93 protein-coding genes, 2 tRNA genes and 1 pseudogene (1 of these 96 cut by a window edge) are annotated in these 115,343 nt (G+C 49.4%); 43 read left to right on the top strand and 53 right to left on the bottom strand.

What is annotated here, in order from left to right; translation table 11 throughout:
* The first annotated feature begins 28 nt into the window (after nucleotides 1-28).
* The 5 genes from GmarT_RS23625 (at nucleotide 29) to GmarT_RS23605 (ending at nucleotide 5,938) form a co-directional block, all read left to right on the top strand.
* Nucleotides 29-442, top strand: coding sequence for a carboxypeptidase-like regulatory domain-containing protein (locus tag GmarT_RS23625; RefSeq protein WP_149303313.1), 414 nt, complete (start codon nucleotides 29-31; stop codon nucleotides 440-442).
* Nucleotides 443-721: 279 nt separating this feature from the next.
* Entirely contained in the window at nucleotides 722-1,684 is a 963-nt protein-coding gene (locus tag GmarT_RS23620; protein WP_002647753.1) for a DUF1559 domain-containing protein, read from the top strand.
* Between the two features lie 714 nt (nucleotides 1,685-2,398).
* Complete coding sequence (locus tag GmarT_RS23615; protein WP_002647754.1) at nucleotides 2,399-3,358, top strand: DUF1559 domain-containing protein; 960 nt, start codon at nucleotides 2,399-2,401, stop codon at nucleotides 3,356-3,358.
* A gap of 221 nt (nucleotides 3,359-3,579) precedes the next feature.
* Nucleotides 3,580-5,259 (top strand): tetratricopeptide repeat protein, encoded by a 1,680-nt coding sequence (locus GmarT_RS23610; RefSeq protein WP_002647755.1) that lies wholly within the window; start codon nucleotides 3,580-3,582, stop codon nucleotides 5,257-5,259.
* Between the two features lie 67 nt (nucleotides 5,260-5,326).
* Nucleotides 5,327-5,938 (top strand): TlpA family protein disulfide reductase, encoded by a 612-nt coding sequence (locus tag GmarT_RS23605; protein WP_002647756.1) that lies wholly within the window; start codon nucleotides 5,327-5,329, stop codon nucleotides 5,936-5,938.
* A 3-nt stretch (nucleotides 5,939-5,941) separates the two neighbouring features.
* On the opposite strand, the gene GmarT_RS23600 is transcribed toward GmarT_RS23605, so the two are convergent.
* Nucleotides 5,942-7,474, bottom strand: a complete 1,533-nt coding sequence (locus GmarT_RS23600) for a sulfatase family protein (RefSeq protein WP_002647757.1) — start codon at nucleotides 7,472-7,474, stop codon at nucleotides 5,942-5,944.
* Nucleotides 7,475-7,679: 205 nt separating this feature from the next.
* On the opposite strand from GmarT_RS23600, the gene GmarT_RS23595 reads away from it, so the two are divergent.
* Complete coding sequence (locus GmarT_RS23595) at nucleotides 7,680-9,452, top strand: arylsulfatase (RefSeq protein ID WP_002647758.1); 1,773 nt, start codon at nucleotides 7,680-7,682, stop codon at nucleotides 9,450-9,452.
* A gap of 344 nt (nucleotides 9,453-9,796) precedes the next feature.
* A complete protein-coding gene (locus tag GmarT_RS23590; protein WP_002647759.1) occupies nucleotides 9,797-11,104 on the top strand; it encodes a Gfo/Idh/MocA family protein in 1,308 nt (435 codons plus the stop codon).
* 51 nt (nucleotides 11,105-11,155) lie between these two features.
* Here GmarT_RS23590 and GmarT_RS23585 read toward each other — a convergent pair whose 3' ends face one another.
* The 5 genes from GmarT_RS23585 to GmarT_RS23565 form a co-directional block, all read right to left on the bottom strand.
* Complete coding sequence (locus GmarT_RS23585) at nucleotides 11,156-12,283, bottom strand: leucine-rich repeat domain-containing protein (RefSeq protein ID WP_002647760.1); 1,128 nt, start codon at nucleotides 12,281-12,283, stop codon at nucleotides 11,156-11,158.
* A 127-nt stretch (nucleotides 12,284-12,410) separates the two neighbouring features.
* Entirely contained in the window at nucleotides 12,411-13,829 is a 1,419-nt protein-coding gene (locus tag GmarT_RS23580) for a hypothetical protein (RefSeq protein WP_085997370.1), read from the bottom strand.
* Nucleotides 13,830-13,901: 72 nt separating this feature from the next.
* Nucleotides 13,902-14,639: a FadR/GntR family transcriptional regulator gene (locus GmarT_RS23575; RefSeq protein WP_044239035.1), complete on the bottom strand. Its 738-nt coding sequence runs from the start codon at nucleotides 14,637-14,639 to the stop codon at nucleotides 13,902-13,904.
* Nucleotides 14,640-14,815: 176 nt separating this feature from the next.
* A complete protein-coding gene (locus tag GmarT_RS23570; protein ID WP_002647763.1) occupies nucleotides 14,816-16,159 on the bottom strand; it encodes a glutamine synthetase family protein in 1,344 nt (447 codons plus the stop codon).
* A 4-nt stretch (nucleotides 16,160-16,163) separates the two neighbouring features.
* Nucleotides 16,164-16,592, bottom strand: a complete 429-nt coding sequence (locus tag GmarT_RS23565; RefSeq protein ID WP_002647764.1) for a hypothetical protein — start codon at nucleotides 16,590-16,592, stop codon at nucleotides 16,164-16,166.
* 117 nt (nucleotides 16,593-16,709) lie between these two features.
* Here GmarT_RS23565 and GmarT_RS29610 point away from each other — a divergent pair, with 117 nt between their 5' ends.
* Nucleotides 16,710-16,850, top strand: a complete 141-nt coding sequence (locus tag GmarT_RS29610) for a hypothetical protein (protein ID WP_002647765.1) — start codon at nucleotides 16,710-16,712, stop codon at nucleotides 16,848-16,850.
* 2 nt (nucleotides 16,851-16,852) lie between these two features.
* Here GmarT_RS29610 and GmarT_RS23560 read toward each other — a convergent pair whose 3' ends face one another.
* The 4 genes from GmarT_RS23560 to GmarT_RS23545 all read right to left on the bottom strand — a co-directional run bounded on the left by GmarT_RS23560 (nucleotide 16,853) and on the right by GmarT_RS23545 (nucleotide 19,336).
* Entirely contained in the window at nucleotides 16,853-17,275 is a 423-nt protein-coding gene (locus GmarT_RS23560; RefSeq protein ID WP_002647766.1) for a cupin domain-containing protein, read from the bottom strand.
* A 179-nt stretch (nucleotides 17,276-17,454) separates the two neighbouring features.
* Nucleotides 17,455-18,459: a Gfo/Idh/MocA family protein gene (locus GmarT_RS23555; RefSeq protein WP_002647767.1), complete on the bottom strand. Its 1,005-nt coding sequence runs from the start codon at nucleotides 18,457-18,459 to the stop codon at nucleotides 17,455-17,457.
* A 45-nt stretch (nucleotides 18,460-18,504) separates the two neighbouring features.
* Nucleotides 18,505-18,921, bottom strand: a complete 417-nt coding sequence (locus GmarT_RS23550) for an HIT domain-containing protein (RefSeq protein ID WP_002647768.1) — start codon at nucleotides 18,919-18,921, stop codon at nucleotides 18,505-18,507.
* Between the two features lie 34 nt (nucleotides 18,922-18,955).
* Nucleotides 18,956-19,336, bottom strand: a complete 381-nt coding sequence (locus GmarT_RS23545) for a globin (protein WP_002647769.1) — start codon at nucleotides 19,334-19,336, stop codon at nucleotides 18,956-18,958.
* 177 nt (nucleotides 19,337-19,513) lie between these two features.
* Here GmarT_RS23545 and GmarT_RS23540 point away from each other — a divergent pair, with 177 nt between their 5' ends.
* Nucleotides 19,514-20,551, top strand: coding sequence for a hypothetical protein (locus GmarT_RS23540; RefSeq protein WP_052301268.1), 1,038 nt, complete (start codon nucleotides 19,514-19,516; stop codon nucleotides 20,549-20,551).
* A gap of 13 nt (nucleotides 20,552-20,564) precedes the next feature.
* On the opposite strand, the gene GmarT_RS23535 is transcribed toward GmarT_RS23540, so the two are convergent.
* From GmarT_RS23535 to GmarT_RS23520, 4 genes are all read right to left on the bottom strand, one after another.
* Entirely contained in the window at nucleotides 20,565-21,179 is a 615-nt protein-coding gene (locus GmarT_RS23535) for a hypothetical protein (RefSeq protein ID WP_002647771.1), read from the bottom strand.
* A 49-nt stretch (nucleotides 21,180-21,228) separates the two neighbouring features.
* A complete protein-coding gene (locus GmarT_RS23530) occupies nucleotides 21,229-21,720 on the bottom strand; it encodes a DinB family protein (protein ID WP_002647772.1) in 492 nt (163 codons plus the stop codon).
* A gap of 51 nt (nucleotides 21,721-21,771) precedes the next feature.
* A complete protein-coding gene (locus GmarT_RS23525; protein WP_002647773.1) occupies nucleotides 21,772-22,467 on the bottom strand; it encodes a PIG-L deacetylase family protein in 696 nt (231 codons plus the stop codon).
* A gap of 213 nt (nucleotides 22,468-22,680) precedes the next feature.
* On the bottom strand, nucleotides 22,681-23,280 hold the full coding sequence (locus tag GmarT_RS23520; RefSeq protein ID WP_002647774.1) for a response regulator: 600 nt from the start codon (nucleotides 23,278-23,280) through the stop codon (nucleotides 22,681-22,683).
* Nucleotides 23,281-23,854: 574 nt separating this feature from the next.
* Here GmarT_RS23520 and GmarT_RS23515 point away from each other — a divergent pair.
* Nucleotides 23,855-25,153 (top strand): Gfo/Idh/MocA family oxidoreductase, encoded by a 1,299-nt coding sequence (locus tag GmarT_RS23515; protein ID WP_002647775.1) that lies wholly within the window; start codon nucleotides 23,855-23,857, stop codon nucleotides 25,151-25,153.
* 576 nt (nucleotides 25,154-25,729) lie between these two features.
* Here the strand turns inward: GmarT_RS23515 and ppk1 are convergent.
* The 3 genes from ppk1 to GmarT_RS23500 all read right to left on the bottom strand — a co-directional run bounded on the left by ppk1 (nucleotide 25,730) and on the right by GmarT_RS23500 (nucleotide 30,578).
* On the bottom strand, nucleotides 25,730-27,865 hold the full coding sequence (gene ppk1, locus GmarT_RS23510) for a polyphosphate kinase 1 (protein WP_002647777.1): 2,136 nt from the start codon (nucleotides 27,863-27,865) through the stop codon (nucleotides 25,730-25,732).
* Nucleotides 27,866-27,939: 74 nt separating this feature from the next.
* The gene (locus tag GmarT_RS23505; protein WP_002647778.1) at nucleotides 27,940-29,559 is read right to left on the bottom strand and encodes a Ppx/GppA phosphatase family protein; all 1,620 of its coding nucleotides are present in this window, start codon (nucleotides 29,557-29,559) and stop codon (nucleotides 27,940-27,942) included.
* Nucleotides 29,556-30,578 carry an ROK family protein gene (locus GmarT_RS23500; RefSeq protein ID WP_002647779.1) on the bottom strand — a complete coding sequence of 341 codons (1,023 nt, stop codon included), beginning with the start codon at nucleotides 30,576-30,578 and terminating at the stop codon, nucleotides 29,556-29,558. Before GmarT_RS23500 ends, GmarT_RS23505 begins: the two co-directional genes overlap by 4 nt.
* 392 nt (nucleotides 30,579-30,970) lie before the next feature.
* Here GmarT_RS23500 and GmarT_RS23495 point away from each other — a divergent pair, with 392 nt between their 5' ends.
* Complete coding sequence (locus tag GmarT_RS23495) at nucleotides 30,971-32,449, top strand: MotA/TolQ/ExbB proton channel family protein (RefSeq protein ID WP_002647780.1); 1,479 nt, start codon at nucleotides 30,971-30,973, stop codon at nucleotides 32,447-32,449.
* 1 nt (nucleotide 32,450) lies between these two features.
* A complete protein-coding gene (locus GmarT_RS23490) occupies nucleotides 32,451-33,245 on the top strand; it encodes a hypothetical protein (RefSeq protein WP_002647781.1) in 795 nt (264 codons plus the stop codon).
* Between the two features lie 79 nt (nucleotides 33,246-33,324).
* On the opposite strand, the gene GmarT_RS23485 is transcribed toward GmarT_RS23490, so the two are convergent.
* The 7 genes from GmarT_RS23485 to aroB all read right to left on the bottom strand — a co-directional run bounded on the left by GmarT_RS23485 (nucleotide 33,325) and on the right by aroB (nucleotide 39,438).
* A complete protein-coding gene (locus GmarT_RS23485) occupies nucleotides 33,325-34,629 on the bottom strand; it encodes a PQQ-binding-like beta-propeller repeat protein (RefSeq protein WP_230682427.1) in 1,305 nt (434 codons plus the stop codon).
* Nucleotides 34,630-34,993: 364 nt separating this feature from the next.
* On the bottom strand, nucleotides 34,994-35,308 hold the full coding sequence (locus GmarT_RS23480) for a DUF167 domain-containing protein (protein WP_002647783.1): 315 nt from the start codon (nucleotides 35,306-35,308) through the stop codon (nucleotides 34,994-34,996).
* 15 nt (nucleotides 35,309-35,323) lie between these two features.
* Nucleotides 35,324-36,034: a YggS family pyridoxal phosphate-dependent enzyme gene (locus GmarT_RS23475; protein WP_002647784.1), complete on the bottom strand. Its 711-nt coding sequence runs from the start codon at nucleotides 36,032-36,034 to the stop codon at nucleotides 35,324-35,326.
* 133 nt (nucleotides 36,035-36,167) lie between these two features.
* Nucleotides 36,168-36,575, bottom strand: coding sequence for a PilZ domain-containing protein (locus tag GmarT_RS23470; protein ID WP_002647785.1), 408 nt, complete (start codon nucleotides 36,573-36,575; stop codon nucleotides 36,168-36,170).
* 167 nt (nucleotides 36,576-36,742) lie between these two features.
* A complete protein-coding gene (locus GmarT_RS23465) occupies nucleotides 36,743-37,339 on the bottom strand; it encodes a response regulator (RefSeq protein WP_002647786.1) in 597 nt (198 codons plus the stop codon).
* A gap of 45 nt (nucleotides 37,340-37,384) precedes the next feature.
* Complete coding sequence (locus GmarT_RS23460) at nucleotides 37,385-37,768, bottom strand: Hpt domain-containing protein (protein WP_002647787.1); 384 nt, start codon at nucleotides 37,766-37,768, stop codon at nucleotides 37,385-37,387.
* A 497-nt stretch (nucleotides 37,769-38,265) separates the two neighbouring features.
* Complete coding sequence (gene aroB / locus GmarT_RS23455; protein WP_044239071.1) at nucleotides 38,266-39,438, bottom strand: 3-dehydroquinate synthase; 1,173 nt, start codon at nucleotides 39,436-39,438, stop codon at nucleotides 38,266-38,268.
* 208 nt (nucleotides 39,439-39,646) lie between these two features.
* Here aroB and mfd point away from each other — a divergent pair, with 208 nt between their 5' ends.
* From mfd to GmarT_RS23435, 4 genes are all read left to right on the top strand, one after another.
* A complete protein-coding gene (mfd, locus tag GmarT_RS23450; protein WP_002647790.1) occupies nucleotides 39,647-42,985 on the top strand; it encodes a transcription-repair coupling factor in 3,339 nt (1,112 codons plus the stop codon).
* Nucleotides 42,986-43,169: 184 nt separating this feature from the next.
* Nucleotides 43,170-44,420: a peptidylprolyl isomerase gene (locus tag GmarT_RS23445; protein ID WP_044239039.1), complete on the top strand. Its 1,251-nt coding sequence runs from the start codon at nucleotides 43,170-43,172 to the stop codon at nucleotides 44,418-44,420.
* Between the two features lie 412 nt (nucleotides 44,421-44,832).
* Nucleotides 44,833-49,839 (top strand): secretin GspD/PilQ domain-containing protein, encoded by a 5,007-nt coding sequence (locus GmarT_RS29755; protein ID WP_002647792.1) that lies wholly within the window; start codon nucleotides 44,833-44,835, stop codon nucleotides 49,837-49,839.
* A gap of 270 nt (nucleotides 49,840-50,109) precedes the next feature.
* On the top strand, nucleotides 50,110-50,739 hold the full coding sequence (locus GmarT_RS23435) for a peptidylprolyl isomerase (RefSeq protein ID WP_157158972.1): 630 nt from the start codon (nucleotides 50,110-50,112) through the stop codon (nucleotides 50,737-50,739).
* An 80-nt stretch (nucleotides 50,740-50,819) separates the two neighbouring features.
* On the opposite strand, the gene GmarT_RS23430 is transcribed toward GmarT_RS23435, so the two are convergent.
* On the bottom strand, nucleotides 50,820-51,251 hold the full coding sequence (locus GmarT_RS23430) for a GNAT family N-acetyltransferase (RefSeq protein ID WP_002647795.1): 432 nt from the start codon (nucleotides 51,249-51,251) through the stop codon (nucleotides 50,820-50,822).
* 230 nt (nucleotides 51,252-51,481) lie between these two features.
* Here GmarT_RS23430 and GmarT_RS23425 point away from each other — a divergent pair, with 230 nt between their 5' ends.
* Entirely contained in the window at nucleotides 51,482-51,997 is a 516-nt protein-coding gene (locus GmarT_RS23425) for an FKBP-type peptidyl-prolyl cis-trans isomerase (protein WP_002647796.1), read from the top strand.
* A 260-nt stretch (nucleotides 51,998-52,257) separates the two neighbouring features.
* Entirely contained in the window at nucleotides 52,258-52,800 is a 543-nt protein-coding gene (locus tag GmarT_RS23420) for an inorganic diphosphatase (protein ID WP_002647797.1), read from the top strand.
* Between the two features lie 91 nt (nucleotides 52,801-52,891).
* Here GmarT_RS23420 and GmarT_RS23415 read toward each other — a convergent pair whose 3' ends face one another.
* From GmarT_RS23415 to GmarT_RS23395, 5 genes are all read right to left on the bottom strand, one after another.
* A complete protein-coding gene (locus GmarT_RS23415; RefSeq protein WP_002647798.1) occupies nucleotides 52,892-54,106 on the bottom strand; it encodes a S1C family serine protease in 1,215 nt (404 codons plus the stop codon).
* A gap of 237 nt (nucleotides 54,107-54,343) precedes the next feature.
* Nucleotides 54,344-55,006: a hypothetical protein gene (locus GmarT_RS23410; protein WP_002647799.1), complete on the bottom strand. Its 663-nt coding sequence runs from the start codon at nucleotides 55,004-55,006 to the stop codon at nucleotides 54,344-54,346.
* The gene (locus GmarT_RS23405) at nucleotides 54,993-55,523 is read right to left on the bottom strand and encodes an RNA polymerase sigma factor (RefSeq protein ID WP_002647800.1); all 531 of its coding nucleotides are present in this window, start codon (nucleotides 55,521-55,523) and stop codon (nucleotides 54,993-54,995) included. The genes GmarT_RS23410 and GmarT_RS23405 overlap by 14 nt, the downstream gene beginning before the upstream one ends.
* Nucleotides 55,524-55,923: 400 nt before the next feature.
* Nucleotides 55,924-56,721 (bottom strand): NIPSNAP family protein, encoded by a 798-nt coding sequence (locus GmarT_RS23400; protein WP_002647801.1) that lies wholly within the window; start codon nucleotides 56,719-56,721, stop codon nucleotides 55,924-55,926.
* Nucleotides 56,722-56,786: 65 nt separating this feature from the next.
* Nucleotides 56,787-58,451 (bottom strand): CocE/NonD family hydrolase, encoded by a 1,665-nt coding sequence (locus tag GmarT_RS23395; protein WP_187782317.1) that lies wholly within the window; start codon nucleotides 58,449-58,451, stop codon nucleotides 56,787-56,789.
* A 379-nt stretch (nucleotides 58,452-58,830) separates the two neighbouring features.
* Here GmarT_RS23395 and GmarT_RS23390 point away from each other — a divergent pair.
* A tRNA-Thr gene (locus GmarT_RS23390) sits at nucleotides 58,831-58,903 on the top strand.
* A 145-nt stretch (nucleotides 58,904-59,048) separates the two neighbouring features.
* Here the strand turns inward: GmarT_RS23390 and GmarT_RS30475 are convergent.
* From GmarT_RS30475 to GmarT_RS23325, 13 genes and pseudogenes are all read right to left on the bottom strand, one after another.
* A pseudogene (locus tag GmarT_RS30475) lies at nucleotides 59,049-59,633 on the bottom strand (tyrosine-type recombinase/integrase); the annotation flags it as partial.
* A gap of 675 nt (nucleotides 59,634-60,308) precedes the next feature.
* Nucleotides 60,309-61,403, bottom strand: a complete 1,095-nt coding sequence (locus GmarT_RS23380; protein ID WP_002649740.1) for a hypothetical protein — start codon at nucleotides 61,401-61,403, stop codon at nucleotides 60,309-60,311.
* A 239-nt stretch (nucleotides 61,404-61,642) separates the two neighbouring features.
* The gene (locus GmarT_RS23375; RefSeq protein WP_002649741.1) at nucleotides 61,643-61,993 is read right to left on the bottom strand and encodes a hypothetical protein; all 351 of its coding nucleotides are present in this window, start codon (nucleotides 61,991-61,993) and stop codon (nucleotides 61,643-61,645) included.
* Between the two features lie 42 nt (nucleotides 61,994-62,035).
* Nucleotides 62,036-63,205: a toll/interleukin-1 receptor domain-containing protein gene (locus tag GmarT_RS23370; RefSeq protein WP_002649742.1), complete on the bottom strand. Its 1,170-nt coding sequence runs from the start codon at nucleotides 63,203-63,205 to the stop codon at nucleotides 62,036-62,038.
* Nucleotides 63,206-63,279: 74 nt separating this feature from the next.
* The gene (locus tag GmarT_RS23365) at nucleotides 63,280-63,561 is read right to left on the bottom strand and encodes a hypothetical protein (protein ID WP_002649743.1); all 282 of its coding nucleotides are present in this window, start codon (nucleotides 63,559-63,561) and stop codon (nucleotides 63,280-63,282) included.
* 875 nt (nucleotides 63,562-64,436) lie between these two features.
* Nucleotides 64,437-64,799, bottom strand: a complete 363-nt coding sequence (locus GmarT_RS30265) for a ParB N-terminal domain-containing protein (RefSeq protein ID WP_261337849.1) — start codon at nucleotides 64,797-64,799, stop codon at nucleotides 64,437-64,439.
* A gap of 354 nt (nucleotides 64,800-65,153) precedes the next feature.
* The gene (locus tag GmarT_RS23350; RefSeq protein ID WP_002649747.1) at nucleotides 65,154-66,050 is read right to left on the bottom strand and encodes a hypothetical protein; all 897 of its coding nucleotides are present in this window, start codon (nucleotides 66,048-66,050) and stop codon (nucleotides 65,154-65,156) included.
* A gap of 42 nt (nucleotides 66,051-66,092) precedes the next feature.
* Nucleotides 66,093-66,269: a hypothetical protein gene (locus GmarT_RS29600; RefSeq protein ID WP_002649748.1), complete on the bottom strand. Its 177-nt coding sequence runs from the start codon at nucleotides 66,267-66,269 to the stop codon at nucleotides 66,093-66,095.
* Between the two features lie 285 nt (nucleotides 66,270-66,554).
* Nucleotides 66,555-67,109 (bottom strand): hypothetical protein, encoded by a 555-nt coding sequence (locus GmarT_RS23345; RefSeq protein ID WP_002649749.1) that lies wholly within the window; start codon nucleotides 67,107-67,109, stop codon nucleotides 66,555-66,557.
* Between the two features lie 55 nt (nucleotides 67,110-67,164).
* The gene (locus tag GmarT_RS23340) at nucleotides 67,165-67,404 is read right to left on the bottom strand and encodes a hypothetical protein (RefSeq protein WP_002649750.1); all 240 of its coding nucleotides are present in this window, start codon (nucleotides 67,402-67,404) and stop codon (nucleotides 67,165-67,167) included.
* A gap of 50 nt (nucleotides 67,405-67,454) precedes the next feature.
* Entirely contained in the window at nucleotides 67,455-67,688 is a 234-nt protein-coding gene (locus GmarT_RS23335) for a hypothetical protein (protein WP_230682429.1), read from the bottom strand.
* A gap of 617 nt (nucleotides 67,689-68,305) precedes the next feature.
* The gene (locus tag GmarT_RS23330) at nucleotides 68,306-68,524 is read right to left on the bottom strand and encodes a hypothetical protein (protein ID WP_149303304.1); all 219 of its coding nucleotides are present in this window, start codon (nucleotides 68,522-68,524) and stop codon (nucleotides 68,306-68,308) included.
* Between the two features lie 671 nt (nucleotides 68,525-69,195).
* Nucleotides 69,196-69,636, bottom strand: a complete 441-nt coding sequence (locus GmarT_RS23325) for a hypothetical protein (protein WP_002649627.1) — start codon at nucleotides 69,634-69,636, stop codon at nucleotides 69,196-69,198.
* A 179-nt stretch (nucleotides 69,637-69,815) separates the two neighbouring features.
* On the opposite strand from GmarT_RS23325, the gene GmarT_RS30470 reads away from it, so the two are divergent.
* Nucleotides 69,816-69,986 (top strand): DNA methyltransferase, encoded by a 171-nt coding sequence (locus GmarT_RS30470; protein ID WP_081459648.1) that lies wholly within the window; start codon nucleotides 69,816-69,818, stop codon nucleotides 69,984-69,986.
* Between the two features lie 156 nt (nucleotides 69,987-70,142).
* Here GmarT_RS30470 and GmarT_RS23315 read toward each other — a convergent pair whose 3' ends face one another.
* A complete protein-coding gene (locus GmarT_RS23315) occupies nucleotides 70,143-71,999 on the bottom strand; it encodes an RNA/DNA-binding domain-containing protein (RefSeq protein WP_002649628.1) in 1,857 nt (618 codons plus the stop codon).
* 395 nt (nucleotides 72,000-72,394) lie between these two features.
* On the opposite strand from GmarT_RS23315, the gene GmarT_RS23310 reads away from it, so the two are divergent.
* Together GmarT_RS23310 and GmarT_RS23305 are read left to right on the top strand one after the other, a co-directional pair.
* On the top strand, nucleotides 72,395-72,679 hold the full coding sequence (locus GmarT_RS23310) for a LexA family protein (RefSeq protein WP_002649629.1): 285 nt from the start codon (nucleotides 72,395-72,397) through the stop codon (nucleotides 72,677-72,679).
* Between the two features lie 528 nt (nucleotides 72,680-73,207).
* Entirely contained in the window at nucleotides 73,208-73,450 is a 243-nt protein-coding gene (locus tag GmarT_RS23305; RefSeq protein ID WP_002649630.1) for a hypothetical protein, read from the top strand.
* A gap of 104 nt (nucleotides 73,451-73,554) precedes the next feature.
* Here the strand turns inward: GmarT_RS23305 and GmarT_RS23300 are convergent, their stop codons facing one another.
* Nucleotides 73,555-73,749, bottom strand: a complete 195-nt coding sequence (locus GmarT_RS23300; RefSeq protein ID WP_002649631.1) for a hypothetical protein — start codon at nucleotides 73,747-73,749, stop codon at nucleotides 73,555-73,557.
* Nucleotides 73,750-73,840: 91 nt separating this feature from the next.
* Between GmarT_RS23300 and GmarT_RS23295 the strand changes: the two genes are divergently transcribed.
* The 4 genes from GmarT_RS23295 to GmarT_RS23280 all read left to right on the top strand — a co-directional run bounded on the left by GmarT_RS23295 (nucleotide 73,841) and on the right by GmarT_RS23280 (nucleotide 79,727).
* A complete protein-coding gene (locus GmarT_RS23295; protein ID WP_044240559.1) occupies nucleotides 73,841-75,280 on the top strand; it encodes an efflux RND transporter periplasmic adaptor subunit in 1,440 nt (479 codons plus the stop codon).
* 9 nt (nucleotides 75,281-75,289) lie between these two features.
* Nucleotides 75,290-78,730, top strand: a complete 3,441-nt coding sequence (locus tag GmarT_RS23290; RefSeq protein WP_002649633.1) for an efflux RND transporter permease subunit — start codon at nucleotides 75,290-75,292, stop codon at nucleotides 78,728-78,730.
* Between the two features lie 28 nt (nucleotides 78,731-78,758).
* Nucleotides 78,759-79,256, top strand: a complete 498-nt coding sequence (locus tag GmarT_RS23285; protein WP_149303302.1) for a hypothetical protein — start codon at nucleotides 78,759-78,761, stop codon at nucleotides 79,254-79,256.
* Nucleotides 79,257-79,382: 126 nt separating this feature from the next.
* Complete coding sequence (locus tag GmarT_RS23280) at nucleotides 79,383-79,727, top strand: DUF3147 family protein (protein WP_002649635.1); 345 nt, start codon at nucleotides 79,383-79,385, stop codon at nucleotides 79,725-79,727.
* 216 nt (nucleotides 79,728-79,943) lie between these two features.
* Here GmarT_RS23280 and mgtE read toward each other — a convergent pair whose 3' ends face one another.
* Nucleotides 79,944-81,335, bottom strand: coding sequence for a magnesium transporter (mgtE, locus tag GmarT_RS23275; RefSeq protein WP_002649636.1), 1,392 nt, complete (start codon nucleotides 81,333-81,335; stop codon nucleotides 79,944-79,946).
* A gap of 959 nt (nucleotides 81,336-82,294) precedes the next feature.
* Here mgtE and GmarT_RS23270 point away from each other — a divergent pair.
* On the top strand, nucleotides 82,295-82,762 hold the full coding sequence (locus GmarT_RS23270; protein ID WP_002649638.1) for a hypothetical protein: 468 nt from the start codon (nucleotides 82,295-82,297) through the stop codon (nucleotides 82,760-82,762).
* Between the two features lie 261 nt (nucleotides 82,763-83,023).
* On the opposite strand, the gene GmarT_RS23265 is transcribed toward GmarT_RS23270, so the two are convergent.
* Nucleotides 83,024-86,068, bottom strand: a complete 3,045-nt coding sequence (locus GmarT_RS23265; protein ID WP_187782316.1) for a redoxin domain-containing protein — start codon at nucleotides 86,066-86,068, stop codon at nucleotides 83,024-83,026.
* Between the two features lie 379 nt (nucleotides 86,069-86,447).
* Here GmarT_RS23265 and GmarT_RS23260 point away from each other — a divergent pair, with 379 nt between their 5' ends.
* The 8 genes from GmarT_RS23260 (at nucleotide 86,448) to GmarT_RS23225 (ending at nucleotide 94,714) form a co-directional block, all read left to right on the top strand.
* Nucleotides 86,448-87,371 carry a DUF1559 domain-containing protein gene (locus tag GmarT_RS23260; RefSeq protein ID WP_149303300.1) on the top strand — a complete coding sequence of 308 codons (924 nt, stop codon included), beginning with the start codon at nucleotides 86,448-86,450 and terminating at the stop codon, nucleotides 87,369-87,371.
* Nucleotides 87,372-87,426: 55 nt separating this feature from the next.
* Nucleotides 87,427-87,840 (top strand): hypothetical protein, encoded by a 414-nt coding sequence (locus tag GmarT_RS23255; protein ID WP_002649367.1) that lies wholly within the window; start codon nucleotides 87,427-87,429, stop codon nucleotides 87,838-87,840.
* Nucleotides 87,841-87,871: 31 nt separating this feature from the next.
* Nucleotides 87,872-88,990: a sialidase family protein gene (locus GmarT_RS23250; RefSeq protein ID WP_198139456.1), complete on the top strand. Its 1,119-nt coding sequence runs from the start codon at nucleotides 87,872-87,874 to the stop codon at nucleotides 88,988-88,990.
* 144 nt (nucleotides 88,991-89,134) lie between these two features.
* The gene (locus GmarT_RS23245) at nucleotides 89,135-90,748 is read left to right on the top strand and encodes a glycoside hydrolase family protein (RefSeq protein ID WP_149303298.1); all 1,614 of its coding nucleotides are present in this window, start codon (nucleotides 89,135-89,137) and stop codon (nucleotides 90,746-90,748) included.
* A gap of 126 nt (nucleotides 90,749-90,874) precedes the next feature.
* Complete coding sequence (locus tag GmarT_RS23240; protein WP_002649370.1) at nucleotides 90,875-91,963, top strand: GntR family transcriptional regulator; 1,089 nt, start codon at nucleotides 90,875-90,877, stop codon at nucleotides 91,961-91,963.
* 421 nt (nucleotides 91,964-92,384) lie between these two features.
* Nucleotides 92,385-92,594 carry a hypothetical protein gene (locus GmarT_RS23235; RefSeq protein WP_002649371.1) on the top strand — a complete coding sequence of 70 codons (210 nt, stop codon included), beginning with the start codon at nucleotides 92,385-92,387 and terminating at the stop codon, nucleotides 92,592-92,594.
* Nucleotides 92,594-92,806, top strand: coding sequence for a hypothetical protein (locus tag GmarT_RS23230; protein WP_002649372.1), 213 nt, complete (start codon nucleotides 92,594-92,596; stop codon nucleotides 92,804-92,806). Before GmarT_RS23235 ends, GmarT_RS23230 begins: the two co-directional genes overlap by 1 nt.
* Nucleotides 92,807-92,926: 120 nt before the next feature.
* The gene (locus tag GmarT_RS23225; RefSeq protein WP_002649373.1) at nucleotides 92,927-94,714 is read left to right on the top strand and encodes a hypothetical protein; all 1,788 of its coding nucleotides are present in this window, start codon (nucleotides 92,927-92,929) and stop codon (nucleotides 94,712-94,714) included.
* A 766-nt stretch (nucleotides 94,715-95,480) separates the two neighbouring features.
* Here GmarT_RS23225 and GmarT_RS23220 read toward each other — a convergent pair.
* Nucleotides 95,481-95,554 (bottom strand) — tRNA-Val (locus GmarT_RS23220).
* Nucleotides 95,555-95,741: 187 nt separating this feature from the next.
* Between GmarT_RS23220 and GmarT_RS23215 the strand changes: the two genes are divergently transcribed.
* From GmarT_RS23215 to GmarT_RS23200, 4 genes are all read left to right on the top strand, one after another.
* Nucleotides 95,742-96,719, top strand: a complete 978-nt coding sequence (locus tag GmarT_RS23215; RefSeq protein ID WP_002649375.1) for an NAD-dependent epimerase/dehydratase family protein — start codon at nucleotides 95,742-95,744, stop codon at nucleotides 96,717-96,719.
* A gap of 189 nt (nucleotides 96,720-96,908) precedes the next feature.
* Nucleotides 96,909-97,232 (top strand): hypothetical protein, encoded by a 324-nt coding sequence (locus tag GmarT_RS23210; RefSeq protein ID WP_002649376.1) that lies wholly within the window; start codon nucleotides 96,909-96,911, stop codon nucleotides 97,230-97,232.
* A gap of 387 nt (nucleotides 97,233-97,619) precedes the next feature.
* Nucleotides 97,620-98,900 (top strand): serine--tRNA ligase, encoded by a 1,281-nt coding sequence (gene serS, locus GmarT_RS23205; protein ID WP_002649377.1) that lies wholly within the window; start codon nucleotides 97,620-97,622, stop codon nucleotides 98,898-98,900.
* 302 nt (nucleotides 98,901-99,202) lie between these two features.
* Nucleotides 99,203-102,340 (top strand): tetratricopeptide repeat protein, encoded by a 3,138-nt coding sequence (locus GmarT_RS23200; protein WP_149303297.1) that lies wholly within the window; start codon nucleotides 99,203-99,205, stop codon nucleotides 102,338-102,340.
* 7 nt (nucleotides 102,341-102,347) lie between these two features.
* Here GmarT_RS23200 and GmarT_RS23195 read toward each other — a convergent pair whose 3' ends face one another.
* From GmarT_RS23195 to GmarT_RS23185, 3 genes are read right to left on the bottom strand one after another with little or no spacing between them, the layout of a single operon-like run.
* Entirely contained in the window at nucleotides 102,348-102,656 is a 309-nt protein-coding gene (locus tag GmarT_RS23195) for a putative quinol monooxygenase (protein ID WP_002649379.1), read from the bottom strand.
* A gap of 5 nt (nucleotides 102,657-102,661) precedes the next feature.
* A complete protein-coding gene (locus GmarT_RS23190) occupies nucleotides 102,662-103,072 on the bottom strand; it encodes a thioesterase family protein (protein ID WP_002649380.1) in 411 nt (136 codons plus the stop codon).
* A gap of 35 nt (nucleotides 103,073-103,107) precedes the next feature.
* Nucleotides 103,108-106,851, bottom strand: a complete 3,744-nt coding sequence (locus GmarT_RS23185) for a S8 family serine peptidase (RefSeq protein WP_149303295.1) — start codon at nucleotides 106,849-106,851, stop codon at nucleotides 103,108-103,110.
* A gap of 364 nt (nucleotides 106,852-107,215) precedes the next feature.
* Between GmarT_RS23185 and GmarT_RS23180 the strand changes: the two genes are divergently transcribed.
* From GmarT_RS23180 to GmarT_RS23165, 4 genes are all read left to right on the top strand, one after another.
* The gene (locus tag GmarT_RS23180; RefSeq protein WP_002649382.1) at nucleotides 107,216-107,521 is read left to right on the top strand and encodes a hypothetical protein; all 306 of its coding nucleotides are present in this window, start codon (nucleotides 107,216-107,218) and stop codon (nucleotides 107,519-107,521) included.
* Nucleotides 107,522-107,730: 209 nt separating this feature from the next.
* On the top strand, nucleotides 107,731-109,470 hold the full coding sequence (locus GmarT_RS23175) for a SulP family inorganic anion transporter (RefSeq protein ID WP_187782315.1): 1,740 nt from the start codon (nucleotides 107,731-107,733) through the stop codon (nucleotides 109,468-109,470).
* Nucleotides 109,471-109,570: 100 nt separating this feature from the next.
* The gene (locus GmarT_RS23170; RefSeq protein ID WP_002649385.1) at nucleotides 109,571-110,686 is read left to right on the top strand and encodes a tRNA-queuosine alpha-mannosyltransferase domain-containing protein; all 1,116 of its coding nucleotides are present in this window, start codon (nucleotides 109,571-109,573) and stop codon (nucleotides 110,684-110,686) included.
* A 406-nt stretch (nucleotides 110,687-111,092) separates the two neighbouring features.
* Nucleotides 111,093-111,737 (top strand): hypothetical protein, encoded by a 645-nt coding sequence (locus GmarT_RS23165; RefSeq protein WP_149303293.1) that lies wholly within the window; start codon nucleotides 111,093-111,095, stop codon nucleotides 111,735-111,737.
* 118 nt (nucleotides 111,738-111,855) lie between these two features.
* On the opposite strand, the gene GmarT_RS23160 is transcribed toward GmarT_RS23165, so the two are convergent.
* Together GmarT_RS23160 and GmarT_RS23155 are read right to left on the bottom strand one after the other, a co-directional pair.
* Nucleotides 111,856-113,193 carry a replication-associated recombination protein A gene (locus tag GmarT_RS23160; RefSeq protein WP_002649387.1) on the bottom strand — a complete coding sequence of 446 codons (1,338 nt, stop codon included), beginning with the start codon at nucleotides 113,191-113,193 and terminating at the stop codon, nucleotides 111,856-111,858.
* A gap of 280 nt (nucleotides 113,194-113,473) precedes the next feature.
* Nucleotides 113,474-115,343, bottom strand: the 3' portion of a protein-coding gene (locus GmarT_RS23155; RefSeq protein ID WP_002649388.1) for a PVC-type heme-binding CxxCH protein. The gene runs 1,478 nt beyond the window's last position; only the last 1,870 of its 3,348 coding nucleotides appear in the window; its start codon lies beyond the right edge, outside the window — the gene reads right to left on this strand; its stop codon occupies nucleotides 113,474-113,476.

The raw sequence follows: 115,343 nt of genomic DNA, 5'->3' as shown, positions 1-115,343 counted from the left end.
GACCTTCTAAGATTCAGGAGACACCAAAGTGCGACCAGCTTTGTACTCAGTTCTGTTGTTTTCTCTTATTGCTCTCTCTGGTTGTGGTAGTGATCCCACAGCTGATCTTGGAACCTCTGTTACGGTTACCGGAACAATCACCATGGATGGCAATCCCTCTGATGGTGTAGAAGTAATTTTTAAGAGGCTCGATGCAGGGGCACCTGCTGAATATCGACAGTATGTTGCAACGACCGATTCGGCCGGCAAGTACAGCCTTGAAAATGTGTACCCGGCGAAATACGCAGTGATGGTCAATGAGAAAAAAGATGAAAAAGCAGAAGAAGAGGGGGCAGCCGCCTTTGAAACGGGCCCTTATAAAAATTATGGCGCGCAAAGTGAACTTGTAGCCGAAGTCACAGAAACCAATAAAACTTTTGATTTTGAGTTAACCTCAAAATAAACAAATTCCTTTCAAAAGAGCCGGAGTGCCCTGAGTTAAAACATGAACTCAGGGCTCTGCGCTGCATAAAAATAATAAGAGCGAAACACTGGTCTGGCTTGCCAGCACAGTCAATCAAATTAACACAGTAGAAGACGAAGGCAACTTTCTCTGGCGGGGTTTTTACCGCGTGAAGAGTTGATCGTAAATCTAATATTTCGTGTGAAGCGATTTGGTATTCCCAATCGTTATCCCAGACTATGCGTTATTATTTTTTAATTGTTGTAAAGGAGTTTACTTATGAAACGCAAGGCATTTACGTTAATTGAGCTATTGGTGGTGATCGCCATCATTGCCATTCTGATCGCATTGCTTCTACCGGCGGTACAACAGGCTCGTGAGGCAGCCCGTCGCAGCACCTGTAAGAACAATCTGAAGCAGATTGGCCTGGCTCTGGCCAACTACATTGATCGCACGAGTGGTGTATTTCCTCGTTCTGTCATTTCTCCCGCCGGTGCAACCTGCTGTTGTCAGAGCTATTCCTCTTCAGCTCCGGTAGACAGAACTGGCGTTCCGCATAGCTACCATACCATGCATACGATGCTGCTGCCCTATATCGATCAGGCCAATATCTATAATCAGATAAACATGAGCCTGCGTTTTGATGATGCCACAAATTTACCAGCAGGAGCCAACCAGATTCCTGTCTACATCTGTCCCAGCGACAATCGGACCCATGATTCATCGGTCAGTAATAACGGTCTGGCGACGCACAATTACCCTGGTGCCGGCTCGACCCATTCTTATGGTCTGTGTGGTTATCATGGAACTTCGGGAGTCTTCGCCGAACGGAACGGACAGTTGCATCCCACTTTAGATAAACCAACTCACCCGGCCATGAAATTACGGCTGATCACAGATGGTACTTCTAATACCATCTGTTTCTCAGAATTTGCTCAGAACCGGGCGAAAACAGCTAACTGCGGGTTTACCAGTACTACAAATCAGGCGAAGTATGGTTGGGCACAACCTGCTGTGGGAGGTACGGCTTATTCGATCCGTCGGGAGTCCACTCCCAACGGTTGTCATGGCACCTCGACCAATGGATCGAATTCCGGGATTGCCCGGAGCTGGCACGTTGGTGGCGTACATGCCCTGATGGTAGACGGGTCGGTGCACTTTGTAGGTGACAGCATTGATGGTCCTACCTGGCAGTACCTGCATTCATTCAGTGATGGGAATGTCGTCAGTATCAATCAGTGATATTGATCCCATTGGTTCGCAATGGGTTTGATTTGGAAAATGATGAACCTGAAAGTGGATATTCCGTTTTCAGGTTCATTTTTACGTTTGCCTGTGATAACCTTGAGTGTGTACAAATGTGTGTATTTCGTGTTTTGTGCCAGATCGTCTTGACGCCAGTCCCGGGTACTGGTTGAATTAATAGAGGGAAATCTGGTTGTCAGTATTAACAAAGATACGAAACCTGCATGAAATCCCGGTGTTTATTATTAAAGCGATCTTTTCTAAATAATCAGAACACAGATCAGAGACAGATTTTCATCCTTCTTCTCTGGGAATTATATCCGTTCTCACTGGTTCGAGTCTGATGTGCTCTCTCCAGTCGGACCGGTACTTTTTTAACGAATGATAAGTTTCAGGTAATCAGGTCAGTTGCTCACAAGTATTACGATTACACGTAAAATGGAGGACTGTTTTCAGCTTAAAGGATAGACCTTTTCAGGCATTTAAATGGTGTAGTTTTTTTGCTGTCTTACTGACCCAACCACGAAACGATTAAATTTTTGTCACAACAACAGAATAAAAAAGCCCTTCCACAGTAGATCTCTATCAAGTCAGTATCATTCGCCGCTCAATGACTTTTTAAGACAGCATTTTCTGCCAGTGTGTCAAAAACTGTTTCGTCATTAATTACTAATTAAAACTTATTCATTTCTAAGAAGGAGAGATCCCTAGATGAAACGCAAGGCATTTACATTAATTGAGCTTCTGGTGGTGATTGCGATTATCGCAATTCTGATTGCATTGCTGTTGCCAGCCGTGCAGCAGGCCCGTGAAGCGGCCCGTCGCAGTACCTGCAAAAATAATCTGAAGCAGATTGGTCTGGCACTGGCTAACTATCTCGATCGTACAACGGGAGTTTTTCCCCGGGCCAGTATTTCCCCGAACGGGAGAGGTTGTTGCTGCGGCACCTATACTGCTTCCGCACATAATACGACGGGAGTTCCACACAGTTTTCATACGCTGCATACCATGTTGCTGCCTTATATCGATCAGGCGAATATTTATAATCAGATGAATATGAGTCTGCGTTATGATGATGCCACAAATTTACCTGCAGGAGCCAACCAGATTCCTGTTTACATCTGCCCCAGTGACAATCGTACTCATGACTCATCTGTCAATAATAATGGTCTGGCGACGCATAATTATCCGGGAGCCGGCTCAACGCATCCTTCGGGTTTTTGTGGTCAGCATGGAACATCCGGAGTGTTTGCCGAACGAAACGGACAGTTAAATGAACTGGGTACTGCGTTGACCCATCCCGCGATGAAACTGCGTCTGATCACCGACGGGACTTCCAATACGATCTCATTCTCTGAGTTTGCTCAGAACAGGACGAAGACAGCTAATTGTGGCTTTACTGGTACGGGGAATCAGGCCAAATATGGCTGGGCAGAACCCGCACTGGGTGGTACTGCTTATACGATTCTCAATTTGTCGACGCCGAATGGTTGTAACGGAACCAGTTCCGCTGGTTCCAACTCCGGGATTGCCCGCAGCTGGCACGTTGGTGGCGTACATGTTCTGATGGTGGATGGGTCGGTGCACTTTGTTGGTGACAGCATTGATGGACCTACCTGGCAGAGCCTACATACTTTCAGTGACGGGAATGTCGTCAGTATCAATCAGTAATATTGAGCAGTTTGTGAACTGAAACACGTAAAGCCAACTCTGATGAGATCAAAGTGTAGCTAACCCGCCCGTTCCTTTTTTCCTGATACAGGAGCGGGCGGTTTTCGTTTTTAGTTGTATTCACATTGCAGGATCAGGTATCTTATCTGTTCAAGGTCCTGTATCCAAACTGCTGATTCAGTCGACAACTTGGAAAAATATTCTCGTCCGAACAGGCTGTTATGACTCGCAAAGCGGAAACTCTGATTTTACTGGCAGTCGTTTCAGTTATCTTCGCGTTGTACGGCTCCTTCTATTCGAACACGTTTCTGTATGACGATTCCGAACAGGTACTGGCACAGCAGCCCCTGGAATCATTCGACGATCTCATCATGATCTTCACAGAGCCCAGTTTTCCAACACTGCCTTACTATCGACCTCTGACCCGGGCATCAATCATCCTTCAGAAAACATTACACGGCGATGATGCCCGCTGGTTTCATCTGTTCAATGCGCTGCTGGCAAGTATGACAGTGGGCATAGCGTGGCTGCTGATTCGTCTGCCCGTGTTTAGAATTCAGCCGGTTCCTGCTTTGTTTGTTGTAGCTCTGTTTGGTCTGCATCCCGCGGCTTCTTCCTGCGTCTATCCTGTCTCGTCGGGGCGTGAAACATTATTGCCTGCCGCTCTGATACTGCTCTCGACCTGGTGTTTCCTGAAAGGGACACAGAAGTATTACTGGTGGGCCGTCGTAACCTGTGGTCTTGCATTTCTTGCGAAAGAGCAGGCGATTGTGTTGCCTGTGTTATTTGTGATTGCTGACCGGTTGAAACTGACGGGTCTTCCAGAGCAGAAACAGAAGATCGACTGGTTACGGCGTTATGCCCCCTTTCTGTTACTCACAGCGGGTTATCTGCTGTTGCGCTGGCTACTGTTCAGCGGTACGGAAGTAAAACTCATGCTGGCAGAGCAGCCACTGGGGCCATTTTACTCACTACTGTATTCGCTGCAGACCAGTTTTGTTCCGTTTGTAGAACTGGTGTATGAGCCACCCATTGATGTCTGGTTCGATCCAATGCGTATTACAGTCGCATTGCTGCTGACGGGAATACTCATCTATTTTGTGTTCAGAAAATCAGATGTCCTGGCCCGGACTGCCTGTTTCTGGGGAGCCTGGTTTTTGCTGTTGATTCTGCCGACATCCAATATTCTGGAACAGGAATGCTTTTATTCAGAGCGTTACGTTTTCCTGGCGATGCTGGCTCCGCTGGCGCTGTTTGCGTCAATCGTCAGTCAGTACTGGGATCGTTTTCTGGTTCGGAAACTGTTTGTGATTACAGGTCTGCTGGCGGGCGTGTGCCTGGCCTGTATCAGTGGGATTCGCGGTTTTTATTTTGAGAATGAAGAGACATTTTTCCAGCAATGGGTCAATACGAATCCCAGTTCGCCGACCGCGCATGTGCATCTGGGACTGGTTTACGCCAGTCATGGACAGTTTTCGGAAGCAATTGCCTGTTACGAGCGGGCTCTGGCAATCGACCCGGAATTCACAGGGGCACTGATCAACCAAGCCAACGATCTGGTGACAATGCAGCAATATGACCAGGCGATTCAACTGTATCAGCGGTCACTGGAACTGCTGGATGAAAAGTTACAGCATCTCGAGGTCGGTGTATATCATAACCTGGGGAACGCCTGGTGGGGCAAACAGGATGCAGAGCGGGCAATCCAGTCATATGAACATGCGATTGAACTCTCTCCCGAGCATCTGCCTTCGTATCTGGCGCTGGCGGATATTTATCTGCAACAGAATCAACCCGCACATGCCGCCCGTTATTTAAATGCGGCGTTGAAGCTGGAATCAGCGACGAAACAGAAACAACGTGAAATCCACAACGTCATGCAGCGTTTTCATCTGGAATGATTTTATTATATTTTATTTGTAACTGACTGATTTTTCTGATCTGGTTCCGGACACGATGGTACTATTCATGATACGAAAACTGATACTCTGCTCAACATTGCTCTGTCTACTGACTGCCTGCAGTTTTGGTGAGTCACAAGAGCAGGAGACGGAAGCACAACCGTTGACCGCGCGTGAGGCTGTGATTCAATCATTGCCAGCGGTCGAAATTCAACTGAAGGAAATCACCCCCGAAACCCTGCCGGCGGAAATTGAGAAACATCGCGGGAAAGTAGTGTTTGTTGATTACTGGGCGACCTGGTGTCCAATGTGCCTGGATTCGTTTCACCACTTAAGTAGATGGCACCAGGAGTATGCCGATAAAGGTCTGGTGATTCTGGCGATCAACCTCGATGAAGATAATGAGAGCAATCGCAAGGTCGTGAAGGAATATCTTACCGAACAGCGTGCCCCTTTCGAGAACTTTATCAGCACTGTGAAACCTGATGCAATACGCGACGAGAAATTTGGCATCGAAGGCAGCACTCTCCCTTTCTGCCAAATTTATAATCGAGAGGGGGAACTGGCTGTGACGCTGGGAAATGTCAATCCGGAGCGACTCTACGGCGAAGTATCGATCTCTGACGCCTTAACGAAACTGTTTACTGAAACAGACTCAGCCAAAAATGCCAACAGGTAAATATCAGGATGCGTTGCCGAGAGCCTGCAGTTCCGGGTAGCGCTCGTCGGTGTCACCGGTCTGTGCTTTCAGTTTCTTTAACTGGCCTTTCAATTTCTCAAGCACATCCTGGTAAGCGGGGTCTGCAATCACGTTTTGCATTTCATGGGGGTCTTTGCGTAGGTCATAGAGTTCCCAATGTGGGGTTGTGGGAGTTTTTAGCGCACCAGGAGCATCCAGAGGCAGGCCGTAGAAGAAAATCAGTTTATAGTTTTTCGTGCGAATTCCGTAGTGAGCCGGGTTGTCATGATGCGTCATATGCATCCAGTAGCGGTAGTAGGTTGCTTCGGGCCAGTCTGCAGGGGCATCCTCACCTTTCAGGACAGGCAGAAATGAGCGTCCCTGCATGAATTCAGGTTTCTCAACACCTGCCATTTCCAGTAGGGTTGGTGCGAAATCGACATTGTTGATGATGTTTTCATTTTTCGAATTCGCCTTGATCCACTTCGGATAGCGTACAATGAAAGGCATCCGTAATGATTCTTCATACATCCAGCGCTTGTCGATATAGTCATGTTCCCCCAGCATGAAACCCTGGTCGGCAGTATAAATAATGATCGTGTTGTCCAACTCGCCTGTCTGTTTCAGGTATTCCACCAGACGCTGAATATTATCATCAACGCCGCGCACACATCTGAGATACTTTTTCAGATAACGCTGATACGCTTCCCGTGTATATTGTTCAGAAGAGAGTAGCGGATCTACAAACATATGGTGGCCCATGTTACGTCTCTCATTGCGAAGCCCGATCGAAGTGCCATAGAGTGCATGGTGCAACGGTCCATGTTGACCACGATGCCAGAGAGAGTCGGGTTCGGGAATGACAACATCCTGGTAGAGCCAGTCGTAACGTTCCGCATTTTCAAAATTATCATGCGGGGCTTTGAAATGATGCATCAGGAAGAACGGTTTCTCTTTCTGTTTGCGGTTCTTCAGCCATTTCAAAGAGAGATCTGTGATCACATCGGAAGAATGTTTTGAGTCGTATCCGCCAGTACGGAATTCGTTTTTCGGCCAGGGCAGGGGCCCACGAACCCGAAAGACAGGGTTAAAATAACTACCCTGGCCCGGCAGTACCGTGTAGAAGTCGAACGCAGCCGGCTCTTTTTTCAGATGCCACTTGCCGATCATCGCAGTTTCATAACCGGCTGATTTGATGAGTTTCGCCAGGTGCTGCTGTTCCGGTCCAATCGCACCATTCAGTGTGGTCACGCCGTTGACGTGCGAGTATTGCCCCGTCATCAGAGTGGCGCGGCTGGGAGTGCAGATCGAGTTCGTACAGAATACGTTTTTCAGCAGTATGCCTTCACTGGCCAGACGGTCCAGTGTGGGGGTTGGATTCAGCACCGCCAGTCTGCTTTGATAAGCGCCGATGGCATGGGCGGCATGATCGTCAGACATGATATAGAGGATGTTGGGGCGTTTTTCGTCAGCCCGAGCCGTACTCAGGATTGCGGTCAGACACAGAATCAGGCAGCAGAAGCGCTTTGCTTGCATGGGTTCCCGTCTTTCAAATTAGAAAGGTAAATTGCTTTTTGGGGAGGCGGCAAAGAATCTGTTTGCAGAGTCCCGACGAAATGCATAGACTGAGATTATACCAGAGCCTTCCATTGATTTGTAATCTCTGACTGTCTGGGACCACGAGATTCACTCCAGAAAACCTGCGTTCAGTATTTTCATCCTTGCCTCCGGATCCGATACCATGCCTTACTTGAGCCACTGTCGAATTGTTTATGCTTTGCTGATTGTGTTGACTGTCTCTCTGCTGGCGACGCAACTTCAAGCGGCGCAGCATACCAATGTGATTTTGATCATGACTGACGATCAGGGGGGCTGGGATTATGGCTTCCAGGGAAACAAACATCTGAATACGCCTCACCTGGATGCGATGGCTGCCAACGGGGCGCGACTCAGTCGATTCTATGTCAGTCCGGTCTGTACGCCAACCCGTGCCAATCTGATGACGGGGCGTTACAACTATCGCACCCGGGCTATTGACACTTACATCGGTCGCGCGATGCTGGAACCGACTGAAGTAACCATCGCCGAAGCGCTCGCTCCTGCAGGCTACCGCACGGGAATCTTCGGCAAATGGCATCTGGGAGATTCGTATCCCCTCAGGCCACAGGACCAGGGGTTTCAGGAAGTGCTCGTACATCGGGGAGGCGGCATTGGGCAGCCCAGCGACCCACCGGAAGGAGCCGGGAAATATACCGATCCGGTATTGTTCCACAATGGCGAGAAGAAACAGATGCAGGGCTATTGCACGGATATCTATTTTGATCACGCGCTGAAATTCCTTGAGCAGAACGAATCGCAGGACAAGCCGACATTCATGTATATCGCGACCAACGCACCGCACGGTCCGTTTCATGATGTGCCTGAAGATCTCCGCAAAAAATATCAGGCGATGGATCTGACAGACGCTTACGGCTTTGATATGAATCCGAAACGCAAAAATGAAAAACAGTTTGATAAAACATCGCGTGTCTTTTCCATGATCGAAAATATTGATCAGAATATCGGCAAGCTTTTTCAGCATCTTAAGAAGATTGACGCATTGGATAATACACTGGTCCTGTTTCTAAACGACAATGGACCGAATGGTCCCCGATATGTGGGGGAACACCGCGGAGCAAAGGGGAGTGTGAATGAAGGGGGCATCCGCTCCGTATTAATCGCGCATTGGCCGGCTCAACTGAAAGCGGGCACTGTGAACCCCACCATTGCCGCCCATTACGATCTGTTTCCCACTATCCTGGCGGCAACCGGTGTTGAAAAACCAGCAGGGTTGAAACTGGACGGCATCAATGTGTTACCCCTCCTTAAGAATAAAGCGGATCAGTGGCCCGAACGGTCTCTGTTTCTGCAGTGGCATCGGGGGGATGAACCTCAACCCCGCACGAATGCTGCGGTGGTGACGCAAGATTACAAAATGACGTTCTCCAAACCGGATGAACCGGGCAAGCTGTTTCATCTTCAGAACGATCCGGCAGAACGCCAGGATCTGGCGGCTGCGAAAACAAAGCTGGCGTCCCACATGACAGAGCAGTACAACAACTGGTTTCAAGATGTGAGTTCGACACGCCCTGATAATTACGCGCCGCCCCGAATTCATATCGGGAATCCAAAAGAAGAGACAACGGTTCTCACGCGTCAGGACTGGCGTTACTCAGGTCCCAAGGGGAAAGGCTGGACCAGTGATGCGCGAGGTCACTGGCTGGTCACCATTGAACAGACGGGGCTTTATGATATCAAAGTGCTGTTTGGCAAAGAACGCGATGAGGCCACAGCCGAATTGACTGTGCAGGTCGGGCACGATCTGTTTCATGCAGAGGTACCGGCTGGTAAAAGCGAACATGTCTTTCAGAACGTGAAATTACACGCAGGGGAACAGACAATCGACATCAAAATTGTGGAAGGCAAGATCGAACGTGGACCGAAAATGGTCTATATCACACAGAAAGCTCAGTAGCCCTCTAATCCTTCATATTATGAATTGAACAGGGTTTGAGCTCTGATGTCGTGCTATTTCAAACAGTTCTTTCTCAAAGAATGTGAAAAACAGGCCTGATCTGGAATGGTCACAGGCTGTGATTCAAATTACCATAAATAAGGAATATTAATTTATGGGGTGAGGTCTGTTTCTGTTTTCTGCCGGTTTCATTTGGGAAACCTCCAGCAAATTGATTGCTGGCACGTAGGAAGTGCATAGCAGATACTTGCCGAACCATGGTGAATTGACTACTGACAGTCAATCAATACTCACACCTGCCAGTCGCGAAACCAGTGGGCTGGCCTCTTTAATGGGATTGATTAATGCAAAAGAATTCAAATTTCAGCCGTCGCGAATTTCTGAAGACCACCACTGCTGGTGCCGCTGCGATTTCAGCGGGTGTCTGGACAGGAGTTGCTCCGGCCGCTTCAAAGTCTGCCAACGGTAAACTGAACATCGCCTGTATCGGTACTGCTAACCGGGCCGCCGCAGATGTGGATGGCGTCAAAGGCGAAAATATCGTCGCGCTGGTCGATGTTGACAGTAATTATCTCGATCGTGCCTCAGCCAGTTTCCCGAATGCCCGTCTGTATGCCGACTATCGTGAGATGCTGGAAAGCGAAGAAGGAAAAATTGATGCGGTCGTGATTGGTACGACCGACCATCATCATGCTCCCGCGACGATACGTGCCATTCGCAAAGGGCTGCACGTTTATTGTGAGAAGCCTCTGACCCATACGGTTCAGGAAGCACGTATCATTGCAGAAGAAGCGAAAAAGCAGGGAGTCGCCACTCAGCTGGGAACACAGATTCATGCTGGCGATAATTATCGTCGCGTGGTTGAAATCGTGGAGTCCGGTGTCCTGGGAGATATCGGTGAAGTTCACGTCTGGGTTGGTAAAGGCTGGGGAGGCGGGGATCTGCCAACGGAAACTCAGGCACCTCCCAAGAATCTGAACTGGGATCTGTGGCTGGGCCCCGCGCCTGAACGTCCTTATGCAGCAGGACGCTATCATCCCGCTCAATGGCGTCGCTGGTGGCAGTTCGGTCAGGGAACCCTGGGCGATATGGCCTGTCACTACATGGACCTGCCTTTCTGGGCCCTGAAGCTACGTCATCCCACCCACTGTGAAGCAGAAGGTCCGGAAGTTCATCCGGAAGCCTGCCCGCACGGATTGACCGTTCGCTACAAATTCCCCAAGCGAGGGGATCTGGCTCCGGTCAACCTGACCTGGTACGATGGAAACATGATTCCGAAAAAAGTCGCCGGCGAACGCGTTCCCGGCAGCGGGGTGATGTTTGTGGGATCGGAAGGCAGTATGTTTGCCAACTACAGCAGCTATAAATTATTCCCCAAGGAAAAATTTGCTGATTTCACCCCTCCCAAGCAGAGCATTCCGAAGTCAATCGGACATCATGCGGAATGGATCAAAGCCTGTAAAGATGGTTCACCCACAACCTGCAACTTTGATTATTCTGGCGCTTTGACCGAATCGGTTCTGCTGGGCAATGTCTCCTACCGTGCCAAGAAAGCACTGGACTGGGATGCTGCCAGCCTGAAAGCCACCAACTGTCCCGAAGCCGACCAGTACATCACGAAAGAGTACCGTGCCGGCTGGGAAGTGGTCTAATTAAGAAAGCCATCCAGTTCTGTCCGGCTCCTCAATCGTGAGTGAGCCGGGCTACTGGCCTTCGATGTACTTGAGCTGAATCTCGGTATTCGGCAGTTTCTTTTTCAGTTCTGCAACCCCTTTTTCTGTGACCGCCGTTCGTGTCAGTTTCAGTTCTTTGAGACTGGTGAGTGGTTCCAGATGTTTTAATCCCTCATCCGAGACTGCGGTCGAACCAAGATGCAGGAATTCCAGTTTCTGCATGTCTTTCAGATATTTCAGTCCTGCATTGGTCAGGCGGGTATTATCCAGGTTTAACCATTCCAGGCTGGTCAGTCCCTGCAACGGTTCGACTCCGGCATCGGTCAGTCCGACACGCCACAGATTCAGTTTTTTCAGCTTTCCCAGTCCGGATAGATGTTTCATGCCTGCATCTGAAAGCAGACTGTTTTCACTCAGGTCGATTTCTTCCAGTTGCGGAATCTTTGCGAAGACTGCCAGCCCCTCGTCTGAGATCTGATTCTGTGAGAGTCGTGTTTTCTTCAGTTTGGGGAATTGAGTCAGTGTTGCGAGACCATCATCGTCTACCAGTGTTTTTGCCAGATAGAGTTCTTCGAGTTTATTCAGATCCTTCAGCTGTGAGAGACCATCACCGCTGACCCAGAGGAAATCGAGCATTAACGCTTTCAGGTTGGTCAGCTGATTGATGTCTGCCATCGCGTCATCGTCAATATCCGAGTTGCCGGACAGACGTAATGCTTTGAGTTTCGAAAGCCCCGTCAGATATGAGATCGCTTTGTTATTTAACGAGCAGTTTCGCAGGTCGAGGTTTTCCAGCGTCGTGACTTTTCCCACCGATTCTAATGCTGCATCAGTGATGGGAGTTTCGTTTAACAGCAGAGAACGGAGATGCGATAAGCCTGCGATTTCTTTCAGGGCTGCATCATCGATCTTTGTGCCACGAAAATCGACTTCAATCACATAACCGGCTTGATCCTGTTTCAGTTTTGCTCCCAGCGTTTTCAGGGATTCCGCCAGTTTTACTTCACTTTCAGGTACTGTCGCTTTAGGAGTATCCGTTGATTGCTCTGTTTTCTTTGCCTGGTTGGCAACCGGCTCGTTCTGGGTGGGCTTATCAGCACAACCTGAAATTAAAAGTAGTGATAAAGCGAAAAGGGACATGCCCCGAAACGGTTTCATAGCGGAATCCTTCATACGTAAAAGCGAAAATTCGTGTCACGTTTAAAGCATACCGACTCAGGATATTGCTCAAAACCGAATCGGGGCAGCAATTCCACTTTTTACTGAAATGTTATATTGAAAAACGTTATTTTCGTTGGTTGAATTTCAACGCATACAAGTCAGCATCCTGCATCTTAAAACGAAGCCGGACTGGTTTGCCTGAGATGCTGGAAACATTGGAGCCCTGTTTCCATTTCACGATGCGGGCGATGTGATCACCATAGATCGGTTCGCAATCATCCAGTGAAAAACCGGGTATGGGAATTCCTGCAGCGTCCTGCAACTCAACCAGAATCTGACCGGCGGCACTGGTCGAATAGTTGATCTCCAGTTCATCACCAGCAAATTGTAATGGTTTCGTCACCAGCGTTCCCCCGTTGAGAGGCGCATTGACGGAAGCGATTCCATCCAGTCGCGTCACATAACGTCGACCGCCTGTAAGGAAAAAAGACATTTCTGCGGGACCGGTCTGGTGAATACCAATCGCAGCATAGTTGGCCCGGTTGGCCCAGCCGTCCTGGCCGATACCAGGTCGGATATACGATTGAGTAAATTCCCGATCAAACTGGGAATTTCCCCGGGCACTCATAAACAGAATATCGGTGGCAGATCCTCGCTTAGCCATGAATCGGGTGGGCAGCGCGAAATAAATATGCGGGGCCCGAAAATAGGGTTGCGTACAGGCCGTATAAAGGTGTTCGTTCGGTAAATTTGCCTGCATTTTTACGAGCGGTGTCCAGTGAATGAAGTCCTGTGAGGTGGTGCGGGCAATGCCACGATAGCCTTTGATAAAACGACGGAAATAACAGACGTAAGCCCGTTCACTTTCAGACCAGAATGCATAGTTCTGTGAATCAAAGTATTTTCCCCACTCTTCCGGAATGACTGGTTCCTGCTGGAGCGGTTTCCAGTGGATTCCATCGGGAGAAACAAATGCTTTGAGCCCCCCCGGCCCGCGGCGTTGTTTGACTTCCAGATGCTGATTGGGCTGATAGGCGAGTCCTCCCAGTGCTTTGTATTTTTCAGATTCAGGGACTCCGGGGCGGGTATCAATAAAGGGAGTGAAGTTATGATTGACCAGAAACTCATTCATCAGCACAACGTTGCCCTGGGGAAATGTCGGATGATCCGGATAAATGCCAAGATGCGGCAGTGTCCAGTGAATCGCATCAGGACTCTCGGCATAGAGGGTAACTTCTCCATCGTGATACTGCTCCCAGCCTTTCTTCCAGTGATTGCCTGGTTGAGTATCTCCGCGGTAGTAAAACTGATACCCCCGATCTGATTTGAGGACTGTGGCGTAATGACCGTGAGGCCGCGGTGGTGTCACAGCAGGCATGAGTTGCGGTGGATGCAGCTTCAGTTCAGCATGTTCAAGTTCATCGATCAAAAATCGATCTACAAACAGTTCACGACGCGAGCCGATTTCCAGAACAGGATCATCAGCCAGACAATCCAGGGAGAACATACAGAACGGTATTAGAACAGACAGGATTGTTTTCATGGGATAATCCTTGCAATTGTGAATGGCAATCTGCTGACGATTGCCAAAGGTCCGGATTCTTTAAAATCCTGGTCAGAACTCCTTCAGCGAACTGATCATGGTCAGTACCGGCTGCAGATGGCGGGTCATTTGTTCGACCGCAAGAATGGGGTCACCGGCTTTGATGGCTTCAATGATCTGCTGGTGGTCTTCCACAAACAATTGAGTCGGTTGAGGAAAATGTTGAATTCCCTGCTGAAAATAATTTACTACGACTTGATGAAACTGGGAAATCAGGCTTTGGTCGGCTGAGGCCAGGAGAATTTCGTGAAATAACATATCTTGCTTTACAAATTCCTTCAGTTGGAATTTCGGATCCAGTTTCTGGCTCGCCAGCAGTTCGGCCTGTTCAGAAACGATTTGCTGAAGACGATCCAGTTGATCCGGCTGGATATTTTCCACAACCAGAGGCATCGCTCCGATTTCAATCACAACGCGAAACCGCGCGATCTCCATCCAGCCTTTGTGTTGCGACATCTGGGGGATCAGAACTTTTTCCAGGATCGAACCAACGTCTCCCTGAGCGACCGATATCCCTACTTTGGGACGTCCGGTAACAATGCCTAATCCGCGCAATGCTCCTACGGCTTCTCTGATGACAGACCGCGAAACCCCGTATTGATCTGTCAGACTTTCAACCGTTCCCAGAAAAGAGCCCGGTGTTAGTTTTTCCTTTTGAATTTTAGTGCAGATCTTTTCCGCGATTTGAGCGCTCTGGGGATTAGATGGAGAAAATATGTTTTTTGAAGTATTCGCAGAAAGATCCGGCATAGTGACCTGCATTCAGAAAACGGGTGAGTTTGAGAGGAGGGATTTCTTTCGATATTGATCGAGCTGATCTAAATCATAAATGAATGTCGATGTCGTGTAAAATCACTTGGATAAAGGATCATAAAAATAATTGGTCACCTGCAAGAGTACGAAAAGTAGTTCTCTATTCCGTTTGCTCAAAAACGAAATTCATAAGCCTGGCGTTCCCCATCATCTTCCAGTGAATCAATCATGCTGATCTCTGCCCGTTTCATGGTAAGATAATCAGCGATTCGGCTTGCTCCGAATCCTGTTTGTAATACAGTATTCTCCTCAAGTGCGGACAGGGCAGTTTCCAGGTCGAGAGGATAAGCGTTTATATTAAAAGCATGTCGTGCTTCCGCAGTCAGTAAAGCCGGGTCGGTCAAAACAGGATCGCCAGGATCAAGCTCATTTTCGATTCCATCCAGTCCTGCACAGATCAGGGCAGCAAGCGCCAGATAGGGATTGCAGGTGGAATCGCAGGGCCGATACTCCAGATTCACAGTGGCGGCTTCCTGTCCCTGGAATCCTGAGGCGGCACGGACTGTCGCTTCACGATTATCCGGGCCCCAGCAGGTTGAGCTTGAACTCCAGCAGCGTTCTACAAATCGCTTATAGGAATTGGTCGTCGGTGCCGTGAACGCCATTAATGCAGGCAGGTGCTTGAGGACGCCTCCCATGAAATTCCGCGCTGTCTGCGAGAGCAGAAATTCGCCCGTCGGATCGTAGAACAGATTCTGGTTTTCGTTCCACAGGCTGAAATGAATGTGGCACCCGTTACCGGCAAAGGCGGGAGAAATTTTAGGCATGAATGAGACGCGATACCCGTTTGCCTGCGCGACTCCTCGTACGGTCTCTTTGAAAACAACCTGCTGATCGGCTGCCAGCAGGCCGGCCTGATGTCGCACGGGAAGTTCCTGCTGACCAGGACCCGCTTCGGGGTAGTACTTTTCCACTTTGATTCCCTGCTGCTCCAACGCAGAAATCAGAGGCAGAATAAATGGACTGGCCAAGTCCATGGCAGCAGAACTGAAACAGTTCAATTGGTCAACTGGTTCCCAGCCAGTATCTGTTTGCTCTAACAGCGTAAATTCATTCTCAAAGGCTGCCTGAATCTGCATACCCTGTGCAGCGAGTCGTCTGAGAAAGTCTTTGAGCAGGCTGCGCGGGCAGAGTTCCCAGGCAGCACCCTGCAGCGTTTCCACATCCGCCAGCATTCGCGCATGACCAGGCAGATAAGGCAGAACCTGGAAGGTGTCTACATCAGGACGAATGCGAACTTCACCCACCGGTTGATATTTACTGAGTGGCGGGAGATGATCGAAAACCGTCACCGACATCTGGGCCTGAGTCAGGCCAATCCCACTTTCCAGAATCGCATTCAGATCAGCTGGACGGAAGGCTTTGCCACGGGTGATCCCATCCGGGCCAACATAAATGGCCCGCACCAGTTCGATTTTCTGTTCCCGCAGCTGCTTCTCCAGTAGTTCGCGTTGCATCGTATTATTTCTCTGACTTGAGAGTTACCAGAACCTGTTCGGGATCGAAGACTCCATTCATGACGACTGCAGATTTTTTGATCTGCTTATGACAGGCGATACAGGTCATGGTCAAATGCAGATAACTGAGGGAAGCACCATCTATATTTATTTTCTTTGCATAATTTAAGACATCTTTGGCTGCATTGCGAAACTCGGCACTCTGCTGTGCGAAAATCGGGCCTTCTACAAGTTGCCATTCCGTGGCATTACTCATCTCGATCATTTTCTGAGTACCCTTTTGGATCAACTCAAAATCTTCCACAACCAGACCTTCCAGGACCTCTTTAGAGCTGTCCAGCTTGGTTTGCATGAACTGCGATATCTGCTCCTGGGTCGGATTCTTTTTGACGGGTGGCTTTGCTGCATGCAGATCAGACGCTTGAGATGACAAGAGTGGGAGAGTTCTACTCTGGTTTTGCGAACCTGTGAAAATAAGGCCTGATACAATGATTAATAGAATGGTTCTCATAGCACTCTCCTCGTCCAGTAACCGGGTGACAGGAACCCTGTGAAAACGATCTCTTGGAAAATCGATTTTACACAGGCATCCCTTAATTTTAAGGACCCCAGCCTGTCCTGGGAAGATACGCTGGTAACTTCCGGAAAAACGCTGATGAAAACCACAGGTTGTGACCGGTCTGATATCTGATTTCAGGAACCTTTTACTCCGGTCCAGGCGGGAGGATCGCTTGCCGGGAACGATTCATCAGAGGCTTCGTCAACTCTATTGAGTGGTGGTTTTTTGGAGTGAGAAGGAACAATCGTCAACAGTAGCGCCGCTGATTCGACACACTCCACTGCGTGTGTTTCCGCATGAGGCAGATAAATCAGTTGACCTGCTTTCAGATCATGATCTTCTCCCATGCATTTAAAACGGACATGACCTTCCAGGCATTGGACCGTTAAAACGCCGGGAGCGGAATGACTGGGTAGGGAATTCCCTGCTTTGATGATCAGACGGATGATCTCCAGATCATCTGTCTTGACCAGGGTCGTTGTTTTTGTCGACTCCAGAGCAGATCCGAGAGGGGCGACAGTAAGAACTTCGCCCGCTTTTGCATGCGACGGTGACATGATAAAATCCTTAAGTTAGAGTCTGGTGTTTATTCCATAGAACCTTAGCGGTTGAGGTTCGACGGCTTTTGAAAACACGGCACTCAACCGGATTCAGGCATATTGTCTGCTTCCATTCTAGGTTGCTGGAGCGTGCAAAGAAAGGGCCTGTTTCTAAAATCTGGTCTCACCTGAGTTTATCACGACTTAAGCTGTTGCATGCCCGCTTCCAGAATCCGCTGTGCTTCCAGGCTTGTTTCCGGAGCACATAGCCCCCAGGGAGTTTCTCTGGTCCGGACGCAATGGGCGAAGTGTTCGGTGGCGGTCTGTAATGATAAAACCGGGCATTGAACTTTGACTTCCGCCCCTTCCGGCTGATCGGCAGTCGCCAGCATCAAACGCCCTTTTTTCTGCGGTTCCACAATATAGGTTCCCTTGGAACCATACATGGCGGTGGCGTAGGCCGTCAGTTTGCCCACTTGCGACCAGGAGCCTTCAGCAGTCGCCATTCCTTCAGGATAATTCATCACGATGATGGCGTTGTCTTCGACTCCCAGAGGTTCGGTTCGGTATGCTCCCCCACTCGCCAGAATGGATTCCGGAATACCCATCAGACAGCTGGCCAGAACACAGCCATAACAGCAGTAATCCATCATCGCGCCGCCACCATTGCGCGCAGGGTCAAATAACCATTCACAAAAATAATCGCTGCAGCCAAGTTCTTTCGGTCCTGCATGCGCGGCGCGATACCTGACCTGCCAGAGATTACCAATCTCACCCGCCAGGGCAGAATTGACAGCATGCTGCATCTGAGGCCACCAGGCAAAAGGCCAGTTTACCATCAGGCAGACTCCCTGCGCACGGGCGGTTTCCAGCATCTGTTCTGCCTGCGCGAAGTTGGCGGCCATCGGTTTTTCGATCATGACCGGCAGGCCGCGGTTCAACGCCTGGAGCGCCAGCTCTGCTCCCTCTTGATTACTGCTGAAGATATAGACGCCATCCAGTTCATGACTGGCAAACAGCTCCTCCGCAGTAGCATACGCGGGGCAACTGTATTCTGCCTGAATTCGCTCTCGAAGCGGCTGATTCGTATCAAACGCGGCAACCAGTTCCGCGTTGTCTGAATGTTGCAGTTGAGGCAGATGGTCCCAGACATGATCGTGGATCAGTCCCAGAATTCCAATACGCAGTGGTTGAGATGTCATGGTTGTACTCTATAAAAAATGGGGTGACTGGATCTGAAGTATGAATTAACTTATCTGGTGATTTGCTGAATTGAGAAATGCTGTAAATCGATCTTTAATCTGCTGCACCTGTTTTTCCGTGTAAGGTTCAGTTTGTGGCTGTCCCCAGACCGGGGCAGGCCAGTAAGGATCGCTATGCTTTCTGCCAATCACATGGATATGCAACTGGCTGACGACGTTTCCCAGTGTGGCGATATTCAGTTTGTCAGGTGCACAGGTCTGCTGAATGAAACGGGCAACAAGATTGACTTCGCTGAGAATGGATGTCTGCTGGGAGAATGGCAGGTTGGTCAGTTCGATCTCTTCACAATGCGGAACCAGGATCAACCAGTCGACCAGTGAGTTGTTCAACAGTAGTAGAGTCGATTGTTCGAGTTCGCATACAATGTGACAGTCCGTTTTGAGTCGTTCGTCCAGATTCATGTTTTCATCTCTTTCCATGTATGAGTGAGACGCATTATCGATTGATCAGAAAGGTTGCCATCTGATCAAAGAACGGTTCGAGAGTCTGTCTGATTTCGTCAGGCAGTTCGACTTCCTGCATGGCGGCGGTCATGAGTTCCATCCAGCGGTCACGGGCACTCTGATCAATGGCGAACGGGGCGTGCCGCATTCGCAGGGCCGGATGTCCCCGTTCTGTCAGGTAACGTTGTGGCCCACCCAGTCGATACACCAGGAATTCCTTCAGCCGATACTCTGCCCCGTCCAGATCGTCAGCCGGGTACATCGGGCTGAGGATCTCGTCGCTGCGGACGCCACGATAAAATGCGGCGACCAGTTGTTCCAACTGTGATTCTCCCAAGTGATCAAACAGTTCTTCTACCGAAAGCGGGCTCATGTGTTTCTGAGTGTCCTGTGCTCATAAGGAAAATGGATGGATTGTTTTAGAATGCACTCAGTTGAGTGGCTGTGTTTTTAGTTACGTATGGTATCTTAGATGCTGATGAGAAAGATTCCTACTCGACGGATGTGTCACCTTTCGTATTTCTACATGGTCTACTCTGAGGGATTCAATATGCGGCGCTATCTGCTTCAGATCATCATCATGTCTGTGATTGTTGTCTGCAGTGAAAATCTATTCGCTGCAGAACCGCTCTGGGATGGCTACGTGCAGAGCCCGTGGTTTGATGAGCAATATCAGTATCTGCAACCGGGGCCCGAGGTGCGGGCGATCATTGTTGCGCCTCGTCCTGAAAGAATAAATCCGGAGCGTATCAATCGAGTGGTGCTGTTTGCCACTCCGAACGGAAACTCGATTGAGCAGACACTGGGATGTGAACAGAAAGCCGGTCGCGACTGGCATTTTGATATCCAGCATATCGCCGCCCAGCATCGACAGTGGCAGTCGTTAAATGAGCGTGAGAATCTGATCCTGGTCTGCCTGGATGCGAAAGGCTTAAGCTGGCCTGGGTGGAGAGCCCGCCATCCGGACAACCCCCAGTTGATTCGCGATGTCATCGCTGCGATATTTAAACAGATTCCGCTCAAGGAACCACGACTCACGCTGGCCTGTCACAGTGGGGGGGGGAGTTTTCTGTGGGGTTACCTGAACGGCTCTGAAACAATCCCTCCTGAAGTCGATCGTTTTGTGTTTCTCGATGCGAACTATTCCTTCAGCACCGCCGACGGGCATGGGAAAAAGTTTTCCGACTGGTTACAGGCTGACAAAGGTCGCAATCTGATTGTGATGGCCTACGATGACCGCAATGTTCTGTTTCGCGGCAAAAAAGTGGTCAGCCCTACCGGAGGCACGTTTCGAGCGACTCAACGCATGCGGGATGAATTCGAAAAAACTTTCACATTCAAGGAATCGGCTGCGGGGGATTTTAAGATCGCGACTGCCCTGGAGGGGCGCATCCGGTTATTGGTCCATCAGAATCCCCGGAATCAGATCCTGCATACACAGTTGGTGGGAGAAATGAACGGATATCTTTACGCCGTCATGGTGAATACTGTGGAAGCACAGGAGAAACTGCCTGTTTCGCCTCGCAGTTATACACGGTGGATTCAACCGGAACCGTTTACAATGCCTGAAGAGAAAGCGGCCCCCTGAAAAGCGTGTTGAATCAACTCAAAGTTGAATTTCGTACTGAAAAATCGAAATGACAATAGTCAGACCATTCACTCTCACCAAGTCTGTTTCTGGCTTTGACCCGAATTCGTCCCGGTTGTGAGCCTGCAAAATTAAACATATAAAAGGGAATCGGGATTTCAGTATCCAGTTCTACAGGATTATAAAAAATCTCCGGTTCCAGGGGGCTGGCAGAGCTTACTTCAATGGTATAAGTGATGGGATACTCACCCGAACTGGGATACCATCTGCAGTCCAGGACCCGGGGATAGTGTGAAAAATCTGTTCCTGAAACAGGAATGATGATTTCTGGTTTCGAAGGAGTACCGTCAAGTGACAGTTTTCCCTTGAAAGGATCTGTTTTCCTAAAGACTCTCTCGTTTTCATCATACCCAATCAAAAACACATAAGTGCGCCGCTGGGGAAGCATCGGCATTTCTAAATGCCCATAAGAACAATTTGCATCAGCCCGATAAGGATCCTTGAGCGGGGGACCGAGTAAGGCAACGACGTCCTCTCGACTCATTCCGATCTGAACTGCTTCCCACTTTCGATAATCGGGTTGGACAAATTCCGGCTCTGGTGAAGCATAGGAAAAAGTATCTTGCATACCAGTTAAGCTCCTGATTTATTTTCCGCACATCTCTGAATAATGAAGTTTAAAATAGCGGCGGTTTACCGAGAATGCGTCTGATAACCGACCATTGACCGGCGTGCATCATCCAGTGCGTGGCTTCACCTGCAAAAACACATCCCACTGTGGGGCCGAGGTAACTGACCGATTCCGGAGCAGGCTGCATCAGTTCTTCATCACTGAACTTCGACAGAGCGTTGAGAGTGGCTTCGCGTTGTTTGTGCATCAGTTCCACCAGTTCTGCTTTACTGAGGAAGTCGGCAGGATTGTCACTGGACACGGTCTCTTTTGTGTAACGCTCTTTGAAACCGGCGGGAAGCTCTGGTGCCACGTCAGGGCAGACCTGTGACGTATGGAACTGTTCGCTTTGAATCAGATGTCCTAGCTGCCAGTTGATGTGGTTGGATTTTTCTGCGGGACGCACCAGCAGGTCGGCGTCCGTCAGGTCTTCGAGATACCCGTTTACTACAAAGGTAGGGAGTTGGAGAGAGGACTTGATATGTTCAGCGATGCTCATGGAAATGCGTTTTCTGTTCGTAGAGTTAAAAGTTAAACTGGATATCTGTTACTAAAGTATGTTGACAGGTTGCTTGCGGGGCGCCCAGAGTGCTTCGGCGTATTTAACGCGGCACGTTTGTCCGCGATAGCGGGCCAGGGTTTCTTTCCCCTGCAGGGCACCGTTTGTCTGAGAAGGATCGTATTTGATATTTCTCTGTAATGCCATATAGCGCCCCAGCCATTCCATGGATTTCTGCCAGTATTCGGTGACATCCACAAAGGTGTCCGGTTCGAAGCCGATGGTGTGGCCTGGACCGTTGTCGTAATGATAAATGGTCCGCGGTCCCCGGAAACGGTCTTCATTCAATACGCGTCCGCCATGATTCAATGCAATTTTGCTCAGCTGCGATGCGACCGTGTGATCGTGGTGATGATCATATTCCCAGAGCTGAAGTGCGATGTCTGGTTTGATCTCGTAAACTGCGGCGGCAACTTTCTGTTTGGTTTCTGCGTTTGTGTCGTACTGATGTGAGGCGAAGTCCAGATACCGGGTTTCGACGCCATATTCGCTGGCGATCTTTGTCACGGAGTTGCGGAATTCTTTTTCCCGCCCTTTGGTGGGAGGCCAGTTACTGTAGTCCCCAATGAGAATGAGCTGTACCACGCGGTAATTTTTGGCAACAGCCTGGAGCATGATGCCGGGGACTCCATAAACGCAATCATCAAAGTGCGCACCTATCGCCAGCAGTGTTTTCTGATCAGCCATGAGTTCTGGTTTCGTGTAAAAGAGAGGTCCAGTGGAAGTTCTCAGGGAACAGTTTGTTTAAGTCTCTGCTTTGAATATTACCCTGTCGGCTGTCAGGTTGCCATGAATTTCACATGATTGTATGAGACGTGACAGGCGGGAAGGAATATGGGGCAGAGGCAAGAGAGAGGCCAACCAGGCTTGCGGCGGAGAAGTGATGATACCCTGTGGTTGTTATGCGGTCTCGATCTGTTTCTGAGAATTCTCGATAAAGTATACCAGATATTCTGTCTGGGATTTGATCAGATCATAAAACTCTTCTGCTGCATCCAGGTTTTTTGATTCAATGATCTCTGTAATGGTTTCACAGAGGTGTTGTGCCGGTGAATGGATATCAAGCGGAGCGGACTCGGAGAGTGCTCCTAGAGCCGTTTTCAAACTTTCGCCAAAAGCCTGTTTTAATTCATCCCGGTCACGGGTTTTGTAAATGACTCCTGTGATGCCCAGCTTCTTGGCCAGTTCCAGGCGTTCCAGCTGACGACTGTGGGACTGATTACCCTGTTGAAGTGATGTGAGCAGGAAGAACATGGGTGAATCCAGTTGCCCGTCGTCATTATACCGTTCCTGCTTCTGAACCTTAAGGAACAGTTCCAGTCCATCCAGTTCCCGCATTACAAGTTCGGAGAACATGATTTTAATTTCACTGTCCATCTCCAGAATCGAGAGTGCTTCAAAACCGGAAGAGGCACAGATGACCTGATACCCCAGTTCCTCAAGCAGTCTGGTATGCACGTAGCAGGTATATCCCACTTCATCGACGACAAGCACTTTCATAGGCGTTTTCTTTCTGAACAGGGACTGTGATTTGAAAATAAAACGCTCTCCTCATGGAGGGGAGAGCGTTTCGAAACGTCTTTAATTCAAGTGGACTGAATCTGCGGTGCTGGTTCGATCACAGGTTTGATTAAGAGACAGGTTGCGTTTGGTTTTTTCTTCATGGTTGATCCAATAAAACTATAACACACAAATAATTAGAGACGGATGGAATTTGATTGCGAACTTCATACGACTACATTGATTAAGGTATTTCATTCCTGAACAGATTTTTCTGTGATGTTCTGGGAATTCAACATGTCTTCCGTTTTGAAGCTTCAGGAATTCTGAGAAACCCTGAAAATCCAGTATGTACCTGCAGGCAGGCAGCTGTTGACAAAAGTAAACAATGTTAAGACTTCCGTTGAGAAACTATTTCGAAAAAAATCCCGTTTTGTTCACTCTGGTTCGGCTGTCGAAAGTCTGGACTTTGGCAGGCAGGCTGCTTACGATAACGTATTGAGTCAGGGGGCTTATTATCGTTCAGCCTGTAACCGGTTGACGTGTTTATTATTCAAAAGATAAAGGGTGAATTATGAGTGAGGTCACACGACGCAGCTTTCTCCAGACCAGTGCAGGGGCGGTGGCAGCCACTTCATTGTTGACTGGTACCGCGCGGGCAGATGTCAACAGTAAAATCAGAGTTGCCGTTCTGGGGGTGAATGGACGCGGTAAAACACATATTAAAGCGATTGGTGAAATCGAAGGCGCTGATGTGGTGCTGCTGTGTGATCCCGATGAACAGGTGCTTGCCAAGCGGGCCGCCGAGTTTGAAAAGAAATACGGTCGTAAGGTCGAAACCGAAACCGATATGCGAAAAGTCTTCGACCGCGATGACATTGATGTGGTAACGGTCGCGACGCCGAACCACTGGCATTCACTGGCAACCATCTGGGCCTGCCAGGCTGGTAAAGATGTGTATGTGGAAAAGCCAGGTTCCCATAATCTGTTTGAAGGCCGCAAAATGATTGAAGCGGCTAAGAAATACAAGCGGATTGTGCAACATGGCGTCCAGCTCCGCAGCCAGCCCGCGATTCAGGAAGGTGTCGAACACCTCCGCAAAGGAACGATTGGCGATGTTTATATGGCACGCGGCCTGGTGTTTCGCTGGCGTCCATCCATCGGCCACAAACCCAGTGAGAAAGCTCCCTCCTACCTCGACTGGAATCTCTGGCAGGGACCGGCGCAGGAAACCGATTATTCACAACGCTATGTTCATTACAACTGGCATTGGACCTGGGATTATGGCAATGGGGATGTCGGAAACCAGGGAGTCCATGAAACGGATATGTGCCTGTGGGGGCTGGATGTCAAGTTGCCTTCGCAGATTACCGCGATGGGAGGCAAGTTCCTCTGGGATGATGACAAGGTCACTCCCGAAGTGCTTTCCACCAATTACTTCTATCCTGAAGAAAATAAAATGATTCAGTTTGAAGTCCGTCCCTGGATGACCAACGATGAAGGGGGGGCCTCTGTAGGTAATATCTTCTACGGTTCAGAAGGGTACATGGTCGTGAAGGGGTATAACTCCTATGAGATCTTCCTGGGACGTAAAGGAGAACCGGGCCCTAAGAATAGTGGTGACGATCCCGTCGTTCCCCACTTCACAAACTTCCTGAATGCGGTTCGTTCTCGCAAGGCGGAAACTTTGAACGGTCCCGTTGAGACAGCACATACCAGCTCCGGTATTGCCCACCTGGGGAACATCGCCTTCCGGCTGGGGCGTCAGTTAAACTTCGATCCCAAGACGGAACAGTTTGTCAACGATGCAGAAGCAGATAAATATCTGACCCGCGAGTACCGCGAGCCATTTGTGGTACCTAACGAAGTCTGATCGTTTTGATCTGACAATGCAGGAATTAAAAACAGCACCGGAGTCAGACTCTGGTGCTGTTTTTTTGCATCATGTTCTCTGGAAATAAAGAGAGGCTGATCTACGCTGGCGCAGATCAGCCTCCGGTTAATTTTCGTTTGGATCGAGGTGATCCTCACGAGTGGTGGTTGTCTTTGACAACCCGCCAGTAGTCGCTAAGAACAACCACCTTTCTGGCTACAACAATAACTGTCCACTCAATCACCTCCTTTTCTTGGATAAACTCCCTGTTTCTTCATGGTTTGTAGCTCCAATTTGAATACAGGCTTTAGTCCTATCGCACTGCGTGGGTGCGATACATCATCTACTTCTATTCTTGCAGATCCCTCAATCGTGGCAATACCTATTTCAGAGGAACCGGCAGAAATTCTCATGAACGGGAAAACTGAAAATGCTAACATATTCTTATTGCAGAGGATAAGAATATGCACATTCCTGTAAATTCCAGTTCAGTGAAGTCAGTCCAAAGGGGGGCGTCTCCTGAGTTGACTGTCTTCTTGTGTAGTGACACACGATTCTAAAACAGGTTCGCAGTGATTACTGATCTTCTGGAGCCATATGTGGTTCAAAGACGGTGCGTCCTGCTTTTTCAGCCTGATTAACAGCGGTGACGGCTTCTTCGTAAAGCACCTGCTGGCAGCGCACCAGATTCTTTTCTTTGTTGGGAGTGATCCGCTCGTAAACTCCCTCACTGTTTAAGACACGCGCTTTGGCATTATCTTCAAAGTAGCTGTTGAGAATTTTGACTAGCTTGCGTTGACATTTTTCTTCTTCAATGGGAACAAGCAGTTCGACTCGGCGATCCAGGTTGCGGGGCATCCAGTCAGCACTGGAGATAAAGACGCGTTCGTCTCCGCCATGATAGAAGTAAAAAATTCGCGCATGTTCGAGGAAGCGATCGATAATGCTGACAACTTCGATATTTTTACTGAGCTTTGGGACACCGGGACGCAGGCAGCAGATGCCACGAATATTGAGCTTGATCTTCACACCTGCTTCCGAAGCCGCATACAGTGCTTCGATGATTTCCGGGTCGACCAGGGAGTTGACCTTGGCCACAATCCGGGCTTTCTGACCCTGTTTTTTTCGCTCGGTTTCATGATGAATCAGATCAAGCAGTTTATCCCGCAGGCTGATAGGGGCTGCTTCCAGCTTCTGATACTTCTGCGGAATCGAATAACCAGTGATCGAATTGAAAAAGTTGATCGCATCAGACGCCAGCACTTCGTCATTGGTGAAGTAACTGATATCACTGTAGATTTTTGCTGTCGCATCATTGTAGTTCCCCGTTCCGAAATGCAGGTAGCGTTGGATACCGTGCGGTTCGCGACGGATGATACAACAGATCTTGGCATGTGTCTTGAGACCTTTCACACCGTAGATGACCTGCACCCCGGCATGTTCCAGGTTTTTGGCCCATTCGATATTCCGCGCTTCATCAAAACGGGCTTTGAGCTCCACGATCGCGGTGACATGTTTCCCCTGTTCAGCGGCGCGAATCAACGCAGCTACAATCGGGCTGTGTTTACTCGTGCGATACAGAATTTGTTTGATTGCCAGCACGTCCGGGTCTACGGCTGCTTCCTCAACCAGGCGTACAACGGGTTCAAAACTTTCATAGGGATGACACAGCAGAATATCCTGATGGGTGATGTTTTCAAACATGCTGATGCGAGGATTGACCTCCGGGGGAGGTTGTGGTGGCCAACTGGCATCTTTCTGGGCATCAAAGCCTGAAATCTCTGTCAACCGCATAAACGCCGTCAGGTCCAGTGGTCCAGGGATCCGGTATACATTTTCATCGAGGACTCCCAGGCCCTGCTCCAGAAATTCCAGCGTTTCCACAGAAACCGATTCCGCGATTTCCAGTCGGATGCAGTCCCCCTGCTTACGCTGGTCGAGCATGTCTTCCATCTGATGCAACAGGTCAGATGCGAATTCGTCCTGCAGGCTGACATCTGCATTTTTGGTCACACGAAAGGGGATACTCTCCAGGACATGCTCGCCTTGAAAATATTGTTCGATAAACAGGCAGATAGCATCTTCCATCGGCAGATACTGGTAGCCACCTTCCGAGGGCAGGGTAATGAACCGGAATTCAGTTCTGCCAAAAGGAATGATCGCAAAGCGGTCTTCACCCGGTTTGTGATCTCCTTTCTCCTTTCCTTTGTCATCAGGGGCGAGTCGTACGACGAGGTTCAACGTGTGGTTTACCAGGTAGGGGAATTCCATATCGGAAGTCACCGCCATCGGTGTGAGCACGGGATAGATTTCATCCCGGAAAACATGCTCGACAATCCGCCGCTGTGAATCAGAGAGTTCCTGTGGGTTGACGCGCTGAAAGCCGGCGGCTGCCAGTGGAGGCTCAATTTCTTCGAGTAAACACCGATACTGTTCCACCATCATCTGATGTGCACGCAGGCTGACCGCATCCAGTGTTTCACGGGGTGTCATCCCTGAGGGATCGGCCTTTTTATTTCCACTGGCCTGCAGCAGGTGCAGACCACCCACACGCACCATGAAGAATTCGTCCAGGTTAGAACTGGTGATGGCCAGAAATTTCAGTCGTTCCAGTAACGGGATTTCTGAATCATGAGCTTCATCCAGTACCCGCTGATTGAATTCCAGCCAGCTTAATTCCCGGTTGAAGTAATTCGCTGTTTTGTTGGCCATGGTCAACCTGTTGTTTCAGTCTGTCGTTTGTAGGAATAGGAACTCAATACGTGTTTGAAAAATTATCAGGCAGGTTACTGTTTCTTTCTCAAGTGAACTTTCAGCCCGAACACTTCTTCAAACAGCGGACCTTTTTCGACGAGCGCGATTTGTTCCAGCGAGACGTCTTCCACATGGGGGATGGAGATAATCAACTGTCCGTGGTCAATCTCGCATTCAATCTCCTGAACCCGCTGGCTGTAGGAATAGTCCAATGCATCAGCGACCCGCAGGATGGCGGCCATTTTAGCGATGGCAATGCGGCTGACACGATCCAGTGTGTTGTATCCGGGGTGTGTTGCTTTGGGTGAAGCCCGGCGATGATAACGGGCGATCAATGCGACCAGCAGCAGATCGGTCTGCCCGAGGCCAAACAGATTACCATTGCTGATCAGATACATGGAATGTTTGTGATAGCCGCGTTGATTGACATAGATCCCGATTTCATGCAGGTAGGCGGCGATATACAGTAACAGTCGATTCCGCGCGTCAAGTTTATGTTCATTCTGTAGTGACTGGAACAGCTTGTCCGCCAGAAAGGCAACATGGCCGGCATGTGTTTCGTCAAAATCAAAGCGTTTTCCAAAGTCAATCGTGGAGCGAAGCACCTGCTGATTGAACTCTTCAGACCAGTTACTCTGGTCGGCCATTTCTTTCAAAAGCCCATCGCGAAAGTTGGCTTTGGTGACGTAAATGTGTTTCTGTTGGTAGGCTTCTGCCAGCTTGGTATAGGCGAGCAGTGCCGGCCCGAGTGTTTCTGCATCGGTGAATGACAGGTGGTATTCCTGGACCAGTTCGTCTTCGTCCTTCTGCAGGATTTTATCGGTAAATTTGCTGAGCTCAGATACCTTGAGTCGATCCAGTTCATCGGGTGAGTTGCCGGGATCCGGGATTTCATCATCCGGGCGGAGTTGTGCTAATGCAAAGCGGACATCACCTCCCAGGACGACCAGTTTGACGGATTTGTCGACGGGTACTTCGTGAACGATCTGCTGGATCACACGTGAGATCTGATTCTCCATAATCGTGCGTTCCTTGGATAAAGGAACACGATACCCCTTAAGCATTTCCCGCAGCCGCAACGCGCCCAGTCGATAGTTTCCCGAGAAAAGGACGTTACCTTTCTGTACAAGCAGCAGTTCGGTTGTGCCTCCACCAATTTCCGTAACGATCGTTTGTGCTTCATCCAGGTTTGGTTTAGCCGCCAGATAAGGTCGAATTCCCTGGTAAGTAATTCGATTGACTTCGGCTTCATCAAGGGGAGAGACTTCGAAGCCGGTTGCTATGAAAATGCGGTCTGTGAATGCGAGGCGATTGTCCGCTTCCCGGACCGCGCTGGTGGCTGCCACCCGTATCTGATCGTCGCGCGTGATCTGATATTCATCCAGTCGCCGACGGTAGCTTTTGAGGATGCGTACACACTCTTCCATCGTCGACTTCTGAATATTCCGTGTCTGAAAAGTATCTTTTCCCAGTGTCACTGCCTGGGAGAGACGTTCCAATGCATAGACAGAGCCATCTTCTTTGATCTCAGCAATGGCCATACGGATGGCGCCAGTGCCGATATCGATGACGGCAATCAGCTGATTTGTACCAGACTCCAGTCGACTGGAACCCGGAGATGCCTCAGTCGGCGGTGAATCTTTTGTGTTCATACCTGCGTTTCAATTCTCATCGAAGAGTTTTGCTGAATGACGTTCTGGGCCCAGGCGGCAACCCCCATGACAGAGGAATCATCCCCCAGTTGAGCGGCGACGACTTTGAATGAGTCTTTGAAAGTCGGCATCACATTGCGTCGGGTGGCTTCGGTCACCGCCGGCACAATCAATTCGGGCATGGCTTCTACGAGGCCCCCTCCCAGGACGATGATTTCCGGGGAAAAAGTGTGGACGAGGTTTCCGGCAGCGATTCCAATGTACTCCGCCGCCCGCAGGATGATATTCTTGACACTCTCGTCACCTCCTTTGATCGCCGATGCAAGGATACCACTGCGAATATCCGACAGGTCGGTACCTACCATAGAACGCAGGACCGGTGCATCACCGCGGTAAGCAGCCTGTGCTGCCGCGGCAGAGATTGCCAGCCGACTTGCCAGCACTTCCAGGCAACCATGTTGCCCGCACCCGCATTCGGGACCTTCCAAAAGGACTTTGATATGTCCGATTTCCATGCAGGAACTTATGCTGCCCTGGATCAGTTGCCCACGGTAGACGGCACCACCGCCAATGCCTGTTCCCGGGAATATTCCCATGACAGACTGGGCACCTTTGCCAGCGCCGAAACGATATTCGCCATAGACGCCGGCATCGACATCGTTACAGATCACAACCGGACAACCGAATTCTTTTTCCAGTACGTCTTTCACGGGAGCGTTATACCAGCCCAGATTGGGGGCTTCGAAGATAATTCCCGCCTGCAGTTCCAGGGGCCCGGGACAACCGACTCCAATGCCTGCCAGGTCGGAGGGGGTCAAACTGGCTTCTTCCAAAGCCTGATGAATCGTCTGGACCATGCGTTCCAGCCCCATTTCGACCCCTGTATGACCTTTGGTTTTTCTCCGTTTTTTTCCGAGGGTTTTATATTCTGAGTCAAAAATCTTGGCCAGCATTTTGGTGCCACCCAGGTCGAATCCGGCCCAGTAGCGGCTGGTGGTTTCAACGGAATCTGCAGACATGAATTTGTTTTCTATACTTTAAGGTTTGACTCTCCGCTCAAAAGCGGTCAACGGAAAGCTTGAACGGTTTTCAATTGATTACATTCTCTACTCGGCCATTATAACGAATAGTTCTTATCTCGTGTATTCTGACGTATTTAGAACTCAATAAACAAGGGGAGTCTCAGAATTCTATTTCCAGCGGAATCGGAGGTCCAATCAGCGTGAATGTTTCAATATCAGGAAAAAACAGCGGGAAAGGGGGTTGTTTGCCATGTTTAGATGATTGCGGCAGGCCGTTGACTTTTGGGACAGAGGCTGCTTGGCTAAACTATTCTGTATGAATTACAGCTGAGGCTTAAAAGAAAGGCTCAGTGCTACACTAAAGTTTACTACGCCCTGGGGTTTCCTCAATGTATTTCCAGTTTCCCTGTGAAAAATGTTCTAAAAAGCTCAAAGTCCGCGATGAAAACGTGGGTAAAAAAGTTCGTTGTCCCTATTGTCACCATACGATGCTGGTCAAAAAACCTGAGACACCGATTATCGATACTTTGATCGATGTCAACACTTCCAGTTCATCCGGTTCAACCAGTTCCAGTCGACCTTCCGGCAGCAGTCGCAGTGGAAATAAGAATGTTTCCAGTGGCTGGGCCGATGGTACTGAGGTCAGCCTCTCGAAGAGCGGCATCATAGCGATTGGTGCCTCTGTCGCATTTATCGCATTATTGTTTCCTTTCAGGAAATATTACCTCGGTGAATTGTTTCTGGATCGTGGCTGGGTTCCCTTCGCGCTGGTTTTTCTGATGAGCTGGTCTGCCACGATTCTGATATTGAAATACCAGAAACTGGGCAAACAGAAAGATTCGATGCTGTTCGATACGCTGCCGACCGATATTTCTGAGGATATTTCCGAGAAGACAGTTGCCAAATTCATTGAGCATGTCAAAAACCTGCCCGTGGATCCGCGTGAAAGTTTTCTGGTAAATCGGGTTTTACGAGGGCTGGAGCATTTCAGGGTCTTGAAAAGCAGTTCTGAAGTTTCTAACCGTCTGCAGTCTCAATCAGAAATCGATGCGACGGCCGTCGATTCCAGCTATACCATTCTCAAAGTATTCATCTGGGCCATCCCGATCCTGGGGTTCATCGGAACTGTGATCGGAATTAGTGCCGCTGTGGGCGGCTTTTCCGGAGGGATGGATGATGCCACTGACATCTCTGCTCTGAAAGAATCTCTGGGCAGTGTGACGGGCGGTCTATCCACAGCTTTTGATACGACACTGGTCGCGCTGGTAATGAGTATGCTGGTGATGTTTCCCAGCAGTTCCATGCAGAAATCGGAAGAGGATCTGCTGAACTGGGTTGATGAATACTGTAACGAAAACCTGTTGAAACGGCTGAAAGAGAGCGATCAGGCAGGTGGCGGGGGTGACGAAAAAGATCACCGACGTCTGATCCAGCGGACGATTGATAAAGCGATGGCGAACCATCATGCGGAGTTACAGACCTGGATCGAGAAACTGGAAGGCATTGGAAATACGCTGTCACAGCAGGTTGTCAAATCCTGGGGTACAATCGATGATAAAATTCGAGAGCAGCAGGAAGCACAGCTGGCAGAGGTGCAACAGGTTATGAAGCACCTGGAAAGCGTGGAAGAGAAAATGACCGCGCTGCAGTCCGCACACACGTCACATCTGGAAAAAATGAATGGCGAAGCGACGGAAATGGCCGAGGCCGCCGGCGTCTTATCCCAGTCGTTTAATGGCGTACAGCAGGGATTAAACGGCCTGAATATGGTTTTGACGAGCCTGGGCGAAAAGCAGGTGCTGATCCAGCAGGTGGAAGCTCCGCGCAAACGCTGGGGGTTATTCGGGAATTCGAAGAGAGTAAGATAACGTGGGTAGAAAGAAGAAGGATAGTGAAGAAACGGTTTCCCTGTTTCCGTTTCTGAGTATTCTGGCGTGTGTGATTGGTGTATTGACACTGATGATCACAGCCATGGCACTCAGCCAGATGGATCAACAGGATGATTCCCTGAAGCGCGTGGAAGAGTTCGAAAAAGACCAGAAGGAAATTACCGAGAAACAGCAGGAACTGGAACAGGTTCAGAGTCAGGTTGAAGACCTGTCAAAACTGAATCGCGATCTGATTCTGGCTCTGGAAGAACTTAAAAAACTCAAGCAGGAAAAAAGCAAGATTCCAACGGATGTCAGTCCGGAAGAGAAAGTCAAACTGCTGGCGGAAGCCAATCGTCTTGAAAAACGGATTGCTGAAATCAAAGACGAGCCGATGACGCTGCAAAAGGAAATTGATAAGCTCAAAATCGAATTGAATAAACGGGAAAACCCGGTCGCTGCAGAAGTTCGTATTCAACCGGGTGGGTCGGGCGTGGATCTGAATCCCACGTTTATTGAATGTACCAAAAACGGAATCGTCGTTCTGGACGGGCCTGCGAAAGACCTGCATGTACGACGTGATGATCTCCGGAAGAGCCTGCCCTTCGTCGAACTGCTGGATAAGATCGGTGCCCAGAACAAGGGGACTGTCATTTTTCTGATCCGGGAAGACGCCGTCTATACCTATAATATCGCGTCCAGTGTGGCTCGTTCCCGTTACTGTCCGAATGGCAAGCTGCCTGTGGAAGGCAACGGGAAAATCGATCTCAGTCGTTTTAAAAATGCGGCCGGTTAATCACAGAGAATTATAAATAAAAGCTCTGTCGAACGGATCGACAGAGCTTTTTTTAATTCAGTATGCGTTGTGGGGGACCTTACTTTCGCAGGTCGTAACACATCAGTACATCCTGCTCTCGCAGGTAAAGCTTTCCGCCACATACGACCGGGTGAGCCCAGGCTTTGCCGAGGACCTGATCTGCTCGGAAGGAACCTTTCAGCTTATAGCCTTCAGTCGTTGCTTCCACCAGGGCGAGTTCACCATTTTCATAACGGAAGATCAGGTTTCCGTCTGCAAATAACACAGCAGCAGATCCACTGCCTTCCCCGCGGATATCTCCGCCCCAGACGACTTTTCCTGACTTGAGATTCAGGCAGAGTGGTAATCCATTATTATGACCGTGTCCACAGTAGATATGATCTTTATACAGGATCATACCCCCATGGTGGTTCTGCATGGTTTTGGCTTTGAGAAAATATACTTCTTCCGCATTGACTCCGTCTCCATCTTTGGTCAGTTTCAAGAGTGCGCTACCGGTTCCATAGCCGGTTGAACAGAAGACGTAGTCGCCTGAGATGATGGGAGTCGGGATATTCGCCACTTTGTTGGCAACCGGATTATAGTTCCACAACAGTTTGCCATCACTGGCTCTTACTCCAATGACACCACGTCCGGTTAGCTGGACATACTGTTTAACGCCGGCTCCATTCGAAATCACGATGGAAGAGTACCCGGCTCCGTCTTTGCCCAGTTCCCCCAGGTCGTTTACTGAGGTTTTCCAGACTTCCTTGCCCGTTGTTTTGTCGAGGGCCACCATCATGGCATTTTTCCCGCCCGGGGTGCATAAGACGAGGTCACCGTCGATCAGCGGAGATTCAGAAAAGCCCCATTTGGACATCATTTTTCCATCCCACTCCTCTTCGAAGTTTTTCTGCCAGATGATTTCACCATCGGCAACACTCAAACAGAAGATGGCTCCATTAGAGGCAATCGCATACAGACGCTCGCCATCAATGGAAGGTGTGCAGCGTGCACCGGGGTAACCATGTTCGGGATTCAGTTCCAGCAGGTTGGTTTTCCACAGGATCTTGCCATCATCGGTGTTGACGGCGATGACGGCCTGACCTTCGGGGAGGTTTCCAGTTGTGAACAGCCGGTTATCCTTGATCGAAACACTGGCGTATCCTTTGCCCATGCCACTGGCGGTCCAGATCAGTTTGGGAGGAGTCGCATTCCAGTCGTCCAGCAGTCCGGTATCGGCAGAATGGTTTTGACGATCTGGACCTCTCCACTGTTCCCAGGAGTCAGAAAGTTTTGTTGGTTCGTTTGCTTTCGCTGACAGGGAAAGTCCACAAACCAGTATGGCGCCCAGCAGCAGGCGAACAGGCATCGAGTTGCTCATAATCAAATAGTCCTTTTTGAGATCTTCAGGCGAGGAGGGAATCCAGCCTGTGTCCAGGTTTACTGTAGCGTCTCCAGGGCAATGGGGGTCGAGTATCATTGGGAGAGAGACACTGTGGTTTAATGGGATGCACTTTTCGTTTGAGAGGTCGCCACAGTTTTTCCATGAAGTTTGATTCAGGAATGGAATAGTGACCTCTGGGGGTAAGACACGGATGCACCGATAATTATATGACCCTGTCTGAGCGGCTGCAATCTATGTTGACCGAATCCTGTCTCGCAGGGCGTTAAATTTGCTTTCCGGGTTTTTGTAAAAATTGATGTCTGGAGATACGCTGGGGAACGCACATCATGGAAAACTGAAATTATCGGGACTGTCCTGCTGCATCTGTGATTCGTGTATATAACTCGTCTCGGGAAATTTCGTGAATTCGAAAGATCTTTAATGCCGCCGTTTCCCCTTTGTATAACTCAATTTGCGATCGTTTCAATTTGAGCGCCGTTTGGAGAACTTTCAGCAAAGCTTTATTGGCCTTCCCTTTTTCAGGGACCTGTGTGACGCAGACTTTGAGCCGGCCGTCATGAACGCCTTCAATCCCGTTCTTGCTGGATCGGGGTTGCGCACGAACCGGCAGTAGAATTGCAGTGCCGTCCATTTCCAGATTTAATGCCAGATTCACTTTGAATTCTCAAGTTCAGGTTAAGGTGTCCAGCCCTTCAAACAGGGCACTACCGACTCGTACCAGAGTGGCTCCTTCTTCAATGCCCACCTCGAAATCGCCACTCATGCCCATTGAGAGTTCCTGAAGTCTGATCTGTTCTGGAGAAATTGCCTGTAGAGAATCACGCAACTCAGACAACTCACGAAAAACCGGACGCGCCAGTTCAGGATCATCCACATGGGGGGCCATGGTCATCAGACCACTGATCTGGGCGTGGCTGGTGCGACAGAGAGAAGGCCACAGACGCAATAGTTCTGTTTTCTGAAATCCTTTTTTATTTGCTTCCCCTGAAAGATTCACCTCGATCAGAATACGTGGGTTCTGTTTAGATTCCCCTGCGACACGATCGATGGTTTTCAGCAATTTTTCTGAATCGACCGAGTGAATCAGCCAACTGTATTGGATTGTTCGTCTGACTTTATTGCGCTGCAGAGGACCAATGAAATGCCAGTGTAAATCCGAGGGGAGAAGCCCAGCCCGCTCTGCGAGTTGCTGCGTACGGCTTTCTGCCAGATCCCGGCAACCAAGTTTGATGAGCTCGGAGGCCCACTCCAGTCGGGCATATTTGGTCACGCCGATAAGGGTGACCGATTCGGGAGCACGCTGCGCTCTGATACACGCCGCCTGGATCCGATTTTGTATCCCAGTCAGATTTTTGTGCAGGAGGCCAGCGAGGTCTTCCATTACCGGTATGTTTCCGTTCAATTCGATTTGATCGATGCTCTGGTTCAGCGAGATAAAGTGCCGAGGTTAAGCTCTGAATCATAGCTTCCGGGACTCTCGAAATCCAACCGGGAGACGCACCTCTAAAGCAGTTTCAGGCAATCACTTTTCCCAGAAATCGAACTCCAAATTCCCAGAATTGCTCTTCCTGAATCTCTTTTTGTCTCACAATTTCAGAACGAAACCAGGCGATCTGCGTTTGCTGCACAGGCACGCCTACCATAATATTGTTCTGGTAAATGGGAAACGGGTAAATGAAGGAAAGACCGGACTGGGAGATCGAGCGAGACCAGACCTTGATGGTAGTGGATTGCTGCTCGTCCACAGCATCGCTGTCCGGCAGTGAGATCCACACAGTTCCTCGAAAATCTTTCCTTTCGTGCACCCGCTTTTCGGAATAGTGCAGGCTTGTTCGCTGGTCAATACGATCCAGAGTGTCCAGGATGCGTGAGACAGCCCGATTCTGTTTTATAGTATACTGATCCAGATTTATCAGACTCATGGGAGATACCCATTTTCAGAGATGTAAAAAATTTGTTTACCTGATGGGAGCAAGCATCAAGTGTTTTTTATGACTATCCAACTATATGTCTCATTCACTTACAGTCAAATACCTCCTTAATTGAAATTGCATATTCAGGTTTTTTGTATAATGTGGTGTTTTGTAAACTATTGTTTTTGAACGGTTTCCATTTTAGACAAAAATTCCTGCAATGCATTCACTTCCCCATTCAGGCATTCAATGAATTGTTCCGCAGCGCCGGGATTTCCTGATTTGATGATCTCTTTGACCGCGTCTTTGATCTTTTGAGCTGGCGTATATAAATCGACAGATTGATTGTTTACCGAACCTTCGGGAGCTCCCATGACCATGTCTTTGATTGTGTCATGAAGTTCATCCTGATCCAGTGGTTTGAACATGATTTTGGAAACGCCCAGTTCCTGTGCCAGTTTCAGTCGTTGAACATCTTTGTCGTTGGAATTCTTTTCCAGTCGTAAAGCAGTCATTAAGATAAACTGGGGTGGATCTAATGGGCCGTCGTCAGTGAATCGTTCCAGATGCTGGGCTTCTTTGAATAAATCCACACCATCCATACCCCGCATCATCAGGTCGGTAATAACAATATTGATATCATTATCGGTTTTCAGCAGATTTAAAGCTTCAAAACCGGATGTTGCTGAACAACAGCGGTAACCGAACTTTTCGATGAGTCTCGCATGAAAATGACAGGAATAACCGACATCATCGACAACTAAAATTTTCATCAGATCAACCTTTGGTTTAAAACCATATTTAGCGGATAAAGCTTTTTACCGGCTCAGTTGAGCCATCAGCATATTCAGTTCACTGATCAATTCCTGCATTTCATTCTCTAACGCAGCGTAACTGATAGAAGCATCCTGTAGCCGATTCGACTTTCCGTCATCTTCCAGTACCTGCAACAGCAGGTAGGGTTCTCCTTTAGTGTAGTTGGCCACCGTACCTTTAAATCCATGTGCTGTACTGGCTAAAGCTGCTGCTTCTTTTCGTTCGATTGCCAGACTGATTTCACACATCTGCTCAGGAACAGTGCTCAGAAAGAGATCAATCATTTCATCGAGAAACTCTGTATCTCCGAGTACCATGTCCAGAACCTGATCAGCATCAATCAGACGCCACTGTCCTGAATTTTGCGTTGTATTTGTATTCGACATCTACTTTCTTCCGTATCGGGATTGAGCGCACTTCAAACGCTGATTGCGGGAAATGAAGTTACACTGTGGCACAATGCTTCTGAGAAATTCAGATGGCCTGCAGCAAAGGTTAGTATCCGGATTCAGCGATGGAGCAAGATCATTAGAAACAAATACAGTCGAAGATGTTTTATGTAGGAACTGTACTGCCTGTGCCGTTTGAGAGAATAAAACTGGCAGGAAATTCAGGAAAATTTGTACTTCAGTATGTGTCTGTTCCGTGGAAGTATGATATGGGAGGTGAGGTATAACTCTGCAGGTTGGGACGCTGTCTACGCATTTCCTGTGGAAAAAAACACAGACATACTGGAAGAATTGCTAAAAAGCGATGTTGTCTGACAGTCCTGGAGTATTGAGGACCAGGGCTAAACTGTGCCTGGGTTTTACTGTAGCGTCTCCAGAGACATTTGAATCGAGTATCAGAGATCGGGAGACGCTATGGTTAAATGTGACGCGATCTAGATCTGAAAATCGCCATCTGATGCGGCAGGGGGTGCTAATTCATCCAGAACTTCCCGGACCAGGCTTTCCGGGATTTCTTTGAACACTTCCACGCGGCCCAGAGACGTTGGTAGTACAAATCGAAGTTTGCCACCCACGGTTTTTTTATCGAGTTTCATGCGGTCGATGATCTGGTCTGCATCCAGCCGTGTCCCTTTCGGCAGAAGTACCGGCAGGCCAAGGGTTTCCAGTAGCTGGATTTGACGCTCTGTTTCCTGGTGGGAAATCAGGTCCAGTTTCTCAGCGAGATAGCTGGCATAGATCATACCTATGGAAACCGCTTCGCCATGCATCAGTTCGCCGTAACCACAGAGTGCTTCAAACGCATGTGCAAAGGTATGTCCATAGTTCAGAATTGCACGCAGCCCGGAACGTTCATGTTCATCCTGCTCCACAACTTCCGCTTTGAGTTCACAACTGCGGGCGATCACGTTACGCAGGACATCAGGATCGCGCTGATTTAACTCTGCAACATTCTGCTCGAGATAATGGAAGAAGCGGGAATCCAGGATCACACCATACTTCACCACTTCTGCCAGACCACTGCGATAATCCCTGACGGGCAGAGTTTCCAGTGTTGACGTATCAATGAAAACGCCCAGCGGCTGGTAGAATGCACCAATCAGATTCTTGGCCTGAGGATGGTTCACACCTACTTTACCTCCGACCGAGCTGTCTACATGGGCCAGAAGCGAAGTCGGAACCTGGACAAAGGGAAGTCCACGAACGTAAGTTGCTGCGACAAAACCGGCAGCATCTCCCGTCACGCCGCCACCCACGGCGATCAGTACGGTTTGTCGATCCGCTTTCATGGCGACCAGTTTATCGTAAAGGCCGGAAATCACTTCGAGTGATTTTGATTTCTCACCCGGTTCAATAATCGCGGTTTCAAATTTCCAGTCTTTTGATTTAAGACTGTTTTCGATTTGAGCTGTGTGCAGCGTCGCAAGATTTCTGTCTGTGATGATCAATGCCGTCTTACTGCCATCGGCCAGCGCATTCCGGTAAGCAGGACTCTGGTTCATCCAGGTTTCCAGAGTGTCAGCGAACTGAGCAAACTGGTTGCTGACAACCGAAATATGGTAACTGCGTGGCCCCAGAGCGACATTGACATCTAAGCTTTCAGACACTTTGCATCCTTCATACTGGAAATAGCGGGTAAGCAACTGGCGCAAACCCCATTCAACAGGGTTTGCGATCAACTGATTAATCAGCCCTCTATCGTAACTCTGACTCCGGATGAAGTCACGTCGGATTGACCCAAATCGAACATCAGAAACGGTTTTTCGGCAGCAGGCACGTGACAATCTGGTGCCGCCTGCTAAAATGTTCCCGAACATGATGACACCCCGTGACAGTCAGATTCAGTCGATGCAGGATCTGGTTCCCGTTCTCAGTCGTAGCGATGGATTTGCCGCGGTAACAGCGGCTCTGCGATCCGGACAGAGTGGAACAATTGACGGAGCCTGGGGAGGATCTTGCGCGCTGGCGGCGGCAAGTATTGCTACTGCTCTGGATTCCGTGCTGCTGATCGTGCTGCCACGTCTCTCTGAAATCGATGAATTTACAGGTGACCTGGCCAGTTTTCTGGGTACGATCCCCGAAATCTTTCCTGCCTGGGAGACTTTGCCGGACGAGCATGATGTTGCCGATACGGTATTTGGCGGACGTCTGCGGGTACTCAGTCGATTGCAGCATTCAGGGGGAAATGAGTCCACTCCCCAGGTGATTGTCACATCGTTTCCTGCCCTGCTGCAGCCTGTGCCGAGTCGAAAACAACGGGAAGCGGCGACGCGTCGGATTCAGGTTGGCGATGAAATCGATACTGATGCTTTTATGAAATGGTTACTGGAGCGCGGTTTTGAGCGGACCACGGCAATCCAGCTTCCCGGTGAATTCAGTATGCATGGCGGGATTCTGGATCTTTATTCTCCAGATTCTGCACTGCCGATTCGCATTGAATTCTTCGGGGATGAAGTGGAGTCGATCAGACAGTTCGATGTGGAAACGCAGCGGACTCTCGAAACCTGTCAGCAGGTCGACCTGACTTTGATTTCGCCTGTGCCTGCCTCTGTGTCCGGACGGCAATTGCAAACTCCCAACCGGGATGAAGATGGGACCACTTCTGAAAGCCTGTTGGATAATCTGCCGCCTGAGGCCTGTATTGCGCTGATTGAACTCCCCGAACTGATCGACGAAGGCAAACGTTATCTTGATCGCCTGGAAAACCCACGCGGGCTGTTCAGTGTGCCGGCGACCATGGCGCGCTGTACCGATTTTCCATCAGTCACCATTGCACCGATCTCTGCGGAATCGACCGAAATATCCTGTCATCTGCAGATTGAATCGGTAGAGCGGTTCACCCGGTCCAAGTCGCAAATGCTGGAGGAACTGGCATCGATCATCGGTCCGCAGGATACCGTACTGGTCTGCTGTCATAATCAGGGCGAGCAGGATCGTTTACAGGAGTTGCTGGATGAGTCTGAGCTGGATCTTTCTGAACGCGTGAAAACCTGCATTGGTAACCTGGCGCTGGGATTTCGTATCGTTCCCGAACATCTGGTGGTACTCAGTGATCACGAGTTGTTCGGCCGGGCTGATATCAGGCACAAGCCTCGAAAACGAAAGGTCGAGAGTCGGGCGATCGACAGTTTTCTGGACTTGAATGTGGGTGATTTTGTCGTTCATCTGTCACATGGAATTGCCCGTTTTCGTGGTTTGGAACTGCTGGAGAAAGAAGGGTATCGGGAAGAACATCTCTCCCTGGAGTTTCGTGATAAAGTGCAGATGTACGTTCCCGTTTCTCTGGTGCACCTGGTTCAGAAATATATTGGTGGAGGCAAGCATGTCCCCCGGTTGTCAAAGCTGGGGACGAAAAGCTGGGCCAGCAAAAAAGAAAAAGCAGCAGAAGCAGTCCGTGATATGGCCAGTGATATGCTGCGTCTGCAGGCGCAGCGCTCGGGACAACCTGGTATCTCATATCCTCCCGACAGTCACTGGCAGAAAGAGTTTGAAGCTTCGTTTCCCTATACGGAAACCTCCGACCAGCTGCACGCCATCAGCGATGTGCGTCATGACATGGAACGGGCACAGCCCATGGATCGCCTGATCTGCGGCGATGTCGGATATGGAAAAACAGAAGTCGCCATCCGTGCCGCCTTCAAAGCCATTGATGCGGGTAAGCAGGTCGCTGTCCTGGTGCCGACGACTGTGCTCGCAGAACAGCACACGCGTACTTTCAGTGAAAGAATGGCCGACTATCCGATTACTATTGAAGGACTGTCACGCTTTAAATCCAAAAAAGAACAGCGGGCGATTCTGGAAGGAATGGCTGCCGGGAGTGTTGACCTGGTGATCGGCACACATCGCCTGATTCAGAAGGACATCAAGTTTAAAGATCTGGGGCTCCTGATCATTGATGAAGAGCAGCGTTTCGGCGTCGAAGCCAAAGAGATGCTGAAGCGTCTGCGACTGCAGATCGATGTACTGACCTTGAGCGCCACCCCTGTCCCGCGAACACTGCATATGTCACTGCTGGGGATTCGTGATATTTCCAATCTGACGACGGCGCCCCGCGATCGTGTTCCCATTGAAACCAGGATTACCCGTTTTGATCCAGAGCTGATTCGGCATGCGATGGTCCGGGAACTGAACCGCAATGGACAGGTTTATTTCGTGCATAATCGCGTGCATGATCTGCAGAAATACGCCGATCGAATCCAGCAGATCGTACCGGAAGCGAGTATTGGAATCGGCCACGGACAGATGAAAGAGACAGAGCTGGAAGCCGCGATGTTGAACTTCGTATCCGGCAAGGTTGATATCTTTGTCTGCACGACGATTATTGAAAGCGGGTTGGATATACCGAATGCCAATACGATTTTTATTCATGATGCGGGAAACCATGGTTTATCCGACCTGCATCAGTTGCGAGGTCGTGTGGGACGCTCGCACCATCGGGCCTATTGCTATCTGCTGCTGCGCGATGGTCAGATGCTGACGCCGATTGCCGCCAAACGACTGAAAGCAATTGAAGAGTACAGTGAACTGGGAGCCGGCTTCAAGATCGCGATGCGCGATCTTGAAATTCGCGGCGCCGGAAATATCCTGGGAACAGAACAGAGCGGGCATATTGCAGCCGTCGGTTACGAATTGTATTGCCAGTTACTGGAAAATGCCTGCAGAAAACTGAAAAACGAACCCATTCGTGAACATCATCACGTGGCAATTGACCTGCCTTGCACTGCGTATCTGCCTTCCGATTATATTCCTCCCGGTCGCATTAAAATCGAACTCTATCGTAAACTTTCAGCGGTGCGATCTCTTGAGGAGTTAAACGCCCTCGAAGAAGAAATGGAAGATCGTTTTGGTCCCATTCCGCATCCTGCGCGACAATTATTGATTTTGAAAGAATTACAAATTCTGTCACAACGCTGGCAGGTTGACAGTATTCGACTGGAAAATAACTTCGCTGTACTGGGCTATCGAGACAAAAATCACATCCTGGCATTGTCGAAAAGCAATCAGGACCGGATTCCCGTCCGGATCGTAGATCAGAAGTCAGCATACATTCCATTGCCGATTTCAGCAGAGAATTTGGAAGAGGTGATGCAGGAGCTTAAAACGGTATTGCAACAATCTTTTGATCCCGCCTATAATCCTGCAACATCGCCCTGACAGGTTCAACTGCTGAACTCTCTAAAACGTTCACTGGTTACTGAAATGGGTGATGAGAATCCTGAATCAGTCTGTCTCCCTTCCTTACACCTCCCTTGTAATTCGGGCTGATTTCAAAAGTTAAATACTGAATGTCTCTCTAATTCCCGGTAAATAATTCGTTCATCATGCAGGATGCATCTTGATGCGCTACGCGCAAATATATTTATTGATGATTGCTTTTATCAGCACTGTGGGGTGTGAAACGACTCCTAAAGTCGACAACCCGGTGCTGGGGCCGCCACCTCCACGTCTTGAGTCCGCTCTGAAACAGCAGAAGCTGGAACACACGCAGATGGCGAGCCGGTCTAAAGAAAGAAAAAGTATTCTGGAAGGTGACTTCCAGGAATCTGATAATCCCTTCGAATCACCGGTGATCACTGTCGCCTCTTCTTCAGATACTTCCACTGCCAGCGCCGTCGATGAATCGGTCGAGGAATTAAAAGACAGCACCGTCGTTGCAATGGTCAACGGGACACCTCTTTTTGTCTCGGATATTATCGGCGTGTATGACTTTCAGCTAAAGCAGGCGGAACAGAGAATGCCGCCCGAAGAGTACCAGAAACTGCGCAGAGCGCTGGTGAAGCGAGACCTGAAATCTCACATCGAACGTCAACTGCTGATTCACGAGATGAAAACCACTCTCAAAAAAGAACAGCTGGCTATGCTCCAGGAACATCTGGACAAAGCATTTGATGAAGAACGAATTCCGGAACTGCAAAAGGCTGTGGGAGCCAGTTCTCCCCAGGAACTAGAGGAGAAACTGAACCAGCAGGGCCGTTCGCTGTACTATGAGAAAGAACTGTTCATGAAGCAACAGTCTGCCCTGCAGTTCATGGCTGTCAAAGCGAAATCCAAGAATGATTTCAGTCGTGAAGAAGTTCTGGCGCGTTACAAATCCAATCTGGATGAATATGCCTACCCGGCCAAAGCACGCTGGCAACGAATTCGTATCAGTTATGCAAAGCATGGTGGCAAAGACAAAGCCGTCGGCGTCCTGGATGAAGTCATCCATAAGCTGCAGGCGGGAGAAAATTTTGGCACCCTGGCCGAAAAATATTCAGATGGGCCACGGGCTGAAAAGAAAGGACAATGGGGCTGGACTGGTCGAGGCAGCCTGGCTGATTCAGAAGTCGAAGCGGCGTTATTTGAATTGCCGGTTGGACAGACAAGCCAGGTCTTCGAGACCGATGACTCGTTTCAGATCGTAAAAGTGATAGATCGAAAAGAGGCAGGTCATACTCCCTTTGCTGATGTGCAGGCTCAACTGGAACAATCCATGGTCAATGATGCCCGTATGAAAGCAACCAGAGAAACACTTGATCAACTCTTCAAAAAAGCAATCATCGAATCGATGTTTGAATACGAAACAGAAGATGAAAAAGTTACAAATTAAGCAGAGTCCTGAACAGTAAAAATGAAGCCACTGTTAAGAAATGCTTCATGAAATACAGACTGAAAAAGTATTTTGAAAACCATGCAATTTAAATTGAAAAATTTGTCAAAATCATATTGACCTGAAAACGACAAATCGATTATTACCCGCACACACTTCTCTCTACTCTCAATAAATCAAATCACACTATCATTTCTCTGACAATCGTTTGTTAAATTTTGCCCGAGGGCAAACATTCAATAGCGTTTCGTTTTTCTGGAATCCTGGTTGGTCCTGCTAAACTCGTATGGCACTAAATCCAGAATTCGGACTAAAATCCTACCCATAGATAGATAGCGAGTTGGAAGTCATGATGACTCCTCAAAAAAAACATAATCACAGTTGGTGTTCTGGCTTGAAGGAGGGACCTACATTGGGCAAGGCATTTGGAGTACTGGCCTGTACGACGTTGATCGCAGCGTCAATGTGGCTGGCCAATCTCGGCAACACGACCAGGAAGGTCGCTGCTGATGTCGAGAATAACGGTCAGCCTGTTTCTGGGCGTCAATTACGCTCAGCTCGTTACTATCTGAGTCTGGGGACTCAGTATTATGAACGAGGTCAATACGCCGAAGCGGTAGAGGTGCTCGAAAAAGCCTCTGTCTCTCCGGGACGACTGTCCTCCGCTGAGTTCCGCAAAATGAACGAGTACCTGGGCAGGGCTCGTACAAGGGCGGCTGCTCCCCGGGAAAAACAGATTGTCCGAGCACAGTCTCCTGCTTCCGACACCGAATACACGACGAACTTTTCGAGTCATACCGGAAAGTCTCCGGAAGAACAGAAGCAACTGGCACGACAGTTACTTCAGTCCGCTCGTGAAGATCTTAAACTGAATGAACTGGCCAAAGCCCGTCAGAAGGCAGGCCAGGCAGCAGCCATGCGGCTGGAATACGGTCCGTTTGAAGAACGTCCCGAACAGGTCCTCGCAGCCATCGCTCGCGCAGAACAACGCATGCAGAAAAATGCTCCCATTCAACAGGCTGGCGGATTTGCCAGTCAGAACTCGCAGGTAATGCAGGTCGCCGGTATAGAAGAACCAGCGGGAAGCAATCCCTTCTCACCTTCCGCTGCAAATCCATTTGATGGAAGCCAGGACAGAAAACTGACTGAAAAAGAGCAGGCCGCTGTACTCCTTAAGCAGGCTCGACAATCTTTAAATTCCGGCAACTATGATGATGCCCGTACCCTCGCATTGCAGGCACAGGATTATGATGTAGCCTACAAACTGTTTGAAGAACGCCCTCAACATATTCTGTCTGAAATTGAACGTAAAACCGGTACTAAGATTTTCGCCGGTAAATCAGAACCAGAACAACCTGTCGCACAGTCTTCCGCTGGGTCTTCTGAAAAAGACCAGGCAGCTCGACTGCTGAAGCAGGCTCGCGCAGAACTGCAGTCGGGTCGACTGGATTCCGCACGTGCTCTGGCACAGCAGGCCAGTCAACTGGATGTCGCCTATCGACTGTTTGATGATCGCCCTGAACTGGTGCTCGACGAGATTAAACGCGCCCAGTCTGGTGCCGGTTCTCTTGCTGCCACAGGAAATACGGGTTCTGCCCAGATGACTGCGGCTGAGGGAGCTTCCAAAGAACAGGCTACCGAACTGTTACGCCAGGCTCGCCTGGATATTAAGAAACGGGACTTCGCAGGAGCCCGCCAGAAAGTGCAACAGGTTCAGGGAATGAAAGTTTCTTACGATCTGTTTGACGACCGTCCTGAACTGGTACTGGCAGCCATCGATCGGATCTCCGACGAAGCCGCTACCATTTCCGGAATCAAAGGTCTGCAGCAGAACCAGGATGCCATTCGTCCCCGGATCAACCGTCTGATGGAACAGGCACAGGTTGCCCTGCAGCAGGGTAATAAAGATGAAGCCTTGATGCTGGCTTCCTCTGCACAGAAACTGGCTGAAACACTGAATATTGAATTTGCTTCTACCAGCGAATCTCCCTCTGCTTTCATCAAGCGGGTGGGGACCAGCTCGGCCTCCAAATTTAATCCTGGTAATACTGCCAGTGAAAAGAACAATCCTGAATATGCACGAAAGCTGGTTGCCGCTGCACGAAACGATTTAGCCCAGGGGCGAATCGAAGATGCTCGACAGAAAGCCGAAGCTGCTCAGCAGGTCGATACTGCCTACAGTCTGTTTGAAGATCGTCCCGAACAGGTTCTGGCAGACATCCGCAATATGGCGGGACAACCTGGCGGACTCTCGCAGGAACAGCTGTATGCAGCGGAAAATGAACGCAAAAAACAGTTTTCTCAGAAACTGGTTGCACAGGCAAGAACAGATCTGAAAGCCGGTCGTATTGATTCTGCACGGGTGAACGCCCAGGAAGCATTGCGAGTCGGCGTGGAATTCAAGCCTGGTGAAGACAGCCCGCAGTCCATTCTGCGTGATCTGGAATCCCGGACGGCAGCACAACAGCCTGAACGGGTAGCCCGGATGAAGAAGAGTGAAGCCAGTGAGATTGCCGTGATTCATCCCGGTGCATCTGCTCTGGAATTGTATAACCTTGGGATGCAACGCCTGTCTGAAGGAAATCGGGAAGCTGCTTACCAGTCCTTCCTGGCCGCCTACCAGTCTGGTGAAAAGCTGGACAATCATCGTGCTCAGCAGTTGCAGGATGCGGTGCGGGAGCTGGCACCTTCACGGGCTGACAAGATCCGCCTGGTGAAGAATCAGACTTCTTCCGACGATCCGGCAAATGGTTCGCAGGAACCAAGCACCATTGATCTGGTTCAGCAGAAACAGGCGATTGAATTCAGCCGCCTGCGATCTGATGTGCTGAACGCCATCTTTAAAGCAGAAAGAATGCGTGAATCGGCTCCTACCGACGCGTTGAGTATTATCGATCAGACCATGTCAAAAGTCGAAAGCTCCAGCCTGGATAAAAAATCGACGGCTACTTTGATCGGTTCACTGCAGCGAACCCGTGAGTCCATTGACTCCTTCCGCAAGCAGGTCGCACCTCTGGAAGAGCTGAAAAAGCAGAACCAGGAAGTCGAAGAGTATATTGATGCTCGCATCAAAAATAAGATCCGGGTCGAACAGGAACTGGCCGATCTGGTAGAGAAATTTAATGAACTGGTTGATCAGCGTCGCTATGCGGAAGCAGAAGTGATTGCCAAACAGGCCAAAGATCTCGATCCACAAAACCCTGTCACCGTCACAATGGAATGGAAAGCCAAGTTCCTGAGAAGGGATGCCTCCAACAATGCGATGCGTGATCGTAAGGAACAGAATGTCTGGAATCAGTTGAACGATGTGGAAGAATCTCTGGCAGATGCTTACACACCTGATATCAAATTTGGACACGATGCCAAAGAGTGGGCAGAACTGACCAAACGACGTGATAAATACCATGTCAAAAACCATAACCAGAAAACGGAACGTGAACTGCAGATTGAAGAGAGCCTTGATCGCCCGGTCAACCTTCAGTTTGAAGGTGAGCCTCTGACAAATGTCATGAGCAAAATTCAGACTCTCACCGGGATCAACATCTTCCTGGACAGTCTGGGTCTGGAAGAAGAAGGGGTTACACCCAGTGCTCCCGTGACAATCAACGTCAATGGAATCAAGCTGCGAAGTGCCTTGAATCTGCTGCTCGAACCTCTGAACCTGTCTTACACAATTGATAACGAAGTATTAAAGATCACCAGCCGCATCCGTCAGCAGGGGACTCTGAAAACTCAGACCTACCCTGTGGCTGACCTGGTGGTACCGATTCCCAACTTTGCCGCCAGTGGAAACATGGCCGCCAATCCCTACAGTCAGATGGGTGCGATCAGCTACGGTTCCGGCATCGGCGGCAATCAGGCTGCTCCTGGTAACTTCCAGGTTGCTGACCCTGTCATGGGTGGTGTACCTGGCTCCAATCCCTGGAACAACAACGGAGCAACATCTCAGGTTGCCGGGGGTGGATCCAATATCGACTTTGATTCTCTGACCGAACTGATTGTCTCAACCGTCGAACCAGATTCCTGGGAAGAGATCGGTGGAGCCGGCAGTGTGCGTCCTTTTGAAACCACTTTGAGTCTGGTTATTCGTCAGACACAGAAAGTGCATGATGAAATTGCCAACCTGCTGGAACAGTTGCGAAGGCTGCAGGACCTGCAGGTAACCATCGAAGTTCGCTTCGTCACCGTGTCTGACCGGTTCTTCGAACGAATTGGGGTCGACTTTGACTTCAACGTTCAGGATACCGTCGGTAACCCGACTGTCGATAACTCAGGGAACCCTGTGCCCGGCTTTGGTCAGGTCAACCTGCTGAATGGTACCAATCAGAATGGTGGTGGTGGTCAGAATACCGGTGGCCAACAGGGTCAGCAGGGACAAAATACGACGAATGGTCAAACGGGTGGGCAGGGAGTTGCTCCCTTCAGTGATCCGCCAACGCGAACATTGCTTAACTATGACACCTGGCCGAAGAAAGGTACCGTTGTCGGGATGGCCTCACCTGAGTCATTCACTCCCGACCTGGATGTGCAGTTCCGCCAGGGATCATTTGAAATCGGAGTACCTGAATTCGGCAGCTTCAATGCAAACGCCGGTGTGAACGTGGGTCTGGCGATTCTGAGTGACATCGAAGCCTTCTTCTTCATCAACGCCGCTCAGGCAGATGAACGGTCAAACCTGATGTTTGCTCCGAAAGTGACTTTGTTCAACGGTCAGGTTGCCTTTGTGACCAGTAACGTATCGCGACCATTCGTGATCAGCCTGGTACCAACTGTAGGTAACTTTGCTGTCGGGTTCACACCTGTCATCGCGAATATTCCTGAAGGGGTCTCCTTGACAGTCTCGGCTGTGATCTCTGCAGACCGTCGTTATGTACGACTCTCCGTCAATCCTAACTTCACCAACGTCACCGACGTCTTTACCTTCTCTTTCCAGGGTGGTACACAAGGCGGCCAGCAAGGCCAGCAGGGTCAGCAAGGCCAGCAGGGTGGCCAGCTGGGTCAGCAGGGTGGTGGAAACTTCGGTAACGGAGTAGGAACCGGGGTTGGTGGTATCGGTGGTGCCGGCGGCACAGGCCAGGGTGGCCAGGGTGGCCAGCAGGGTCAGCAAGGCCAGCAGGGTCAGCAAGGCCAGCAGGGTGGTGGTCTGGGGACCACAACGATTCAGCAGCCTGTGGTCGAGCAGGTGACTGTGACAACCACAGTCAGTGTGCCCGATGGTGGTACTGTGCTCCTGGGTGGTGTCAAACGACTCCGTGAAGGTCGCAGTATGGCCGGCGTTCCAATTCTGAATAAACTGCCGTATGTCAGCCGTCTATTCAAGAATACCGGTGTCGGTAGGGAAACGGAAAGCCTGATGATGATGGTCACTCCCCGTATCATCATCCAGGAAGAAGAAGAGGAAGCTCTCCTCGGATACTAAGGAAAACGGAGTTGCCCACGCTTGTGGGCGACTCCAGGAAGTTGCAGATCGCGGGATCTGCAGAGGGGCTGATCGTCAGCAGCCCCGGGCTCTGGCCGTCGCGAATTCTCCCCCCTGATTCGCGGCGGCTTTTTTGTTTTCAACGAATCAGTAGATTTGCGTCTCGCTTCAGATGGAGCTGCTGAATCGATCTTGTGATAAAAACGTGATTTCAACTAAACTTTCGGCGATATAAATTTTCATTGAGCGTCTTTAAAAGGAATGAAAAGCGTGATATCAAGAAAGACTTTTCTGATTACAGTAGCGACACTGTGTGCGTCCGTCTGGATGGGAAATCAGACGTTACTTCAGGCTCAAACACCTGAAACCTATCGTGTCAAAATGGAGACCACACGTGGTACTTTCCACATTGATGTTACTCGCAGCTGGTGTCCGAACGGGGCCGATCAGTTTTACAGACTGGTTCAATCCGGTTTTTACAATGATTGTGCTTTTTTTCGAGTCATAGATGGCTTTATGGCGCAGTTTGGTATCAACGGTGATCCTGAAGTTCAGAAACAGTGGCGGGATCGGAGGATTCAGGACGACCCGGTGGTAAAGTCCAATCTCAAAGGTTATGTCTCGTTTGCCAAGACCAGCGAACGAGATTCTAGAACAACTCAAATTTTTATTAACTATGGTGATAATCGCAGGCTTGATAGATATGGATTCGCGCCTTTCGGATTCGTTCCACAAACAGATATGAAAATTGTGGAGGCACTGTACTCCGGATATGGTGATGGCTCTCCTGCGGGCCGTGGACCAACTCAGTCAAGAATTCAATACGAAGGCAACCACTATCTGAAACGGGAGTTTCCCCGACTGGATTACATTACCAGAGCGACGATTGTGGCCAGGTAAGGACTCTGTGGATTTGTGAAGACGTCGATAACAGATTTGAACTGATAAACATGACAGAACGAACGCTGTTTCGATCTCTTTTAATCATTGAGATGTGGTTGTATGAAGAGCGCCTTTTTTTCCCCAGGCAATGTAAAGTCAAAGCCGCAGTTTTGAAAAAAGACGTCTGATGATGTTACCACCATCACTTCCAGAATATTCCTTTGACGGGCCCGTTCGACACAGGCCGAAACGAGTTTTTTACCGACACCAATCCCCTGTCGATGATCGGCGACTACCAGGCTGCGGATCTCAGCCAGTTTTCTGGAATAGATCTCAAGTGAAGCGAAACCGACAATTTCCTCATTTTCTCCAACCATTTCCACCGCGACAAACCCGGTTTCTACTAATACATCCAGTTCTTCCGATGTCCGAGGTAAGATCTTTTCCTGTTCCACAAAGGGGAGAATAAATTCAGACAGCTTGCTGATATCCTCATGTTTTGTGGTACGGATGTGAATATTCTCAATCATTTAAGAAGAACTTTGTTATATGAATAAAAGTTGATTTGTGCACACTCATTGTGAAGTGTGAACGTCGAAGTTCATCAAATCAGGAGTCTCGACTCTTTTTCTGAAGTCAGGAAAAGGCAGACTCTCTGGTGGTGCAACTCGAAGGCCTATTGGTTATGGTATCGCTAACGACCATTACTGATGTCACGGCCGCAGTATAATTGATTGCCGGTAGATAAGGTAATGAGTCTATGAAAAAATCTCAGTTTTTAGTTTTATGTGGCTTAATCTGTCTGACTTTTACTGGTTGTAAAGGCTACTTTCAACCCAAAGAGGAGACCGGTTCGGTGTCGGTCAGTTCCGATTCCCGGCCACACAGAAGTACCAGATCAGAAGAAATGGAAGTTTACGTGAGTGACGAATCAACGCCAGGTTACTTAACCACAGCAAGTGGCTTGAAATACCGTATTGTCCGCGAAGGTAGCGATACTAAACCGGGTCCCACGGATCATGTGACCGTACATTATCGTGGCACTCTGGAAGACGGTACTGAATTTGACAGCTCCTACAGTCGCGGCCAGACAATTTCGTTTCCGTTAAATGGTGTGATCCGAGGATGGACCGAAGGTTTACAGTTGATCGGTGAAGGGGGAGAAGTCGAACTGATTATTCCTTCCGAACTGGGATACGGTGCCCAGGGAATGCCCCCCGTCATTCCAGGTGGAGCGACATTACACTTCCGCGTTGAATTATTTAAAGTAAACTAGTGAAGTGTCATTTTTAAATTTTGGGTTGATAGATATTACGAGAGTGCGACAACGGTGCACTTAAACAACATCCCCAACCTTCTATTTCAAGCTTGACAAAGCACTAGCCTGTGTCCAGATTTACTGCTGCGTCTCCGGGGCTATCTGGGTAGATGATGATAGAATGAGACGCGCTGGTTAAATACGATACGTTCCAGTTGATTGCGCGCAATATCAGCTGATCTTTTTGTTGTCTATCGAATCAATTCAGGAGAGAAACAGTGACCCACTGTTGGCATGATGTGACTCCGGGGCAAAACCTGCCTCGCGATTTCACCGCCGTGATTGAAATTCCGACTTTTTCCAAAGTGAAGTATGAGTTGGATAAAACAACGGGACTGCTCAGGTTGGACCGCATGCTTTATTCCGCTGTCCATTATCCCGCCAACTATGGGTTTATCCCCCAGACCCTGGCAGAAGACGATGACCCGCTGGATGTACTGGTGCTCTGCCAGGAACCCGTTGATCCTTTAACGATTCTGGATGCACGGGCTATTGGCGTAATGACCATGATCGACAGCGGGAAACCTGACCATAAGATTCTGGCTGTCGCTGTGAATGATCCGGAATATAACCCGTTTACCGAAGCCTCTGAATTGCCACCCCACCGGCTGGCAATGCTGAGACGGTTTTTCCAGGATTATAAAATGCTGGAAGGTAAAACGGTAGAAGTTGAGGAGTTCCAGTCTGCTTCCGCCGCGTTTCCCATTATTGAAGACTCGTTACAGCGCTACAGCAGTCAGCGTCGTCGCGGTTTTCTATAAGATGCCTGCATCTTAAAAGTCATTCAAATAAAAAAGCAGCTGTTTCTGATTTGGAAACAGCTGCTTTTTTTATTTCAAAATGCCGGAGCGATTAAATGGGATTATCCGCATGGATCTGGATGGTCGGGATGCGAACGCGATGCAGGGCCGCTCGAATCTGTTCCTGAATCGCGGGCGTCAATTGTTTCAGTTCGGATGTGAAAACCTGATTGCCGAGAATCTGGTTGACGTTCAGTGACGGTCGGTTTCCCAGGTGGTGATCAAGTTCCACCATGCGGACGGACCGGTCTTTTGTGGTTCGACTGAGAAAGACACGGGTAAAACGATTCTTGCCCTGCATATAGGGTTTGACCTGCAGTCGAAAACTGGCTTTCCCCTGTAGCGCGAGTTTGAGTTCCTGCAGTCGCTCATTAATCATCATCTGAACATGACCGGGCATATCAATTGTCTGTGCGGTGATTTCATCGATACTGCCTGTGAACTGATGCGTCTGCAGCGTGTCGGTTTCATCCTGGTAACTGATCTTAACAGAGTAACCATCTTTCACACTACCCACGAATAACAGACAGAGGTTCTGGGTTGTTGTTACCGGAGCATGGTTAAACCCGAGTCGTAACTCGCGGCCCTTCGTGTTTTTTTCGCCAGAGCGGGCTGCGATGGGGCCTTCCTGTTCGGAATCAGTTGTGGGCTCTATCTCATTTTTGTCCTCCGGTTTCTTCGGAGGTGAGGTATGCCCCATTGGTTTCACGGTGAATTTATAATTTCGATACAACTTCTGAGTGAGAGTCACTTCGATCGTCTGTTGTTTGGAAGCGCGGATCACACCCAGTTCCACTTTACTTCCTTTGGGGGAATCCAGCACGTATTTGCGGAGTGTGTCAGAAGAGGTGATTGCCTGACCATTAAATGTTGTCAGCACATCATACACTTTGAGACCTGACTGCCTGGCAGGAGAATCAGGCAGCACCAGCTTCACACTGACTCCCTGACCTTCTTTCATCATGTCGTTCAACTGTGCAGCCAGAGCGGCCTGAACCGGTTCGGTGACAATGCCTACGAAATTTCGCAGGTGGGTTTCTCCCGTGGGGCTGCTGGTGACTTGAAACCGGGCTTTCGCACGACCAGATTCAGCAGCGTCTTTGGACGCAGCAGGCATGGCCTGTTTCGCAGGCGCTGATTTGTTTTGTTTGACATTTGTCTGGCCTGGTTTTTTCGCCGATACCGGCTGGTCATCTGCGAAAGTTGCCTGACCGGCCAGCAGCGAAAAAATGAGACCGCTCGTTAAGAACCGTCGACACTGTTTCATTGTACTGCCTTGATTTGATTCGAGAAAGACCGCTCCCTCACCTGTTGACTCTAGATCGCATCACAGTTTACCAAGGCGTCTCTCAATCTATTAAACTCGGTTCAAATAGTCTTGGAGACGCTACAGTAAAACTGGACACAGTCTTACGTTTCCGTTCAGGATCGATCCTTCAAGTGGCCCGTATTAATAATTCCTACTTATCCGCTTATGTAACATTGATCTCGCAGTAACTGCAGGTTACTGACCATTCCCGCCACTCTCGTCTCCAATGAGAGACAGACCGGCTTTATTGACAGGAACAAAATCAATGGTTAATTCCGGCATTGACATTTTGACGTTGGAACCCGTCTTTGGATTCTCGACGCTAAAGTTCGTCCATGAGAGTTCTGTTCGCTGTTCGACAGGTCCCATTTCCGTATTATAAAGTGTGATATCAATCGATTCCTGAACATTATCATGGACCCGGGGAGTCATTTCCATCGGGCTGTCGCCATGATCAACGACAACCAGAGTATTTGAATCCAGTTCGTCGGAATCATCAATAACCGTATCAACTGGCGGTATGTTCTCGGTTGCAGGTTGGACCGGTACGATCCGCTCGACGACCACGGGATTCGCTTCCGGTAGAAGCTGAATGAATCCAATTCCCAATGCGAGGCAGGCGCAGAGAGCCGAAGTCAACAGGCCCAGTTTAAAAGCCTGGTGGCGTCGGGACGTGAACGGATCATCGCTTGCGTTTCCCGCCGTCTGTGTCTGCCGAAATCGTTTTTCAAATTCTTCATCAGAGTCATCGGAAAGTTCCTGAAGCTCTGGAGGCATCTCCTGCCGAAAATATTCGCGCAGGACACTTTCCAGCTCATCATCATTCCCGAGCATTCCTGAAGTGTCATACGGTTTCATGATCTATCCCCACTTTTTCCAACTCTTCACACAGCCGCTTTCTCGATCGAGAAAGCCTCATATCAATAGCTGATGTTGAAGTATTGAGCGCTATCGACATTCGTTTTGATGACCATCCTAGTGCATAACGAAGTACGAGAACCTCACGGTCCTCGGCTCTAAGTTGTTGAAGTGCTAGCCTGACTCGGCTGTTCCTCTCTTCATTTTCCAGACCCTCCGATGGATCTGAAGGTTTACCTACAATACTGTCTAAATAGTCTGCAGGCCTCGCTGCATGATTCTGCCGACGGGCATAGTCGCGCAGCCAGTTTTGAGCAACAGTCAAAACCCAGGCCCGGATATTTCGAATTGACTCTATTTCTTGTGATTGTAAACGTACGAACGCTTCCTGGAGTGCGTCATATGCACGATCTGAGTCAGAGCATTGAGCATATAATAATGCCCAAATTTCTCGACCATCTCGTAAATATACCGCCTCAATCTCTGCCGACCACTGATTGGCCTGCTTATCAGGCATGCAAATTCCAATACGTTAGAAGAGGGATAATCTAAGTTCATTGGAGAGTGTCAGCTGCAAAACTTATCTTTGCCAGCCTTAACAACACTCTGCTAACTCACATGCACTAGAATAGACGGTATCCAGATCAGAATCTAACCTCCATTCAGCAAATTTCGGGTTTGGGAACAGATTCCAACTCACCCTGCCCCCACTGTTTAACATTCAAGAGGGGGAGGGAAAACGGGTGCGTGTTCCTATCTTGTTTAATTATAGTTGCTTACAGAAAATACAAGTCTGGATGAATTCCAGGTCGCTGGTTAACGGCAATCTCACCGAACTTCGAAAAAAGGGAGTGAGGTTCACTGAATGCCAGTTGGTATCTAATAGAATAGACCTGCCAATTCTGATGTGTTCCAAGTTACTGAATGGCGGAATAAGGAAGTGGCTCCAGGTACCAGTTAGTGATTTTTGATACCGTTCCTTTATATTTGTCCATCGCTTTCATTTTTTCCCATTTGGAATGCATACGAAATCCATCCCAGTGCTCCTCATGTGCAGCGCGATGAGGCGCAGACAGCATGTACGTCAGGTTAGGAACATCGTCACCAATCAGCATTTCGCCGAAGAAGACAGGCGCCAGTTTTACATCTTCCATGATTTCGATCTCACCAGAATTGAACATGTCAACTTTCAGCTTCGCCAGCTTTTCATTGTGGCTCTCATAGGTCCGCAGTTCAAACAGATGAGGGCCTGCTCCCTCCGGCGTTTTTAATTGAGGCATGCCTTTAAAGGCTTTCATCAGTCGGCTCTCAATGCGGGTGAATGCCGGAGATTCTTTGGGGAACGAGAAGTACTCGGCGGCAGCCTGGTGGTATTGTTGGTCAGTTTCCAGAACATCATTCAGCGATGAGAACTGCTCCAGCGAATTAAAGGGAATCAGCACATACAGAGAGTGATCATCTTTGACTTCGATCTGTTTGAATACACCGACCTGCTTGATCCCGATTCGTTTCAATGCCGGCAGCAACGCCTGCTCCAGGTAATTACTGACGATTGCCTGCTTGTCATCCGAGGGAGTCCGGTAAATACGCAGTTCGTAAAACTGTTGTTTCGGTTTTGCGTCCGCGGACTGTACGCCCTGAGTCACACCCAATGCCACGGCGGCACCCACGGTACCTGCCAGAAACTGTCGTCGGTCGGTTTTATTCTGATTCATGATGATCCTCGTTTTTATGGGAAATTGATGCTTGGTTTGATTCGTATCGCCGATGCCCGTCTGCTTTATTTGTTGACGGGGGCCAGAATACGTGATGCGTTTTGCGGACTATGATGAATTTTGTTTTTCGCCACAACCACTTTTTCGGGAAATTCAATCGTGATCGGTTCGCCTGTGTTCGGGTTGGGCTCATAGAACGGTGCCCCCGTTGAAGCGACCGTCACACGAATGCGATGCCCTTTGTTGAACACCTGGCTCATCCAGCCGATATTGAAAGGGACTTTGTAAACCTCACCCGCTTCCATAAAGACCTGCTGTTCATAACCATCCCGATAGCGGGCCCGGCGGATCATATCGATGATCAAGATCGAACGTCCGTCCGGATACACGTCGGTCACGCGAACGATGAAATCCGTATCTTTCGCGGAAGAAGAGACCAGCAGTTCCGCTTTGACATTTCCGGTCCACTCAACCGGTTCGGTCAGCTGGTCGGTGGTGAAGGTGAGTACGTTCTCCTGTTCTTCCACTTTGCGGGCATCGCGGGCACCGGGGAAGCCCCGTGCTTCAATTTTCGCGGGATTCAATGGATCGGCAATGATCTGAGTAAATGCGTTGGCCTCGGTCGGTTTGGTTGTTGCCAGCTTGCCTTCAGGCTGAAGATAGTAAGGTGTTTCGACGGTCTTAATCGGCCAGTCATCCACGGCCCGCCATACGTTGCCCGGTGCACCCGGTTCTCCGACTGCTCCCATCGCGTAATAACGGACATTGGGATCATCCTCGATACCGTTATCGACCCCTTTGAGATAATGATCAAACCAGCGGATCATCTCGGTCATCATGTCGAAGTTGGCATTCTCCGGGTAAACCATTTCTCCAACTTTATTCACCTTGTTGAAACGACCATGCAGCCAGGGGCCGATATACAGTTTCTGCTGACCCCGCGAATTCGGGCCTCCCTTATGCTGCCGTCCGATGAAACTCTGCACGGAGCCGACGCACATAAAGTCGTACCAACTGCCCACGGTAAAGCAGGGGACATTCATTTTGTCAAAATGCAGCGAAGCATCTTCGGCTCTCCAGTAGTCATCGTAGTCAGGATGCGAGAACCATTCTTTCATCAGCGCCCGGTTGTGTGCGGGCACGCGGCTGACAGCGTCCATCCCTTTGAATCGATTCGGCTTGGCAGCGCCTCCGATGAAATAACCTTCATCGTACAGACTGAGGCCGGTATCGATCATGAACTGACAGACCAGGTGCGGCGGCTGTGTGACCGCCAGGTAATTCTGAGCATAACCGGCCTGTGAACTGCCGAAGGTTCCGATCTTGCCGGTCGACCAGGGCTGTTTGGCCAGCCATTCGACGACATCGTAGCCGTCCCGCTTCTCGCCCCATTGCAGATCGCGATAGCCAACCCAGGTTCCTTCAGACAACTGCGAGCCACGGAAGTTGACGCCACACACGACATACCCGTGCGAGGCCATTTCCGCGAAAGAGCGTCGGCCCCCTTTACTTCGCAGGCTGGCGTACCGCTGTTCCATCAGAACCGGCCAGGGGCCTTTCCCATCGGGAATATACAGATAAGCCGACAGCTTGACGCCATCCCGCATGGGAATCATCACATGTTTTTCGGTGACTCCTTCATAATCGAGAGGGGGATCGGCGGCGGACAGGAGGGAGGGGGACAGAAGCAGTGCAGCCATTAGCAGGCAGGCAGAGGCCAGTTTGTGCATGGGTTTTCTCCGGCTGGATAATCTGGGTAGGAATTGTTCTCCTTCGATTGTGGCTAACCCCCGCGCAGACAGCAAGGATAAACACGCATCGATCTGAAGTCTTGTCCCTGAAACGATTTCAGCTGCTGAGAGCATTGACAGATGTGGCACGGGGTATCAAAAAAACAGGGCAGCCATCACAGGCGTCAAATTTGCCTGAGAAATCAGTTTATCGGGGACGAAAAACGGGCAGAATCCTTTCGTAAACCGAAAAAAGGGGGTATGCTACCGCCAGAGCCCGGTTCACGATCTCCATTTTCGGAACCGGCTCCCCACGATTCTCGCCCGGCGAACCTTTGCTGCGGCTGATGAATCTATCAGTGACAAGCTGAACCTCAACGCCGCCGTAGCTCAGTTGGCAGAGCAACGCATTCGTAATGCGTAGGTCAGGAGTTCGACTCTCCTCGGCGGCTCTTTTAAGTCCTTGAGAACAATGGACTTATTATCCTCTGTTTTTCTGGGCTTCTCTTCATTTTGGTTAGTGTCACCTAAAACGTCACTATCGTCTGCAACGGTCTCCCATACCGCCTCGGCTGCTTTCTGGGCATTCCGTCCCACATAGTACTTCAGAGTCGTTTCAATATTAGCATGACGCATCAGCAGCATTAAAACATCAGGCATCACCTTGAGAGACCAGCGTTCACCGAATGACCGTCTGAGATCATGGGCCGACGCGTAGCGGGGTTTTCGCTCTCCGGTTTCCTTGTCGATGTTCCCTTTGTCACCGACGACGATACCAGCTGCCTCACCAATGTCAGCAACCAGCTTGGAAACTGTTGACGCAAGCATTCTCTCCGTTCGCTTGATCCTGGCGATAGGATTGAAAACTGGGCCGGTTCGTTCATCATCAGGGACACTAGCGAGCAGAGCAGCGAATTCAGGAACGATCGGAAGCAAACGATCCCTTTTGCCTTTCTCGGCTTCCATGCGAATTCTCAGCATGGGACGTTTACCGGAGAAATCAACCGATAGCTTATCTTCCCGATCCCAGTACAGTTCCAGTGATTCTGAAATTCTCAACCCAGAGTACCACAAGCCAATCAGCAGGAAACGCCATGAGAAAGCGTGTTTCTTTCCGCAGGCCTTAGGAACTGCTGCCAGCATAAGTTTGAATTCATCCAATGTGAGAGGACGTCCCCGCATCGCTTTTGTTTCCCGAATTCGTTTAAACTTTGGGAAGACAGGTACTTCCTGGATCAGCTTTAAAGAGGCTGCCCATTGCAGGGCTGTTTTGAGGTATGCCAGATATCCCTTAATACTGACGTCTTCCAGTCCCTGCGATCTGAGTTGTTTCACAATCTTACTGATTCCGTTGGCATCAACTTGAGATAACAGGTTCGGTTTCAGGATATTTGCAACGTGATTAAAGGAAGTCGTGACCTTTTCAGATGACCGTTGCGCTAAGCCAGGCACAACTTCCGTTTCGTAGCGTTCCCGGAATTCAGCCCACTTGATTTTTGTCGGCTCAAAGTAGGTCCGGTCGTTGAGTTCCTTTTCCAGGCGAGCTGCAAACCGTTCTGCCTCCCGTCCGATATTGGTTTTCGTGCTTTTCTGCTTTGTGCGTCCGCTGGCTGGATCAGTCCATTTCGCCTGAAAGAACTTGCCGCCAGTCCGTCTGAAGATACTCACTCTGATTGCTGCCATATATCGTTTCACCTTAATTGTTAGCCGTGTTTATTGTGTTGTAGGACGTATCCATCGTCTGAGAATCAATCGCGTTACACTCCATTCAGTGCGATTGTGGTTGATTTTGGATCATGACCCAAAATAGAAATCCCCGAAGCGCAATAACTGCGCCTCGGGGGATAGGAAGATCTACTACCGTTTAACGATTACGGCTTCTGGTTCGCTGTGTTTACGCGATTGATTCCAGGCAGAAATCAGGTTCAACGCTTCACATCTGCTCAACCGAAACCGCAAAAGCGTGCCATCCGTGAGAACGACATTGTATTCGTTCCCATCGTTATCGGCTTCACTGAACCCATTCAGGGCAACACGCTGATTCATATCGATGGCATATTCCATCAAAAATAAATCAGCCTTACGTCTGGCATCTTCACTGTTACTTGCATTCTGAACCTGCAATATCACATCTTCGCTAATTGTCGGATTCGTACCGAAGTAATGCCCCAACTGAATTTCAAAGAGTTCTGTTTCGTCCTCTTCAGAATCAACCAACTGGGCTTCCATCTCTGCTGGTTTATTTAAGGGTGACACAGTGTCACCCTTTTGTTCGAAGGCCTGTGTGGCTGGATCAGCTTTGCTTTCGCCAGACTGGGTTTCCTCTTGGATCGGCCACGGTTCCAGATCTGCCGGACAGATGGAACGGGCAATGTAAGCCCGCTTGCGAACTTCTCCCGGCCCGCATTGATCAAGCCGATAATTCAAATCACCGACAATCTGCTTGCACAGATCGCGGGGGCCGTCGATCCTGATGAATGCCGGTGGCAAGTCATATTCGTTTTCAGGCTTCCAGGGAGTCGGCAGAGCCACACTGAGATTGGCATACTTACTGCCGACGCGAACACGAATGTACCAGTGAGAGACAAAGCCGTCCTTGCTGTTGGTGATGCGTTCCCGATTGAGGATAGCAGCAATCTCAGCAGCGGTTTTGGCCTTCTTGTACGTCGTTGTGTGTGGCGGAACTGATCGCCAGCAATCAGCTTGCCAGTCTTCAGGAACGTTGACCAGGTAAACCGGCCAGTCATGACGCGGGGCATCGACGCGCAGAACCTCATCAGGGGCTGGCTGGCCGATTGTGGGGGCTTCAACCGGTTCCAGGGCTGCCCAGTTGGTTGCCTTGTGTGCCAGTTGAACAACTGCCGTTGATCGACCTTTGGGGGAATTGAAGCCGTTCTCAGTGACATTTTGAGAACCAGAGAGAGACGCGGGGTTTGTGAATGTGGTATTCATCCTTAACCACCTTTCTTTTACGCACAGGGCGTAAAAAAGAACCCACACCCATACGTGCAGCTCTAAGGCGGTGTTGAAGCCGCCCGTGGTCGTTGCCGATACCACACTCCGCGCATGGGTGGGGATTCTTGTTTTCAACGTTTGTTTTAGAATTTTCAACATACCTTTCGGCTTTTAGAGGCTGCATTTTTGCAATGGTTCGCGCTTTTTGTCAATAGGATCAGTTCAATATCTCCAATCTACGCTATTAAAAGTGTGAGCATGAATGAGAGAAGCCCAATCATAAATGTAATGGCTGAAAATATCATAAGGAATTTCCATTCTTTACTTACTTGATCATCATCAAAGTAAATATTTATATCTGCTAGTGCCATGAATGAAGATCCTAATGATCCCAAAAATGAAATTGCACTTACACCAAGCAAAACTTTTACTATTTGTGGTACTGGCTGGGGCAAAAGTCCGCTGGTAATAGCCATCATAAGTACGATTGTTGCAGTGCAAAGTGTGGTTTGGTGTTTGAAAAAATCGATCAAACTTTTTTTATGATCGTTACTAAGTGTTTTGATTTCATTATTTTTTGAAGGCATTAAAGTTGGCTTTCAAGAGAGGAGTATCATTAAGGTGAATCATCACAGCTTCGGTTTGGGATCCGGCTCACGCGCGGTATTGTTTGTTTGCAGGGCTTTCACAACTCGCTCAAGCTGCTGCTCGTAATTTGTGTTGTCTTCCTCCCAATCTGTAAAATCTGCTGCCATTCGTTCGAGTATCTGATTTTTTTTGGGGTGATTCCAGTGTTTGAAAATGTATCCGTCAAGGTTCAATGGAATCAGTGCTTGAACTTTATAGCCTCTTTCTCTTGAGAGATCCTTTTCTTTGGCAAACACATGTGTCACTTCATCATCAACCCAAGGACTCGTGAGCGACTGCTTAGAAGCGCACAGCAATACTTTATCCCAAACACGAATTCCGTGGTCAATCCGTTCATAGATGTTGTCACCAGGTAAAATTTGGTCTTCATCAAGCCAGCACCTAATTCCCCTGTTCTGTAGCGCGTCGTGTAGACGTTTCGCAAATGTTTTATCTGCATGGCTGTAACTAATAAAGCAAGAATAAAACTCGTGATCTGATGCAGGAAAAGAAGTTTTTATTAAGGTGATGAGATCATCAGACAGCCCACAACCGCGAAAAAATATTTCGGGAATCTTACCTTTCGATTTTTCTAATGTATCTATCCCGAGACTGCTAGGACCACTGTGTTGGATTGTTTCAAGCCCCTTGATATCAGACAAATTGATGTCATTCCAAGTTGTATCATTTAGCTTTGCATTATTCAGATTCGCTCCATTTAGAGATGAATCATGCAACCCTGTAAAAGAAAATTCAGCATTACGCAAATCGGCACCCATTAGTGAGCAAAACCTCAGCGATGTCGATAAAAAACTCGCGTTAATTAATTTAGCATCAGTAAAGATGGTGCCCACTACAGATGAGCTTGTAAAACTCACATTCTTCATTTGAGCTTTTCTAAAGATCACTTGCATTAGATCAGCATTGCCAAAATTAGCTTTGTCGAAAGTTGCTCCTTCAAAATTGGATTTGGTGATTTGGCAGTTATAGAAATGAGCGTGTTCAATATAGGCATTTCTAAAATCAGCCTTTTGAAGTGTTATCCATTCTAGATTAACGTATTTTAGTCTCGCGTTGGATAAATCTAACGTATCCTCAGGATGTTCAGCTTGCCAAGACTTGATGCTTTGAGGGCCGGATAGCACTATTTCTACGTGTTCAGGATTTGCCATGACTTATTCCTCTATGGTATTTAGTTGTTCAGATTTTCTGTTTTCATTATGGATACCAGAACCATACTGATCAATCAACTGCCCTTCGGCGTCACCCGCAACCGCACGTATGGCTTCAGTGTCTGCCTGCCCGTTGCATCCCAGCCTGCGAACTCGTATTCCCTGCCGTTCTCAATCGTGAAGGACCCAACGAAGTCGGGTTGGTTCGCGTTTTCCTTATACCGCTTGCGAAACATCACTCCCTGGTTTTTCTTGTTCCGATACTTTTTCGCCATCGTCCGTGATTCCGTTCTGAAATTCCTTTGCGCATCCATGCCGAGATACAGCTTCAGATTCTGCTTAACAGTTTGATTCACCGTTCACTGTCTTATATGTATTCAGCGCTGTTTCTGGATCGTGGATACCCAGGTTGGTGTTAGCTGCGTGAGAACGATCAATCCACAACAGCCCCCCACTGGGTTGCCCCGCGTCTGAGACAACTTTCCATGTTAACCAGTGTAGAAAACCTTTAACCGTTCATTCCTGCCATAACTAACCAGCGCGCAATAAATCCATACCCCGACTCTTATTTATAGACGCTGCACCGATTACACTTTGTAATCCCTTCCCGGTTTACCAGGTTCCTCACGTCTTGCCAAATCAAATATCTGATTTGGGCGTTTGATCTTTATCCATCGCCTCAGCGACCGTTGGCAATCAAACCGCGATTTTACTCGCACCTATGCCAGTTGCCCTCTCTGTGGGCTATGTCATCTCAATATCAACGCTTACGCTTATTTTGTGTCCACAGGTTGATCGCGGAGTTCCCTCGACCTCGCTGGAATCTCAGGGCAGTTTTCCTGCGTCTTGCTCTGCTGCGCTTATCTTCCTGCAATATGTCGTCTGCCCTTAGTTGCAGGATCGCAGCTCGCAATGTGTCAGCAAGTCCGCCAGAAAACTCTCCTGACGATATGGTTTTCATAATCCAGTTGAGATAGTCCGGTGGCACGTCTTTGATTTTCATGCCTTTATGCTTCCCGAAAGAGAGCACATAATCAACGTCGCTACCTGCTCTGCTCATCTCAACCTCTCTGTATTTCAGCTTGACGTTTCCCGTCTGGTCAAAATGTCCAGACGGGGGGCATATCAATAAATGCCTTGTTTTTCCCGAAGTGTCAAAATGATCCTTCGGAGTGTTCGTATCTGATGCTGGTTTCCCGGGTGATCAAATTGAGCACCCGGGGAGAATGTCTTACGGGTCGTACTCCCACTGATACGGAGAAAACTTGAACGGCTCATATCCGGTCTGACCAACGGCAACGGCTTCCTGTCGTCCCTCGATGATTTCCCGTTCCCGGAGTCGCTCGTGCTTGATAGATTCCAGAATCTGGGCTTCATGAAGTTTGACTTCGGTTGACCGGTCACGGTGCCTATTACATTCAATCAGGGCTTCCTGAATCGACCATTCGTCGTCCAGGTCCATACGCACAATCACATGGTCTTCAACGATGCCGACTTCCCGAGCTGCCTGATAGCGCCGGTGTCCGTCAACGATGATCAGGTCCTGTGTAACCTGAATCGGACAGATAATGCCGTGCTGTCTTACAGATGCAATGAAACTGCGGTCCAGGTCATATTAATATAGCGTGATACTCAAGGGATGCATGGTCAATTTATTCAGACTGACATGATTGAGAACGTAATTCATAAAACCCCTACTGATCTGTTCAATGAATGTGAAAACGAGGACGCCGATTGAGAAACCTCCCAGAAATCAACCGACGCCCCTCGTTTTACTAAATCCAATAGACCTAAAAACCGGCTATTTGCAGCCTGGTTAAAAGGCAAATATTTTCAATTCGCAGTGTTCTGAATTCGGAAGGAAAGACACAGACAAAACCCGACAGATCGTATGTTACTCAGTAAAATTCCAGGTCAAAAGTAGTACCTTTAGGGTCCAGGCAGCCACTCAGACAGCCTGTTGCACGCCCGCTGTGGGCTGCTCTGTAACGCTTCGACCTTCAGCCAATGCTTGAGACTGATCTTTGTTCAACGCGCCTGTCTGGTAGCATCTGTCGCATTTCTTGCCGTTGCAGTATCCACAGACGGCAACCGGTTTGCGGTAGTTGATGGTATTCATCAGATTGGTATAACAGGTCATAATGTCCTGCATTGCGTTAGGATTGCACCAGGCACCACCCGGACCACTCGACAGATTACCGAAGGCTTTCTTCATTGCGGTTGCGTGCTTCTGAACTTCGCGATACGGGGCCTGCATTTCCTTCAAGTGATAGTCGGTCACAGTGTCGTCAGGCACAACAGGATCGGCAACGGGTTCCATTCCGCCCCACTCCGCAGGATTAAACGAATCACCACCTGATGGCTCCCCTCTCCCCATCGCACGCTCATATTCGGCTTTCTGCTGATCGGCTGGCAATGCTGCGATCTCAACAGCCCGGTCTTTGCTGACTTTCTTTGCGGTCAGCAGTTCGTCCCTGACTTCCGGTCCAAGGTTGTCTGCCAGCTTATCAACGGCTTCGGCATACTTGGCATCGCGCCTGACCTGGGCAGGGCTCATACCCACCTTGTCAGCAATTCTACCAGCCGTTTTCCCCGGGTGCTCAATTTGATCACCCGGGAGATTTGGCGAGGCGTCCCCTCGCTTTAGGAAATCTCTGTCATTTTTCTTTTCGGAGTTATACAGCCTCCCGACCAGGTATGCCCGCTGTGAGGGCGCTACATTCCGCCGTCCGATCTGATTGTTAATGATCCAGTCATGCACAGCGTCCCGGTCTGCGAATTCCAGTTGTTTGATGCGTGGCGGGGCAATCCTTTGCCGTTGTTCGTCCGTGAGAGTACGCCACACATTAAACCGGTTGTGACCGTCGACCAGGATGCCTTCTGACTTCTAGACGATCAGGGGTTCCCGGAATTCACCGTCCGAGAGAATGTTGTCCCGCAGTTGGTCAGCCTCTTCAATAGACAACGCGGGGCAAAGCGATTGGAATTTTTCATAGATGCGGATTGCATCCAGCTTGAGGGTGTGGGAAACGGTTTCAGTGTCGGTAGTGGGGTTTGAATTCAAAGCAACATCCCTGAATAAAGAAGAGTTCCTGATTTAAGCACACGGGGCTATGTCAACCAGCCACGACGCCGACCACTGAGTCGATAACCATAAAAACCTCAGTGGTCGGCAGAGCATTAAAAAAGCAAATGAATGATTGACCGCCAGTGCTGGCGGCTGGGGGGGAGAGAGCCTAAAATCCCAGCCGCCAGCCAGCCTCACAGTTTGACTGTGATGTTTCAAAATAGGGACTGGCTGACAATATGAAATGGCAAGTTCCGCAGCCAATCCCTAGAAAGATGGTTCCTAAAGAGCGAGGCACCGCTTTCTCAGTCTGTCCATTCCCTCGACCAGTACAGCTCGATTCCCCCCCGATGGGTAGTCGGGATGCTTAAAGTTTTGTTCCAACAAAAGCAGTTTTTGCACTTCAGGTTGCATTCGATAAAATCGATTAACTGCATGAACATGCCCTTGGTGCAACGCCTCTTCGACGTATCCGAGTTTTGTTAATTCTTCACGAATCCGCACCCGCCACGATTCCAGCTGATCAACGATCTCTTTGTATCGTGCCCTATGGTCTACAACATGCAGCTTGGAAAACTCTTTCACTTTGTCGCAAAGATCGATTGCCTTGCCGTACAGATCGAAACGGTAAGTGTTGCTGGCCGGGCCTTCGAAGAGGTCTTTTGACGAAACCGATTCGATGTTTCCGGACTCAACCCGAGCGCGGGCAGCTTCGTGAGTGTCAACATTTTTATTATGAGAGGCGATCTCTTTCACTAGTGGTGACAACGCCTTTTTTGTTTCGTCTGAATAAAAGTCGCGTTCGGCTGGAACATGGATCTTAAGACTCTGACTCATTCATGGCTCTCCTAAAATGGGTATTGAAAATTTAAATGCCGCCGCTGCAGGTTAGCTACCGAAAACGTATCAAATCCTGAAACCGCAGCTTGCGTTTCTCCTTCAGTGTGGCGAGTTTCAACTTATACAATCGGTCGCGTTCGCGTTGCTCATACACTTGGTCGACGTTGAACACGATTCCTTCTTCGCGGATTTTTTGCTTTGCCAGTTCAACTTCTTTGGCCTTCCGTTCTGCAGACAGTTTCTGCCAATGCCGATCAAAGGCAGCAGATTCGTCGTTTGTAGGTATCCCCATCAATTCCCCTTGTTAAAAACATCCGTGTAAAAAGGCCACTGGCCCTGTAACTACAGGGCAGTGACGGTCTCTTGATTGCTAGCCTGCTGTTTGATCTGATTGTCGATAAACTCCAGGAAATCAGACCCCCGCACGTATTTGCGGCTTCCAATCTGGATCGTCTGCAGTCCTTTCTTCACAGCTTGCCGCATGGCATGCGTTCCCAGCCCGGAAAGGCTTTTGAACTTCTCCAGCGAATATACCGCCCCGGACTGGATCATTGTTGGTTGCTCTGAGTGAGACATAAGACTCCTTTCAAAAATAGGTTGATTACCAGATGCTCGCGATCTCTTTTTCATGTAGTCAAACCTACCACGGATTGAAAATTATGTAAGTCCGTTAATACGCAATGCGTATTTCCCGTTTTGTCAGATCGCGTTTTCGTAAGTAACATCAATCCGTTTTTGACCGCACTTAAGGCAGCGGGTTCGTTTTCTGCTCACGAAGTTGAAAGGTTGCCCATTCGGGGCAGTACCTGAGAACTCTCTGGTCTTCACACTTGAGTAGCCCAACCGGTCCGTTGATAAGCAGACCGGGCATTGAGACAAGAAAACATTTTGAACTGGCAAGTCTTGAGTTTTTGCCCCTTTGGGGCGCCCGACTTTGGGCTTCGATATCTCAGCAGTCGTCATTAATTGCCTCCACATGCAATACAACGAAACGTAACCAGGCGGAACGATCCCCTGGTTAATCAGAAATAGTTGTCGCTCGACTGAATCAATTCAGGAGCGCAGACAGTCCACGAAGGAACCACACACAGCAACACAAAATGCGGATAATTAAATCTGTCGATACCACCTACAGCGGGCATCACGCGGCTGGCACCGGCCAGGCATGGGAAAGAAATATCAGCAACCGGAGATTAACTCTGAACGGTATCTGGTGAGAGTAGATGGTCAATGAAATCCTGACCATAGATAAAGCAGCGTCGACCGACTTTGCGAACAGTCAGGCCGTTGCGTCGGGCAGAATCCAAAGCAACCCTTTTCAGCCCAGTCTCCAACATGAACCGATCCAGAGTATAAACCGTGCCACCCATAATTTGTCCTTGTCCCTCAATGGTATCCCTGCCTTTTTCCATTCAGAAACCCCCTTTGAATAGAAAACAATCCGTGTTTAATCATCCTGAAAACCAACTGTCACGCATTTTAATATATTTTTCTAAATAGTCAATACTAATCTTGACAAGGTTAGTTGGTTTTGGCAGTCAGGTCACGTGAAGTATAGAACATAGCAGCGCATATCGCACCATACCATGACATTCAAGCTGTATGGTTTTTTCGAAATAAATTCACTTGGGAGTGAAGAGTCAAAGTGCCGAAACTGAAAGACCGGGGACCGTCCCCAGCTACTACTCCATCGGCGTGAAACAGTTCGACAAACACCACATGACCGGCAAGCCCATGCTGTGATGCAACGCTGGCTGAGACGTTCGATGTATTCACACGAACCCAACTGGACTGGATGACTATGACCAGGCAGGACAAATACTAGTATCACGCTGTCTACGTTTTACGGGTTAATGAATCAGGTCGGGAAGTTATGAAGCTGTCGTTTGTGGGGCAACTAGTGCGCGAGATACTCCGTCTGAACGTCTTAGGGTTTAGCCCAGAATATGATTTGATGAAACAGCAGATTGAGTGGACAGCAGAATTGCGAGAGTTGGTCAGCCTGCGGTTTGATTCTGACTTATGGATTTGAAAAGCGGGGCGTTGGCTGCGCGAACAGCCAACGCCTTCAAAAAGGTTATGATTAAGGAGTTGTCTCCCAGTGGATTGTATATTTATATTTTCTTAATTGAATCCGACCAGCTAAATCTTCAGTAGTTGTTTGTTTTGGCAGTATTGTAACAGTACCCAAGGGATCATCTGGATTTGCATTTGTCCCTAAGTCTTTTTCTAAAAGTTTGACTGTAAGGCTCTTCGTGAAAGTTAGCTTTGATCTGGTAGTTGAATCTAAAGTAAGCTGGTTTCCAATCCTCATATTAACTGCGTTTTGGCGAGTCATTCCTTTTTGATTAGAGTTTGTGAACTCGATAATTTTTCCGTCATCGTCCTTAATTTCAAGGAAGATATCGTCAAAAGTAGCCTCCTGTTGATCAATACAGGTTATGACTAATTTTTTTACAGATGCAGCTGGGCAACTGTTCGTTGTAACTAACGAAATAAATAGCACACACATAAGAACTCGCATCTCAAATCTCCTGAGTCTACAAAAATAATCAAAAGTGCTGTGAACGCCACAACCTGAAAGTGTGTGCCTGCTGCATAATAGTATACTTGATCTCTATTAAATATGCTTGTGTATTTTACTAAAATAAGAAATTTCAAGAAAACGAGGCATATACCTCCACCCTGCAGATGCAGTGTTAAATTCAGCATGATACAGCTGGCGGGCTGGCATTCGACCCGTTCGGTGGATCGGGAATAACGCTGGTTACATCAGTCTTAGAAGGTCGTGGGGCTATCGGGTTTGAGGCGTCTGAAGAGTACTGCGAGATTGCTGCCCGTAGAATTGAGACAGCCCAGGGGGGGGAGGTGTAAAACCTATAGAACAAATTTAAAGCTCTGTGTCACCGAATATTTGATCTTCATTAGCAATACGAAGCCAGATATCTCAAGCAAACCTTCGGGGTAAACACTCAAGCCTTCGGGGTAGACGCTCAAACCTTTGGGGTAAGATAGTTGATCAATCAAAAATCACTTGTTCGTCTTCTGATTCTCAGAAAGCCATCGGCTTCCTTTTTTGGTGATCTCATAAGTTAAGTGAGGATTAGAGCGGTTAGTTGAAATTGTTAGCAATTCTTCATCAAGTAATTTGGTGAGGTAAGTCATTCTAATATGGTCTTGATTACGGCTAACGTAAAATGCTATTTCATTTGGTGTGAGATCTTTCCATTCACATAACTTTAAGATCACATTCCACATTTTCTTTCTCGTTGACTTCTTCCCTAGAGCAGTAACTTCGATCTTCAGGTCTTTCGGCAATTCTTCCATTTCAGAGTAGCTATCTAGCCTTGAGACCCTGGCATCTGGAACTACTCCTGCAGGAGTCAAAAGTGATTTTGTCGGTAAATAATAAGTATTACTCCTTTTACCTTTTCTAACTAGTAGATTTATATCTCTCAATCGCCTTAAATGTATGCTTGCATCGGTTCCAGATACTTCATTGATAAATTTGTAAGCTGATACAGTAATGGCTCCTACTTCTCGCACAAAAAAAAGAGCCTGTGCTTCCTCGCTGGTAATGTTATGCTCTTTAAAGTTTGCTAACCAGTTAATCGTGTCCTCGCTCATGAAATGATGCATTAGCAAATATGCGTTAAACTGATTATTACCACGATCAGATTCAAAGTTAGGTGCAGATAAACCAGCTCCCTGCATTAACCTCTTCATGGTTCTCAGGCCAGATCCTTTAGTTTCTGCAAAACCTAATTCGTGCATAACTGCAGCAATTTTAGGATTTCTAGTTTCTGAACCAGGTTGTAAAAAAGAATCTTCTGATTTCAAAGAATATCCAGGATTCCTTACTTCAAGTCGATTTGAATATCTTATGACGGTGATAGGGCTTTGAACTCGATAGTCCCTATGCATGACTGCATTAACAACCAATTCTCTCACCACCTTGCTAGGAATTGGTGATATGTCTCTTCTTTGCATCCCTTTGTCTTCTAATGAAAATGCTTTCGGAATGTCATCAAGAATTGCAGCCGAAACTCTCGGAAATGCGCGGATTAGCGGATCACGTATTTCAATCGTATCAAACCGTTTGTCAGGATCTTTTATCCACTCGTTTCCTTCTACTCTCAGATAGTCAATCCTCATCATTGGAAAGAAGCGGCGTAATGCAAACTTGGTGCCGAATAACAGAAGTCCCGCTATTGTTGGAACTAGCTTATCTCCTTTTATTTTTGCACAACCAATTGCCAGTAACAGGTCATTGTCCGAGTAGCCCAGATCATCGGCAAATTCCTTTTCTTTCTTTCTTAACTCTCTATAGTAATCAAGTTCTTCACCAGATATGTCATCTAAAGATGCTCCATCAATCACAGATTCATCATATGAATCGCTTTTTCGATTTTGGTAAAGAACTAAAACATCTTCTTCGGTGCATTTAATGTCAGAAGAACCTATTCTTCTATATGCCCCATGTGGCAACTTATATTTATTGATAAAAACCGGTTTTTGATTTGCGTCAACTTCATTTATCCTGACTACTATCACATTTGCTTTTGATCGACTGTTCTTAAGATGTATCGTGTGGAGTTCAATTTGAGGTCGAAGGGGTATATTGAATGCTGTTGCGCATTGAGTAGCGAGTTCAGATTGCAACTTGTCGACATCACTTAAGTCAACAGGCTCATAAATTGGCTCAAAAAGTGTATCAGTTATTTCTTTCACACCTAACAGCAAATATCCTCCCCCTAGACCTGGTTCATTAGAAAAAGCACATATTGTCTCCAAGATGGAGTCGCCTATCTTTGATCCAGTCTTTGCTTCTAATCTAGAATGCTCATCTGTGTTATTCAATTGGTCCAGTAACTCTTTGGCATGCATTTATCTGTGCCCGGTTCCTTAGTAAGTAGCTTGAAGATTTAACTTTATAATAAGAGACTTATCGGGAAATAGGAAATCAGTTGTCTTTTATCCCTGTTCCCCGAACAGTTCAATAATCAGGACATTGAGCGTAAACAACTAAATGGAACTTTTTGTCTAATGGACATCATGGAAATAAGCATGGTGTTTTCATATCTAAACACTTCGGAAAAGTTTCCATTTTTCACTTACCTTTAACTGTACGCACGCTATGATGAGGGCATCAAACCTACTCCCATGCCTGGCCGTTTCCAACCGCGTGTAACTCGCTAAAAGTGGTCGCGAATGAATTCAAATCCGCGTTTTCATTCCAGGGACGACTAACTGTTTCGTCGTGCGCGCAGTAAGGTACTCTCATGAAGAGACTAACCGAAAGACAAAAAGAACTGTTGAGTTTTATCCGAACCTATAACGCCAGGAATGGCCTCTCCCCAACAGTACGGGAGATTGGTGCAGCCTTCGGTATCAGATCTACCAACGGCGTTTCTGATCATCTGAAAGCGCTGGAGCACAAAGGCAGACAGAAGAGAATAGAGACGATGCCGCGCGGGATCAAAATGGTTTCACGCGCGTCACCGCAAATGCCACCTACGCCCGCATCCGCGCGGCGTTCTAATGGTGTTCACACCCTGCTCAAATAATTCGTCTGCAAGCTCAAACGCTAGACATGTTGGATATGAGTCTACAATAGTAGATTATACTATTCCTCTTGCTCCATTCGTAATGCGTAGGTCAGGAGTTCGACTCTCCTCGGCGGCTCTTTTTTTCGCTCCCCGATTTGTTGCTGGCAGCCGTACTCTCAAATCAGAACTGCCCTAAAACAGAAGCACGGATATTTAATCTGTTGAGAGCATCAACCGCGGAAGCTTAACTCTGAACGGCTTTCTGTGAGAGTAGAACATCGGCTCAAATATAAAATGTCATTTATGAGTCCGCACTGCAGGTTGAGTTATCATGATTCAGGCAAATTTGACCTGTTCATCAGTTTTATTTGATAATTGATGGCAACTTAGTATTGCCTGTTTTATTGACTTGATCTGGACTTTACTGATCCTGATGCTAGAATCATTTCGTCTTTTGGAAATAGGTAAATATGTATTGCAATTTCGTGTCCCTGATCTTGATTCCCTTTGTGTTACTGACGCAGTCGGTCACTTTCGGGCATTCACATGCTGGAAATCAGCCTGTCGGGCATGACTTACGCACTCATATTCATCTCGATCTATCTGCTGAAAAAGAGCAGCATGGGCATGGGCATTCGCATGGGACTCACTGCCATGTGCATGAGGAGCATGCTGATGCGGACCAAGGTCAGCCGGCGACTCCTGAAGTGGAATCTCCTTTTGATCATGATTCCTCTGCCGTCTATCTTAATCGTGCTGACCTGTCCTGTGGTCCGCGGTCTACGCTGAAAACAGAATTGTTAGTGTCTTTTTACTGGAACGTAATTGACGCAGATCCATTTTCCTGCCCGATATTCGGTGTTTCGTCAGAATGGCGCAGGCCTGATTGCGCCTCACCCGGTCCCGAATCTCTTCTCTTTCTCCGCCACCACGCTTTTCTGATCTAAGCGTGCGCCATTTGTGCAGGCCGTCATTTCTCTGACGGACTCTTGTTCTACTTTCTCTTTTGGCGTCGAAGAATTTCTTAAAAAATGCTGGTTTATTTTTACCAGCGAAGCTGCGAATTCTTCAGCAAGCTCGTTTTTCATTCTGTGGTCGGTCTACGTTGTCTGCAGATTACAGTTGCGCTTGTGAGATCACTTATTCCATCCATGATTCGCAGCACTTAGAGGGTCCGTTATGAAGATATTTCTTCAATTTATGAAACCAGTCCTGGGTATCAGTATCGCTGTTTTGATCGTAGCGGTTTTTATCTGGCGTGATCAATGGATGCCTCTGTCAGATCAGAAACAGCCAGGCGAGGTAAACCGCGCAGCTGCTGTCGAGAAACAGGGAGATCAATCGAAAGCCTCGGAACAGGAAAAGATCATTCTTTCGGATCAGGCGATTGCCAATCTGGGGTTGAAAGTGAAATCGGAGCTTCCCGAGACTTACTGGAAAACGCTCCAGGTTCCGGGGATGATCGTGGATCGTCCGGGGCGCAGTGATCAGGGGGTGATTTCTCCCGTTGATGGCGTCGTTGAAAAAATGAATTATTATCCGGGGGATACAGTCCAGCCAGGCGAAGTGCTTTACACGATACGAATTCTCAGTGAAACACTTCAGCAGACTCAGACCAATCTGTTTAAAGACACTCAGAACATCGCGCTGGCAGCGACAAAGAAAAAACGCCTGGAGTCAACACGCGGAGCGATTCCCGAAGCTCGGATCATTGAGGTTGCCAATGAGATCAAACGTCTGCAAGTGGCAATCAAAGGGTACCAGCATGAACTTCTCAGTCGTGGTTTTTCGCACGAGCAGTTGCAGAAAATCTCTTCCGGCGATTTCGTCAGGGATCTGGATATACTCGTTCCGGATCGAATGAGCCAAGGGGGCATGTTGAAAAAACCAGCCGTTACGAAATCGACTGGAAAAAACTCCAGACCGGAGGCACCTGTTACATTCGAGGTTCAAGAATGTAAGATCGATCTGGGACAACAGGTCAAAACGGGTGAGATGCTGTGTCTGTTGGCAAACCATCGATTGCTGGCGATTGAGGGGCGTGCCTTTCGGGACGAAACACAATTGCTGGAACGCAGCGTGCACGAGGTTTGGCCTGTTGAGGTTGACTTCCAGGAAAGCGCTGCGAGTCACTGGCCTGCAGTGAAGCAGCGTTTTCTGATCGAGTATCTCTCGAATGTCGTTGATCCGGTGAATCGAACTTTTGCGTTCCGCATGTCCCTGGAAAATGAGTCCCGGCTCGTGCGACGAGATGGTCAGACACAGGTTCTCTGGCGTTTTCGACCCGGGCAGAAAGTCCGGCTGTCCATCCGGGTAGAAGAACTGGAGAACGTGTTTGTACTTCCGGCTGATGCGGTTGCCCGTGATGGAGCAGAGGCTTTTGTCTTCACTCAGAATGTGAATACCTTTTACCGGAAACCAGTACGTGTGCTGGAGCGGGATCGCCGACATACCGTCATTGCTAATGACGGGTCACTCACACCGGGTTCGTTTGTAGTACAGGGATCTGCTGAACAACTCAACCGCATGCTGAAGTCGTCCTCAGGAAATGACCTGCCGGAAGGCTACCACATTCATGCGGATGGCAGTCTCCACAAGAACGAAGAAGAAGGGAAATAGAGGTACGCCATGCTTAATTCTATTATCCGACTTTCGTTAACACACCGAACTCTGGTTCTGGCTGCCTGTATTGTCATTCTGGCGTACGGCGGCTATCTGACGACGACATTACCAATCGATGTCTTTCCCGATCTGGACCGACCGCGCGTGGTCATTCTGACCGAGTGTCCCGGCATGTCGTCTGAAGAGGTGGAAACACTGGTGACGTATCCTATCGAAACCGCCATTCTGGGGGCTAACGGAGTCGAAGATGTGCGCAGTCAGTCCAGCCAGGGCATGAACGTGATTTATATCGAGTTCAGTTGGCAGACCGAACCTCGCTATGCCCGTCAGATCGTCTCGGAACGCCTGGCGAATGTACCCATGCCGCCAGGGATCCGTCCGGTCATGACACCGCAGGCCTCAATTATGGGGCAGATTCTGCATGTGGGAATTCATCGCCGCAAAGGACCTCAAGGGGGGACGTTGATCCCGGTTGGGCAGACTGGCCTGTTGGCTGAGCGTACCGAACGGGAGGGGAAGCCGATCCTGACCCTCTGGAATCCTGTCGAACGCAACGATCTCAGTCGGTGGCAGAAAGTGGAAATTCAGAATCCGGAATGGAGCCGGGACGAACCTGGGCGAGAGGTGTCATTGATCTGGAATCAACGATCCTATGAAGTCGTCTTTCCGACTCCTCTGGAAGAACGAATGGAACTCCGCACGACAGCGGACTGGTTAATCAGGCCACGCTTACTGAAATTAAATGGCATTGCTGAAATCATTGTAATGGGAGGCGATCAAAAGCAATATCAGGTGCTAGTCGATCCCCTCAAGCTACAGGAATATAACGTTTCATTGCAGGATGTTGAAGCCGCAGTTCAATCGAATAATTTGAATACCAGTGGCGGATTTATTCTGAGCGGCCAGACCGAACGCCCAGTGCGTGTGATTGGTCGCCTGGGAGCGCTCACGTCTGATGTGCTGAAAGAACTGCGCAGGGCTCCAGTTAAAATGAAAGGCGACCGTGCCGTATTGCTGGAGAATGTAGCGGAAATCGTCGAAGGTCCTGCACCGAAGCGTGGTGATGCCAGTATCGATGGACACGCAGGTGTGGTGATTACGATTGTCAAACAGCCCCACGCCGATACCAGGAAACTGACTGATAATGTGATGGCGGCGCTGCATGATGCGGAAACGTCACTGCCCGCCGATATTGTCATCAATACAAAACTGTTCAAGCTTAAAAGCTTTATTGATCGGGGGATCTACTATGTGGAAGAAGCCCTGGTGATTGGTGCCGTGCTGGTGGTGATCGTGCTGTTCCTGTTTCTGTTAAATCTGCGTACGACCTTTATTACATTGACGGCAATTCCCCTGTCACTGGTGATCACGACGCTTGTGTTCCGAATCGTGGGAATGATCACGGGGACCGAACTGTCGATCAATGTAATGACTTTGGGGGGAATTGCAGTTGCCATTGGGGAACTTGTCGACGATGCGATTGTGGATGTGGAGAATATTTTTCGTCGTCTGGGAGAAAATAACCTGAGCCCTGATCCGAAACCCGCCATAGTAGTCGTGTATGAAGCCAGCCGGGAAATCCGTTCTGCCATTATTTTTGGAACTGCTGTGGTCGTGCTCGCTTTCATGCCTCTGTTCGCCTTATCGGGAGTCGAAGGACGCCTGTTTGTTCCCCTGGGCATTGCCTATATCGTTTCCATTCTAGCCTCTCTGCTGGTCTCGTTGTCTGTAACGCCGGTACTGTCCTACTATCTGCTGCCTCAGGCAAAGGCAACCCATGATCATACGGACGGACGACTGTTACAACTTCTCAAGTGGGGAGCTGGGTTTTTGATCCGGTTTAGTATGCGACGAGCTGGAATATTGCTGGTGCTGACCTGGGTTCTCGTTGGTGTCAGTGTCTGGGAACTTTCCAAACTGGGAGCTGACTTTTTACCGAAGTTCGATGAAGGAAGCGTGCAGATCAATGTCACCTTGCCTGGAGGATCGTCCCTGAAAGCTTCCAATGAAGCCTCTTCACTGATCGATGCCCAGTTGGTCAAAATGCAGAAATCCCAAGAAAACCCACAGGGGCCGGTATTGCACTTTTTCCGCCGTACCGGTCGCGCTGAACGGGATGAACATGCTCAACCTGTCAATGTGGGAGAGTATATTCTCACAATGAACCAGGATGCCAACTACGATCGCGATGAATTTCTGGAAACATTACTGACAGATATGAAAACGAATGTCCCCGGAGTGGGTATTGAGGCAGAGCAGCCACTTTCACACCTGATCAGTCATATGTTGTCTGGAGTCAAAGCCCAGGTTGGGATAAAAATTTATGGAGACGATCTGGACAAGCTGCGCGAACTGGCAGGCGATGTGCGGGATGCGATCACTGACATTCCCGGCGTGACGCCTCCTATTATCGATCCGCAGGAACGGGTCGATGAACTACACGTGGTATTGAAGCCGGAAGAGCTGGCTTACTTCGGTTTGAGCCGTGAATATGTCGCTGATTTCGTGGAAACAGCGTTAAAAGGGGAAGCCGTTTCTCAGGTCCTGGAAGGACAACGGCGATTTGACCTGATCGTCAAACTCGACGAACCCTATCGTTCTGATCCTTATAATCTGGGAGCCCTGCGTCTCGAACTCCCTGATGGCAGAGGACAGATACGTTTGCGGGAGGTTGCAGACTTTCCGGGCTCTGCCAGTGGACCTAATCTGGTCAACCGGGAAAATGTTCGCAGACGACAAACCATTCGCTGTAATGTGTCGGGCCGTGACCTGGCCAGTACGGTGGAGGAAATTGAAAAACAGGTGCGTGAACAGGTCGAATTGCCCACCGGCTACTTTGTCGAGTTCGGCGGACAGTTTGAAGCTCAGCGTTCTGCCACCTTCCTGATTACGATTCTGGCAGCCGTCTCTGTTGCCGGCATCTTTATCGTACTGATGATGCTCTATCCCTCAGCCCGCATCACGTTTCAGATTTTGAACGCCATTCCGACGGCGTTCATCGGCGGTGTCTTTGCGCTGGTTCTAACCGACCAGACCCTGACCGTCGCCAGCATGGTCGGCTTTGTGTCACTGGGGGGAATTGCCGTGCGGAATGGCATTCTGCTTGTGACACATTATTTCCATTTAATGGAAGAAGAGGGAGAAGCATTTTCTCCCCAGATGGTACTGCGGGGGAGCCTGGAACGCCTGGCTCCAGTGCTGATGACCGCATTGACCGCCGGGATTGCACTCATTCCGCTGGTCGTGGGGGGGAATAAACCGGGGCTGGAAATTCTCTATCCCGTGGCTACTGTCATTCTGGGAGGGCTGGTGACATCCACTTTTTGTGAATTCTTTATTCACCCTGGACTGTTCTGGAAATTCTCAGGCAAGGATGCCGAACGCCTGGTTCGCAGTGAAAGTTCTGACGAAGAACTGCTGCGAGCTGCCACACAACAACACACTTGATTGATTTCTCTAAAAAAAGGAAAACAAAATGATGAACTTGAAAATCTCTAGCTCACTGTTCGCCGCACTTCTGATTGCCGGTTGTGCAGATAAAGGGAACTCGGACACTGCTCCCAAAGAGACATCCCCACCGCCAGCAGCACAGACAGAAGAGAGCCATGCCGATGCTCATTCGCATGGGACCGGACCGAATGGCGGGGTCGTCTTTGATATGGGTAAGTACCATGCGGAATTCACGGTGGATCATCCCAAGCAGGAATGTACGATTCTGTTTCTGGGAGCAGATGAGAAATCAGCTGGCCCGGTGGCTGCGAAGGAGCTGACACTGTCGATCAAGGAAACGAAAACGGCAGAAGGCATAGTCGTGCCTCCCATGACCGTCAAAATGCTTCCTCAGGATGCGACGGATGGAAAAGCTGCCAAATTCGTCGGGACTGATCCCGGAATTGGCAATGTTGCTGATTTTTCCGGAACTGTACTGGGTGAAATCGACGGTAAACCGTCTCAGGGTGAGTTCCAGGAATAATTCACTCAATTGAACCATTGGTCTACCTGCTGGCTGTCGCCTGGGTGAATCACTCAAGCGACAGCCAGAGGAGACTTTTGAGAATGTGACTGAAGACACTCACCACAGAAAGTGCGGAGGCAAACCATGTATTATTTCATTAAGGTGGCTTTAACCGCAGTTGTTGTTGTCGCCGTATCAGAAGTCTCGAAACGCAGTTCACTGTTAGGCGGTGCCCTGGCCTCCTTGCCACTCGTTTCCTTTCTGGGAATGATCTGGCTCTATATTGACACAGGAAGTACCGACAAAGTCGCTGAATTGTCCCGAAACATCTTCTGGCTGGTCCTGCCATCACTCTCCTTTTTTCTGTTACTGCCGTTTCTGTTGAAAAAAGGAGTCGGCTTTAGTTCCAGTTTCGGAATCTCAACAGCAATAATGATCTGCTTCTATCTGGGAATGGTTTTCTGTTTAAAGAAACTGGGTGTTCAATAAACAGATCAAAAGACTGGCAGCGCGTGCAGAGAAACGTCACCAACACTCACTGACAACCCTGAGAGCAAAAAGAAAAGCCCCAAACGTCTGGATTTTTAGCGGTTGGTTTTCAGACGCCGGATCTTGTCCCATTCGGAATGCATTGGTCAGGAGTTCGACTCTCCTCGGCGGCTCTTTTTCTTTTGCCCCTGGTTGATTTCCTGTCAGCCGTTCTTCTCAAATCAGCCAGGGGAGCAGGGCCTGGGCGAAGGAGAGGACGAGGAAGAAGCCGCACATGTCGGTGAGGGTGGTCAGGATCGGGCCGGAGGCGAGGGCGGGGTCCAGTTTGAAGCCCTTCAGCAGTAGAGGGATCAAGGCACCCAGGCAGACCGCCATCAGCGTGTTCAAGGCCAGTGCTCCGCCGATGACCAGGCCGAGGTAGGGGTTGCCTTTCCAGATGTAGGCGACACCTCCCAGTAAAATACCGAGGGCGAGGCCGTTGACGATTCCCAAACCGAATTCCTTGCGGAAGACGTGTAACCAGTCGCTGGGTCGGATGACGCCGAGCACCAGTTCCCGCGTGCTGACCGCGATGGCCTGGTTGCCGCTGCAGCCACTCATGTCGGAGACGATGGGCAGAAAGACGGCCAGTGCGATCACACTTTCCAGAGTCTCTTCGTACATGGCGATGATACTGGCGGCGACAATATTCAACAGGATGTTGATACTGAGCCACGACAGGCGGCGGGCACTGCGGGTTTTGAGGGGCAGGCTGCGGAGTTCTTCCCCGCCCATAATCCCCGCGAATCGCAGAAAGGTTTTACCTGCCAGTTCTTCACTGGCGGCTTCGACGTCTTCCCGCCTGACGACGCCGACCAGAACGTTGTTCTCGTCAACGACAGGCAGACCAAACAAGGGGTGAGCGTCGAAGAAGTGCAGCAGATCCTGGAGCGGGGTCATGTCGGGAAAGCTGTGTGGATTGGCAATCATCATTTTGGAAAGCTTGCGACCCGGAGGTGCCATCAGCAGATCACGGAGCCGCAGCACGCCTACGAGTTGCAGGTCGGCGTTGATGACGTAGATATACTGCACGTTGTATTCGGCGTACTTTTCGGCATTTTTACGGAGGTCCGAAACCACGTCGTCGACCGTCTCTGTCTCCTGGAAGGAGAGCAGTTCGGTGATCATTAGCCCGCCGGCACAGAGCCGATTATACTTGGACAGAAAGCGGACATTCTCGGCCTCTTCCGGGTCCATCTCTTCCAGTATGGCTTCGGACTGGGCATCTGTCAGCTGATCCAGCAGGTCGACCTGCTCATCGCTGTTCATCTCATCAAAGATATGAGCGGCTTGTTCCGCGGGTAATGTGGAGAGTAATTGCCCGGCCTGCAGTTCGGGTAGCGACTCCATCAGGCGGGCGGCGTTTTCGTCATCCAGCAGCGCGATGAACTCATGTTGTTCTGTCTCCGACAACTGCGCCATGATGCGTGCATCTTCGCCGGGTGGGAGTTCTTTCAAAAACGTATGCGCGGCGTCAGGGTCCCCGGCGGCGACGATCTGCTCCAGCTGATCCCAGGCATCAGGCTGTTCGACGACAATATTTTCTGTTGTTTCATCCGGCTGATTCATCTGACTCTATCCATTCCATTCAACGGAAATCAGATGTAGAGGGATCTGTTTCCGGCTGAAAAACAGGTTTTTGTCTGGAGTTCTCTTCAATCCCTGAGTAAGAAACGAGGCACTCTCGCGGGGTTCTGCTGGCAGTCTACACTATTTAAGCGGAAGCGACAAAGCCTGCAGATGAAGTTTCAGCAATGGAATTCGTTGAATTGACGCCGATCCATGCGCTGTGATGCAGAAGCATTTTAACTGGGGGGGGAGGAGGTATCGCAGTAAAAGAACAGCAGAGAAGAACCTTCAATGGTCTCTGTCTGTCGTGATATTACTGCCCAGTAAAAGATAAACAGGTAAGTCCCGACATCCTGTCGGTTTACTCGATCTCAGAGAGATTTTGTAACGGCATCCCTGCTTTGATACTCACCTGTGAGATGATCTTATGCTCCTGCTGCTGATTGTCAACGAGGTTCAGCGAACAAAAAAACATAATGTCAGAATGTCGCTGATACGGCAAAAATTAAGGGATTCCCCCCTGTGATTCACGAGTTAATGTGCTGTAGCCGGGAGGGTTAGTTAGAACTTTAATGCACATTGCATCATATGATCCTGGGAATTTGCCGTGTACTGCAAACGGTTGTTGAACACGATCTTTATTTACTGGAGAGTTCAAAAATTCATAATTGAAAGTTTGCCTGTTCGCAGAGGGAATAGTTACGATGCTGTATGCGTTCAGACTCAACATAACTTGCCTCAGCCGGGGAGGATGTTGACCATGAATGAGCTTACCAAGAACATGAATTATCCTGATACTGGAAATTCCTTAACTGCTGCTCTTGGATTATAGGGAACTACTCAAGCGGGCTGCTGTCTGTCTGACCAATAAAAAGGGGTAAAAAATACGCGACGAATACTGAGTTTCAAACTACTTAATTACTTTTACTACGGACCATAATTCAAAACAGGGCCATGATATGAAAACTGCCAAACAAAATTCCCAATCTGTGGAGCGAGTCAATTTTCTGCCAGTGCTACTACTGATCACGTGTCAGGTTTTCAATTCGTCACCAGTTTCCGCTTATAATAACTTTTATGATGCGGGTGAGTTCGAAGGGGCAGTCTGGAAATTCGAGATGACTTCCAAAGCGGAACGGCGCAAGAAGTTGCAAGGGCGATTTCGAGTTGAAAACAATGTATTATATCAGAAAAAAACGCCAGATGATCCCAGTTACTCTAAAGCGGTAGGCAAAAACTATCCCAAAAAACTGAAGACCCGCATGGTACTCACCGATTTTCGTGCATTCACTAAAAAAGGAAAAGTTGTAACGGACATGAAGGGGAGTTTCTGGTTGGATTTCAATCGTCTTGGACACTGGTCGGGGACTATGATTGATGGAAAAGGGACTCACTGGAATTTTAAATGTGTTCGTTTTCAGGAATAAAATAAGATAAATCGTCTGTTGCTCAGAACAGGGGGCAAACTAAAAAATCACATATCTGGATCAGGTATTCAGGGAAAATCAGAGAGTATACCGGCAAGTGGAAGTATTTCTGGCTGCCTATGCGCGTTCTGATGAGTTTCTCTCTTTACCTGTTTTAGAGCAGCTCCCAAATGATTCAGGTGAGTGAGCGTCTGGGGCCTGTCCGTTTCAAAACCGAAGAGATCCTATTTAATAAGAATTGTACTGCGTTACCTGGAAATCTTAGTTCTTATCATTCAACAATTGATTCACTTTCTGGAGGGCTTCCGGGAGATCGCCTGTGAAAGTCAGATTACCCTGTTGATCAATGACAGCTGTCTGGGGTAAGTTGCGTACTCGAAAGTGCTGCATGGTTTTGCCGAACCAGCCGGCTTCTTCTGGGCGTTGATCGATGGCCAGCGTGTATTTCAGTTCTTTCTGCTCCGCAATGGCCTGCAGTTGAGATGTTGAGGTGTAAGAATCATGCAGTCCGATGAGCACAACAGGTTGTTCTGCATATTTTTTGTATGCGGCTTTCATTTCAGACAACTGGTCCATGCTGTTGGCATTCCGGGTTCCCCAGAAGTGGATCAGGACCACTTTTCCATTCAGGTTGGGTGCTGCTGTTTTTCCATCCGCCGTCAACCAGAGTGCCGGTTCCAGAGTGGGGGCGTGTCTGCCGAGCTGAGGCTCTGTTTCCATTTCGTGGCTGTAATAGGGGTTCCGCTGCAGGTAAGCGGCGAAGTCGCTGACTGGGCCAGTCAGGATTTTTTTGGAAGCATGATTGCCGGCAATGTAGCTGACATTGTCAGGCAGTTGGCGGGAATCAATGAACTCAGTCCCCGCTGGCAAGGCAATCGAAAAGGCATCGGCGGGCACGTTCGAAAGAATTTCTACTTTTTCGATCAGAGTTGCTTCCAGTTGCTGTAATTTTCCCTGATACATCTTCCAGTTGATATGCATTCCAGGCAGGATCAGACCATTGGATATTTTCTGCGGGGCGAATGACAGCTTGACTTGTTCAAACTGATGTGGCTGCGATTGGTGAAACGTTTCGAAAATAAAACCGGTTTCCTGATCCAGGACGCGACGGGAAACTCTCTCGTTACTTTCTCCCTCATAAATGATTCTCTGTCCTTCGTGGCGAATATCGGCGTCGGGCTTTTTTGCGTTTTGGGGGGCAGGAAGACGATTACGCAGCGATGGCCATTCGCATAGATCACGGGGAGATTCGACATGAAAATTGATTCTTCCTCTACGGTTCAGGTTAATCCCGGCCTGATTACTCATGCTTTGATGATGAATTGTTTTCCAGCCATCGGTCATCGTGGTGAGATTGGGCAACGGCTGACCTGAGAAATTGAAGAAAAGGGGAGGGCGAGTATCAGGGTTGAAATAGCGTGCTTCATGCTTGAGAGTGCCCTGCGCTGTCAGCACCTGTTTGTACCAGTCTGATTCACCAGTGTAATATTTGTTGAGTAACGATTTGATATCAGGCAGCTCATACGGATCCAGTGCGCGTAAATCTTTGAGCAGGTTCTCTGTATCGACAGATTTTCGATAGAATGAGACTTTCTGTGTGGTGATGCGCAGGGGAGTGAGCCGCAGCAGTTCCGACTGTATGTGCCATTTCTTCTGAATCTCGGGAGCGTAGAGTGAGTTTTTACGAGGCTGCATTTCGCTGGCGACCAGATGTGTGGGTAGAAAATCTGCCGGTGTCAATTTGATGGTAACTTCCGTAACCTGACCTGCGGTGAGTTTGATACGCTCTGAGCGACTGCCTGCTGCCTGGGACAGGGAGAAGGGTTCGGTGACGACAAAACGGCGCCTGCCCGGTTCCATAAAGGCCTGGATTTCACCGGCATCGTTTGTAAAAGGATAATCGACATACACCGTCTGCGTGGAGACCGGGGTTTGCTCTCCGGAGTCATAGGTTTCGTAGTTGAAGCGGACTCCCGGAATCGGGGCGCCGGTTTTGGCGTTGATCGCTTTCAGCTTCACAATGGCAGCGGGGTTCAACTTCATTGTGACATTTGGCGTATCGTTCTTTTCAGAAGCTTTTCGTTTCGGGACAAAATACTGCTGGCTCAAATACAGAAAGGGCTGATCCGGATTGGGTTCTGCCACCAGCTTGTATTCATCCGGAATGAGCCTGAGCTGCGCATTTCCATGGCTGTCTGTACGCGCCTGAATGCCACTGCGTCGCACTGCGCCGATAGGATGGGCTGTCACCAGTACATTAGAGAGGGGCCGGCCCGAATCACTTTGTACAACGCGGACGGTGACATCACGCGGTGCGGTAAACTGATGGTTGACTTCGCCAGCATACCCGGCGGAGATTGTATTCCTGGAATTGCGGGACTGGCTCGCGGTGACCAGGGTAAATTGCCAGGGGGCGAACTCCGGACCCGGATCGATATTGGCAGAGTAACTGGTGTCGCGGCGGAGTTGTGTGAATTCATAACGTCCCTGCGCGTCGGTATAGGTTTCACGCACTGATAAAGGGACTACGGAAAAATTGATAAACGAATCATTCTGGTTTGAATAGGGATTCTTCTGTTTGAGATATTCGCAGTAACCCGTTCTGTGTGGGGAGGTATTCAGCGGGCGATCCACATGTCCCAGTTGTACTTTCGCGTTTGCCAGGGGATGTCCCTGCTTGTCGGTGATGACGCCTCTCAGTTTTGCCGGCGCATCAAACTGCAGATCGATGACAATCGGTTCATTCTGATAGAAGGCATTTCTCGTGGCGTGACTGTTTCGATCCTGACCATCGATTTCTTCAGGACGCGCGGCGGGGCGATAATTGCGGGCAGGATGCCAGGTGAGGCCATAATTCTCTTTCGTGCCGAAGACGATAAAGTCACTCTCGTCGGGTCGCGAGTGAGGATCGCGATTGTTGATGACAAACAATTGAACGTCCTTGAGTTCATAATGTCCATTCTCATCGCTACGGGTGTGACCGCGCAGCTGTTCAAAATCGCCTGGAATAATCCAGCCTCGACTGGAAACATAAATGTCAGCGTCTTTGAGCGGTTCACCGGCTGCATTTCGCGCGGTGCCCGTGATGGTGACGCGATGCAGTGTCGCACCATGTCCACCCAGCCGGCCCGGCTCATACAGTGTTTGTACTTGTGGTGGTCGACTCGCCGACTGCTGATCTGGTTCTGCCGCCATCAGCGGGCTTTGCCAGAGACTCAGCTGCAGTGCACTGTTGAGAGAGAGTAATGTCCAGAACTGCCACCAATGCCGGCAATTCACTGTTCCTGCGTCGCAAGCAGATACCATCGCAATTCCCCCGATTCCATTTCCTGCCATCGTTCATGTCTGAAGCAATGGATGATGCAGATGTGTATTTGTGGGTTGGGGGGAGTATACACGATTGCAGGTCTGGTAAGCAAAGAGGATTTTCAGGATTCGCTCAGACCTGCAGTGCCTGATTTTTTCCTGAATACAACCTTGCTGCAGATTACTCAATAAATAATTCTGAATAAGTAAAATTATTTCTTGTTAATGAAAATTATTAATGTATGCTGGGAAGATGCTGTTTCGACATGGAATCGTTTCAGGATGTGAAAGTGTCGTAAGTTGTTATTTTAAAGTGAGATATGTTTATTTGTTCCGTTTCCGTTTCATGTAGTCATTTTCAATAGTTCTGGGAGGGCAAATGTTTGCTCATCGAAAACAACGTATGAGTCGTGGCTTTACTCTGATTGAATTGCTGGTGGTGATTGCCATTATCGCCATCTTGATCGCCCTGTTATTACCGGCTGTGCAGCAGGCTCGTGAGGCTGCCCGTCGCTCCTCATGCAAGAACAATTTCAAGCAGGTCGGCCTGGCGCTGCATAACTATCATGACACGCATGGTGTGTTTCCTTTTGGATGCTCACTCCCCCGCGGCGGCTGCTCGGGAACGATATCAGGCAATCCGGCAAGATTTTCCTGGGGCACACATCTGCTGCCTTATCTTGATCTCGCGAATGTTTACAACGGCTTTAATTTTTCTCTTAACTACAATGTTGCTCCCAATGGCGGCTTACAGCAGGGCGGCTACAAAGTTCAAACCTTTCAGTGTCCGAGTGACCCGCAAGGCGATGACCGCACTAATCACACGGGAGGTATTACCAATCCAGGAGCAGCTGGCGGTAAGGATGATATCGGTAAAACCAACATGGCAGGGGTCGCAGATTCCGTTGACTGGCTCTGTGATCTTTCCGGTTTCCGACCTACTGTTGCCGGTGATGGTGTTCTGTTTAATCATTCCCGAGTCAAGATTCGTGATATTATCGACGGTACCAGCAATACGCTGGTAATTGGCGAAGTCACCGGAGGCAGAACAGGCTCATACGACGGACAAGGCTATACCATCTGGAATGTGCTGGATACGGCAGGCGGCATCAATGGACCGAATTCCATTCCCGGCGGTGGTTACTGGGACAAATGGGACATGGAATTCTCCAGTTATCATACAGGAGGTTGTCACTTCTTAATGGGCGATGGTGCTGTCAGGTTCTTCTCAGAAAACATGGATCAACAAACACTTTCAAAGCTGACCACTCGCCAGGGGGGAGATGTCGTCGGCGAGTTTTAAGCAGAAGTTCGTTGACACGGTCGAAAGAGTAATAGATTCATAAGGGAGACGCATCATGAGAGGCTTACGATTTGTACTGATTTTGCCCGTTTGTTTCCTGCTGGGCTGTACCGGAAGTGATGATGCGCCGGCGCGGCGCATTGTGACTGGGAATGTGCTATTTCAGAATCAGCCGATCAAGAACGGCACCATTCGCTTCATTCCCCAGCCGAGCGGTCCTGTGGCGTCGGCGCGAATCGCCGACGGTTCCTATCGCGTGGAAAATAAGGGAGGCGTTCCTCTGGGCGAACACCGTATCGAGATCCGTTCGGCTGCCGGCGGTACGGAGTTAGTGGAAGCGGAAGTCATGCCGGAAAAAAACGCTGCTCCAGTCACTGTGATTCCCCAAAAATACAACGACAATTCAAACTTGAATGCCGTTGTGGAATCGGGAGACGGCGCGATGCAACTGGACTTTACACTCGATTAGATCAGCTACCAGCATTGTAAGGAATTGACCGTTGGGTTTTCAAAAAATTATGGCAGGCGTGCTTTGCCTTTGCGTGGCGTCTGTTGCCTGTGGTGCCGATTTTGATGTCGTACGCATTGTCAAAAAAGAAAAACAAACGCGTGGCTACCGTGGCAACAACGGCGATTTATTGATCTTGCAGGATGGGTCGATTCTGTTCTGCTATACTGAGTATGGCGATCACGGCGGCATCATGGCAAAGAAGTCTGTTGATCAGGGGAAGACCTGGTCAGAGCCTTGGACACTGGTGCCTCAGCCGAAGTTGCCAGCGAAAGGGCGCTACGTGCATCCCAGCCTGTTGCGCATCAAAAATGGTGAGATTCTGCTGGCGTACAATTATTCAACACATCCCGCCAAACCCTATTACGCGACTGTTCTTTACCGGCGTAGTGCCGATGAAGGTCAGACCTGGACTGAGCAACTCCCCGTTTCCGCGTACCCCGGTTATAACCTGGTACACAATGATAAACTGTTGTCGTTACGGGATGGGCGGATTATTGCCGTCGGTGAAAATAAAAAATACATGCCGGATTCCAATGACCACAATGGCTATGTCGGGCTCACATTTTACTCAGACGACCAGGGACACAGCTGGCATTCCAGCAAAAACACGGTGGATCTGTATGGGACTCGAAAGATTGAAGTACAGGAAGCGGATGCCGTGGAATTGAAAGATGGGCGTTTGATGATGTTCGCGCGAAGTTACAGCGGATATCCGGTACGTGCCTATTCCACAGATCGCGGCGAGACATGGTCTGAGGGTAAGCTGATTCGCGACTTGAAGATGCCTTATGCGGGTTTGCCAACTGTACGACGCATCCCCTCGACGGGTGACCTGCTTTTCATCTGGGTCAGTGAGAAATCAACAATTGAAGAAAACGGCAGAAAGCTTCCCATGCGTTCTGCTTTGACGACTGCGATTTCCAGAGATGAGGGAAAAACATTTCTTCATCAGCGTAACATCGTTCAGGATCCCACTAACGATTTCGGGTATCAGTGTATCGAGTTTATTGACGACGATCTGGCTTTGATCGCGTATCACACAAATGATGGCTTGCACCTGGCTCGAATTAACGTAGATTGGTTTTATGGAGAACAGGTAGATCCCTGACACAAACTTGCCAAACGCGCTTGATATCGTCGGTTGAATTGTCAGGATTTCGACTTAACAGTGACTGATGAGGATATTTTATTGCTGTTTTCAATAGAAAATCTTCGTGACATCAAAGAACATTTTGATCAGAAAGTTCCTCTCATGCCGTCTCAAATGCTGCGACTTCTTCTGCTGCCTGCCATTGTGATCATCGGTCATACATATCTGGAACGGTCTGTGGATGCAGCAGAAAAAAACGCAACATTGAGTCCGTCTCAACAGCAATCCATGCAAGCGGCGAGACAGAAAGCTGCCTGGAAAAAACGGCGGATCATTTTCAATAACGATGGAAATGAACCCGTGTATTCTCTGAAGGAAGCCACGCCTCAGGCATTACTGGATGTCCGCACGAGCCCCTTGAAAGGGAGTCAGGTTGACGCGATCTTTTATTGCACGTGGTCATCCGGGTTCAGTTATTTTACACATGACACCAAGGTGGGCAACGTATTTACGGAAACCGCAAATAAGCTTTCAAACAACAAAACGGCAGAATTGATTAAAAACGGCCATGATCCGCTGACTGTGATGTCAGACTGGTGTAAGGAGAATGATGTCGAATTGTTCTGGTCATTTCGCATGAATGATACCCATGATGCCTCGTCTGCCTGGTACGGTCCCTTGCTGTTTCCCCCTTTGAAAAAGGAACACCCGGAATGGCTTGTCGGTTCAGCGAAAGAGAAACCCAAAAACGGTCGCTGGACTGCCGTCGATTTTACGCATGAAGAAATCTGTGATCTGGCATATCGCTATGTGGAAGAAGTCTGTCGGAATTATGATGTCGATGGAGTTGAGCTCGATTTCTTTCGGCATCTGAATTATTTTAAACGCGTTTCCTGGGGAGAGCCGGCTGGCGATCTGGAGTTGAGTCGGTTGAACGATTTGATGCGGCGGATTCGGACTATGGCGGATGAAGTAGGCCAGCAGCGGGGACGTCCGATTCTGATTGCGATTCGCGTACCTGATTCCGTAGAGTACGCGCGGGTACTGGGGCTGGATGTAGAAACCTGGCTCAAAGAGGATCTGGTCGACATCATGACGGTCACGGGCTATTTTCGTTTGAACCCCTGGAAAGAATCCGTGGAGCTGGGGCACAAATACCAGGTACCCGTTTACGCGGGACTGAGTGAGTCACGCCAGAAAGATCAACGGGCCCGTAAGGTCTATGCTTCGACAGAAGGATTTCGAGGCAGGGCGATGAATGCCTGGTCGCAGGGCATTGATGGCATCTATTTATTCAACTCGTTCAATCCGCGGCATCCCCTCTGGCGCGAACTGGGGGATCCCACCCGGTTACAATCGCTGCCGAAGGTGTATTTCACCTCAGCCCGCGGTTACGCCAGCGTGAATTCCTGGTGGAAAAAGGGGAGTTCTTATATGAATCGTGATATCTTGACCCCGGACCATCCCCGCGTGGTCCGCCCCGGAAAAAGTGTCAGTGTGACATTACCTGTCGGCGAGAATCCCGTAGAAACCGGGGCTGCACTCAATTTGAAGGTCCGCTTCAAGGCATTACCGCAAAATAAAGAGGAACTAATTGTCAAACTGAATGGTGAAGTCGTTCCTCTGCATGCAGGCGAGGAACATTTTTTGTCGGGAAAAATCAAACCTGGTTTTGTGCGAACAGGAGAGAATCAGATTGAATTTACTTTGGCTTCCGCAGCAGCGCTACCTGTGGTTGTTGAAGATTTACAATTGTGGATCAACTATGCAGAATGATTCAGGGGCTGGTGACGCTTATTTCCATCGTGGCCAGTTTGTCTGTCGCACCTCCAGGGTCGTGGGAACCGAGTATCTAAGGTTGCTCATTGTTTGCGTAGTTGATTTCAGTCAGGTTTAAGTAATATGAAAACCGAACGCAGAAAAAATGCGCGGCTATCGATCACGGAGCTGGCGGCGCTGATCGAAAGTGATATCAAATCGCGTCGGCTTTCGACCGGTGATCCTTACCTGGGCCTTTCTGAAACGGCCCGTATGCTGAAAACGAGTAATGCGGGTGCCAATTCCGCGCTGCAGCTGCTGGTGAAGAAAGGGGTGCTCGAACGAAAACAACGTCGGGGTACTTTTATCAGTGATCCAGGGAATGAGAATGCACAGATGATCCGCCGCGTGCATTTTTTGTTGAGCGAGGATTTTCTGAAGAAGGAAGGAGTTCTGGCGGATGGGCAGGTGATTGGTATTCAATCCGAATTGTCCCGCGCCGAAATCCAGTTCAACTTTCTGCCTCAACATGATCAGCGGGAATATGTTGAAAAAACCGTAACGGAAGCACTGAGTACGGACGGTTTGGATGCGTTCGTATTGTATTCAACGTCATTAGATGCCCAGCGGATTCTCGTGGAAAGTGGTTTGCCGACTGTCGTGGTCGGGTCCCTTTATCCCTCGGTTACTGAGCTGCCCTGGATTGATCAGGATCAGAAAGCCGTGGCCCGAATGTCGTTTGAGCATCTGCATCTTGAAAAACAATGCCGACAGTTTCTGGTATTGATGCGCGAGCGTGCTTATCCTGGCGATTTTCTGTATCTGGATTCCTTGCAGGAATGTTTTTCGAAAAACAATATTTCGCAGGAGAATATCTTCTATCGCTCTCTGCCATCCGACCACTCTGCCATTCAAGCGGAAGTCAGTCGCCTGCTACCGCGGTTTCAGTCCACGATTGGGATTATTGCCCGCAGTATGCCTCTGGGGATTGCTGCGAAATCCAGTCTGGATCCTCGCATCAACCAGCTGCAAAAAAATGTATTCATTCTCGTCACGAACGTGTTTGGAAAAGAACGGGATGAACTCCGGGACTTTTCCTACATTCGTCCTCAGCCGACTCCCGAGGAAGTGGGAATCTATATCGGCAAAGTCCTGAAGCAGTTTGTCCTTGATTGCTTTTCCGGCAACACTGCCTGGCAGGTCCCCGTTAAACTCATTCCCGCACAGCAGTGAGGTGAGTTTCATCTCAGGCTGAGTCTCATTCCCGCCTGATTTCTGCAACTCCGGCAGACAAGAGCGCCCCCCGCGTGTGCCTGCCTGCTGCTGCCTTTTGTGCGTTGCTTCTCGCAGTCATTGCGTACAACCCCAATAAAAAAAGCACCTTGCCAATATGCCAGGCTGGCCGAACCGTTATTAAACAATAATCTCAGACTCAATCGAGCGATTGTAAAGAACCTGTTGAAGGCTGACGGCGTTGTTGTGATCGGCGGCCGGTGAGAGTTAGGCAGATAGATGTGTGTGGAAGGTTGGGGTGCGAGATTAGCTGTTTTCGGATGTGATGTACAAGCGGGTTGCGGCGTCTTAGCCGGTTTGTAATCATATGTACTAATAGTAATTACTCTAATTCACTTGAGCACATTTTTAAGGTACCACCATGACGGCTAAACACTGTACGTACATCGGTATGATTATTGGAATTGCTTTCTATTTGATTTTCGTTAGACAATCATTAGTCGAAGCTGGTGTAGGCGCGGGCACAATGATTGTGTCAGCGTTTTTTGCTGTGATGGGAGCAGGAGTTGGTTCAGGAATTGGTCTTGCCCTGTTCGGAAAACCTGATGACCCTGGGGATAAGTCGAAGTAATGACGAATCAGGCAGAACCAAACTGGCAAGTCTACCGCCACGTTATCGGTCTGTTCAAACTCTGTGCCGATGAAACCCCCGAGGATGCGATTGTCAGGAATCTCTGGAAGGGAAGTGGCGTTGTTGTGATTACACTTGGTGTTGGTCATGACTTGAGGGACAATCTGAAACGTCTCGGTGTAGCCTGCAAGTATCAGAGGGCAAAATACTAAACTGAATAAAAGATATTACTACCGGGAGCAGGCTCGCTACCTGCTCAGACTGATTGACGTTGCGTCCTGTTGTCCCGTCAACGTTGATCAGTCGACCCGGCGCTCTAAGGACAACAGACAATGAGTGTTTCTATTTGGTCGGGGTTACTGGACGATTTCAAAGCACTCAGAGACTTGCAAGGGGGGGATGATCTTAGGAGCGTTCTCATTGAGTTCTCAGACCCTGAATTGATAAGCAGGGGGGAAAGTGTCATTCCCAGCAAGAATTACCCTAAAGAGTGGGCAATGACTCAGGCGATCATTGAAGAGAAGTCCGTTATAGACTCTAGGCCAGAAAGACAAAGAGTTTATAAACAGCTGGTGATTCCCTATCGAGACAGACACCAAATATTACAGAATGGCGAAAACGGCCCACCATTACCCGAACGACTGCAAACCATAAAAAAACGCTTGGTCGAATCTCTTGAACTGGCAGGAAAAGAACTGTTGAACCATTCAGGAACATGCGTTTTGCCTGACGAGATCGCAGGCTTAAATAGCAACATATCGGCGTGGTTGTTATTTCTTCATTTCATTGGAAAGCCAGAGCGTAAAACGTGGGAAAGAGTGAATCAGTGTTTGCTTTTTGGCTATGTGATGGGAGTAGTCAAAAGGGAAGACATTAAGACTATAGCGCCTGAATATGGCCCTCCCAATGTTGATTTACCTCATACGGTCGGTCAATTCTCTTTCGAACCATTAACCGAAGACAGCTATTCCGAGATTGCGGATATCACAGCAGCCAGCATAGAGGCTATTCGTCGGATTGAGAAGGGTTTACTTTATCCTGACCAGGAAGAGAAATCCAGCAAAACCGATCAGGAACTCAAGCTGCTTTCTAATGCAAATGAATGGGCAAATGAATGCCTAGGATGCATTTCATGGATATCCACTAAGCTTGAATGGTTATCGGAACAATTCGCAGATATCGACAAAGTGTACCTTGGTGTTGAGCATCCTGCACGAATTCCCAAAGATGTAACTATCCCTGCAGCAAAAATCCTACGAGTGTTCTTTGATTGCGATATGGATAGATATGACCAATTGTTTATGCTGTCTTATGAATATGGCAGGGTATCCAAGATTGAAGAGTCGCTTCAGGTAGCGAATGCAAATGGGAGTCCGTCAATTGAATTCAGAGGACATCCCTATATTACAGCTATTGAATTGGTTAATAGCTTGAATGGCTTATTCTTGTATCGGTTGAACGATATCCGACTTAATGCCGAGGGGTGGCTTGTTGCTGACCATCGTAACGAAATAGCAGAGGATTGGTTAAGGCAAGATATCGAAAGTATTTTGACAGTGTACGAGTCAGTCAAAGACATTGACCATAAGCTGATCACGCTTATTAAGTCACGGTTAACCCTCGAGCAGGCAGCGTGCAAACGTTGGATCTATGACCGATACGGGTTTCCTGAATCGACCGAGAAGATACATCAACAACCACCATACAGCATCCCCCCGGCTATTAACGATGGACAGGGGCAACAAGTCGCCGCAGATATAGCCAACCAAATAGAAGGTGAAGGTGAAAAGAAACAGGAGAAGCAAAAGTGGTATCGTTCCCCATTCGATGACGTGCCTAATTCGCATCGTGATAAAAACGGCGATCCTATCGGCGGTTTCCGTGGCACACAGCAGCAACTTATTTACGCGCTGGAGGAAGATCGGAAGACTTTTATAAGCCGTGCTCTGAGGGGGGCTATTTTCGTCCATATGCATAAAACGGGTGACTATGAAATGTTTATTCATAGAACCGAAATCGGAAGACTCGACAAAATTCGCGACCGGTTTAATGAATTTCCCACTCTTAAACCTCAGTCAAGTAGCAAGAAAAAACGCGACAAAGGGAGCAAAAAGGATTAAAAGGGATCAGACGGTATTGAATGGGAATCCGTTGAAAAAAACGACTATTTAAGTTCCAAATGAATCTGGATTAAAAATCTGATCTGACAGTATGCTGTCAATCGTGAGGGAGACTGAGAGAATCAGAACACCCTTGTGGTTGGCAGTTTTTTTTGAGCAGAAAGGAAGTCAAGAATGGTGACACAATCGACACCAGAACAAACAGAGGCACTCTTAATAATTGAATAGGTGCGGCCCGTTTACTCGGATACAGCGACCGGACTGTTTCCGAGATGCGGAAAGATCGAAAGCGGAAAGCAGTCAGAATTGTTGTGGCTTTACGATATGCATGGTCCGAAATTGATCGATTCATCAAAAACCAGACGAACAATAGTGGATGTTCTAAGAGTAGTAATGACACCATACATAGATCACTTTGGAGCGTTTTTTAATTGCTTATTCAAATATGAGGCACTTTCAATCTTTTTTTCAGATCGGAGCTATTAAATGAATTATGATTTTGCACTAGCCCTGCTTGTGCTTCTGGCTTTGGTGGTCATCGGGAAACCTCAAGTGCTTCGAGAAGTGGCGAAACTGGCCAGGGAGATCGCTTCGGTGTTTGGAAAAGGATAATCCTTTGACCTGCGAAGTGAGAGAACTATCGACTGATCGGTGTATTATTAAGTGCTATACAGTGGTAGGCAGCATTGATTTGAACAACGCGCAAAGAAAAACCCCTGATAAATAGAATAGTCTATAAATCAGGGGTAAACGGCAGATGCCTTAGTGGGCGATGAGGGACTCGAACCCCCGACCCTCTCGGTGTAAACGAGATGCTCTAGCCAACTGAGCTAATCGCCCGGATTTTCAATATACATCGGAAAATCCAATGTTTTTCTTGCGTCTTGTTGAATGACACGTACGTATTATGGCAGGTTCGTAGCGAAATGCAACTCTAGCGTGTAAACTGTTTTAAAGCCTTCGCCGACTTTAGACCGAATTTAGCTGTTCTGCGGTTTTTTCCTTATCTTTGAGAAAGATTTGATTTATGTCTCATTGCCTGGTCACCGGTGGTGCCGGATTTATTGGCAGCCATTTATGTGAGCAATTAATTCAGCAGGGACAAGAGGTTACTGCCGTTGATGACCTTTCTACCGGCTTTCTGCAGAATCTGGATGGCATCATCGATCATCCCAATTTCACGTTTCGCACGGGGTCAATCACCGATCCTGTCTTAATGGCGGAAATGGTACAGGGCGTCGATACGATCTATCACCTGGCCGCCGCCGTGGGGGTGAAACTGGTGGCAGATAACCCGGTACGGACGATTGAAACCAATATTTATCCGACCGAGGTTCTCCTGCGACATGCCGTGCAGGGGGGACATAAATTCTTCCTGGCATCGACGAGTGAAGTCTACGGAAAAAATCCCAAGGAACGCTGGACGGAAGAAGATGACCTGCATTTTGGTCCCACGACGCGACCTCGCTGGGCTTATGGTGCATCGAAAGCCATCGACGAGTTTCTGGCGCTGGCTTATTCGCAGAAATATGGCCTGGATGTTCGCATTGGTCGTTTCTTTAATGTGGTGGGTCCCCGCCAGGTCGGACAATATGGAATGGTGATTCCCCGCTTTATTGACCAGGCCCTGGATGGAGGCCCGGTTGTTGTCTTTGATGACGGCAGCCAGGTACGCTGCTTTGGACATGTCAATGAGATTGTCGATTGTGTGATTGATCTGACCAACCTGGATGCTGCGAAAGGGCAGGTCTATAACATCGGCAGCGATGAACCAGTTTCGATTCGCGGGCTGGCCGAAGCGATCATTGCGAAAGTGAACCCGGATGTCAAAATCGAATATCTGCCTTACAATAAGGCATATAATGAAGATTTTGAAGATGTGCAGCGACGGGTTCCCGATCTGGGGCGGCTGGAGCAGACTCTGGGACGAAAACCGCAGGTCAAGCTGGATGCCATCCTGGATGATATCATCGCTTCCAAAAAGCGGATCCGTGGTCTGGTCTGACTTCAGATATGGATATAACTGGTAAAAGCACTATAACCCGAACAATCTGACTGCGAATTTGCCAGGGAAGCCGTTCCGTGAGAGGCGGCTCTTATTTCCCGGGTTCCCTTAACCCGATGATGAGTGTGAAGTGTGGTTCTCTTTCTATCATCACACACAACACGCAGTATCAAGGGAATGGAGCGTACGATGAAGGGATTGCGGAAGACCATTGTTGTTTCTACAGTCTTACTGGGAATGTTCGTGACCGGACTGGCTGTGCAGACGGCACAGGCGGGCGGCGGACGATTCTTTCTTTCCTTCTGTGAACTGTGTCAGGAAGAGAACCTGGGACGCCAGGTTAAAGGCAGCACGTATCCCTGGCCCCGTTATTCTTACCACCAGTATCGTGGCAAGCACTGTGATGCCCGGTTGAATACAGGGCTGTATCAGCGTTACGAGTATGATCGCTATCAGGTCAAGAGTACACAGCCGATTCACGGCGAAATGCTGCCTCTGCCCCTGCCTGAATAGGCACAACAGACGGCACGCTCAAAATAGCTGTTGGAATATGAAATTGCTGCTCCTGCAAGTTGTCTGAGAGCTGAGCATCCTGCTCGGCTTTCGACATTGGCAGGAGTTTCTTTCTTTCAGGGGGCAGAGATGTGGTGCGCTCATACTTTTGGGTGGGGATCGTCTTGGGAACGGTGGGGAAGTCACCAGGTCGGGGCGCGAGTAATCGCTGTAACAGGCAAATTTGCATTATTCCGGTTGGATTAACCATTTTCTGCGGTGAAAAAGCGTTACCCTTGGACATTAAAATTGTCATTAGATATGATGCGTGCTCCCCGTTGGGGGAATGCCACCCGGGTACCGTTTTTTACATCGTTTCTGAACTCTGCATGGAGTAGTTGATTTCTTATGTTGGATTTGCAGTTCATCTGCGAGAATCAGGAAGTCATTCTTGAGAATTGTCGCAATCGTGGAATCGAAGTTGATCTGGAACAACTGAGCAAACTGGACCAGCGCCGTAGAGAGCTGATTGTTCAGGGTGACAATTTAAGGCAGGAACAGAAATCGGTCTCCTCTCAAATTCCCAAGGCGGCAGACAACGACGCCAGGCAGCCGTTGATCGCGCAGGGGAAAGAACTACGCGAGCAGATCTCAGCGATTGAGATTGAATTACGCGAAGTCGAATCGCTGCTGAAGAGTGAGCAGGCACGCGTGCCCAACCTGGCTCACCCTGATGTGCCTGTGGGAAAAGAAGACAAGGCAAATACCGTTGTGCGGATGTGGGGCGAGAAACCCGCGTTTGAATTCACACCCCTCGATCATGTGGCTCTGGCAGAGAAGCATGACCTGATTGATTTCGAAGCAGGAACACGGGTCGCCGGTCATGGTTTTTATTATCTGAAAAACGAAGCAGTACTGCTGGAAATGGCACTCTGTCAGTATGCGATGCAGAAACTGGTGCAGGAAGGCTTCGTGCTTCACAGCACACCCGACCTGGCCCGCAAAGAGATTCTGGAAGGGATCGGCTTTAATCCGCGGGGAGACGAAACCCAGATTTATTCCGTCGAGAATACAGATCTCAGCCTGGTGGCAACCGCAGAGATTACACTGGGGGGCTCCATGAAGGATCAGATCATGGACCGTGAGACCCTGCCTTATAAAATTGCCGGTCTGTCTCACTGTTTCCGTACCGAAGCCGGCGCACACGGTAAGGCAACACGTGGTATTTATCGCGTGCATCAGTTCAGCAAGGTGGAAATGTTTGCCTTTACGGAACCGACCAATGCAGCTTCCGACAAGATGCATGAAGAAATCGTGCGGATTGAAGAAGAAATCTTTCAGGGGTTGGGTCTGCATTATCGCGTCGTCGATACCTGTACCGGTGATCTGGGGGCACCCGCTTATCGCAAATATGATCTGGAAGCCTGGATGCCCGGTCGTGGCGATGCAGGTGAGTATGGTGAAGTCACTTCCGCATCTAACTGCACGGATTACCAGTCAAGAAGGCTGGGGACCCGTTGCAAGTCAAGCGGGCAGAAGGGAACGGAGTTTGTGCATACCCTGAACGGTACCGCCGTCTCGATTGCCCGGGCGATTATTGCCGTTCTGGAAAATTATCAGCAGGCGGATGGAACCATTCTGGTCCCCGAAGTACTGCGACCCTGGATTGGAAAAGATCAGATTGGTTAAAAGTTCCGATTTACGGCAAACGGTGTTGATCTGGAACTCGTAAAAGAAAGAGGGAGAGTTGTATTTCGACGAATCCCGCAGGGAAAATCCCGATCTTTCCGGATTTGAGGTTTTTTGAAGCGTTTCGAAGACCACCTGAATCAATTAAAGTCGTATTGAAGAAACTATAGTTCCAAGGGACGCGCTCTGAAGCAGATCCTGTTTATTACCGGTTTTAGCTGGACAACCTGAGTGCAGTCCCGCCAAAATTGGTCTCGGTGTACTTTTCTTTTTCGTCCCCGTTTCAGATCTCGAGTAATTACGTGAACGATCATCCAGACAAAGATTTGCCTGACGAGAACTCTCCCGATCCTTCTGAATCCAATCCCGAACAAAACAGGTCTCCCGAAGAAACGGACGGGGATCAGGCGGGAGTGGAGCAGTCTGACGCGGCACTCGTGAATCAGAGCGCAGAAGAAGAAGGGCTGCCTGAGTGGGAACCGTTAACACCCGAACTGGTGGAAGACGAAGCCATTCGCGGCGACTTTATGTTGCGCTGGGCGGCGATTCTGCTGGCCTGTTTGTTCGCAGCCACCTATATCTCGGATACTGAAACACTGGTGCATGTCAAAACCGGGCAGTACCTGGCGAGCCATGGCTTCTGGCCTCCTGCGAATGATGTGTTTTCCTACACCGCCAGTGATCGTCCCTGGTACAATAATGCGTGGCTGTTTGATCTAACGCTCTCGGGCGTGTATGGCGTCCTGGGTGATACCGGTTTAACATTGTTCAAGATTCTGCTGCTGGGGATTACGTTTTATATCATCGTCCATCTCTGCCAGCGGGAGATTTCCACCTGGTGGGGATCGATCCTGGCAGTCCTGGCATTGATTGCCTGTTTTCCGCAACTGAATGTGACTCCCGAAATCATAACGATTCTGGGAGTCGTGTTGACGCTGCGTTGTCTGTATCAGTGGCAGGAGCGAAACTCGGCACGTGCGCTGTGGCTGTTAGTCCCTCTGTTTCTTGTCTGGGCGAATCTGGATCCCCGTGTTTTTCTGGGAATCGCGGTACTGGCTCTCTTCGCACTGGGAGAAACGGTTGCCTCTATGCTGGATCGTTCGGTGTTAAACGACGACACCGATTACCAGGCCCTCTGGATGGTTCTGGGCGGGAGCCTGATTGCGACGTTATTAAACCCGGTGGGCTGGCATTCGCTCACAACCGGTTTGAGTTATTACGCGGTTGACTATCCTCTCTTGCGTTCGATGTTCGTTGGCGGAGTCAGACCCGAAGAACTCGGCTATTTTTCCATGACATCACCTCTGTTCTGGAAATCGTTGAATCACTATGCCGTCGCCTCTTTTATTCTGATCCTGTTAACGTTTGTCAGTTTCGTGCTGAACCAGTCAAAGATGAGCTGGGGACAGCTGTTTGTCTTTATCGGTTTTTGTGGTCTGTCAGTACTGGCCAGCCACGAACTGGTGGTGACCAGCGTGCTGTGTGCCATCTTTGCCAATCGGAATTTTCAGATCTGGTATCGAGATAATTTCCGTCAGACCTATAGCGTTGAAACCAGTGAGTTGCTGTTTTCACGCGGGGGACGGGCATTAACCGTTCTGACATTTTTCCTGCTGGCTTACCTGGTGGTCTGCGGACGATTCCAGGGGCAGGGTTCGACTCGACATGCTGTGGGAATTGGTTTCAGTCCTTCTCTGAAGCATACGATTGAAGGGTATCAGGAAGCGTTAGCAGAATCGCTGGATGACCGACCGTTCCATTTTGTTCTGGAGCAGGGGGATCTGCTCATCTGGCTGGATCAGAAATCTTTTGTCGATAACCGTCTGGCTCTGTTTGCTGGAACCGGTGAAGACGACCTGATTGATCTGCATGACAAAACGAGACGTGCCTTGCGTGTGCAACGCGAAGATCAGGTTGGCAGCGGCTTACCTCAAGTCTGGAAGCAGACCTTTGATCGTTATCAGGTATCGCATGTCCTTCCGCGGCTGTCCGGTATGAATCCGGATTACCGTACGTTTTTTGATCTGCTGACGACTCCGGACTGGCAACTGACGGAATTGAATGCCGCGACCGCTGTCTTCTATCGGACCGACAATGAGAACGAAACCACAAAGAAGTTTCTGGCGGAACATCAACTTGATTTTAAAAAACAGGCGTTCCGGGAGCAGAAAGACTTTCCGGAAATCCGCACCGACTGGGCACGCCCCCGGTCGTTTTACAGCCGCTATCTGCTGCCACAGAATATGAGCATGGGGAATGATGTGCAGACGGCCCGCCACTATCTCGGGCTGATGTCCCAGTCCGGGGGGAACCATGAGCTGTCATCCAGTTTTGCCATTCTGGCCATTCAACTGGCGAACCGCGGGTTAATTGAGAATCCAAACAGTGCCGAAGCCTATCGGATCCTGGGCAGTGCCTACGGGTATCTGGCCAGCCTGGAAGCACAACTGCTGGCACCACCCGTGGATCGCAATCAGCAGCCGCCTGCCGTCACCATTGATCGGATGCGCTACTTCCAGATTTTACATGCCTATCATCAGTCCCTGATCATCGAACCGGAATTCGCGGCAACGCATCTGATGTTGTTCGACCTGTATTCCAATATGGGGAAGATCGATCTGGCACATCGTGAATTGAAAACGTATCTGGAAATGATCGAAGGGCAGGAAGAATTGTCGGATGATGCATTTGCCCGACTGCGGGCTTACACAGATCATCTGGAAAAACTGAACACACAGATCACTCAAATCACGCAGGAACTGGATGCCCAGCAGGAAAAAGGGGCTGAACGACTGCATCTGGCCAGCCAGGCGTATCAGAACGGGTTCGTCTTGCTGACACAGCGTTATCTGGATGATCCCGTCTACCTGGCACAGAATCCACTGGCGCAGAATCTGAATGCGACAGTGCTGATGGAAGTAGGGCAGTCGGAAGCAGCGGACAGTCAGATGTCACTGCTGGAACAGAAAGCGATGCAGAATCCACAGATCCCGTGGCGGGCGCAGGCAGCATTTACCAATCTGGGGAATGGAAATTATCGTGGCTGTTTTGATTTATGGCGTCAGGAAATCCGGTCACACGAAGAAGCACGTATTGCCGGGGTCCTGCAATCGATGCCGCTGGTTCAGCCGATTTCGAACAGCTTCTGGCCTACCCAGCACACTGTTTCGATTGTGAACTATCTGTATGGGCTATCGCAGCAGCAGATTCCATTGCTGTTGAATCTGGCCCGGTGTGAAATTGAAGCGGGACAACCGGAACTGGCGACAGGGCACTTGCGCGAAATACTGGAAACAGAACCAGCGACGCCTTATCGACCACTGGTACGATTTTATCTGTATCAGTTGACGGGAGAACTGATCCCGGTTCTGCCAGAAGCACCCGCAGGTCAGACAGAACCGGAAACAGAAGCGCTGCCGCTGGTTGCTCCCAAACCGTAATCTATAGTTAAGCCGGTTTTAAAACTTTAATCTTTGTCCCTTTGACAAGATCGGCGACCTGTTCCCGGTAGGTCAGCATGTGGGGAGCGGCGAGATGCGCTTTGAGCGCTTCGACACTCTCCCATTTTTCCATAACAGTCACAATCTGGCTGCCATTCTTTACCTGAACCGAAATATCGGTGTCTTCGTCGACCGCGGGGCCATATTCAATACAGCCTTCTTCTGCGTGAACCAGGGGAACCAGCTGATGAAAGGCTTCCAGGAAGGCGGCCTGTTTACCTTCTGCGATTTCAATATCGGCAATGACAAAGATCATGTTGTTTACTTTCTGCTTTTGGTTTCTAACGCCTGCAGGCGTCGTGCTAACTGACTGGCTTGAATGATCCGGCGGGAATGCAGGCCTTTCGCGATTTTTTCATCACCGGCGTACGCTTCCACTTTGAAGCGATAGACGGGACCATCGTGAAAGATCAGCTGCGCGGTACAGTTCACGGTTGCACCCACGGGAGTCGGAGCCAGGTGCTCCACGTCCACATGAGTGCCAACGCTGATCGACTTTTCATCCAGCCACGGTAGCAGAAATTGTAACGCGGCCTGTTCCAGAAACCAAATCAGAGACGGTGTGGAGAGTACGGAAATCTCCGCTGCACACGAAAAAGTAATCGTCTGGCTGCTTTCCACTTCAAATGAAATCGAATGTAGTGCCCCGATACGAGGCGGCTGATCCTGCATGAAATCTCAGTTCCTGCCTGAACATGGTGGCTGATTTATTGCGTGATCTCAATCGGGATGGAGTCCGAGATCCGGGAATCACTTGTCGAAATTCTGATTGTGGATCGAATCAACTGTTTTGCAAGCGTGGATTTGACATCGGGAGTAACGGTCACCGGCAGGGTGACTTTGATTTTGGAAATTCCATTGATCTGCGTCGGGATTTCCAGAATTGCTTCCGATGCATTACTGTGCTTCGTTTTCGCAGCGGAGGCGTCAATCAGTCTCTGGGGGCCCTTAATCTGCAGAATATACACATCAGGTCTGCCAACCGTCAGAATTTTCAGATCGATGGAACCGTCCATTTTTACCGGTATTCCCGGGAAGGCGGCATCCAGGGTGATTGTGCCCTGACTGTCTTTCAGGCTTTCGTCATTCGGAACTGTGAAATAGGTGTCGACGGCAGCATACAGTGTTTCATAAGGTTTACCCGGCTCCGGTCGGGGAATGTTGTTGAACGATTTTCCGCGTCCAAAAAACATCCCTTTATGGGCTTCGACCATTTTGCCATCCGGGCCTTTTTTATAGAGCCTGTGGTCAATACGTCCGCTGAAGCCTTCATATTTTTTGTCATCAGGAGGGAAGGTAAGCCTTACGCTGGTTGTCTGGCTTTCACCACTCTCCGGTCTCCACTCAGGAATATCCAGTTTGCGAAATGTGCGATAGTTTGCCAGGATTGGAAAATTGTCCTGGGGAACAATCCGGGTGAAGCCACCCAGGCTGGCGGACATGCTTTTGACCTGGTTGGAGGAATTGGAAAACGTAATGAGTTTGTCCGCTTCCTTTCCGGAATCAACGGTTGCCAGTTTCAGCTCGTCTGTTGAGACTCGGAACCGCTGGGCTTCGATCAGGAGGTCATACTTCGATTCGTTCAACCAGTTTCCACTGAACGTACTGACGACCACCTCGTGGATGCCTTCATCTTTGGTAGAGACTGTCAATGAAGCATTTGAACGGTCTCCACCCAACTGGGCCGTCTGCTGAATCACCCGATAGCCGATTTCTTCGCCTTCCGGGTTAAAGACACTGACCAGTAACCGTCCCGAACTGCTGGCGACAAAACCGAGCATTACAGTCAGGCTGCTGTCGCGGCGTGTGACGGCGATCGGATAGCGATGATAGGCACCAGCAGAAATCGTCTTTTGTGGTACAACAAAAGCGGCGACCCGTTCGGAATCCTGCAGGTTCAGGCTGGGCAGACTGACTTCCGTATTCAGGTCTGAGAGCTCGATTGGTTTATGGACGACGTCCAGGAAACTGAATTCCCGCTCGCCGTGCTGTGTGACCGTGTAATAGGCGAGATATGTTTTGCCCCTCTCCATCAGGTCTCGTTTTCGAGTGCTGTAGAAATAGGATTTACTGCTGTTGGACAGGACCAGTGAAATCTGGTTCCCCTGTGCTTCTTCTTTCCCCGGTAATGCAATGGAGAAGGGAACTTTATCGTTCTTTCCATTCACATCCAGAATCGTGACATTCCCATCGCTGTCCTGTACTTCCACTTTTTCCAGTTTGACAATAGCAGGAGTGTTCTTTAATAACAGGCTGCCCTGGTCGGACACTTCGCCGTCAATATTCAGATCCAGATCAACGCGTTTGTGGGCTTCGATATTATTCGAGCGATCGTACAGACGATTGAACTTGGAATAGTGATTGATGCTGAATTCGGCAGTCTGTTTTTTCGGTTCCAGCGTCAGATTCGCCAGCCTCAAAAATTCCGGGTAGGCTTTATCGATATCGATCAGGCCTGCTCCCTGTTGCGCGTAAGTAAAGCCTTTCATTCGCAAGGCGGAGTTTTCCAGCGCCAGTCGCATGCTTAATGCCAGTGAGGTCAGTGAATATTTGCTGTCGGAAGATTTCTTGCGAATGGCTTCAATCTTCTTCTCCTGCCGTTCAAGGACCTTGGCATATTCCTTGTCTGCTTTGATCAGAGACAGCATGGCAGCGGCTGCACCAGCGGCGATAGGCGACGACATACTTGTCCCGTTGAACATGCTGGAGCCATCCGAGTTCAGCGGCGTCGATGACAGGGCGGAACCGGGGGCAACCACGTTCGGTCGCATTTCACCTGTATAGGAAGGTCCCAGGGAAGAGAAGTAAAGCAGTCCATGCTCGGGAGCATTCACCCCTTCGGCCAGGCGATAGTGTTCACGTAAGGTGTTGGCTGAGACATGGGCACCGACAAATACCGCCGGGCTGGAACCGCCCAGACCGTTGATTGTACGGTAGCCGGGACCATCATTGGAAGCGGAGATAAAAAAGGTCGTTCCGAATTTCGCCGAGAGGTCCTGAATCAGAATACTCAAGGGGCGCTTCACATAACCTTCGTGGCTCCCCAGTGAAATATTCACGACATCAGGAACATAACCCTGCGGATTGAAAAAGGCAGAAACAATTCCACGTAGAATCGCCTGGTCGGTACAACTGCGACCTGAGCAGACCTTGATGGCCATCAGTTGGGCTTTCGGGGCGGCGCCTTCAATCTGCAGACCACTGCCGGCAACAATTCCTGCGACATGGGTGCCGTGAGACTGCTGGTCGAAAGCGACGGTGATTTCGGTGACCTGTTTTTTCGCATTGGGGCGGAACAACAGTGGGTAGGCAATGCGCTTGGTACGAGAAGGAAATTCCAGCATAATCTGATAGGGAGGTTTCAGGTCTTCCCGCTGCATTTTACGTGCGGAATTGAAATCCATGATGGGGGTGTCAGCTTCTTCTTTGCTGAACTTGCCATCCATGTCCACATCGACAAATGCCAGTGCATATTCTTTGGTCAGATCCCGTTTTTCCAGATCAGGCTTTTCAGCGGGGATGGGTTCATCTTTGGCAGCAGCAGCTTTGCGTTCTTCTGCTGCTTTCTTGCTGGCTTCTTCCAGTTTGGCCAGCTCCGGGTTCGGAATGATACCCACGACGACCAGCAGTTTATCATCTTTGGTGCCATTTCGATTGATATCGACTCCCTCTTTGCCGAGTGTGGTCCAGAGGTCTCCCTGTTGAAATCCCAGCTTTTTCTCGTCGATATATCCGGAAAAAACATACTCATTCTCTTTGATTTTTTCGGGCAACGCGACGAACTTGTTATGCTCCAGTTCAATTTTTCCATCCAGCTGTCTGCTTCTGGTCAGTGGCGAACGACCTTCCCGAGTGGCATCGTTCCAGAAAATGACGCGGTCCTGAAAGACGGGGTGACTGGTATCAATACCGGTGTCGATAATGGCGACAATCGTGTCTTCACCCAGGCCTTTGCCGGCAACCCGCTTTCGCAGTGCAGGGACCTTAATGTCATCCAGAGGCACGTACAGCGAATCAAAATCTGCTTCGGGGGCTACCTGCAGTTCTGCAGAGCTGGTTGAATCAGAGCCAGCGGAATCAATGGCGGGTTCAGCCTGAGGCACAATTTTGCTGGGGATAATTTCTTCCATTACACCCGAAGGGAGCTTCAGCGAATCAATAAATTTTTTATCGTTGAGTTTGGTGGGAGGCAGGTTGACGACGAGAAAGGGGATATCGTTTCCAATTCCCAGGTTGGGATCATAGAGAATCTTACCGCCTGCTTTGGTGACCAGATCTGCCGTGCGACGCACATCGTTGACCCGCAACAGAAGTGTTAATTCCGGAGAACAGTCACACAATTCTTCTTTCATCTGTGCTGACGCCGGCTGGAGCCCGGGAGAAATCCAGTAGGCCAGGCAGATCATCACCAGACAGGAACGCAACAGATTATAACGATATAAACGATTCATCAGCCCCTCACGCTTTCGGGATTCAGGGCGGATGGCCCTGTTTGATTTTGATTGTATTTAGTGGAACTCTGTCAGGAAGGTGAATCTATTCTGGAGAACGAGAGACGCCTTATTGGCGATAACCGTTAATTCTTCCCTGGTAGACCATACTCTTAATATAGGACGTATTTTGCCAGACTCTTTCATATTCTCACAGGAAGCCAGCGCTTTGTGAATACAGGTGTGCTGAGAAAATATGAGATAGAGTAGAGTTATTAAGCACTTACGAACGTTGCTCAAACGAAACATCAGTCGAGAACTCCTAATTCAGGTTACTTCACAAACGCGTCATTGACAAAGTGAGAAAATAAAATATCATAGATGCATGCTTCAGAATTCCCGCCAGCCCCTGATGTTCATGCTCTGTACAGTGATTGCACTGGACATCGTTTTTCTGTTAGGCGGTTCGAGTTTACTGGATGTTCCCGAGTCCAATCCTGACTGGCTCTGTGCTGAATTTGAGCTGGAGGAAAGTGAAGACTCGGTCGAAGAAGAAACGTTGATTCAGGATGCTGAATTCTCAGTCACTCTGCCCCTTTTGGGCATGTTGGCTGAAAATGTCGATTTCAGCGTGAAAGAGTCCGATCGCGATGAGATTCATATCTCTCGCGGACCTCCCGCCCTCAGTTGAATGCTGTCCGGTATTCCGGCCATGCTCCCATATCGCTACTACTGGTAACTTGCCTGTTGCGCTCACTCAGATCAGTTCCCTTACGATTTCGTATGTGAATTGATTTCGTCCCATCTGGACTTTGAAGAGCTGCTTGAACAGAGAGTGCTGCTTTCTTCTTCATCCCACCTGAATGATTTCAGGATCACGCATTATAATGGATGCCCGCGATGTCACAAATTGATTCAAATGAATCCAAATTTCAATTCTCAAAATATATCAACGAATTTAACCCGTGGCATAATATCAAAATTATGCATACGAATGTGCCGAACGATATTCTTTCTGGAATCACAGTTGCCGTCATCGCGATGCCTCTGGCGCTCGCGTTTGGTGTCGCTTCAGGTTTGGGGGCAGAAGCAGGTATGTGGGCTGCGATCTGCGGGGGCATCCTGGTCGGTCTATTTGGTGGTTCCAATACCGGTGTCAGTGGTCCGACGGGTCCGAAAGTCGTTCAGCTGGCAGCGATTATCGCGGCGACTAAACTGGCAACAGGGGAACCGGATGTGGTCTTTGCCATGTCGATGGTCTTTTTGAGCGGTTTAATCTGCATCGCGCTGGCGCTGATGAAAATCGGCCGCTTCATCTACTATACACCTTATTCTGTTGTTTCAGGATTCATGTGTGGGATCGGCGTGATTATCATCCTGCTCGAAATTCCCCCCATGCTGGGATTTGCTACGCCAAATTCTGTCGTGGGAGCCATTAAGCAGATTCCTTATGACATCATGCATGAAAAACCGCATGCATTGATTGTTTCGCTGGCGACGTTCTTCACAATTATGCTCTGGCCGCGCGTGACAAAGAAACAATGGCTGCCGGCACCACTACTGGGGCTGATTGTGGGAACCAGCATTGCGCACGGATTTGGTTTCAAAGATATTGAATATATCGGTTCCATGCCGGTCGGACTGCCTCACTTGTATCTTCCGGATTTTTCCCGCTTTGGTGATATGATTGGCGGCGCGTTCGCTTTAGCTGGTCTCTGTATTTTTGATTCCCTGCTGACCTGCCTGGTTGCGGATAACATGACCAGCGAACGACATAATAGTGACCGGGAAATCTTTGGTCAGGGAATAGCGAATATCGGTTGTGGGCTGGTGGGTGGTGTCACCACCGCGACAGCTACCATGCGAACGGTGGCCAATATCAAATGTGGGGGAAAAACCGGCCTGGCTTCCATTACTCATGGTGTCGTACTGCTGGCGTTGATGCTGGGTTTATCCCCTTATGCCAGTTATATCCCGATGGCCTGCCTGGCAGGGATTCTGCTCAAAGTAGGTATGGATATTATTGATTACCGCGTGCTGCCCGTATTACATCGCATGCCGTTCATGGATTCGATCTGCTTCTGGACCGTTTTGATTTTGACGATTTCGGTTGACCTGCTGGTCGCGATGGGTGTCGGCATCACCATTGCCTTCGTACGCATCGTTCAGGAACTGGGGCAGGCCTACGAACAAAACGTGGTCAGCCTGAATCAGATGAGCCGCACACTGCCCGCAGATGTTTCCATGCCGGAAGAACTCAAAGAGAAAGTCCTCAAGCTGCGGCTGGAAGGACCGCTGTTCTTTGGTGTTTCTGATACGATTTACCGGGCTTCTTCCGCGCTGGTTGATTACAAATATCTGATTATCCGCATGGCGCGGGTGCCCATGGTTGATATGTCAGGCGCTTACCTGCTTGACGATATCATCGAAAAAGCACATCATCAGGGAGCGACGGTCTTTTTCACAGGTACAAGACCACAGGTCAAACGCACCCTGACTCGTCTGAAAATCATTGAAAAAGTAACCGAAGAAAACTGTTTGGCGACCTTTAATGATGCGATTCTGCGAATCCAGCACCTCGAACAGGAGCAGGATTCACATGCAGGACCTGTTGCAAAGGACTCTCTGGAACGCGTTTAATCAAACCAGAATGCCTGCAGTTGCGTCTCATCGGAGTCTGTTTCTGCAGGCATTTTTTCTACAGGTGTTTTAAGCCTGGATTCGGGAAGAGAATGGATTGATGCGAGTTCTGGCAATCAATGCCTATCATGGCGGGAGTCATCGTGAATTCCTGACGCAGTGGATTGATCACAGCGAGCATGAGTTCACTTCGCTCACACTCCCGGCCCGTCACTGGAAATGGCGGATGCAGCATGCAGCGGTGACGCTGGCCGCAGAAGTTCGAAACCGTTTGATTGCGGGTGAACGCTGGGATGTCTTACTTGTTACCGACATGTTTGATCTGACAGCTTTTCTCGGGCTGGTACCAGCGGAAATCGCGGCGTTGCCTCGCATCGTTTACTTCCATGAGAATCAATGGACCTATCCAATTCCACAAGGAGAAACACGCGATCTGACGTATGGATTCATCAATCTGAAATCAGCGCTGGCTGCAGATTCTCTCTGGTTCAATTCCAGCTTTCATCGTCAGGAATTTTTCCAGGCGTCCCGGAACTTTCTGCGGCGCATGCCCGATTTCGCATTCACTGATGCCCTGGAAGATTGTGAGCAGAACGCAGCGGTGATCTCACCGGGAATTCAGAAAACAGATGCAGCACCGCGTGAACAGCAATCAGGAACTCTGCAGATTCTCTGGGTGGCCCGCTGGGAATATGACAAAAACCCGGAGCAGTTTTGTGAAGCGATCCAACTGCTGGATCAGGCAGGAGTCGATTTTCGGTTGAGTGTCCTGGGGCAGTCAACCCCCGAAACTCCCGAATGTTTTGTCAGTCTGAATGCACAATTTGCAGACCGTATTGATCACTGGGGCTTTGTGGAAGACCGTGCAGAATTCCATAGCGTATTGCAGAACGCAGACCTGGTGGTCTCGACTGCGATCCATGAGTTCTTCGGGATTTCTATTCTGGAAGCGGTAGAGGCAGGCTGCCTGCCTGTGCTGCCGCGACGCCTGGCCTATCCCGAAATCTTTGCTGAAACGCCGGAATGTTTTTACGACGGGAGCACAGAATCACTGGTCTCTTTAATGCAGCAGCTTGACAAATCGGTAGAATTGGAATCAACTGTTTCGGATCTGCGCGGCAGACTCAAAAAAATTACAGCTCGCTATCACTGGGAGCAGATCGCGCGGGAACTGGATGCTGGCCTGGATCAATGTCATAACCGGTGCCATCGCTGAGTTTTGGTGAAATGCCGGTTGGTGGAATCCGCTGTAAAACGTAGCGATCAAAGGGACTGAGTGGATTTAGAATGGTGCTGATTCCTACAATGTGATCACCGCCGGTATCGCTGTATCGATTATGACAGTCAGAGCCAGTTTACCGGTTACACATTTTAAGCGAAATGTGGTTTGATGAGTAAATTAGGCCCTGTTTTACAGTGTTGACAGAGAGTCATGCACTTTAATCAATCCACTGTTTTTCAAAGTAATTTCAAAACTTTTTTATTGTGTTTGGGATACCTGTCTGGCAAAGTAATACCTGTCACTTACCAAGTGTAACTGATTTCAGGACAGTGCCAGAAGCGTGAATGACGCACTGCCTGAAGCATCTGAGATTTACAACTTTTGCCAAGCGATTATCATCATGCTTACAATTTCCAAAGACGTCCTGCCTCAAACATTTCTAAGCTACATCGCATTCCGGATTGCGTTCATGGATACTCTGGAGCGAATCGCCCTGGCAAAGCAGGTGGGCGATGATCCATTTGATTCATTCGGTTTTCTGACCGAAGTTCCGTTTCTGCGTAGTGTCCCTCCACACGTGCAACTGGATCTGCTCTCTGTCACCTGGGCCAAGCATCTGGCCAGTGAGAACGTCGAAGGCGACCTGGTTGATGAAAGTGTCGTGTATGCTGTCTGCGAATCAGCAGCACGCATCATCGATGAACAACCGGAAGAAGCACGCCGTCATCTGGCGGGGGGGCCACTGGACGTGCACATTTCCGTGGATCATTTCCTTTCATCAGAAATCCGCAACCTGCATTTGAATCTGTCCAACGAGGGTGACTTCCTGCTGATCAGTCAGTTTCAGGACATGTCACCCGAAGAAGCACTGCCGATGAAAGAAGAATTCGGGATCGATGAAGAATCTCTCGAGCCCATGTTCGATGTTCTGATGCAGTGGTATATGTCGGTGGACTTCATGCCCAACCTGGAAGGGTTGCTGCAGGAACGCGAAGTTGCCAAGGCGATCACAATCGTCGGTTTGAAACAGCAACCACTCTGCTGATCTAGATCGTATCACAGTTACCTTAGCGTCTCTCAATCTATGATACACGGTCCAAAAGGCCCTGGAGACGCAACAGTAAAACTAGACACAGTCTAGCCGACGAGATGCACTGAGGGGGTCAGGAACGGATGTCATCATCCGTTCCTGTTTTTTTGCGCCGTTGTTTGAAGACATCCAGTCGTTTACGGATCGTCGCTTCATAACCCCGCTCCACGGGGCGATAGTATTCTTTTTCGACTCCCAGGTAATCCTGATCCACCCAGCCTTCTTCCGCAGCGTGGGCATACTGGTAGCCTTCTCCGTGTCCCAGCTGCGAGGCCCCTTTGTAATGCGAGTCTTTCAGATGGATGGGAACCGGCAACAGTGATTTGTTGCGCACGTCATGCAGGGCTTCATCGATGGCAACGTAAGACGCGTTCGATTTTGGAGCCGTAGCGATATATGTGACTGCCTGTGAGAGCAGAATCCGCCCTTCGGGCATACCGATTTTTTCGACGGCATTAAACACGGACATGGCCAAAGTCAGTGCGGTCGGGTCCGCGTTGCCCACATCTTCCGAGGCGGCAATCACGATGCGGCGGGCCAGGAATCGCGGGTCTTCACCGGCTTCAATCATCCGTGCCAGCCAGTACAACGCGGCATCCGGATCACTGCCGCGCATGCTTTTGATCAATGCGGAGGCGGAATCGTAATGCGCGTCCCCATCCTGGTCGTACTGAATCGCCTTTTTCTGAATCGATTCCTGCGCGACGTCCAGATCAAACACTCGTTCTGATCCATGCAGCGATAGGACCCCGATTTCCAGCGCATTCAAAGAGCGTCGTGCATCGCCATCGCAGACTTCAATCAGAAAGTCGAGGGCATCCTGTTCGACAGTCACGTTGTAGCGGGCCAGTCCCCGCTTTTCATCCTGCAGTGCCCGCTGCATCAGTGTTTGAATTTCTTCGGGGGTGAGCGGTTGGAATTCAAAAATCTGGCTGCGGCTGATGAGGGCGGAAACCAGTGAGAAAAACGGATTTGATGTCGTCGCGCCAATCAGAGCGACTACGCCCGATTCGACATCGGGCAGCAGGACATCCTGCTGGACTTTGCTGAAGTGATGCAGTTCGTCGATGAACAGAATCGTCTGTTTGCCGCCGGTCGCCAGCTCGTCACGGGCCCGGTCGAGCGCCGCACGCACTTCTTTGATGCCGGCGGAGGCCGCATTCAAGGCTTCAAAACGGCGGTTGGACTGGCGGGCAATGAGTTCAGCCAGCGATGTCTTGCCTGTGCCGGGAGATCCATAAAAGATCAGCGATCCGATGCGGTCGGCGGCCAGAATGCGACGCAGCAGTTTACCTTCGCCCAGAAAGTGCGACTGCCCGACAAATTCTTCCAGGGAGCGGGGTCGCATGCGGGCGGCCAGCGGCTTGGCTTTTTCCAGATTCCCGGATTCCTGCCGGTCGAACAAGCCCATAAAAAACCTCCGCCAAGTGATTCATACGCGGGTGTTATTAGAACCCGTGATTGCAAAGTGGGAACCTGATAACCCGGGTTGTGTGAGCCGGATATACCGGATATACACGCGGCCGAATCTCGTTGGTCCCCAGTTTAATATTTGTAGGGTCAACTCACGATTTTGAATCAACATGACAGAGGTTGTTTCTCTGTTTCGTTATGCTCTCATTTTAGTCGACACGTCCACCCAAAACAAGGAGGCGATTCTATAATTAATGCGCCGTTTCAACAACGGTCACTTATCCTTCATGTTTGGTAGACGTGGCTTTCTGTTTCTGTTTTTGCTGACTGAGAAATTCGACCAGGTCCCGCAGATCGTCTTTACTGAGCTGTTTGACGATTTCTTCAGGCATCGCTGATTTTCCCGAGGCCCGTTCGTCAATGTCCTCTTTGGCGACCCGGATGACCGTTCCTTTAGCGTCCATCAGCTCCAGCTCGGAGTCGGTCTCTTTACGAATAATGCCGACAATTACTTTTCCATCCAGCATCGCCAGCACGGCGGTTTCAAATCCTTTGGCGATCGCTTTATTGGGCGCGACGATCGCTTCCAGCAGATAGCGGCGGTCTTTGTCGATGCCGATACCAGACAGGTCGGGCCCCACTTCGCCTCCGTTATTCTTAATCATGTGACAGCGACGGCACGACGTATCGCTGCGACCAAAAAAGATTTCGCGCCCCCGCGACGCGTTCCCGCCAGACAGCGTTTCCAGGTAACCGCCAATCGGGTCATCCTGCGGACGTTTTGCATCAAAGGCGGCAATCAGCTGGTCGAGTTCGGAAGACTGTTTCACTTTCGCCGCTTTGAGCAGGTCGAGCTGAATCTCCGCGGGAACCTGCTGCTGAACCAGTTTCTGCATCCAGCGCGCCAGTAGATCGGTCGCGGCTGGCAACTTCATCTCCGCCAGCGTTGCGAGGGCTCCCTGTTTTTCGATGATGGTTCCATGCTGAAGCGCCTGCTCAAGCGCGGGTAATGCTGCCTGGGGATCGTGTTTCGCCAGGACATTCAGACCGGTCACACGGAGCGCCGGCCTGGAATCTTTGATGGCGGTCCTGGCGACATCTGCAATTGTGGCGTAGCCGAGTTTATCAAGGGCCTTCAGCGAAGCGACCCGTACATCCACCGGTCGTTTGGTGTCAACGACCATTTCCGCCAGCATGGGGGCGGCTTCTTTGATACCGTACTTCGCTGCCAATCCCGTTCCCGCTTCCTTGATCTTTTCAGAACTCTGGAACAGGTCGGGGACGATGGGACCAACGATGCCCGTCAGTTCAATCGGCGAACGATTCTCAATCGGCTGCCAGCGTCCCAGCACGCGATCTAATGGCGCAGGATCGTTCCACTGTTGGAGTTCTTCAATCGCTTCCAGTCGCAATGCTTCGGGCACTTTGCTGTTGGCGGCGATCCTGGCGACAACAGCAGCACTTTCTGCAGTTCCCATGCGGAAATTGGCATTCAGTACGCGTCGCAGCAGGGCATCGGACATATCGGCGGTGATCGAAACGGCGGCCAGATCAGCCACCGCATCCGTAATCGGTTCATCGTTGATTGCCCGAGCCGCCTCCAGCACGACCAGCGGATCTGCGTCTTGCAGAAACAGACCCACTTCTTTACGTTGCAGCCGTCGCAGTGCCACGACGGCTCCCAGTCGTACTGCGGCGGAGTCATGATTCGCAGCAGCGATCAGCGCGTCGGTGTTTCCGATGCGGGTCAAGGCCAGGATCGCCGCGTGACGCAGCATGGGGTCCGCGTTGTTGTTTTGCTTGAGCAGCTCGAACAGCCCGGCGAGTGCCGTTGGTTCCTGCAGTTTCCCCAGCGCGACTGCAGCGAAGTACTGCACGCGGGCATTCGTGTTTTTGAGTAATTCGATTAACGCAGGTGCTGCAGCGGTGAACCCGGCTTCGCCGATGACTTTGGCGGTCTGGCTTTGCACTTCACTGTCACTGTCGTGCAGCAGACTCTGAATGCCGGCAACCGCTGAGCTGGTTTTGCGGCCCAGTTGACCGATGCCCCAGATCGCATGCAGGCGGGCGAGTTGATCGTTAGACTTGAAGGCAACACTCTGTAAAGCCTCTAAAGCATTCTGGTTGACGAGCGCGAACTGGGCTTCC

Source organism: Gimesia maris (assembly GCF_008298035.1).
Classification (GTDB): Bacteria; Planctomycetota; Planctomycetia; order Planctomycetales; family Planctomycetaceae; genus Gimesia; species Gimesia maris.
Note: the sequence above shows the minus strand (reverse complement) of the source record. Positions and strands in the feature narration are given on the sequence as shown.

Bases quoted from the DNA above. Each gene is read 5' to 3' on its own strand.
- GmarT_RS23620 (WP_002647753.1), top strand. From the start codon at position 722: ATGAAACGCAAGGCATTTACGTTAATTGAGCTATTGGTGGTGATCGCC.
- GmarT_RS23615 (WP_002647754.1), top strand. From the start codon at position 2,399: ATGAAACGCAAGGCATTTACATTAATTGAGCTTCTGGTGGTGATTGCG.
- GmarT_RS23610 (WP_002647755.1), top strand. From the start codon at position 3,580: ATGACTCGCAAAGCGGAAACTCTGATTTTACTGGCAGTCGTTTCAGTT.
- GmarT_RS23605 (WP_002647756.1), top strand. From the start codon at position 5,327: ATGATACGAAAACTGATACTCTGCTCAACATTGCTCTGTCTACTGACT.
- GmarT_RS23600 (WP_002647757.1), bottom strand. From the start codon at position 7,474: ATGCAAGCAAAGCGCTTCTGCTGCCTGATTCTGTGTCTGACCGCAATC.
- GmarT_RS23595 (WP_002647758.1), top strand. From the start codon at position 7,680: ATGCCTTACTTGAGCCACTGTCGAATTGTTTATGCTTTGCTGATTGTG.
- GmarT_RS23590 (WP_002647759.1), top strand. From the start codon at position 9,797: ATGCAAAAGAATTCAAATTTCAGCCGTCGCGAATTTCTGAAGACCACC.
- GmarT_RS23585 (WP_002647760.1), bottom strand. From the start codon at position 12,283: ATGAAACCGTTTCGGGGCATGTCCCTTTTCGCTTTATCACTACTTTTA.
- GmarT_RS23580 (WP_085997370.1), bottom strand. From the start codon at position 13,829: ATGAAAACAATCCTGTCTGTTCTAATACCGTTCTGTATGTTCTCCCTG.
- GmarT_RS23575 (WP_044239035.1), bottom strand. From the start codon at position 14,639: ATGCCGGATCTTTCTGCGAATACTTCAAAAAACATATTTTCTCCATCT.
- GmarT_RS23570 (WP_002647763.1), bottom strand. From the start codon at position 16,159: ATGCAACGCGAACTACTGGAGAAGCAGCTGCGGGAACAGAAAATCGAA.
- GmarT_RS23560 (WP_002647766.1), bottom strand. From the start codon at position 17,275: ATGTCACCGTCGCATGCAAAAGCGGGCGAAGTTCTTACTGTCGCCCCT.
- GmarT_RS23555 (WP_002647767.1), bottom strand. From the start codon at position 18,459: ATGACATCTCAACCACTGCGTATTGGAATTCTGGGACTGATCCACGAT.
- GmarT_RS23550 (WP_002647768.1), bottom strand. From the start codon at position 18,921: ATGAATCTGGACGAACGACTCAAAACGGACTGTCACATTGTATGCGAA.
- GmarT_RS23545 (WP_002647769.1), bottom strand. From the start codon at position 19,336: ATGAGCCCGCTTTCGGTAGAAGAACTGTTTGATCACTTGGGAGAATCA.
- GmarT_RS23540 (WP_052301268.1), top strand. From the start codon at position 19,514: ATGCGGCGCTATCTGCTTCAGATCATCATCATGTCTGTGATTGTTGTC.
- GmarT_RS23535 (WP_002647771.1), bottom strand. From the start codon at position 21,179: ATGCAAGATACTTTTTCCTATGCTTCACCAGAGCCGGAATTTGTCCAA.
- GmarT_RS23530 (WP_002647772.1), bottom strand. From the start codon at position 21,720: ATGAGCATCGCTGAACATATCAAGTCCTCTCTCCAACTCCCTACCTTT.
- GmarT_RS23525 (WP_002647773.1), bottom strand. From the start codon at position 22,467: ATGGCTGATCAGAAAACACTGCTGGCGATAGGTGCGCACTTTGATGAT.
- GmarT_RS23520 (WP_002647774.1), bottom strand. From the start codon at position 23,280: ATGAAAGTGCTTGTCGTCGATGAAGTGGGATATACCTGCTACGTGCAT.
- GmarT_RS23515 (WP_002647775.1), top strand. From the start codon at position 23,855: ATGAGTGAGGTCACACGACGCAGCTTTCTCCAGACCAGTGCAGGGGCG.
- ppk1 (WP_002647777.1), bottom strand. From the start codon at position 27,865: ATGGCCAACAAAACAGCGAATTACTTCAACCGGGAATTAAGCTGGCTG.
- GmarT_RS23505 (WP_002647778.1), bottom strand. From the start codon at position 29,559: ATGAACACAAAAGATTCACCGCCGACTGAGGCATCTCCGGGTTCCAGT.
- GmarT_RS23500 (WP_002647779.1), bottom strand. From the start codon at position 30,578: ATGTCTGCAGATTCCGTTGAAACCACCAGCCGCTACTGGGCCGGATTC.
- GmarT_RS23495 (WP_002647780.1), top strand. From the start codon at position 30,971: ATGTATTTCCAGTTTCCCTGTGAAAAATGTTCTAAAAAGCTCAAAGTC.
- GmarT_RS23485 (WP_230682427.1), bottom strand. From the start codon at position 34,629: ATGAGCAACTCGATGCCTGTTCGCCTGCTGCTGGGCGCCATACTGGTT.
- GmarT_RS23475 (WP_002647784.1), bottom strand. From the start codon at position 36,034: ATGGAAGACCTCGCTGGCCTCCTGCACAAAAATCTGACTGGGATACAA.
- GmarT_RS23470 (WP_002647785.1), bottom strand. From the start codon at position 36,575: ATGAGTCTGATAAATCTGGATCAGTATACTATAAAACAGAATCGGGCT.
- GmarT_RS23465 (WP_002647786.1), bottom strand. From the start codon at position 37,339: ATGAAAATTTTAGTTGTCGATGATGTCGGTTATTCCTGTCATTTTCAT.
- GmarT_RS23460 (WP_002647787.1), bottom strand. From the start codon at position 37,768: ATGTCGAATACAAATACAACGCAAAATTCAGGACAGTGGCGTCTGATT.
- mfd (WP_002647790.1), top strand. From the start codon at position 39,647: ATGATGACACCCCGTGACAGTCAGATTCAGTCGATGCAGGATCTGGTT.
- GmarT_RS23445 (WP_044239039.1), top strand. From the start codon at position 43,170: ATGCGCTACGCGCAAATATATTTATTGATGATTGCTTTTATCAGCACT.
- GmarT_RS23430 (WP_002647795.1), bottom strand. From the start codon at position 51,251: ATGATTGAGAATATTCACATCCGTACCACAAAACATGAGGATATCAGC.
- GmarT_RS23425 (WP_002647796.1), top strand. From the start codon at position 51,482: ATGAAAAAATCTCAGTTTTTAGTTTTATGTGGCTTAATCTGTCTGACT.
- GmarT_RS23415 (WP_002647798.1), bottom strand. From the start codon at position 54,106: ATGAAACAGTGTCGACGGTTCTTAACGAGCGGTCTCATTTTTTCGCTG.
- GmarT_RS23410 (WP_002647799.1), bottom strand. From the start codon at position 55,006: ATGAAACCGTATGACACTTCAGGAATGCTCGGGAATGATGATGAGCTG.
- GmarT_RS23405 (WP_002647800.1), bottom strand. From the start codon at position 55,523: ATGCCTGATAAGCAGGCCAATCAGTGGTCGGCAGAGATTGAGGCGGTA.
- GmarT_RS23400 (WP_002647801.1), bottom strand. From the start codon at position 56,721: ATGAATCAGAATAAAACCGACCGACGACAGTTTCTGGCAGGTACCGTG.
- GmarT_RS23395 (WP_187782317.1), bottom strand. From the start codon at position 58,451: ATGCACAAACTGGCCTCTGCCTGCCTGCTAATGGCTGCACTGCTTCTG.
- GmarT_RS23380 (WP_002649740.1), bottom strand. From the start codon at position 61,403: ATGAATACCACATTCACAAACCCCGCGTCTCTCTCTGGTTCTCAAAAT.
- GmarT_RS23375 (WP_002649741.1), bottom strand. From the start codon at position 61,993: ATGCCTTCAAAAAATAATGAAATCAAAACACTTAGTAACGATCATAAA.
- GmarT_RS23370 (WP_002649742.1), bottom strand. From the start codon at position 63,205: ATGGCAAATCCTGAACACGTAGAAATAGTGCTATCCGGCCCTCAAAGC.
- GmarT_RS23345 (WP_002649749.1), bottom strand. From the start codon at position 67,109: ATGAGTCAGAGTCTTAAGATCCATGTTCCAGCCGAACGCGACTTTTAT.
- GmarT_RS23340 (WP_002649750.1), bottom strand. From the start codon at position 67,404: ATGGGGATACCTACAAACGACGAATCTGCTGCCTTTGATCGGCATTGG.
- GmarT_RS23335 (WP_230682429.1), bottom strand. From the start codon at position 67,688: ATGTCTCACTCAGAGCAACCAACAATGATCCAGTCCGGGGCGGTATAT.
- GmarT_RS23330 (WP_149303304.1), bottom strand. From the start codon at position 68,524: ATGGAAAAAGGCAGGGATACCATTGAGGGACAAGGACAAATTATGGGT.
- GmarT_RS23325 (WP_002649627.1), bottom strand. From the start codon at position 69,636: ATGCGAGTTCTTATGTGTGTGCTATTTATTTCGTTAGTTACAACGAAC.
- GmarT_RS23315 (WP_002649628.1), bottom strand. From the start codon at position 71,999: ATGCATGCCAAAGAGTTACTGGACCAATTGAATAACACAGATGAGCAT.
- GmarT_RS23310 (WP_002649629.1), top strand. From the start codon at position 72,395: ATGAAGAGACTAACCGAAAGACAAAAAGAACTGTTGAGTTTTATCCGA.
- GmarT_RS23305 (WP_002649630.1), top strand. From the start codon at position 73,208: ATGCTGGAAATCAGCCTGTCGGGCATGACTTACGCACTCATATTCATC.
- GmarT_RS23300 (WP_002649631.1), bottom strand. From the start codon at position 73,749: ATGAAAAACGAGCTTGCTGAAGAATTCGCAGCTTCGCTGGTAAAAATA.
- GmarT_RS23295 (WP_044240559.1), top strand. From the start codon at position 73,841: ATGAAGATATTTCTTCAATTTATGAAACCAGTCCTGGGTATCAGTATC.
- GmarT_RS23290 (WP_002649633.1), top strand. From the start codon at position 75,290: ATGCTTAATTCTATTATCCGACTTTCGTTAACACACCGAACTCTGGTT.
- GmarT_RS23285 (WP_149303302.1), top strand. From the start codon at position 78,759: ATGATGAACTTGAAAATCTCTAGCTCACTGTTCGCCGCACTTCTGATT.
- GmarT_RS23280 (WP_002649635.1), top strand. From the start codon at position 79,383: ATGTATTATTTCATTAAGGTGGCTTTAACCGCAGTTGTTGTTGTCGCC.
- mgtE (WP_002649636.1), bottom strand. From the start codon at position 81,335: ATGAATCAGCCGGATGAAACAACAGAAAATATTGTCGTCGAACAGCCT.
- GmarT_RS23270 (WP_002649638.1), top strand. From the start codon at position 82,295: ATGAAAACTGCCAAACAAAATTCCCAATCTGTGGAGCGAGTCAATTTT.
- GmarT_RS23265 (WP_187782316.1), bottom strand. From the start codon at position 86,068: ATGGTATCTGCTTGCGACGCAGGAACAGTGAATTGCCGGCATTGGTGG.
- GmarT_RS23260 (WP_149303300.1), top strand. From the start codon at position 86,448: ATGTTTGCTCATCGAAAACAACGTATGAGTCGTGGCTTTACTCTGATT.
- GmarT_RS23255 (WP_002649367.1), top strand. From the start codon at position 87,427: ATGAGAGGCTTACGATTTGTACTGATTTTGCCCGTTTGTTTCCTGCTG.
- GmarT_RS23245 (WP_149303298.1), top strand. From the start codon at position 89,135: ATGCCGTCTCAAATGCTGCGACTTCTTCTGCTGCCTGCCATTGTGATC.
- GmarT_RS23240 (WP_002649370.1), top strand. From the start codon at position 90,875: ATGAAAACCGAACGCAGAAAAAATGCGCGGCTATCGATCACGGAGCTG.
- GmarT_RS23235 (WP_002649371.1), top strand. From the start codon at position 92,385: ATGACGGCTAAACACTGTACGTACATCGGTATGATTATTGGAATTGCT.
- GmarT_RS23230 (WP_002649372.1), top strand. From the start codon at position 92,594: ATGACGAATCAGGCAGAACCAAACTGGCAAGTCTACCGCCACGTTATC.
- GmarT_RS23225 (WP_002649373.1), top strand. From the start codon at position 92,927: ATGAGTGTTTCTATTTGGTCGGGGTTACTGGACGATTTCAAAGCACTC.
- GmarT_RS23215 (WP_002649375.1), top strand. From the start codon at position 95,742: ATGTCTCATTGCCTGGTCACCGGTGGTGCCGGATTTATTGGCAGCCAT.
- GmarT_RS23210 (WP_002649376.1), top strand. From the start codon at position 96,909: ATGAAGGGATTGCGGAAGACCATTGTTGTTTCTACAGTCTTACTGGGA.
- serS (WP_002649377.1), top strand. From the start codon at position 97,620: ATGTTGGATTTGCAGTTCATCTGCGAGAATCAGGAAGTCATTCTTGAG.
- GmarT_RS23195 (WP_002649379.1), bottom strand. From the start codon at position 102,656: ATGATCTTTGTCATTGCCGATATTGAAATCGCAGAAGGTAAACAGGCC.
- GmarT_RS23190 (WP_002649380.1), bottom strand. From the start codon at position 103,072: ATGCAGGATCAGCCGCCTCGTATCGGGGCACTACATTCGATTTCATTT.
- GmarT_RS23185 (WP_149303295.1), bottom strand. From the start codon at position 106,851: ATGAATCGTTTATATCGTTATAATCTGTTGCGTTCCTGTCTGGTGATG.
- GmarT_RS23180 (WP_002649382.1), top strand. From the start codon at position 107,216: ATGCTTCAGAATTCCCGCCAGCCCCTGATGTTCATGCTCTGTACAGTG.
- GmarT_RS23175 (WP_187782315.1), top strand. From the start codon at position 107,731: ATGTCACAAATTGATTCAAATGAATCCAAATTTCAATTCTCAAAATAT.
- GmarT_RS23170 (WP_002649385.1), top strand. From the start codon at position 109,571: ATGCGAGTTCTGGCAATCAATGCCTATCATGGCGGGAGTCATCGTGAA.
- GmarT_RS23165 (WP_149303293.1), top strand. From the start codon at position 111,093: ATGCTTACAATTTCCAAAGACGTCCTGCCTCAAACATTTCTAAGCTAC.
- GmarT_RS23160 (WP_002649387.1), bottom strand. From the start codon at position 113,193: ATGGGCTTGTTCGACCGGCAGGAATCCGGGAATCTGGAAAAAGCCAAG.